Here is a 115,343-nt window from a genome sequence, read left to right as displayed (position 1 = left end):
AACGCCTGCGTACCGGCACCGTGCTGACCTACGATGACCGTAACTGGGAATTGCGTTGGGCTCAGGAACGTCCGTTGATCAACCTGTCGCGGGCGGTTGCCGTCGACATGGAAAGTGGCACCATCGCCGCGCAAGGCTATCGTCTGCGCGTGCCGTACGGCACCTTGCTGTGTGTGTCGGACAAGCCGCTGCACAGCGAAATCAAGCTGCCGGGTTCGGCCAACGCCTTCTATGAACGCGCCGTCAGCCAGCACTTGAAGATTGGTATCGCGGCGGTGGATCTGTTGCGCACCGAGCTCAACTCGTTGCACTCGCGCAAACTGCGCAGCTTCGACGAACCGCCGTTCCGCTGATTGGATGGTGGTTATTTAACGGTCAGGCCACTAGCATGGTGAGCCCTGACCGTTAGATGTTGTTTTTGCCATGCCGCGTCCTCCTCGTCCCGTTTCCCGCCGCCCAGGCGTTGCGCCAGCGCAATCCTCCTCAGCCCCGCGACGTGTTGCCAAAGCGCCGCCGGCCGAGCCGAAACTGATTCTGTTCAACAAACCCTTCGATGTGCTGACGCAGTTCAGCGACGGTGAAGGGCGGGCAACGCTCAAGGACTTTATCGAGATTCCCGGGATCTACCCGGCAGGACGGCTGGACCGTGACAGCGAAGGCTTGCTGTTGTTGACCAACGATGGCCAGCTTCAGGCGCGCATCGCTGACCCGAAACACAAGTTGGCCAAGACGTATTGGGTGCAAGTGGAGGGCGAGCCGAGCGCCGAGCAATTGCAGCGCTTGCGCGAGGGCGTCGAGTTGAATGACGGCATGACCTTGCCGGCGCAGGCGAGGCAACTGGAAGAACCTGAGTTATGGCCGCGTAACCCTCCTGTGCGCTTTCGCAAAAGCGTGCCGACCAGTTGGCTGGAATTGGTAATTCGTGAAGGGCGCAACCGTCAGGTACGGCGCATGACCGCTGCGGTTGGCTTGCCGACCCTGCGTCTGGTGCGGGTGCGAATCGGCGACTGGACAATCGAAGGCCTCGATCAGGGCCAGTGGAAAGAAGTGCCGGCGCGCTTATAGAGTGCCGGATTCGATCAGGCCGATCACCACGCTTTTGATGACGAACGCGGCCACGCCCAAGCCCAGCACAAAGAACAGGATGAACGAGCCGAAGCGTCCGGCCTTGGATTTTTTCGCCAGATCCCAGACGATGAAACCCATGAAAATGATCAGGATGCTCACCAGACCGGTCATCATCCACTCTTCAAATACTGCAGGATCCATCGACTATCTCCAGCGCGGGTGGGGCAAAAAGGCTGGGGGAGTATACGCCAATGGATATTGGTGGCGCATTGACGTGGATGCGCCACACGGTCACAGGTGCGAGATCACCACATTCCCGTGTAGGAGTTGCCGCAGGCTGCGATCTTTTGATCTGCATTCTGGTTGCCGCTGAAAAGATCGCAGCCTTCGGCAGCTCCTACGGGATCGGGTTAACCGCGGCGCGCGTGGTAAAGGCTCACATGCCGAAACTCTTCCGGCTCTGCCAGATCCGGCAATGTCATTGCCTCAAGCATCTCCAGCCGCTGATACAACGGATGACGGAAATCCCGAACCCGCGAATCCGCCACCAACGCCTCGCGGCCACGACTGAGAAATTCATCGAGTAACGGCAGGTTGGCCCGGTCGTACAACACGTCGGCCACCAGAACCAGATCAAAGCGATCGGCCTCGGCAAAAAAGTCTGTCGAGTAGTTGAGCGTGACGTCATTGAGTTCGGCATTTGCCTGGCAGGCTGCAATCGCCAGTGGATCAAGGTCGCACGCCACCACTTCCAGCGCCCCGGCCTTGACTGCCGCGATCCCCGCGACACCGGAGCCGGCGCCGAAATCCAGCACTCGCTTGCCGGCAACCCACTGCGGATGCTCCGCCAGATAGCGGGCCATCGCCAGGCCGCTGGCCCAGCAAAAGCTCCAGTACGGCGGCTCGTGCAGAATGCGCCGGGTTTCTTCCGGGCTGAACGCTCGGTCCATGTTGTCGCCGTCGATCAGCCAGAGTTTCAGCGCGGTCTCAGGCAGCGGACACGGGACAAGCCGTGCATCGCCGAGCAGTTCACTTAACGCCTGTTGCAGGTCGAGCGGTGCATTCATGGCGCTTTGAGGAACTGCAACTGGCCCAGGACCTGGGTGGTCGGCTCAAAGATACGTTGCGCCGGTAGGTGCAGGATCAACTGCCCGGACTGGCTGGCGCGACCCCGCAGTTCGACGCGTGCGCCGACCGGGAAGGAGTCCGGGTTGAACCGCAGATGGAACGGCAGAACCTTGTTGTTGCCGATCAGGTTGGCGCTGGCGAGCAATTGCTGCGGCCGGGAGCGTTCGTCGATCACGATCAGCGCCAGTTCAACCTCAGCACCGGCCGGCACGCCCTGCAAGGTGCCGCTCAATTCCCGTTGATACGCGGGCAGCGGTCCAAGGTCGGCCGAGGCCTGGGCTTTCTTCTGGGCCATCTGTGGCGCAGGGCCTGGGGTCGGTGCCGCCGTTTTGGGTGCGCTACTGCTACACGCGACCAACAGGCCGACGAGACTGAGTAAAACAAGCGGTCGTAGCGGCATTTGCGGCTCCAGCAAAGTGAAATCCATGGATCAGGCAATATATCCCGTCTGTATACCGTAAACCCTATGGCTTGTCTTGCCAGTGGGATGCGCTACCATGGCCCTCCCTTTTTTTGTTGCCAGCCACCATGCACTGTCCCTTCTGCGGTGCCAACGACACCAAGGTCATCGACTCGCGTCTGGTCGCCGAGGGCGAACAGGTGCGCCGCCGGCGCGAATGCCTGGCCTGCGGCGAACGTTTCACCACGTTCGAAACCGCCGAACTGGTGTTGCCGCGCCTGATCAAAACCGACGGCAGCCGTCAGCCGTTCGACGAAGAAAAACTTCGCGCAGGCATGCAGCGCGCCCTGGAAAAGCGCCCGGTGAGCGTCGAGCGCCTGGAAGCGGCTCTGGCGCACATCAAACACAAGCTACGGGCGACCGGTGAGCGCGAGGTCAAATCGCTGGTCGTCGGTGAATTGGTGATGGCCGAGCTGCAAAAGCTCGATGAAGTCGCCTACATTCGTTTCGCTTCGGTGTATCGCCGCTTCCAGGACCTCAACGAGTTCCGCGAAGAGATCGATCGCCTGGCCCGTGAGCCGGTCAAACCATGACGATTTCTTCAGAACAAGCGATTCTCGACGCCCATTACATGGCGCGCGCGCTGGAACTGGCACGCAAAGGTCACTACACCACCCATCCCAACCCTCGGGTGGGCTGCGTGATCGTGCGGGACGGGCAGATTGTCGGCGAAGGCTGGCATGTACGCACCGGCGAACCGCATGCCGAAGTCCACGCCCTGCGCGCTGCCGGAGAAAACGCCCGGGGTGCCACCGCCTACGTGACTCTGGAGCCGTGCAGCCATCACGGTCGCACGCCGCCCTGCGCCGATGCACTGGTGAATGCCGGCCTGGCGCGAGTCGTTGCGGCAATGCAGGACCCGAACCCGGAAGTCGCGGGCCGCGGTCTGCAGCGTCTGGAGCAGGCGGGTATCGAGACCCACAGCGGCGTGCTCGAAGGTGAAGCCCGCAAGCTCAATGAAGGTTTTCTCAAGCGCATGGAACACGGCTTGCCGTTCGTGCGGGTCAAGTTGGCGATGAGCCTCGACGGTCGTACCGCCATGGCCAGCGGCGAAAGCCAATGGATCACCGGTCCCGCCGCCCGCTCCGCCGTACAGCGTCTGCGGGCCCAGGCCAGCGTCGTGTTGACCGGTGCCGACACGGTGCTGGCCGATGACGCGCGCTTGACCGTGCGTGCCGATGAGTTGGGTCTGGATGCCGAGCAAACCGTGCAGGTGTTGAGCCGTCCGCCGCTTCGCGTGCTGATCGATGGCCGCCTGCGCGTGCCGCTCGACGCGCCGTTCTTCAAGGCTGGCCCGGCGCTGGTCGCGACGTGTGTCGCGGTGGAAGAGCAATACGCCAACGGCCCTGAATGCCTGATCGTGCCCGGCGACGATGGCCAGGTCGACCTGCACAAGTTGCTGCTCGAACTCGCTGCCCGTGGCGTCAACGAAGTGCTGGTGGAAGCCGGCCCGCGTCTGGCTGGAGCGTTTGCTCAGCAAGGGTTGGTGGACGAGTTCCAGATCTTCATCGCGGGCAAGTTCCTCGGCTCCACGGCGCGACCGTTGCTCGACTGGCCACTCGCGCAAATGAAGGATGCGCCGGAGCTCAAAATCACAGAAATTCGCGCGGTGGGTGATGACTGGCGAGTCACCGCCATTCCTATGCCATCAGCGAGCGTATAATTCTCGGCCATCGCTACAGCGCTGGCCCTGTTCTCGAGGAGGACTCCATGTTTACCGGCATCATCGAATCCATCGGCAGCATCCGTGCATTGACCCCCAAGGGTGGTGATGTGCGGGTTCACGTAGAAACCGGCAAGCTCGACCTGAGCGATGTCAAACTCGGCGACAGCATCGCGGTCAACGGCGTCTGCCTGACGGCGGTGGAACTGCCGGGTAATGGCTTTGCGGCGGACGTCAGTCGTGAAACCCTCGACTGCACTGCCATGAATGACCTGAAAAGCGGCAGCCCGGTCAACCTGGAAAAAGCCCTGACCCCGACCACCCGTCTTGGCGGACATCTGGTCAGCGGTCACGTCGACGGTGTCGGCGAAGTGGTTGCCCGTACCGAGAATGCCCGCGCGGTGGAATTTCGCATCCGCGCGCCGAAAGACCTGGCCAAGTACATCGCCCATAAAGGCTCGATCACTGTTGATGGCACCAGCCTGACGGTGAATGCGGTCGATGGCGCCGAGTTCTTGCTGACGATCATTCCTCACACCCTGAGCGAAACCATCATGGCCTCTTACCAGCCAGGTCGCCGGGTCAACCTTGAGGTCGATCTGCTGGCCCGTTACCTGGAGCGTCTGTTGCTGGGTGATAAGGCTGCAGAATCCTCGAAGGGCAACATTACCGAAAGCTTTCTGGCCGCCAATGGCTACCTCAAATCCTGACTCAAGGGGGTGCCGCGTGGCGCTCAATAGCATCGAAGAACTGGTTGAAGACATCCGCCAAGGCAAGATGGTCATCCTCATGGATGACGAAGACCGCGAGAACGAAGGCGACCTGATCATGGCCGCCGAGTGCTGCCAGCCGGAACATATCAATTTCATGGCCAAGCACGCCCGTGGCCTGATCTGCATGCCGATGAGCCGCGAGCGCTGCGAACTGCTCAAGCTGCCCTTGATGGCGCCGCGTAACGGTTCCGGTTTTGGCACCAAGTTCACCGTGTCCATCGAAGCCGCTGTTGGCGTCACCACCGGTATCTCCGCGGCTGACCGTGCGCGCACTGTGCAAGCCGCCGCCGCCAAGGACGCCAAGGCCGAAGACATCGTCAGCCCCGGCCACATCTTTCCGCTGATGGCCCAGGCGGGCGGTACCCTGGCCCGTGCAGGTCACACCGAAGCCGCTTGCGACCTGGCGCGCATGGCCGGTTTCGAGCCGAGCGGGGTGATCTGCGAAGTGATGAACGACGACGGCACCATGTCCCGTCGCGCCGAACTGGAAACCTTCGCCGCCGAACACAACATCAAGATCGGCACCATCGCCGACCTTATTCACTACCGGATGATCCACGAACGTACCGTTCAGCGGATTGCCGAGCAGCCGCTGGACAGCGAACTGGGCCAGTTCAATCTGGTGACCTATCGTGATTCAGTGGAAGGCGACGTGCACATGGCACTGACCCTGGGCCCCATTTGCGCCGAAGAACCGACCCTGGTTCGCGTGCACAACATGGACCCGCTGCGCGACCTGTTGATGGTCAAGCAGCCAGGCCGCTGGAGCCTGCGCGCCGCCATGGCCGCGGTTGCCGAGGCTGGCAGTGGGGTGGTGCTGTTGCTCGGTCACCCGCTCGATGGCGACGTGTTACTGGCGCATATCCGCGAAACGGCCGACCACGCGCCGGCGAAAAAACCGACCACCTACAGCATTGTCGGTGCCGGTTCGCAGATCCTGCGTGACCTCGGCGTACGCAAAATGCGCCTGATGAGTGCGCCAATGAAATTTAATGCGATATCCGGTTTCGATCTGGAAGTTGTAGAATACGTGCCCTCCGAATAAAGACCGGCTGTTTTTGTCTTGAATTCGCGGTTCAAATATCACTGAGGGACGCGTACTGAACGCGTCCCGGCTCTTTAAGAGATTTGTCGAATGACCCTGAAGACCATCGAAGGTACCTTCATCGCCCCCAAAGGCCGCTACGCTTTGGTTGTTGGCCGCTTCAACAGCTTCGTCGTTGAAAGCCTGGTAAGCGGTGCTGTTGATGCCCTGGTTCGCCATGGCGTGAGCGAAAGCGACATCACCATTATCCGTGCCCCTGGCGCCTTCGAAATCCCGCTGGTTGCGCAGAAAGTCGCTCAGAAGGGCGAGTTCGCGGCAATCATTGCACTGGGCGCGGTCATTCGTGGCGGTACTCCGCACTTCGAATACGTGGCTGGCGAGTGCACCAAGGGCCTGGCCCAGGTGTCCATGGAGTTTGGCGTTCCGGTCGCTTTCGGCGTACTGACCGTCGACTCGATCGAGCAGGCCATCGAACGTTCCGGCACCAAGGCCGGCAACAAAGGTGCTGAAGCTGCCTTGTCCGCTCTGGAAATGGTCAGCCTGCTGGCGCAGTTGGAGGCCAAGTGATTAGCGACGAAAGCGATCGTTTCAACCCGCGCGATCCAAAGCCTGCGGATGCTGGTAAACCATCGAAAAGCGTCAAGCGTCGCGAAGCCCGTCAGCTTGCGACTCAGGCGCTGTATCAATGGCACATGGCCAAGCAATCGCTGAACGAGATCGAAGCGCAATTCCGGGTCGATAACGATTTCAGCGATGTCGATGCCGCGTACTTCCACGACATCCTCCACGGGGTTCCGGCGCACCGCACCGAAATCGACACCGCGCTCAAGCCATGCCTGGACATCGAAATCGAAGAGCTGGACCCGGTTGAACTGGCGGTTCTGCGCCTGTCCACCTGGGAACTGCTCAAGCGTGTCGACGTGCCTTACCGCGTGGTGATCAACGAAGGCATCGAGCTGGCTAAAGTCTTCGGTTCCACCGATGGCCACAAGTTCGTCAACGGTGTACTCGACAAGCTGGCCCCGCGCCTGCGTGAAGCTGAAGTGAAGGCGTTCAAGCGCTGAATTGCGCTTGAACAGCTGCCAATGGGCGAGTTTGAGCTGATCCGCAATTACTTTGCCGCCGCGCCTTGTGCGCAGGGCGGCGAAGGCGTTGCCCTGGGGATCGGCGACGACTGCGCCTTGCTCGCTGTTCCCGCAGGGGAGCAGCTGGCAATTTCCACCGACACGCTCGTGGCCGGTGTGCATTTCGCAGACCCTTGCGACCCGTTTTTGCTCGGTCAGCGTTCGCTGGCTGTAGCGGTTAGCGATCTGGCTGCCATGGGCGCCACCCCCATTGCCTTTACCCTTGCCCTGACCTTGCCGACGGTAACCGCCGATTGGCTGGACGCCTTCGCCCGTGGTTTGAACGCCATGGCGCAAAACTGCGGTGTACGGCTGGTGGGTGGCGACACCACGCGCGGTCCGTTGAGCCTGACCATGACCGTGTTGGGTCGTGTCCCGGCAGGCAAGGCGCTGACCCGCAGCGGGGCGCAACCCGGTGACCTGGTGTGCGTGGGCGGGGAGTTGGGCAACGCGGCCGGGGCGCTGTCGCTGGTGCTCGGTGAGCGAGTCGCGGCAGCCGATGTTGCCGGGCCGTTGTTGGCGCATTACTGGTCACCACAGCCGCAGCTTGAATTGGGCATGGCTTTGCGCGGCAAGGCCACTTCGGCACTGGATATCTCCGACGGTTTGCTCGCCGATTGCGGGCATATCGCCAAGGCCTCAGCTGTCGGTTTGCTGATCGAAAGCGAAAAGCTGCCGCTGTCCGCGGCACTGGTGAGCTTTCTCGGTGAGAATGCCGCTCGCGTGGCGGCCTTGAATGGCGGTGATGACTACGTGCTGGCCTTCACCTTGCCGCCCGCGCAATTACCGGCATTGCTCGCCGATGGTTGGCCGATCCACGTTATCGGCCAGGTCGTGGCTGGGCAGGGCGTGACGCTGCTGGACGCGAACGGGCAGGACATCACCCCGCAAACCCGGGGTTATCAACATTTTCGGGAGACACCGTGACAGATCATCCCAAGCAGGGCCCGGCAGAACACGTGCCGCCATCGGTCTGGCGTAATCCCTGGCATTTCCTGGCTTTCGGCTTCGGCTCGGGCACCTTGCCCAAGGCGCCGGGCACCTGGGGCTCGCTGGTTGCGCTACCCTTTATCCCGTTATGGCAGATGCTGCCCGACTGGGGTTACTGGCTGATGCTCGGCATCACCACGTTGTTCGGCTTCTGGCTGTGCGGCAAGGTTGCCGACGATTTGCGGGTGCACGACCACGAAGGCATCGTCTGGGACGAAATGGTCGGGATGTGGATCACCCTGTGGCTGGTGCCCGCAGGCTGGTACTGGCTATTGGCGGGGTTCCTGCTGTTCCGCTTCTTCGATATTCTCAAGCCATGGCCGATTCGTTGGATCGACCGGCATGTGCAGGGTGGCGTCGGGATCATGCTCGACGACGTGTTGGCAGGGGTGTTTGCCTGGTTGGCGCTGCAGGGACTGGTCCGGTATTTCGCCTGATGGGCTGATTGAGGGACGAATAGATTGAGGGGCTGAGGGATGGTCGGGCGCTGGCTGTGGGTTCTGGTTTTTGCGGTGTTCTGTTCGGTCGCCCGTGCGGCGGATGTGCCGACGATACCGGCCGTGATTCATCTGGCCAGCGAGGACTGGGATGACTACACCGCCGCCGATGGTCATGGCTTGGCCTGGGACATTTTGCGCGCTGTGTTCGAGCCGGCCGGAGTGAAACTGGATATTCGCACCGTGCCTTACACCCGTTCGGTGGGGCTGGTGCAGCGGCGTGAGGTGGATGCGCTGGTTGGCGCCTATCGCGATGAGGCCGATCAGGTGTTGTACCCTCGCTGGAATTTCGATATTGATCATATCTATGCCTTGGGCCTTGCGAGCAACCCGGAACCGACGCTCGCGACCCTCGGCAAGTACCGACTGGTCTGGGTCCGTGGCTACCGCTACGAGAGTTACCTGCCGAACATCCACCGCTATAACCAGATCGAGCGCCGTACCGGGATCCTACCGATGCTCAAGCAAGCCCGGGCCGACTTCTACATCGACGCCCTGGCGGAAATCGATTCGGTGCTCGCCGACTCTGAGGATCCGTCGCGGTACCGGCGAACTCATTTGATCGAACTGCCACTGTTTCTGGGCTTCGCCGATACACCAAAGGCCCGTGCCCTGATGGTGTTGTATGATCGGCGCATGGAATTGCTGGTGAAAAGTGGCCAGTTGAAAGCGATTTTCGAGCACTGGAAACAACCTTATCCCTTTGATGAAAACACCAGGCTGACAGGGCAGTGATCAAACTTTTTGATCGTTATGGCCGATAATTCAGCCTAAGCGTCTGTCGGAACCTGCTGTTACAATGCCGCCTCTGCGAATCTCCAGTACCTACAGATCAGGAGCACACCGGTGCCTGTCGTTTTTGTCGCCGCTTCCAAGCTGCCCACGCCTTTTGCGCAATTCACCATGCATGGCTTTCTCGATGAGGCCACTGGTCGCGAGCACGTCGTACTGAGTCTGGGTGATGTCGCCGACGGTGCTCCGGTACTCGGCCGGCTGCACTCCGAATGCCTGACCGGCGATGCCTTGTTCAGCCAGCGATGCGACTGCGGTTCGCAACTCGAGGCGGCGTTGCAGGCGATCGCCCGCGAAGGTCGTGGCGTGTTGCTTTACCTGCGTCAGGAAGGCCGTGGCATCGGTCTGCTGAACAAGATCCGCGCGTATGAACTGCAAGATGGCGGCGCCGATACCGTTGAAGCCAACGAGCGTCTGGGCTTTGCCGCTGACCAGCGCGACTACGCCATGTGCCTGCCAATGCTTGAGCACCTGGGCGTGAAATCCCTGCGTCTGATGACCAACAACCCACGTAAGGTGAAAGCGTTGACCGATATGGGCATCGTGGTTGCCGAGCGCGTGCCGCTGCACACCGGTCACAATCCGCACAACAAACTCTACTTGGCGACCAAGGCCAGCAAGCTCGACCACATGATGGGCAACGAGCATCAGGGCGAGGCAGATCGGGCGTGACTCGCGGTCAGGTCCGGCGGCGACTGTCCGTCAACTGGTGGCAATACCTGGCGCTGGCCTTGCTGCCGCTGCTCGTGATCAACGGCGTGTTCGGCCAGAGCGAGGCGTTTTTACCCGTGCTGGCGATGCCGTTTTTCATTGCCGGGGTGGCCTCGATGTTTGTCAGCCTGCGGTTTTTCGGCGGCTACAAACACGCCTTGATCGCTACCCAGAAAGCCCTCGATACCCCGGAAGAACCCGCTGCCTGGGCTGCCCTGGCGGCTAAACGCCGTCTGGCATTCCTCGTCGCTGCCTTGCCGGCCTGGATCGGTGCACTGGCGGTGTTTGTCGGCCTCGAAGCGGTGCCTTTGGTCCTGCTGGCGCTGTCGACCACGGTGCTGTTCTACCTTTACCGTATTCCGCGTCAACTCGGCTGATGCGCCGCTGGCTGGCGGTTCTGCTGCTGGCCATCAATGGTTCGGCAGTCGCGGTAGAGCGGGTGGTCAGTCTCGCGCCGTCACTCTCGGAAATCGTCGTTGAGCTGGGCTCGGCCGACCTGCTGGTGGGCGTGCTCGATGCTGGCGAGCGTCCTGCAGAACTCAAATCCATCCCTTCCGTTGGCCGTTACGGTCAGTTGGACATGGAGCGCCTGCTCAGTCTCAAACCGGATCTGTTGTTGCTCTGGCCCGGCAGTGTCGGTCCGGCGCAGCGTGAGCAACTGAGTCGACTGGGCATTCCGACCTTTATCGCCGAACCGCATAACCTCAAGCAACTGACCCGCCAAATTGAAACGATAGCCAGGCAGCTCGGCCGACCCGAGCGTGGGCGCACGCTTGCGGTTGATTTGCGCAGGCAGCTCGACGATTTACGCCAGCGCTATCAACGCAAAGATCCGCTTCGGGTGTTTTATCAGGTCTGGGATCAGCCGCTCTACACCGTGGGCGGCGGGCAGATCATCAGCGATGCGCTTGAGGTGTGCGGAGCGCACAACGTGTTTGCCGACATGACCTTGCCGGCGCCGCAGGTCAGTGTGGAGTCGGTGCTTTCGCGTAATCCCCAGGTGATCCTCGCCGGCAGCCAGGCGCAGCTCGACGCCTGGAAAGCCTGGCCACAGATGACGGCGGTGGCTCAGAAGCAGTTGTTGCTGGTGACGGATAAAGGCCTGGAGCGGCCGAGCGGGCAGATGATCGCGGCGACCGCCAAGCTTTGCCAGTTGATCGCCCCGCAGCGCTAACGATCGTTCCCGCGCAGAGCGTGGAACGAGAGGTCAGAGCTGCGGCATCCAGGTCACCCCAAACATCAACGCCCGACCTTCTTCGCGATACCTGTACTGGCTACCGTCATGCTCGTAGAGCGCGCGGCTGTAATCCTTGTTCAGCAGGTTATCGACTTTCATCTCCAGCGTGATCTGGTGATTCAACGCCCAACTGCTGCGTAATCCTAGCAGGGCGTAACCGCCCAGCGGCTGACGGTTGTCCTTGTCGTCATAACTGCTGCTCACTGCTTGCCAGGTGGCGCCGAGGCCAAGTCGATCAAACTGACGGTCCAGATCCAGGCTCAAGGTCCGTCGTGCACGACGAGCCAGCGTGTGGCCGCTGTCGCGATCCCGTGGGTCGATGATCGAAACGCCGAGGTTGCTCTGCCAGCCGAACGCCTCCTGCTTGAGGGCAGCTTCGAAACCATTGATCCGTGCCGACGCGATGTTTTCCGGGCGTGAATGGCTGCCGAAGATGATCGCGTCTTCAAGGTCGGTGCGGTACAGCGAGGCTTCCAGCCGACTGGTTTCGCTCAGTTGACTGCGCCACTGCACCTCGTAGCTTTTCGAGGTTTCGGGTTTCAGGTTCGGGTTGCTGAAGTCCGGGTAGTAGAGGTCGTTGAAGGTCGGCGCGCGGAAGCCTTCGCTGTAGCTCAGCAACACGTCGTTGTCCGGGTTCAGCGGCAGGGTGAAGGTGCCGCTCCAACTGTTCTGGCCACCAAACTGCTGATTCTGATCGCGCCGCAGACCCAGTTCGGTGGAGAAGTTTTGCGCCTGGAAGCGATGCTGGATAAACACCGCGCGGTTCCAGCGGCTGTCTTCGTCGAACGGTGTGCTGCTATTGACCCGGTCTTCGTACCAATCGCCGCCAAGAATCAGGCTGTTCTGCCGGTTCAGTGTCAGGTCGTTCTGCCAGTTCAGCGAATTGCGATAGGTGTTGAACACGCTGTGATCGTCGCTGAGCGTGTCGAAGGTTTCTTCGCGGTTTTCGCTGTGGCCCAGTTCCACGCGGGACTTCCACGCATCGTTGATGCGTGCGTCGACATAACTGCTGAAACTGCTCACGGTGAAATCGTTGTAGGGCTTTTGCTGGACGCTGTTACCGGTGCTCATGTCGTAGCGACCGAACGGGTTGTCAAACTCGCTCTTGCCACGGTTATCGAGGATGTTCAGGCCGGCCTCGATATCGTCATTGAAGGCATGACTCAGGCTTAGGCTCAGGGACTTGTTGCGATAGGCATCGTGGTCGTCATCGCTGGGATAGGATTCGTGAGTGCGATTGATCCCGGCGGTGTCATCGAGGCTGGCGCCGAGGTTGAAGCGGGTTTGCGCGTCACCCCCGGACAAGCCCAGGCTGCGCTCCCAGGTCTGGTTGCTGCCAAAGCCCATGTGCACGCGCGGTTGCAACCCCGATTCGGTGCTGCGACGGGTAAAGATCTGAATCACCCCGCCAATCGCGTCGCTGCCGTAGATCACCGAGCGTGAACCGCGCAGCACTTCCACACGCTCGATCTGCTGGATGTTCAGGTGCTGCAGATTACTGTCGCCGGACGTCGAGTTGCCGATGCGTTGGCCGTCCACCAGTACCAGGCTTTGTGCCGAGCCGGTACCACGAATGTAAATCCCCGGCAGGCTGCCGCGTCCGCCGCTTTGCGAGACCTGTACGCCGGGCACCCGGCTCAGCAGGTCCGTCACACTGCTCGGTTGCAGGCGGTCGATGTCTTCACGGGTAAACACGGTGTTGGCGGCGCTGCTGTCGTTGCGCGCTTCGACCTGACGGTTGGCGCTGATCAGTACGTCGGGCAGTTTCAGGGCTTGCTCGCGCTCGAAGGTGTCAGCCAAAAGCTGACCGGCAGGCAAAAGGCTCAACGTCAGCGCGAGGCGGGGGAGTTTCATGGGCAGTCCGTGGCAGTTACCAATGCGCGTAGGAGCCGCCGAAGGCTGCGATCTTTATGGGACATCAAAAGATCGCAGCCTGCGGTAGCTCCTACGGGGGAGTGCGTTACTGGTTGAGCAGTTGCAGGCGCTCGCGAATGGACGCTTCGATGCCCGCTTCGTCCAGACCGCATTCGGCGAGCATTTGCGCCGGTTTGGCGTGCTCGACGTAGACGTCCGGCAAGCCCAGGTGCAGTACGGGCTTGAGCAGGTTTTCGCGGGCGAGGAACTCGCTGACCGCGCTACCGGCACCGCCCATGATGGCGTTTTCTTCAATGGTCACCAGCAGCGCGTGGTTGCCAGCGACCTCGCGTACCAACGCTTCATCGAGCGGTTTGACGAAGCGCATGTCGACCACGGTCGCATCGAGTTTTTCAGCGACTTTCAGTGCTTCGGTCAGTTGCACGCCGAACACCAGCAGGGCGACAGTGTTGCCCTGACGACGAATCACGCCTTTGCCGATTTCAATCGGATCGAGGTTCTTCTCGATAGTTGCGTTCGGCCCCGTGCCGCGTGGGTAACGCACTGCCGCCGGGCCATTGTACAGATGGCCGGTGCTGAGCATTTTGCGCAGCTCGTTTTCGTCGCTCGGGGTCATCACCACCATGCCGGGGATGCACCGCAGGAACGACAGGTCGAAACTGCCGGCGTGAGTCGGGCCGTCTTCGCCCACCAGACCGGCACGGTCGATGGCGAACAGCACGTCGAGGTTTTGCACCGCCACGTCGTGAACCAGCTGGTCGTAGGCACGTTGCAGGAACGTCGAGTAGATCGCCACCACCGGTTTGGCGCCTTCGCAAGCCATGCCGGCGGCGAGAGTGACCGCGTGTTGCTCGGCAATCGCCACGTCGAAATAGCGCAGCGGGAAGCGTTCGCTGAAGGCCACCAGGTCGGAGCCTTCTTTCATCGCCGGCGTGATACCGACCAGGCGCGGGTCAGCAGCGGCCATGTCGCACAGCCACTCGCCAAACACACCGGAGTACTTCGGCCCACCGGCTTTTTTCGGCGCGGCGGCTGGAGCGTCCAGCGGTTCGAGCTTGGTGATCGCGTGGTAACCGATCGGGTCGACTTCCGCCGGGGCGAAGCCTTTGCCTTTTTTGGTGACGACGTGCAGGAACTGCGGGCCCTTGAGGTCGCGCATGTTGCGCAGGGTGGCGATCAGGGTGGGCAGATCATGGCCGTCGATCGGGCCGATGTAGTTCCAGCCCAGTTCTTCGAACAGGGTGCCGGGAACCAGCATGCCTTTTGCGTATTCTTCGGTACGACGGGCGATTTCCCAGGCGCCGGGCAGGCGCGACAGGACCTTTTTGCTGCCTTCACGCATGCTCGCGTAAGTGCGGCTGGAGAGGATTTTCGCCAGATAATTCGACAGCCCGCCCACATTGCGCGAGATCGACATATCGTTGTCGTTGAGGATCACCAGCATGTTGGCGTTGACTTCCGGCGCATGATTCAGCGCTTCGAACGCCATGCCCGCGGTCAGTGCGCCGTCGCCGATCACGGCGATCGCCTTGCGATCGCTGTTTTGCAGGCGGGCGGCAATCGCCATGCCCAGCGCTGCGCTGATCGAGGTGCTGGAGTGGCCGACGCCAAAGGTGTCGTACTCGCTCTCGGAACGACGCGGGAAGGCCGCAAGGCCGTCCTTCTGGCGCAGGGTACCCATGCGCTCGCGGCGACCGGTGAGGATCTTGTGTGGATAAGCCTGATGGCCGACGTCCCACACCAACCGGTCGTCCGGGGTGTCGAAAACGTAATGCAACGCGATAGTCAGCTCGATAACACCCAGGCCGGCACCGAAATGCCCGCCGGTCTGACCGACCGTATAGAGCAATTCCAGGCGCAACTCATTCGCCAGGGTTTCCAGCTCGGCTTCGCCTAACCGGCGCAAGCCGTCCGGCGTGTTGGCACGGTCGAGCAGGGGCGTGGTCGGGCGCTTGCGGGGAATCTCATGAAACGTCGTGGGCATCAGGCGAATCGTTATAGGTATAAAAGATGCGGCAGTTTACCTGATGCATCGCACGCTGCCCACGCAGAGCTCGGAACTTGGCCGATATGCAGTTGAGCCGCGTGCGACTGATCAGCTGCGGCGTTCAACGATATAGCGCGCCAGATCACGCAGCGGTTCGGCCGCCGCGTCAAACGGTCGCAGTGCGTGCAGGGCCTGATCGCGCAGTTCCAGGGCATAGGCCTTGGCCGCATCGAGGCCGAGCAGCGCCGGGTAAGTCGGTTTGTCCCGGGCAATATCTGCGCCCTGGCGCTTGCCGAGGGTTTCGGTATCGCTTTCGACGTCGAGAATGTCGTCCTGCACCTGAAACGCCAGGCCGATGGCCTGCGCATAAGTCTGCAAGGATTTGAGTTCGTCTTTCTCGGCGCGGCCACTGGCCAGGGCGCCAAGCTTGACGCTGGCTTCGATCAGCGCGCCGGTCTTGTGCCGGTGCATGTATTCGAGGGCTTTCTGATCAAGCTTCAAACCGACCGAGCCCAGGTCGATGGCCTGACCGCCAACCATCCCGGCCGGGCCCGCCGCCAACGCCAGGGCGCTGACCATTTGCAGGCGAGTCTCGGCGTCCGCCGAATTCAGGCGGGGGTCGAGCAGGGCGCTGAAAGCCAGGCTTTGCAGGCCGTCACCGGCGAGAATCGCGCAGGCTTCGTCGAATTTTTTATGAGTGGTCGGTTGACCGCGACGCAGATCGTCGTCGTCCATCGCCGGCAAATCGTCGTGCACCAGCGAGTACGCGTGGATCAACTCCACCGCACAGGCCGCACCGTTGGCGTGCTCCGCATCACCGCCCAGCGCCTCGCAGGCCGCATAGGCCAGCAACGGGCGCACGCGTTTGCCGCCATTCATCACGCTGTAGCGCATCGCTTCATATAAGCGTGCGAGTTCAGGACTCGGGGCGTTGAACAGGGTTTCGAGTGCCGCGTTGACCCGGGCCTGACTGCTGGCCGAATACGCCGCGATCATTCTGGCTGTTCCGCGTCAAAGGGAGCCTCGGTCAGCTCGCCATCGCGCTCAAGCAGCACCTGAACCTTCTGCTCGGCCTGCGCCAGCGCAGCCTGGCAATCACGGGTCAGACCGATGCCTTGCTCGAAAGCCGTCAACGAGTCTTCCAGCGACAGCTCGCCGTTCTCCAGGCGTTCAACCAGCGTTTGCAGGTCAGCGAGGGATTGTTCGAAATCCAGTGCAGCTTTTTTGCGGGCCATGGCGGCAATTTCCGGTAGACGTTTAACCGGCGCGACACTAGCAGACATGGGGGGTTGGGGCAAATGCAGGGGGACTATGGAGCAATGAACCCGGGGCGTTGGCCGTCGTTGATCGCAACGGTCAAAACACGCCGGATAATTCCTGGCTGACGCTGAACCTTTAAACATCGCCACCTGCGCTTACGAAACCACTCGCGACACCCTCGGCAACACCACGCTGAACGTCGTGCCCTCGGCCTCACTGGAGCTGACCTCGATAGTGCCCTGATGGGCGTCCACCACTTGTTTGACGATGAACAGGCCGAGCCCGAGGCTGGTGGAAGGGCCGGCGAGCTCTTCGCTGGCGCTGCGTACCAGTGGGTCGAAAATCGTCGGCAGTGCGTCGGCAGGAATGGGTGCTCCGTGGTTGTGCATGGTCAGCGTCACCTGATCTTTTTCTCCCAGGATGCTCAGTGTCACGGGGTGTCGATTGGCACCGTGCTGCAAGGCATTACCGACAAGGTTTTGCAGCAGTTGGCCGAGGCGCGTGCGGTCCCAGATGCCATGGGTGTCGCCTTCGACTATCAGGTGTGAGTGGCAGTCCGGTTGCCCGGCGCCGGCTTCGTCCAGCGCAGCTTTTGCGGCAGCGGCCAGGTCCATCGGTGCCGGTTCGATCGGCAGGCTGCTGCCCAAGCGGCTGCGCACCAGTTCCAGCAAATCACTGACCATCGCCGCCATGTGCCGGGTGCTGGTCTTGATGTTTGCCACATAGGTCTGGGCGTCGGCGTCCAGTTTGGCCTTGCGTTGCAGCATCTCGGTGGACATGTTCACTGCCTGCAAGGGCGCGCGCAGGTCATGACCCAGAATGGCCAGGAAGATGTCCCGTGAACGATTGACCTGCTCAGCGTAGGCCGCAGTGGATTCGGCCAGGGCTTCGTCGATGGCTTCGTTGAAACGGATCATGTCCTCCAGGTACGCCACGTCCGGCGACTCCAGGCTGTTGACCCACAGGCGAATCACACTGGCCCGCAAATGCCGGAACTCAGCGGTCATCTGCACCAGATCAAACCCCACGTTATGCCGAAGCTCGCCATGACTGGCTGCGGCCTTGTCCAGGCTGGGCGTTTTCTCCGGGCCTTCGCCTCTGGCCTTGGCCGCTTGTTCGCGGTCGGTCTGGGTGGTGGTCATGTCACGGGAAGCGGCCAGCAGGATTGACTTGGCGTGGTCGCGCAGGGTTGCCCGGTCCATGGAATCAGGGTCAGGGGCAATGGATTGGGCGAATTGTTCCCATTCGTCGACGATGCAATCCACGTGTTGCCTGATGAAGTCGGGTAATCGCATGGGCAGGTTCCTGGGACGAGGTGTATCGAAATAGTAGCCCCTTTGGGTCGGGAGTAAACCTCCCGCTGGGCGGCCGCACAATGAGCCGCTTCAGGGGTGGTATAGATCTATATCTATGCGTTTGTTTTTCGAACGATGAGTATATTTCGCTCTCTTTAATCAACAGTTATTCAGGCTTTTGTTTTACTGACGTATGAATAGTCTATTGGCTTCACTATTCATTTTGAGATTTGAACCATGTCTGACTTGCAAGGAAGCAATTCGACGAGCACGCACTCTGCCATCAGGGTTAACGAGAGTGTTCACACGCAACGAATGACTGAGGTCATTCCCGCTGCAATAAAAAAGGCATCACCGTCCCTGCTGGAATCCATGTTGCCGCTGAAGGCAACGATGCCGGACTGGTACGTGAACACGCGGGAAATCGATCGGCGGTATCTGAAAGATCTGATCAACGAACGCTGGCGCCTGCAAGGCGAGCTGGATGAACTTCTGGAGGATCTTCAAAGCGATATCGATGCCTTTGGCAAACGCTTGCTCACTACCCTGTTGCAATCGAATTTCAATGCTGACGAAGATCCCGAGGCACTGTCGCTGCATCTGTATGTTCCGGACAGTATTTTAGGCATCGATAATGGGGCCACCCGTATACGGCGTAGTTCATTACTCGCCGCGGCGCTGCACAATTTTGAAGAAGCGGAAACTCAAGAGGGTGCATTCCGCAGTGAGTCGGGCGTATTTCGCAACGATTCCCGGGGGCAACCACGACACATCAAGATCATCACGCCGGCAAGATTCGCCAGCCTGTGCCGCAGGCTGGACATCGGTGGGCAATATCAAACCCATATCAAAGCCAAGCTTTTGCCAACGGACCCCGATGCGAAACTCAGGCTACAGAAGAGCTCGGTTGCCAGTGAAAAAGCAGCCTTCAGGTCTTCGGCCTTTATCGCCCGTCTGAAGGGTGACGTCAGTGCTTATGCCTACGATCGGTTGCGGGAAGTGATCGAAGAAAAACAGGAGATCAGCTTCCATGGCTTGCCTCTGCGCAGCCATCGGTTGTCGCTGATGGGCTTCCGTCTGACGTCGGTCGTGCTGTTCAGCGCCGTGGGCGAGGCGTCGGCGTTGAAGAAAGCCGTCGATGCCCTGACCCCCGATAGCGTGAAATTCTGGCTGGACTGGTCTCGGCGTATTCCGTTTTTATCCGGCAACGAATATGAGAAATTCAAACTGATCGAGGCTTTTTTCGCCAATGGCCCTACCGGTGTCGGCGACGAAATGCTGCGCAACGAAGACATTTATCAACAGAGCCGGCTCACCGGCCCTTTGATCGCCTATGTTCCGGATGACCCTGACCATCCGCTGAAAGAATATGCCTCACTGGCCGAGTTCATGAAGGCATTGATCAGCCAACTGCGTGATCCGGATTACCAGGCATTTTTCAGCCGGTTCGTGGCGCAGAAGGACAAGGGGCATTTTTTCGCCCGGGTCAACGAACGTCTCAAAACCATGACCTGGCACCAGCGAGAGCCCCTCGACATGGGCCCCTGGTGGCGCGAAACCGCGGTCGAAAATCCCGACGCAGAACCCATCACCCATCTGATCGCCAATAACGTGTGGATCGCGCTGTTTCAGGAACGGCGGGACAAGGTCATTGGCGATGCGCGCTTCATTGCCGTACCCACCGGTGATGAAGATGCAACCAGTCGCTGGAAGCGCTTGACCAGCTATCTGGACATCGGCTGGAACGTGTTCAGCTTCGGCGCGATGCTGGTGCCCGGATTGAACGAGGCTGTACTGGGCATCATGGTTGCGCAGATGCTGGCGGAGGTGGCGGAAGGCGTCGAGGACTGGAGCAAAGGGGATAAAGAGCAAGCCTCGGCTTGTATCAACGGCGTATTGATCAACTTTGCGCAATTGGCGCTGATGGGCGCGGCGCATGTGATACCGAAAACGCCGGTGGCACCCGTCGCGATTTCACCCTTCGTCGAGAACCTCAAGGTCGTGCAGGTCAATGGCAAGGAGCGCCTGTGGAACCCTGACCTGTCGCCTTACGAGCACCCGGTGACCTTGCCGCCAGCCTCGGCACCCAACGAGCTGGGTCTTTACCCGCATGAGGGCAAGGAGGTGCTGCGACTCGATGACAAGCATTACGTGGTGGCGCAGGATCCAGAGACCGGACTGCATCGCCTCAAGCACCCTGACCGTCCAGGCGCGTATCAGCCCTTGCTGGAGCATAACGGCGCAGGGAGCTGGAAGACTGAACTCGATCGTCCTCTGGAGTGGGACAAAAACCGCTTGTTAAGGCGAGCGGGCGGTGTAACGGATGCAATGTCCGATGAATCCCTCAAGCAGGTACTGACCGTCAGTGGCGTCAAGGAAGACGCGTTGCGCAGGATGCATGTCGAGCACGAAGCACCGCCGGCGATGCTGGTCGATTCCCTTGAACGCTTCAAGGTTTACGCCGACGCCGGTGAGCTAGGAAAGCAAATACTGGCTGGGCGGATTCCCGCAGCGCTGGAAAATTCGATACCCGCCTTCATGATCGAGCTACCGCGCTGGCCTGAATCTCGAGCAATCACGCTGTTCGACGGACCAGGGCTGGAAGGCACTTCCTACGATTTCGGTAACGTCATGGTAAAGCCTGAACGGCAGATCAAACTGACGCGCGCGGAGCTGCGGGCCGGCCAGTTGCCGCAACGGGTGATCGAAAATTTCAGCGAACCGGAAGTCCATGAATTGCTGGGCCAGAGCATTTCGAGCGACAGGCAAGTACGCATAGACGAATTGCGAAAACGCTTGGCCGGACAGGCCGAACAGAATCGCCAGCGCACATTCGAAACGCTCTACAAACAACAGGATGTGAGCGACGATTTCCGGGTGCGGTTACTGCGCAACGCCTATCCACAATTGCCTGTGGTGGTCGCCGAGGAGTTATTGCGCGATGCCAGTCCCGAGGCGCTGCGACATCTAACGGAAAAACGCCGGGTTCCCCTGAGCCTGCGCGAACGGGCGCGAACAGCACAGGCTCGAGTGCGATCGAGCCGCGCCTACGAAGGGCTCTATCTGGAGTCGCTGGAAGGCAGTGATACGCGCCGGTTGGAGCTGGCGTCGCTGGCCGCTATGCCCGGTTGGTCGGCCGAGGTGCGCATCGAGATTCGTGCCTGGTCATTTACCGGTGAATTGCAGGCCAGCGTCGGTCCCGAAGCGGCGCCGATACGCAAAGTCCTGTTTTTCGATGAAAAAGGTCTTTATCACGCGCGGGACGAGCATGCGTTGCACCTGCACAATGGCGACAATTTCTACGCGTCCGTTTTACATGCGTTGCCGGACAGTGAGCGCAAAGCCCTCGGGTTCGAGATTCATGAGGGCGACAAGCTCAAGCAGGCACTTCAGCGCTCGCCACTGAGCCATGAGCGTTTCGACTCGGTTCTGGAACAGCATCCGGTTCGAAAACCGGCCTACGATCCGAAGGTCATGCGCCTTCGTGGCGGCATGCCTGGGTATGCGCGGCAAATGAGCGTTGGCACGATTCGCCAGCGCCTGGGTTGGTTGTATCCGGGCTTCTCCGAAGCGGAAGTGGGGGAACTGATGAGTGGTTTCGGGGCCGCAGCACCTGAACGGCTCAAGGCCCTGGAGGATGAGTTCGACCAATTGGCACTGTCGCTCAATCGCTGGGTGAACGCACCGGCGACCCTGCCGAGCACCGGTGTGGTGGCTGCGCTGGAAACCCGATCCAGGCAACAACTCAGTGCGACCCTCAAGCAGTGCTGGCAACGGACCGGCCCGGCGGGCATCGAAGTCCCCGGCATTGTCCGTCCGCAGGCGCTCATTCTGGATGGGCAATCCATGAACCGGCACATCGCAAGCATGCCGAAGCTGACGGCCAATTTCGACCACGTCACCCGCCTGAGCATCCGCCAGGCTGACATGCTTGCGAGCCAGGCGCACTTTCTTGAACCCTTCCGTCAACTGCGTTCTCTTGACGTCACCGGCAACCTGCTGAACCGCTTGCCACCCGCCATTGGCGAAATGCATTACTTCGAGGACCTGGGTTTAAGCGACAACCGGATCGAGCTGACCCACCAGGCTGTGGCTCGTCTGAAAGGCATGATCCGTCTACAGGTCCTCGGGTTCAGGGGAAATCCGTTGAGGCTGGTGCCCGACATCAGCCGGATGCCGGACCTGCATATGCTGAACCTTGAAAACACAGGCATCGATAGCTGGCCAACAGGACTGTTTGCCCAGGCTCGTCCGCGCAATATCTATCTGGATCTTCGCAACAACCACATCAGCCGGATACCCAATGTCGCCCCGGGTTCGTTTCGTGCCGAGTTGCTGGCTCGCACCTTGTTGAGTCGCGGGCCCGAATGGATATCTCCGGAGACTCTGGACACGCTCAGGCTGTATACCGAATCGGTCGGCCTGGATCCCGAGCGGCCCTATCCGCCCAGAGGAACCCTGGACAGCACCCAATGGGCAGAGGGCATGACCGATCACTGGCAGGCCAGGCAAGCCATCTGGGATGCGGTCGAGGATGAGTACAACTCCGAGTATTTCTTCAACGAGCTCCGGCGCCTGACTCGATCAGCCGATTTCATGGCCGGTGGCCTGTATCGGCAAGAGCTGACGGTCAAGGTCTGGCGCATGTTGGAGGCCATGGAAGAGAACAGTGAATTGCGCACGACCATTTTCGCCGAGGCCGTGGCGCGAACGCAGTGTGTGGATGGCGCGACGCAGCTGTTCAATGTCCTGGGTATGAAAGTGCTCGTCCACGAAATATATGGCCTGGGAAATTCGGCGTTGATCGAAGCGGAGTTGCTTGAGCTGGCCAAAGGCAAATCGCGCCTGGACGAGATCGAGAGGATTGCCGAGCACCATATCGCCGAGCGCATCAGGCAAGGTGAGCAGATTCAACGGGTGGATGCCGACGGTAACGTGAGAGGGACCATTGATGTCGTCGAGGTTCATCTGGCGTTTACAACCGAGCTGGCAAAGCCGGACTCGCTGAATGGGCTCGACTTGCCCTGGCAGTCCCGCTCGATGCAGTTTCGCAACATTGCGGGGGTTAGCGCTCAGGAGATTGAAAGTGCCCGGCTCAGGGTTCTGGACCTGGAACAAGGGGATCTGCTGCGTGATTCGATCGCCGATCAGCCCTTCTGGAAATCCTACGTTGAAGGCGCTAACCGGGCGCGAATCAGGCCGCTTGATCGGAAAATGAATGCGCTGTACGAGTTCAGGGTGGCGCTGGATGAAAGGGCAGAAGGCGCGGCCCTGCCGCCCGAGGAAAAAGACCGGCTGAAAACACAAATCAGAACACTGGCCTTCGAACTGGGAAAACCGGAGAGCGATTTTGCTCCGGGCAAGGTCATGACCGATGACGAATTTTCGGAGCAATACAACGTGCTTAGAGTCGAGAAGGAAAACCTGCTGAAGGTGCTGACGCAACAAGCCATGGATCGGGCGAAGATGCAAAGGGTCGAAATCCCTTTTACCGTTGAATCGAACGGTTGACCGGAATGTAGACGCAGAGGCGATGGCTTCAGGGCCATCGCTCTCCGTGCGATAACTATGTACCGCAGATGACACCACTGGACATGGTGTGCTGGCACTCCATTTCATAGGAGAGTCACTATGTTCGACACACAAACATCGGGTCACGAAAGGTCCCGGCGCGCATTCAGGCCAGTGAGCAAACCGGCCACCGACCCAAAACCCTCAACCACGCGAAGCCTTCACGGCGAGCTGCTTGAACACGCGATTCCCGGCTGGCTGACTGACGCCACACCTCAGCGCCGCAAAGCGTTGAAGGAAGCCAATGCGAAGTTGCCTGACTGGTACCGGCAAGCCTCGGCGCCGCAACGCAAGGCCTTGAACGAGAGCGTCACTGCGAGCTTCAGTGCCCAGACCCGGCTCGACAAGATCATGTCCGGACTCCAGGACATCGACACCTTCGCCGCGCCGTTGCTGATCAAGGCGTTGAAGGATCAGTTCAACGTCGAGCTGGATATCAACAAGACCTTCGTGCAGCTCAACAAGCCGCTGGAAATCGGGATACTCGGCATCGATGTCAGCAGCTTCGAGGTCCTGAAACTTCCATTGCTGCAGGCTGCACTGCATAACTTCGAGGCGGCGGAATGTGAAGCCGGAGCTTTCCTTGCGTCTTCAGGTTTTCAGATCGCAAGCTCGACGCCCGGTACGCTGGAATCGGTCACTACTCGGTTGACCGTCGAGCAGTTCACCGGCCTGTGCCGAACGCTGGACATCGGCACCCAGTATCAGCAATACCTCAAGGATTACCTGCATCCCAAGGACGCAGTGGCGGATCATGTGTTTCGTGAGAAGTTCTGTACGGTGCAGAAAACCGCCTTGCGAGCGGCGGCCGAACGGGCGTTGCTGCAAAAGGATATCGAGCCTCGGGACTACACCTCGATCCTGTCGATCATCGACGGAGACCTTGAACCTCGTCAGGGCAATAAACAGATCTGGTTCGGCGATATGAGCCTGATGAAACGCCGCATGAACGGCTGCGTGTGGTTCGATATCTGCGAGAAGTACCGCTATTCGGACGAATTGATCCTCTATATTCCCAACGATCCGCATCATCCGTTGAAGCGCTATACCGGCGCGCAAATGAAGGCGATGTTCAAACAGCGTTTCACCGCGCGGGACGGCGCGCCGGTCGGTGACAGCCGCCCGACGGCTTACCAGCGCTTTTTCAGTCAGTTCGTCGCCTATGCCGACCTCCCGCATTACTTCAGTCAGTTCACCCTCGACGCGCCGAACAAGACGTTCAGTCAAGCACTCGCCCCTTATGGCTCTTTGCTCAATGAGCTGATCAAGGGAGGCAGTCCGTTCAACCTTTTTTACATCAAGGAGTTACCTCCCGTCTCCTCTGTGTCGCAGGTGCCCAACGATGATCCTTATCTCGCCCCGAACGGTATTACCAGCAAGGGTCATGGCCTTTGGGCCGATAACATCGACCTGTGGGATTACCTGTTCGAGCAGCACCGCGACAGGCTGATGGCCGATGCTCTAAGCCACGCAGTGCCTACGGCGGATGTTGACGCCAGGGTACGCTCGGAAAAAATGGCTGCGTTGCTGAACATCGGCATGCTCGCATTGACCACTGTCTCGATGTTCGTGCCCGTGATGGGCGAGGTGATGATGGCGGTCATGGCCGTACAGATCGGGGAAGAAGCTTTCGAAGGAGCGATCGAGTGGAGTGAGGGCGACCGCAAGGCAGCCAAAGAGCACCTGGTGGATGTCGCGGAGAATCTGGCCTTGCTCGCCGTGACGGCCGGTGTTGGCAAGGGTGTGGCCAAACTGGCAGCGGTGAAGGCCACCCCTGTGATCGAAAACCTGCATTCGGTCACGCTGCCCAATGGCAAAACCCGGTTGTGGAAAGCACAGCTGAGTGGCTATGAGAGCCCGGTTACTCTGGATCGCAGCCTTGTCCCTAATGCCCAGGGCCAATACGCGGCGGACGGTAAGACGTATATCCCGATGGAGGGCAAGACCTACGAACAAACGTACGATCAGTCGTCCGAACGGTGGCGCATCAAGCACCCGAGCGACGCGCAGACCTATCAGCCGCTTCTGACCCACAACGGCGCCGGAGCCTGGCGCCATACCCTGGAGCGTCCGCTGGCATGGAACCGCCTGACGCTGCTGCGACGCATGGGCTATGTGACTGAAGCGTACACCGACGAACAATTGCTGAAGATCGCCGATGTCAGTGGTGTCAGCGACAACGCCTTGCGCAAGATGCACATGGACAACGCCCTGCCGCCTCCCGAGTTGACGGACGCCATGCGCCTGTTCGACGCCGACCTTGGGGTTGCTCAGGTCATCGAACAAGTGGCAACCGGGCAATCCATCAATGGCCGCTATCTGCAGATCCTGCCCCTGGTGACCGAAATGCCGCGCTGGCCGACGGGCCGGGTGCTGAAAGTCTTCGATGGCCCCGAGCTGTTCGGGCCTTCGGTCAAATATGGCGCCGAGCGCCTGTTTCCAGGTGTCGGGGCCAAGGCACCCATCCGGATAAGTCGGGCCACAGTGCTGAGCGGCGAATTACCCGCGCGTATTCTGGCGGCCCTCGATGAATCAGAGATCACCCGCCTGCTGGGCGCAGAATCGGCCCGCGTTAGGGAATCAAGACCTCAGGAACTCCGACAGCAGATTGCCGATTTCATCGGAACCCGCCAACCGGCCCTGTTCGAAAGCCTCTATAAAGGCACGGATCCGGTAGACCCCAGGGTCACGAAGCTGCAACGCCTTTGCCCGGGGCTCAGCGAGCCCGCCGCACACACCGTTCTGAATCAGGCAACGCCCGAGGAATTGGAGCGCCTGACGAGTACCGGACGCATGCCGCTGGGCTTGCTGGAGCAAGCCCGTTGGTATGCGCAGCAAGGACGCTTGAGCCAGGCCTATTCCGGTTTGCGCATGGAGAACATGGCCTCGGCGGACAGCAAGCGCCTGGCGCTGCATACCCTGGAGCGATTGCCAGGCTGGTCGCAGAAGGTGCGTCTGGAAATTCGCGAGGGCAGCCTCGAGGGTTCGCTGATCGATGGCATTGGCAGCGAGACGGCCGGGGTGCGTAAATACCTGGTCAAGAAAGGGCCTTATTACCAGGCATTCAATGACCGGGGGAGGCGCTTAATAGCGTGGTTGGGCAGGGTGATAATTTTTACTCGTCAATCATGCACGCCTTGCCCGACGAATCGCGCCAGTCATTGGGACTGCCTGGCGTGGGCCAAAGTGCGGACCTGCAGCGTGCGATTTTCGACTACGCCGTCAACCATTCCGCCGAATCGGCGCAAATCCTCCGCGAGCAATCCCCAAGCAAACCGTGGTTCAAGCCCCCGCAGCGCATTGGCGAGAATCTGCGGGGCTATCCGGCCAGCGGTCATCCAAGGACGAATCCTGCGCTGATCAGTCGAGTACAGGAGGTTTATCCGGACTTGACCGACGAGCAGGCCCTCAAGTTTCTCCTCGAACAGGGGGGGCTCGGCAAAACCGATCAGCAGATCTTTACCCTGCTCGGAAACCGTACGCGTGAATGGCAGGAACTTGAGTCGACACTCGATCAGTGGGCAGCGTCCGAGGGCGTGACGCTACGCTCGATGCTGGATGGCAAACGCGCGGTGGCGCAAGCCATCAAAGCGGCCTGGCGCAATTCGCCCAGGGCCACGGAGAACCCGAATTTCGCCAGGCTCGATCTGTTCTGTAGTGATCCGTTGCCGTCGCTGCAGGCCGACTTTTCACATGTCCGTGAGCTGACTGTGGGCGGCGCGAGTTTCACTGACGCCACCAGTGACGGGGTTCTGGGACATTTTCCGCGTTTGCAAAAACTGTCTATCAACGTAACCAACTCACGGTTGCGTACTATTCCCGAGGCGTTGAGCGGGATGACGGAACTCATCGATCTACGGATCACCTCGAACGACCGCTTGGCCACGCAGGAAATCGCCAGGCTTGGGCATCTGACGAACCTGGAAAACCTGGAACTCAGCAGAGTATTGGAGTCTGCCGGCGCATTGGATGTGAGCCGTTTGAGCAAGCTACGCAGCTTGACGATCTCCGGTGCTTACCAGGGCAATACATTGCCCATCGGTGTGCTAGAGCTTCCTCGTCTTGAACGCCTGAATTTGCGCGCAACCTCTGTCAATAGCTTACCGGCCAGTCTGTTCGACGGAGCGCATGACGGGCTATTGTCCGGCCTCTCTTTGAACTGGTCCTGGTTCCCGGTCGAAACCTTCAAACCCCTGTTTGAGTATGTAAAAAATCACCCCATGCACCTCATCGACCGGGAAGAAATGGTCATGGGCTATTGCAAGGGTCAGCTTCGACGGTGGGGGGGAGGGTTTGGCGGCTCATTTGGGCTTCTGGACGGGTTCGGGCAACCGGATGCTTTACTCAGTGCTTTTCTCCAGCAATGGACGGGGGCTGAGGCCAGGTTCAACGCGATTGAGGCGCTGGGCAACGAGTACGGTGATCTCAGCCGCCAGCTCGATGCGTGGACGAAACACTATCTGCCGGAGCACAACTTCGCGGGTTTTTCGACGACCGAGACCCTGAAGAACTGTTGGTACAACGGGCTCCTGAAGCGATATGGCGTATCGAGCTATTCGACGACGCTTGACTTGCCCTTGATGGCGTTTGCCCAGCTTCCGGATCTTCCCGTCCAGGGCTTCTCCCATGTGACGACCTTGAAACTGACTGGCTTGAGTTCACCCCTCGAACAGGTTCGCCGTTTTATCGGCCAATTCAGCCAGGTGCAGACCCTTGACCTGAGTGGCAGCCAATTGACCGAGATGCCGATCACCCCGGGTGATTTGCCGGCCCTGCAACACCTGGATTTACGCCATACCCCGCTGGCGCACATGGATGTCAGCGCAATGAGTCAGCTCCAGACGCTGGACTTGACTGGGGCCCATCTGCAGACGTGGCCAACGGGTGCAGAAAACCTGCCGGGACTGACCTCGCTGGACTTGCGCTTCACGCAGATCACCACGTTGCCGGAAACAGCCCTGGCCCGGGACGAGGCAGTGATCGCCACGAACCTGACCGGCACACCGTTGACCCCAGCAGCGCAAGCGGCCCTGACCGCCGCGCAGGCGCGGGTTGAGAACGCCAGAGGATTGTCCTCCGGCACCCTTGCGCGGTTCACCCTGGAGGAAGTGCCCCAGGCGTTTCCGCCGACGGAGACCGCAACGCTGATTGCCCAACGCCTGTTGCCATTGCCGGGAGAGGTCCCGGCGGGCGAGGGGAATGCCTGGCTCGCTGAGTGTTTACAACGGGTGAACGGGTTTTCCGACGAAGAAGCCTCGCGCGCCATCGAGCAACTGCGCGAGGATGGCGCGAGCGATACGCAGATCAGTGAACGCATTGGCGGATGGCACCAGACCCTGGAAGCCCTGACGCGTGAGTTGAATGGTTGGCTGTTTATCCGCGAGTCGCGAGGACGTGACTGGGTCGTGTCGTCCCACACCCGCCGATTGGCGGCGTTGCGCATCCTCGACTGTTGGCGAGAAGGGCTGACGGCAAGGGCGAGCATGGCTTACAGCGCCCTGAATCTTGATGGCCTGCAGCTGGGCGACCTGCCCGCGCTGCCCACTGCATTGCCCCATGTGTGGGATCTGAACCTCACGGGTATAAGACTGACCGAACAGGGTTCCAATGGATTCCTCGGGGCCTTTACCAACCTGCGCAGCCTGGTGCTCAGCGGCCAGTCCTTGCAGACACTGCCGCAGGCGCTCAACGCCATGAATTTGCTGGAGCGGGTGGAGTTGTCCGCCAATGGCATCACTGACCCCGAAAGCGTGTATTCCACATTGGGTGGCCACCAACGCTTGCAACGGCTGGACCTGAGCCACAATAACCTGCAAACGTTCAGCGTGGCGTCCTGGAGCAACCTGGAGTGGCTGGACTTGCGCAATAACCGACTGACAGGCTGGCCTGAAGGGGTGCTGGAGGCCCGTCATCTCAGAACGTTGAATCTCAGTGCCAACGGCATTACATCGATTCCTTCAGAAGCCTTTAGCGTTCGCCACAATGCACTGATGTCGGGCACGGACCTTTCCGACAACAGCCTGTCGCGCGACGATCTGGAACACATCAGGGATTACGCGCAAAGCGCGCACCCGAGCGCATGGTTGGGATACTCCGCCCGTCACATTGATGAATTGATCGACGACCTGGCCAGCAACACTGAAAGCGAAAGTGATAGCGAAGTCGAACCTGCCCCGATCGTGCCTGACGAGGTTATTGACGCGGTGGAATCCGGAACTGAGCGACTCGATCCATGGCTGGAAATGCTTGAGCCGCAAGCATTGGTCACCCACCGCGCGCTATGGAACCAACTGGCAGCCGAGCCGGATAACGAAGCATTTTTTCATCTGCTGGCACAGCTACGAAACACCCAGGAGTTCACGTTGGCCCGCGCCGATCTGACGCGACGGGTTTGGGACGTGTTGCGCGCGACAGCCAGTGATGGCGAACTCCGGCAAACGCTGTTCGGCATGTCCAACACCCATGGGACCTGTGTCGACGGGCGGATCCTTACCTTCAGTAATCTTGAGGTCAAGGTCTTCGAGCACAATGCCCTGCAGGGCATTGGTCCCGGTCGGCTGGATCAGAAAGGCGCTGCCTTGTTGCGGCTTTCCCGGCAGCTGTTTCGGCTGGCGAAAGTCGAAGAGCTGGCGAATGAAAAAGCCAGGGGCCGGCACGCCGACCCGGCGGAAGTGCGCCTGGAGTATCGGATTGGCCTGACCAGCGGCTGGGACGACGGCCTGGAGTTGCCTGGACAACCGAGGAACATGCTTTATGGCCGCCCCATCAGTGGGGAGACATTGAACAGAGCGCGCGCAGCAGTCCTGGAGCGGGAAAATAAACCCGGGGCGTTCTATGAAGACCTGATCAACCGTGACTATTGGGTGCAATACCTCAAGGAAAAATACCCTGAAGCGTTCAGCGCCCTTGAGCGCAGCGCTGAGGAAAAACAAGGCCAGCTTGAGGATGCGCATGAAGGCGCCTGGGGGGCCGACTACACACAAGCCCTGGAGAGCCTGGGCATCGAACTCGCCATTGAACGCAGTGAGAAACTGATTGAGCTGTCGCGAAAAGAGACCGGGGAAATAGAACCCTCCGTTCTCACGGAGCCGCAGCCCGGCACCTCGAAGGATCTGTTCAAGCAGCCTACCCGCTAATCCGCCGGCCCGGCGTCGTTCTGCACGGCGCCGGGTTTTAAAGCACGTGCTGCCCGTTCCAGCCTCATGTGCGAGTGCGGTACATAGTTAAGCTTTTTTCTCGCTGTCGTTCATTAGGCTGATGACTTTCAATCAGTCATGGATGATCAGCTATGAGCGAATCACAAACACCCCCTTCCACTTCCCCCGGCACGTTCAACAGCGACCTTCGGGGCGTTCATTACGACTTCTTGAAAGACCGCCTGCCTGCCTGGTTCACCCAGGCCGATCCGCAGCGACAGAAGGAACTCGGTGAGCACCCACTGCACATTACGGCCTGGTACCGCAACGCCACGTCTGAACAAAAAAAAGCGCTGGCGGATACCCACACTCGCTATCGCGAGACCTTGAATCAGATCGACGCCAAGCTCGGAACCATCAAGGATGTGCTTGAGTTCGCCGAGCAACCGCTCAAGGACGCGATCAAGGCGAAATTCAACTTGGAGCTGGATGTCAAAAACGTTTATTTCGCCCGTAAATATGCTCTCAAAGGCCGTGATGACCTGTTCGGTGTCTTTGTTTTCGATCAGCAAAAAGACCCACGCTTGACCTACGAGTATCGAGGCATCTCGCTGCTTGAGGCTGCCCTGGCCAACTTCGAGCCCGACGAAGAAAAGCCTCTTGCCTGCAACGATTGCCAAATCATTACCGGCTGGAGCAGCTATGACGGCGAAATACTGCCGACGTTCGAAGCGGTCAATTCCCAGGTCAAGCCCATCGCTGCCCATGAGTTTGCCAAGCTTTGTCGCACCCTGGATTTGGGAGCGCTTTATCAGAAGCACATCAAGGACATCGTGCAGCCAGAAGACTCCCGCGAGCGCGAGGCGCTGGAAAAGCAACTGGAAGAGCACCAGCGGCAAAAGCTCGCGGTGTGTATCGAAGTCGCCAGGCACCCATTTGCATTGAAACCGGGCGGCAGCCAGATCACATCGGGTATCAGTGCCGACGTCTACCAGATGCTCAAGCACACGCTTGTCGGCGAGAACGCCGCAAAACTGGACGGCAGGCCAGTGACGTTCGCGGCATTGAAGGTGTTCGGCATCGAGCTGACGGGACCCTTGCTGATCGGGCCGGACCGCAAGAACGCCGATCGGCTCGAGCGTCTGGTGGTCTATTTGCCCGATGACCCGGAGCAACCGCTGAAGGAGTATGCCTCCGGCGCCGAGTTCATGGTGGAGTTGAGAGCCCGCTTGCACAAAAGCGACTACCGGCGTTTTTTCAGCCAGTTTGTACCCGTGCGGCAACAAGGCATCTTTTTCGCGAAACTCAATCAGGCCTACAAGCCTTCCGATGTCGGGCCTCAGGCGGACTATCCGCTGAAGTCCATGCCTGCGAAGCTGGCGCTGGATGAAACCTCGATCACGGGCAATCTGTGGCAGCAACTGCGCTTGAGGACGATCAACAAGCTTTACACCGACGCGCGGGCGGTCGCCGTGCCCACCGGCGATGAGGACCGCGTGGCGCGGGTGGCCAGGCTGGAAAGCTATCTGGATGCCATGGTCAGCGTGTTCAACCTGGCCGCCTTTGTCGTACCGGGGCTGGGATGGGTCATGTTGGCGGTGGGGGCTACGCAAATGTTCGATGAGGCGTTCGAGGGCATCGAAGCGGCAGAAGAGGGTGAGACGAAGGAGATGTGGGCACATTTTTCCAGTGTTGCGTTGAACGTGGCGTTCCTGGCCACCGGGGCGATGGTGCTGCCCCAGATTCACGCGTCGAAGAGGGTCGACAATCTCAAGCCTGTGACCCTGCCCAACGGCAAGCAAAAGCTCTGGAAGCCGGATCTTGCGCCGTACAAGGCCTCCATCACATTACCGCCCGAGGCCGCCCCCGATGAGCTGGGCCTGTATGCGCACAATGGGCAGACGATCCTGCCCCTTGAAGGTGAGTACTATGTAGTCGAGCAGGACGCGGCCGGCGAGCAGTACCGTATCCAGCACCCGACACGCCCCGAGGCCTATGCGCCTGAACTGGTGCATAACGGCGAAGGGGCCTGGCACCATGAACTGGAGCGCCCGCTCAGCTGGAAAGGCGCGACGCTGATGCGCCGGCTCGGGGGACTGGTCGATGGCTTCAGCGATGCCGAGCTGGAGCAAGTCCGGCAGGTCAGTGGCGTTGACGACGATGTCCTGCGTCGGTTGCATGTCGAGGGCGAAACGGTCCCTGCGATTCTGCTCGATACCCTCAAAAAATTCAGGGCCTATGGCGATGCGGGGTTAGTTGCCCGTGGCATTCGTGCAGGCGCGCTCTCCAGCAGGTTGTGCAGCTACGCTGCTTCCCTGGCGGTTGAGTTGCCGGGGTGGCCGGCAAGCAAGGCGATAGAGGCATTTTTTGGTGATGGCTTGAGCGGGCCTTCGGTCAAATACGGCAGCCCAGATGCTCTGCCGCAAAATATCATCAAGGTCACCCGTTCGGATCTGATAAACGGGCGCTTACCTGAACGCATTATCGCGTCATCGAGCGACGCAGAGGTCAAGAAGCTTCTGCCCCATTACACACCCAGGACCCCGCAAGAGCGCGTTACCGCTTTGCAGAAAACGCTGGAAGAGCAGGCGGTCACTGCCAGGGCGCGATTGACGCGCAGCCTCTATGCCGAACAACAGCCGTCGGCCAACGCGGCGGTCGCTGTCGTGCAGCGGAACTTCACGGGCTTGTCCACGTCGATGATCCTGGAACTGCTGGCCGACGCCACGCCCGTCGAACTCGAAACCCTGACCACGGCCAAACGCGTTCCATTGCGCCTGGCCGAGGGCGCACGGCGGTTACAGCAACAGATGCGTCTGACCCACGCCTATGAGGGGTTGTACCTCGAGGCGCTGGTCGACAGGGACAGCGAAACCCTGGCGCTTAATACACTGAAAGCCTTGCCGGGCTGGGTGGACGACCTGCGTCTGGAAGTGCGCGTGGGTGATATTGACGGTGAACTGCGCGCCAGTGTGGGGCCCGAGGATGCCACGGAACGCAAGGTGCTGTTGTGGCAGAACGACGGGCGATACGAAACGCGAAATGACCGCAATGAGCACTTGCACGGTGCCGATGACCTCTATTCCTCGATCCAGCACGCACTGCCCGACCGACAGCGCAAGGCCATCGGACTGCCCCATGTCACGCAGGGCGAACAGTTGAGGGCGAAGATCATCGAGCATCAGCTGTCCCGCGATCAGCTTCGTTCATTGCTGAAAATGCGACCGCGCCAGCAACCGTTCTTCAAGCCGCCGGTGCGCCTGCCCGGTGATCGCATCGGTTACCCCTTGAGCGACCATCCCGACCTCGGTCAGTGGGAGCGAACTATCGAGGAGCGGACTCGAGAGCTGTATCCCTCGATAACTTCAGAAGAACTCAATTCGGTTATCGAGAATTGGGACGAGAGGCACGAAGCACTCTTGAGGCGTCGCGAACTCGAATGGGCACAACTGGATAACACTTTGCAAAACTGGCAACGGGCGCAGGTGGAGGGCGTGTCGGACCAGGAACGTTTGACCGCTGCTTTTCGCCAGCGGCGGGGCGCACGTCTGGCGATCATCCGAGCCCTCACACAGGCCTGGCGGCGCACGGGAGAGGTGGATCTGGACAATATTGGCGACCCTCAGGGCCAGCGAATTGATTTGTCTGACATGGACCTTCAGAGCCAACTCGATGAGCTGCCACCGCTGACAGCGAACTTCGACCACGTCACTTACCTGGATTTATCGAGTACCGGCATTGAAGATAACGCGAACGGATTTCTGCGTCATTTCAGGCGATTGCGTACGTTGATCCTGGGCGATAACGATCTGGTTGAACTGCCTGAGAACCTGGGGCGTATGGTTAACCTGACCGTGCTGGATCTGTCCGACAACCTGATTGCGCTCGATCCTCCCGCCGTCTCCCAACTGAGCCGACTGACGCGCCTTCAATCCCTGGGGCTTGAGGGCAATCCGTTGGGGTTGCCGCCGGACATCGGACAGATGCCGGATTTGCAGGCGCTGTTGCTGGCCCAGACCGAGATCAATACCTGGCCCGTGGGTATCTTCGATCAGGTACGGCTGCGCACGTTCTTGCTGGATATGAGGGCCAATGTGCTGGAAATCATTCCAGAGGCAGAGCCAGGGTCGGCGCAGGCGGAGATCATTGCGCGCACGCTCATCAGTCGCGAACCCGCGAATATTTCCGCGCAGAATCTGCAAAGGGTCAGGGACTATGGCCAGTCGGTGGGGTTTGAGCCGAATCGACCGCAATCACCCCGAGGCGTCATGGACAGTAGACACTGGGCAGATGGGCTTTCTGAGGAGCAATGGAAGGGTAAGCAGGACCTATGGGCTGACCTCGAAGGCGAACCTGGATCGGAGCCGTTTTTCAATGAATTAAGAAAGCTGGCGCAGTCGGCGGATGCGGTGGCCACAGACAAAGCGGCAAAGGTTGAGTTGTGCCGTAAGGTCTGGTCAATGATTGAGGCAACCGCCGGCAACACTGCACTGCGGGAAAAGCTGTTTCGCATGGCCGCGGCCCCCACGACGTGTGTGGATGCCGGCGCGCAATTGTTCAATGCCATGGGCCTGGAGGTCCTGATTGTTCAGGCGTATGAACTGGGCGCACAAGACCTGATCGAGACGGAGTTGCTGGAGCTGGCGCGAGGCAAGTCGCGTCTGGACGAGTTGGGCCGGATCGCTCGAGAGCGGATCGGCGAGCTGCTGGAGGAGGGGCATCAGTTTCCCGAATACGATGAGGAAGGGCTTGCGATTACTCATTTTGATGCGCAGGGGCATGCGGTCACGGATATCGATGAGGTAGAAATCCATATGATCTACCCCACCCTGTTGGCAACGCGACTGGAGTTGCCGTGGCAATCCCGGGAGATGGCGTTTCGGGTGCCCGATGTGTCGGCCGAAATGATTACTGACGCTTATCTTCGGGTGCTGGAAAAGGAGCAGGGTCCGCTGTTGCAGCAAAGGCTGGTCGAGCAGCCGTTCTGGGTTGATTATCTCAAGCGAAACTATCCGGAGCCGTTCAAGGCCTTGCACGCCAAGGGCGAACCTCTTCTGGATTTGCAGGAAGCGCAACAAGCCTGGCTAGACGGCCATACACCTGAGCAAAAAAGTCATTGGCGCTCGGAAATTCTCCGATTGGCGAAACGGCTGGGCAAGCCGGAAAGCGAGGTGAAACTCGGTACGGTAATGAGCGATGCGCAGTATTACGCCGAGATGGAAGCTATCGCGACGCAAGAAAAGGCGCTGATCGGCAAACTGACCGGCGAAGCCATGCAGCGCTCCAGGCTGCAGCGTGAGGAAACGCCGTTCCGGGCTGAGGGAAATGCAGCCCCTCGATGATCGATATTCCAGCCTCACCGCTGCGCGTTGGCTGCGATGCGATGGGGCTGGGTCTGTCCTTTAGAAGAGAAAGTAACGCTGCGCCATCGGCAAGATGTCCGCCGGCTCGCACCACAGCAACACCCCATCCGCCTTGACCTGATAGGTCTGCGGGTCAACATCGATATTCGGCAGGTAATCGTTGTGGATCAAGTCGGTTTTCTGCACCTTGCGACAGCCTTTGACCACCGCGATTTTCTTCTTCAAACCCAAGGTTTCCGGCACGCCTGCGGCCTGCGCCGCCTGGCTGATAAAGGTCAGGCTGGTGGCATGCAGCGAGCCACCGTAACTGGCGAACATCGGGCGGTAGTGCACCGGTTGCGGCGTCGGGATCGAGGCGTTGGCGTCGCCCATCAGGCTGGCCGCGATGGCACCGCCCTTGAGGATCAGCGTCGGCTTGACCCCGAAAAAGGCCGGGCGCCAGAGCACCAGGTCGGCCCATTTACCCACTTCGACCGAACCGACTTCGTGGCTGATGCCATGGGTGATCGCCGGGTTGATGGTGTACTTGGCGATGTAGCGTTTGACGCGGAAGTTGTCGTTGCCTGCGCCGTCACCGGGTAGCGGGCCGCGCTGCTTTTTCATCTTGTCGGCGGTCTGCCACGTACGGATGATGACTTCGCCCACGCGGCCCATGGCCTGACTGTCGGAGCTGATCATCGAGAACGCGCCGAGGTCGTGGAGGATGTCTTCGGCGGCAATCGTCTCGCGGCGGATGCGGCTTTCGGCGAAAGCCACGTCTTCGGCAATGCTCGGGTCCAGGTGGTGGCAAACCATCAGCATGTCGAGGTGTTCGTCGATGGTGTTGCGGGTGAACGGCCGGGTCGGGTTGGTCGAACTCGGCAGCACGTTGGCAAAACCGCAGGCCTTGATGATGTCCGGGGCATGACCGCCGCCCGCGCCTTCGGTGTGGTAAGTGTGGATGGTCCGGCCCTTGAACGCGGCGAGGGTGGTTTCGACAAAACCGGACTCGTTGAGGGTGTCGGTGTGGATCGCCACCTGCACGTCGTACTGATCGGCCACGCTCAGGCAGTTGTCGATGCTCGCCGGGGTGGTGCCCCAGTCTTCGTGGAGCTTGAGGCCGATGGCGCCGGCCTTGACCTGCTCGATCAACGGTTCCGGCAGGCTGGCATTGCCTTTGCCGGTGAGGCCGATGTTCATCGGGAAGGCGTCGGCGGCTTGAAGCATCCGCGCCAGGTGCCACGGTCCCGAGGTGCAGGTGGTGGCGTTGGTCCCGGTGGCCGGGCCGGTGCCGCCGCCGATCATGGTGGTGACGCCGCTCATCAATGCTTCTTCGATCTGCTGCGGGCAGATGAAGTGGATGTGCGTGTCGATGCCGCCAGCGGTGAGGATCATGCCTTCGCCAGCGATCACTTCGGTGCTGGCACCGACCGCGATGGTCACGTTCGGCTGGATGTCCGGGTTGCCGGCCTTGCCGATGGCCGCAATGCGCCCATCCTTGAGGCCGACGTCGGCTTTGACGATGCCCCAATGGTCGATGATCAGTGCGTTGGTGATCAGCGTGTCGACAACTTCGGCGGCGAGTAACTGGCTCTGACCCTGACCATCGCGGATCACTTTGCCACCGCCGAATTTCACTTCTTCGCCGTAGGTGGTGAAGTCTTTTTCAACCTCGATCCACAGCTCGGTGTCGGCAAGACGGACCTTGTCACCGACCGTGGGGCCGAACATGTCGGCGTAGGCTTGTCTTGAGATTTTCATGTACTTGCCTTGGGATTCAATTGGGTTTGAGACCGCTCGCGTAGCTCGCTATCGCCGCCTTCGGCAGCTCCTACGGTTCGTGTTCACACGTGATCGCGTTGAATGCGGCCCGTAGGAGCTGCCGCAGGCGGCGATCCTTTGGGGGCGCTTCAGTCGAGGTCGCCCATGATCCTGCCGGCAAACCCGAACACCCGGCGATGCCCGGCCAGGTCCACCAGCTCGACCTCGCGGCGCTGCCCCGGTTCGAAGCGCACGGCGGTGCCGGCCGGGATATTCAGACGCATGCCACGGCTGGCGGCACGGTCGAACGTGAGGGCGTCGTTGGTTTCGAAAAAGTGGTAGTGCGAGCCCACCTGGATCGGCCGGTCGCCGCTGTTGGCCACGGTCAGGCTCAGGGTGCGACGGCCGGCGTTGAGCTCGATGTCGCCTTGCTTGATCTGATATTCGCCAGGAATCATTCAGGTTGTCCCAGAGTCTTGAAGTAGATGGCGGTCGGGCTGTAGCGACCGTCCGGGCTTTGGCAATAGTTCGGCAGTTCACCGACACGGGTGTAGCCAAGGGATTGATAGAATGCTTCGGCCGGCGAGCCGGCTTCGGTGTCGAGGTACAACAGGCCCCGTTTGTGCTGGCGTGCAGCGAGCTCCACAGCATTCATCAGTTGTTGCGCAAGGCCGCGTCGACGCGTGTCATGACGTACCTGGAGTTTTTGCACTTCGGCGCGATTGCGACCGTTGGCTTTCTGGCACAGGCCCAGTTGTACGCTGGCCAGGACCTTTTCATCGTGAACCACTACCCACAGCAACAGATTGCCGTCCTCAAGCCCGGCCTGGACACTGTTGATGTAGGCGCGGGCCTGCGCGTCATCAAGGTCGGCCATGAAGCCGATCGAGGCGCCGTGCTGCACGGCGTCAAACAGCAAATCAATCAAGCCCTGACGGTAGTGCGCGAAGCTTTCGGTGGTCACACGTCGCAGTTGGGCAGTGTTCATGGTGTATCACTCCTTGTTGGCGACAGGCGGCTCCGCACCCGGATTGAGGATCAGCTGCATGAAGGTCAGGTCGAGCCAGCGGCCGAACTTGGTACCCACTTGCGGCATGCGCCCGGTGGTGATGAAGCCGGCCCGTTCGTGCAGGCGAATCGAGGCGGCGTTAGCGCTTTCGATGGCGGCGACCATCACGTGTTTATTGCAGCCCCTGGCGCGCTCGATCAGCGTGTCCATCAGCTGTGGGCCGAGGCCATTGCCGCGCTGATCGCTGCGCACGTACACCGAATGTTCGACGGTGTGGCGGAAACCGTCGAACGGCCGCCAGTCGCCGAACGAGGCGTAGCCGAGCACGCTGTTGTCGGTGTCGACAATCACCAGAACAGGATAGCCCTGAGATTGCCGGGTGCTGAACCAGGCCTGGCGGTTAGCGAGGTCCACGGCGTGTTCGTTCCAGATCGCCGTCGTGTTGAGGACCGCGTCGTTGTAGATGTCGCGGATCGCCGGCAGGTCGGCGTGCAGCGCATCACGGATGTGATAGGTCATGGTGCAGCCTCAGACGATGGGTTGGTGGACGGTGACCAGTTTGGTGCCATCGGGAAAGGTCGCCTCGACCTGGATCTCCGGGATCATTTCCGGGATGCCTTCCATCACCTGTTCGCGGCTCAGCAGGGTGGTGCCGTAGTGCATCAGTTCGGCGACCGTCTGGCCGTCACGTGCGCCTTCGAGCAGCGCCGCGGAAATGTAGGCCATCGCTTCCGGGTAATTGAGTTTCACGCCGCGCGCCAAACGCCGCTCGGCGACCAGTCCGGCGGTGAAGATCAGCAGCTTGTCTTTTTCGCGTGGGGTCAGGTCCATGTGGGGTCCAATCAAATTGTGTTGTAAACGCTATCCGTAGGAGCTGCCGCGGGCTGCGATCTTTTGATCTTCTTGAGGCGCGACAGACAAAGGTCAAAAGATCGCAGCCTGCGGCAGCTCCTACAGGTATGTGTGTTCAGGTGCTCCATATTCTGGGTGGGACTGCTTCGCGGCCGAGCAAGGCCGGTCTGAGCAACTTCCACAAATCAATCAGCCACCCTCGGGCCAACAGGGCTTCACTGGCCAGGCAACGAGCGACGAGCAACCCCGGCAACTGGCTCAGATCACCCCGTACGTCATTGGGTAAAGAGCGGCAGGCCTCCAGCAATTCGCTGTCGATTTCACCCGTTACCAGCAACGTCGCAAACACCGGCTGGCCATCCAGCCCGATCGGCGAATCAAGCAAACCGTCATCCCCGACAATGCGCTGGCGTTCGTGCCAGAGCAACTGGCCGTCGCGGCGGATTTCCAGCGTTGATTGAAAATGCCCGCGCTCGAAGCGTTCGCCGCTGGCCGGACGACCCAGCGCCACGACGTCCCAATAGAACAGTCGAGCATCGCCTTCAAGGTCGATAAAGGTCCGGAGTTCGGCCTGGGCGGCGCTGAAAATGATGGTTTCCTGCGGCAGCCACTCCAGCGTGGCGCCGGCCGCGACGTTCAAAACGAGCTGCTGGCAGGCCGGCCCGGCGGCGCGATACCACTTGGCAGCGCCAGGGCTGGTCAGCTGCGCCCAGGCGTCGGCACCGACACGGGCGCTGATGTCCAGCCGATCACCGCCGGCAATCCCGCCCGGCGGGTGGACGATGATGTGCTGGCACACCTCGGGGCCTTCGGCGTACAGGTGCTTTTGTACCCGCAGCGGGCCCTTGTGGCGGCGCAGGATCGGGCGCGTGCTGTCGCCGAATCGGGCGTAGCCGAGTTCCAGCTCGGCGTGCCAGCAGGGGGTGAACAGTGCTGCTGTGATTGAAATGGGAGCAAGAACGGTCATATTTTCTAATTATCGTCAGGACACTACAGACTAGATCGTAACCAGCCCGCGCACACCTTCGGCTTCCATATTTTCACCCCGTCCTTGCTGGACGATCTCGCCCCGGGACATCACCAGGTACTGATCGGCCAGCTCGGCGGCGAAATCGTAGAACTGTTCGACCAGCAGGATCGCCATGTCGCCCCGGGCTGCGAGTTTTTTGATCACAGCGCCAATTTCCTTGATCACCGACGGCTGAATGCCTTCGGTGGGCTCGTCGAGAATCAGCAAACGTGGCCGACTGGCCAGTGCGCGGCCGATGGCCAACTGTTGTTGCTGGCCGCCCGACAGGTCGCCACCGCGACGTTGTTTCATTTGCAGTAACACCGGGAACAGCTCGTAGATGAACGCCGGGACCTCCCTGGCTTCCGGGCCGGGGAAGCGTGACAGGCCCATCAGCAGATTTTCCTCCACTGTCAGCCGCCCGAAAATCTCCCGACCTTGTGGCACGTAAGCGATCCCGGCGTGTACCCGTTGGTGCGGCTTGAACGAGGTGACGTCCTTGCCTTCCCAGTTCACCGATCCTTCCTTGGACGGCAACAGACCCATCAGGCACTTGAGCAGGGTGCTCTTGCCGACACCGTTGCGCCCGAGCAGGCAGGTAACTTCACCCACCTTAACCTCAAAGCTCAGGCCCCGCAGAATGTGGCTACCGCCGTAGTACTGGTGCAGCTTGTCGACTTGCAGCATGTTCAAATTCCTTGTGTTCAACACGGTCCCGCTGTCGTAGGCGCTGCCGCAGGCTGCGATCTTTTGATCTTGTTTTTGCTCTGCGGCGCCAGGAGGAAAAGATCGCAGCCTCGCTCCGCTCGACAGCTCCTACAGGGGAAGTTTCAGCGGCCGAGATACACCTCGATAACCCGCTCGTTGTCCTGCACCTGTGCAAGTGATCCTTCGGCCAGCACGCTGCCCTGGTGCAGCACCGTGACGTGGTCGGCAATCGAGCCGACGAAGCCCATGTCGTGCTCCACCACCATCAGCGAATGCTTGCCGGCCAGGCTTTTGAACAGCTCGGCGGTGAATTCGGTTTCGGCGTCGGTCATGCCCGCCACCGGTTCATCGAGCAGCAGCAGTTGCGGGTCTTGCATCAGCAACATGCCGATTTCCAGAAACTGCTTCTGCCCGTGCGACAGCAGGCCTGCCGGGCGATTGACCGAAGTGGTCAGGCGAATGGTTTCGAGTACCTCGCAGATGCGGTCTCGTTGTTCGCCATTGAGTTTCGCTCGCAGGCTGGCCCATACCGACTTGTCGGTTTTCTGCGCCAGTTCGAGGTTTTCAAACACGCTCAAGGCTTCGAACACGGTTGGCTTCTGAAACTTGCGACCAATCCCGGCCTGGGCTATCTGCACTTCGCTCATTTGCGTCAGGTCCAGGGTTTCACCAAACCAGGCGTTGCCATGACTGGGCCGGGTCTTTCCGGTAATCACGTCCATCAGCGTGGTTTTGCCCGCGCCGTTGGGGCCGATGATGCAGCGCAGTTCGCCGACACCGATGTACAGATTCAGCGCGTTGAGCGCCTTGAAACCATCGAAGCTGACGCTGATGTCTTCAAGCGTGAGGATCGTGCCGTGGCGGGTGTTCAGGCCTGGGCCGACGCGTTGACCGAGGCCGATGGCGTCGCGGCTGCTGCCGGCGTCTTTATTGGGGTCCGGTGGAAAAAAGACCGGTTCGAGCATGAATTCGGCCGTCGCAGTGGTTCTCATTTTACAAGCCTCATTGTTCGCCCTTTTTCTTCAGCAGACCAATCACGCCTTTGGGCAGGTACAGGGTCACGACGATGAACAGCGCGCCGAGGAGGAACAGCCAGTATTCGGGAAAGGCCACGGTGAACCAGCTCTTCATGCCATTGACCACACCCGCGCCGAGCAGCGGTCCGATCAACGTGCCGCGTCCGCCGAGCGCGACCCACACGGCGGCTTCGATGGAGTTGGTCGGCGACATTTCGCCGGGGTTGATGATCCCCACTTGCGGCACGTAAAGGGCCCCGGCGAGGCCGCACAACACGGCGCTCAAGACCCAGACAAACAGCTTGAAGCCGCGTGGGTCGTAGCCGCAGAACATCAGCCGGTTTTCCGCGTCACGCAGGGCCGTCAGGACCCGGCCGAACTTGCTTTGCGCCAGGCGCCAGCCGATGAACAGGCTGGCCACCAGCAACAGCACGGTGGCGACGAACAGCACTGCGCGAGTGCCCGGCTCAGTGATACCAAACCCCAGAATCGTGCGGAAATTGGTGAAGCCGTTGTTGCCGCCAAATCCGGTCTCGTTGCGGAAAAACAGCAGCATCCCGGCGAACGTCAGGGCCTGGGTCATGATCGAGAAGTACACGCCCTTGATCCGCGAGCGGAAGGCAAAGAAGCCGAACACCAGTGCCAGCAAACCCGGCGCCAGCACCACCAGGCACATCGCCCAGATAAAGCTGCTGGTGCCGGTCCAGTACCACGGCAGCTCGGTCCACGAGAGGAAGGTCATGAACGCCGGCAAGCCATCGCCCGAAGCCTGGCGCATCAGGTACATGCCCATGGCGTAACCACCGAGGGCGAAGAACAGGCCATGGCCCAGGGACAACAACCCGGCGTAACCCCAGACCAGGTCCAGCGCCAGGGCAACGATGGCGTAGCAGAGAATTTTGCCGACCAGCGTCAGCGTATAGGCGGAAACGTGTAGCGCATTGTCCGGTGATAACAGCGAGAGCAACGGCAAGGCCAATAGCAGAGTGAGAATCATCGCGCCAACGGCAATCGTGACCTTGGGGCCAGCCTTTTGTGTGGCGGTGAGCATCAGGGGCTGGTTCATCAGTCGATCACCCGTCCTTTGAGTGCGAAGAGTCCTTGCGGGCGTTTCTGAATGAACAGAATGATCAGCGCGAGGATCAGGATCTTGCCGAGTACGGCGCCGATTTGTGGTTCAAGAATCTTGTTGGCAATCCCCAGGCCGAAGGCGGCGAGCACGCTGCCGGCCAGTTGGCCAACGCCGCCGAGTACCACCACCAGGAACGAGTCGATGATGTAGCTCTGGCCGAGGTCCGGGCCGACGTTGCCGACCTGACTCAGGGCCACGCCGCCAAGCCCGGCGATACCCGAGCCGAGGCCGAAGGCGAGCATGTCGACGCGCCCGGTAGGCACGCCACAGCAGGCGGCCATGTTGCGGTTCTGGGTGACCGCGCGCACGTTCAAACCGAGGCGGGTCTTGTTCAGCAGCAGCCAGGTCAGCACCACCACACACAGCGCGAACGCGATGATCACGATGCGGTTGTACGGCAGCACCAGATTGGGCAGTACTTGAATCCCGCCCGAGAGCCAGGCCGGGTTCGCCACTTCGACGTTCTGCGCGCCGAACAGCAATCGGACCAGCTGAATCAGCATCAGGCTGATGCCCCAAGTGCCGAGCAGGGTTTCCAGCGGTCGGCCATAGAGGTGGCGAATCACCGTGCGCTCCAGCGCCATGCCGATGCCGGCAGTAACAAAAAACGCTACCGGCAACGCCACCAATGGATAGAACTCGATCGCTTGCGGGGCGAAGCGCTGAAACAGCAACTGCACCACGTAAGTGGAGTAGGCGCCGAGCATCAGCATCTCGCCGTGGGCCATGTTGATCACCCCGAGCAGGCCGAAGGTGATCGCCAAACCGAGGGCCGCCAACAGCAGGATCGAACCCAGGGACATACCGCTGAAGGCCTGACCGAGCAATTCGCCGACCAGCAGTTTGCGTTTGACTTGCGCCAAGCTGGTTTCGGCAGCCGTGTGCACCGTGGCGTCAGCTTCGACGCCGGGTTCGAGCAACCCTTCAAGGCGGGTGCGGGCCAGTGGGTCACCGGTTTCACCGAGCAAGCGCACGGCCGCCAGGCGCACGGTCGGGTCACTGTCGGCCAGTTGCAGATTGGCCAGCGCCAAGCTCAGGGCGGCGTGAACGCTTGGGTCTTTTTCGCCCGCCAGTTGCTGGTCGAGGAATGCAAGCTGCGCAGGTTTTGCGCTTTTTTGCAGTTGCTGCGCGGCACTCAAACGCACGTTGGCGTCAGTGGCGAGCAGTTGATGACTGGCCTGTACGGTGTCGATCAGACCCCGCAGGCGGTTGTTCAGACGCAGGGTTTTGGCTTCACCGTCGACGGTCAACTGGCCTTGTTGCAGCGCATTGATCAGTTCGATGCGGGCCGGTTCGGGCTGCGCGGCCCAGGTTTCCAGAAGCTTGGCTTGCTGCACGGGATTGGCCGCGACGAAGTCTTCGGCGTCCCCGGCATGGGTGGCCATGGGGAACCAAAGAGTGAGGACCAGAAGCAGACGATAAAGGGGCATGGCTACGTCCTTGACGGCGATGAAAGCCCCTGTATGAGCTGCCGCAGGCTGCGATCTTTGGGCGTCCTTGCAGACGCCAAAGATCAAAAGATCGCAGGCTGCGCCAGCTCCTACGGGGATGATGAGCGGCAGATCAGTTGCTCTTCACCGCATACTCCGGTTTCTTGTCGTTACCCGGTATGAACGGGCTCCACGGCTGGGCGCGGATCGGGCCTTCGGTCTGCCATACCACGTTGAACTGCCCATCGGCCTGGATCTCGCCGATCATCACCGGCTTGTGCAGGTGGTGGTTGGTCTTGTCCATGGTCAAGGTGTAGCCGGACGGTGCGGCGAAGGTCTGGCCGGCCAGGGCTTCGCGGACCTTGTCGACATCGGTGGACTTGGCTTTTTCCGCGGCTTGCGCCCACATATGAATGCCGACGTAGGTGGCTTCCATCGGGTCGTTGGTCACCGCTTTGTCCGCGCCCGGCAGGTTGTGTTTTTTGGCGTAGGCTCTCCAGTCGGCGACGAACTTCTGGTTCACTGGGTTATCCACCGATTCGAAGTAGTTCCACGCGGCGAGGTTGCCCACCAGCGGTTTGGTGTCGATGCCACGCAGTTCTTCTTCGCCTACCGAGAAGGCCACGACCGGAACGTCGATGGCTTTCAGGCCCTGGTTGGCCAGTTCTTTATAGAACGGTACGTTGGAGTCGCCGTTGACCGTGGAAATGACCGCCGTCTTGCCGCCCGCCGAGAATTTTTTGATGTTGGCGACGATGGTTTGATAGTCGCTGTGACCGAACGGCGTGTAGACCTCCTCGATGTCCTTGTCAGCCACGCCTTTGGCGTGCAGGAACGAACGCAGGATCTTGTTGGTGGTCCGCGGGTAGACGTAGTCGGTGCCGAGCAGGAAGTAGCGCTTGGCGCTGCCGCCTTCTTCGCTCATCAGGTATTCCACCGCCGGGATCGCCTGTTGGTTCGGTGCGGCGCCGGTATAGAAGACGTTCGGCGACATCTCTTCACCTTCGTATTGCACCGGGTAGAACAGCAGGCCGTTGAGTTCTTCGAACACCGGCAAAACCGATTTACGCGACACCGAAGTCCAGCAGCCAAACACCACCGCGACCTTGTCCTGGGTCAGCAACTGCCGGCCCTTTTCCGCAAACAGCGGCCAGTTCGACGCCGGGTCGACCACCACAGGTTCGAGCATCTTGCCGTTGACTCCTCCCTTGGCGTTGATCTCGTCGATGGTCATCAGCGCCATGTCTTTAAGCGAGGTTTCAGAGATCGCCATGGTCCCGGACAACGAATGCAGAATCCCGACCTTGATGGTTTCGGCGGCCTGGACAGTCCAGGTCATGCCCATCGCGGCAATGCTTGCCGATAGTGTGAAAGCCTTTATCAAGCTGCGACGCTTCATTGTGCGATCTCCATGAACGTTTAATTTCTGGTTGGCAGATGCGAACGACTGAAGGGGCTTTAGCAAGGGCTGTGCCCGGTCGGAGAAAGGCACGGAAATGTCGTGTTAGAGCGGTTGCGCCGTTTGGCGGCGCACTATGAAGGAACGGTCTCGATGTGCTGGTGCGTGCGGACGCGCCAGATTGGTGCCTTGGTGTTCAACCAAAGATCGCAGCCTGCGGCAGCTCCTACGGAGGAATTCGATTGCGGTAGGAGCTGCCGCAGGCTGCGATCTTTTTTTAGCGGCGGCGCATCAGGCCGATGAAGAACAGGCCACCGATGGCTGCGGTGGCCACACCGATCGGCAAGTCCTCAGGGGCGATCAGGGTTCGCGCCGCGACGTCGACCCACACCAGAAACACACTCCCCAGCAGCACGCACACCGGCAGCAAGCGCCGGTGTTCGGCACCGACCAGGCGCCGGGCAATGTGCGGCACCATCAGCCCGACAAAACCGATCGAACCGCTGATCGACACCAGCACCCCGGTCATCAGCGAGGCAATCACAAACACCCGCAGCCGCACCGTTCGGGCGTTCAGTCCCAGCGTCACAGCCGTCTGCTCGCCCGTCATCAACGCATTCAACGGTCGGGCCATGCCCAGCAACAGCACCCACCCGAGCAACACGCTGGCGGCGGGCACTGCCAGCAACTCCCAGCGCGCCAGCCCGAGGCCGCCGAGCATCCAGAACATCACCGCGGAACTGGCACGGTGATCGCCGAGAAACAGCAGCAGGTTGGCGATCGCCATCATCACGAAGGACACCGCCACGCCGCACAGCAGCAGGCGATCACTGTCCAGCCGACCGTTGCGGTTGGCGATCATCAGCACGATCAGCATGCTCAGCAATGCGCCGATGAATGCAGCGATTGGCAGCGTCAGCAGGCCGACGATCTCGCCCACATGCAGCACCACGATCACCGCGCCAAGGGTCGCGCCGGAAGTCACGCCCAGTAGATGCGGGTCGGCCAACGGGTTGCGCGTGACCGCTTGCAGCACCGCGCCGATCAGCGCCAGCCCGGCGCCCACCAACGCGCCGAGCAGCATGCGCGGTACGCGAATCAGCCAGACGATATGTTCCTGTCCGGCGCTCCAGTTCACCTCGCCAATCCCGAATGCCTGATGCAGCAGAATCCGCCAGACCACGTCCACCGGCACCCTGGCTGCGCCAAAGCCCAACGACACCACGCAGGACACCAGCAACAGCGCGCCGAGGGCAATCAGCAACATGGCATAGCGACGATTGATCATTCGCCGTGGAAACCCTTGGCCAGGGTTTCCACCGCCAGCACATTGTCGATCCCCGGTGTGGCTTGCACATAAGGGATGACGATGAAGCGTTGGTTCTTGATCGCATCCACCGATTGCAGAGCCTTGTTGTTCAACAGGAATTGCTCCTTTTGCTCGGCGCTGACTTCGCCGTAATCGACGATCACGATCACCTGAGGATTACGCTCGACAACGTTTTCCCAGTTGACCCGGGTCCAGCTCGCGTCGACGTCATCGAGAATATTGCGCCCGCCCGCAGCGTCGATCAGCGCTTGCGGCATGCCCAGACGGCCCGAGGTCATGGCCCGGTCTTCACCGCTGTCGTAGAGAAACACACGCGGCTTTTCACTTGGCAGGTCTTTGCGAACCTCGGCCACTTGCGCCTGCATGTCGCTGATCAACCGGTCGGCGCGATCCTGTACGTCGAAGATCTTGCCGAGGTTGCGCAGGTCGTTGTAGGTGTCATCAAGGCTGGCGGCTGGACGCTTCATCACAAAGGCGCAGGATTCGCTCAGTTCATAGACGTTGATCCCCAGCGGCCCGAGGGTTTGCGGAGTCAGATCACCGCCAATGCGCATGCCGTAATCCCAGCCGGCGAAGAAGAAATCGACGTTGGCGTTGAGCAGGGTTTCTACCGACGGGTACTTGGCGGCGAGTTCCGGCAGGCCGTCGAGAATGCTCTGCATATCGGGCGTCACGGCTTTCCAGCCACTGATGCCGCTGTAGCCGACCATCCGTGGTTTGAGGCCGAGGGCGAGCATCATCTGGGTCATGTTGATGTCGTGACTGAGGGCGTGTTTCGGTGCCTCTTTGAAGGTCACTTCACGGTTGCAGCTCTGTATCGTCAACGGGTAATGGGTCGCTTCGGCGAACGCCTGGGCGCTGCCCAGCAGCAGGGTGATGGACAGGCTGGAGCGGAGCAGGGTGCGCAAGGTCATGTTGGGTTATCCAGGTAATTCGGGGGTAGCCGGACAGCGGGTGTTCATCGATCAGCGCTTCGACGCCGAACACCTCACGCAGTAGCGTGGTGGTCAGCACATTTTTTGGCGTGCCGCTGGCGACGATGCGTCCGTGGTTGATCACGTACAGCCGATCGCAGAACGCAGCGGCCAGGTTGAGGTCGTGGATGCTCGCCAGGGTGCCGATCTGCAAGCGCTTGACCAGTTGCAGCAGTTCGAGCTGATAGCGTGGATCGAGGTGGTTGGTCGGTTCATCGAGGATCAGCAATTGCGGTTGCTGAGTCAGGGCGCGGGCGAGAATGACGCGTTGTTTTTCGCCGCCCGACAGGGTGGCAAAGGCGTGATCTTCGAAGCCTTTGAGGCCCACTGATTCCAGAGCCTGCCCGGCGATCCGACGGTCTTCCAGGGTATCGCCATCGAACAGGCCTTTGTGCGGTGTGCGGCCCATGGCGACCACTTCGTCGACGGTCAGGCCAAAGGCATCGGGGAACTCCTGCAACACCACGGCGATGCGTTGCGCGCACCAGCGCGACGACTGCTTCCAGACGTTGTGATGGGCAAGATGCACCTCGCCGGATTTCGGTTTGCTGAACCGGTAGGCGCAGCGCAGCAGGCTGGTCTTGCCGCTGCCGTTGGGCCCGATCAAACCGACGAACTCGCCGGCCGCCACGTGCAGGCTGGCCTCACGTAGCTGGAACTGGTGATGACAGTGGCCATGGCCCAGCGGTGTCCAGGCGAGATGGGTGAGGTTCAGCGAGGTCATTGCGTGCTCGTTCGGCGGGTGTTTGCAGCGGGCCGACATTGTAAGGTCAACCGCGCTGCTGTAGGCATCTCGCTGTATTCAGGATGAAGATGAGGCCGATTCAGGCTGGCGGTTGAAGCGCGACAGCAGCACTCGGTCGAGCAGCCATACCACGATCAGCGAAGCGCCCACCAACGGGAATACCACCGCCAATGCGAGGATGATGAACGCCCCGGTTTTCCAGGTCGGCAGGTCATGGCGCAACGGCGGAACACCGAGCTTGCCCTGTGGGCGGCGCTTCCACCAGATCACTACACCGCTGACGGCGCTGAGCAGGATCATCAGGCAGATCAGCAACACGACGATCTGGTTGAACGGCCCGAACAGCTTGCCTTCGTGCAGCATCACGCCCATTTCCGTGGCGCGGGCGACATTGCCGTAATGCTGCCAACGCACATCGGCGAGGACTTCGCCGCTGTACTGGTCGACGTGCAAGGTGGCGTCGTTACGCGGGTCGTCAGCGAACACAGCGATGGTGAACACGCCGCTGGCGGTGCTCGGGAAGGTGATGCTGTAACCGGGCTCGATCTGGCGTTGAACGGCAATGTCCTGCAGGTCTTGCAGGCTGATGGTCGGCGCCGCCGGGGCGCTGCTGCCGCCGTTGTGGGCCATGTGTTCGGCGTGGTCGCCGGACATTGGCATCGGCGTGTTTTCCATGGCCCAGGGCACGGTCTGACGGGTCGCGGTGTTGAGGCTGCGGGCTTCTTGGTCGGACTTGGGCACGTTGTTCCACATGGCCGCCGGGAAGCGGTTCCAGACCTCGGCGTATTGCTTGCCCCAGAAACCGGTCCAGGTCATGCCGCTGAGCAGCATCACCAGCAGAAACGCCGCGCCCCAGAACCCGGTCACGGCGTGCAGATCACGCCAGAGCACACGTCCGCGACTGTTGAATCGTGGCCACACGATCCCCGCGCCGGTTTTACCGCGTGGCCACCACAGGAATACCCCGGAAACCACCAGTACAACGCCCCAGCCAGCAGCGAGTTCGACCAGCCGATCACCGACGGTGCCGATCATCAACTCGCCGTGAATCGCCCGGGCGATTGCCTGCAGGTTTTTCTTCGCGTCCTGCTCGCCAAGGACGTCGGCGTGATACGGGTCGATGAAGACGTTGAGCTCGTTGCCAGCGTTTTTAACGACAAACTGTGCGCTGCGCTCGGCGTTGACCGGTGGCAGGTACTGCTTGATCTGGCCTTGTGGATAAGCCTCTTGGACACGGCGCAGCAACTCGTCGGCACTGACGGGGTGATGGCCGGCCGGCACATTGAGCAGGCTGCCATACATCAGTGGATCGAGTTGCGGTTTGAACAGGTAAACGATGCCGGTCAAGGCCAGCATCACCATGAACGGCGCAACGAACAGCCCGGCATAAAAATGCCAGCGCCAGGCCAGGTTGTAGAAATTCGGTTTGGGTTGGCTCATTGGGAGCGCTCCGCTTGGCGATGAATCTGTAGTTGTTCGAGTGATGCCTCGGTCCCGTAGCAGCTGGCGCAGCCTGCGTTCGGCTGCGAAGCAGCCGTAAAACCTCAGAACGCGGTTATCCAGATGGATCGCATCGTGTGGATTACGACCGCTACGCGGCCGAACGCAGGCTTCGCCAGCTGCTACGGGTATGGCGTCCTTGCCAGGTGTTTTAGAAGCTCATGTCGACCTTGGTCCAGAACGTGCGCCCTGGTTCGTTGATCGCTTGCGGGTTATTGGCCGGGTAGCCGAACCCGGCGTTGCCGGCCAGGTTCAAGTGCTCGGCGTAAGCCTTGCCAAACAGGTTGTCGACGCCGGTACTGACCCTCCAGTGCTTGTCGATCCGGTAAGCGCCGTTGAGCGAGAACACACCGAAACCCGGGCTCTTGTCGTAGTCCTTGCCGACCACGTTGCCCTTGTTCTGCTCGATCCGGTTCTGCGCCGCGACCACTCGCCACAAGGCGCCGGCGCTCCAGTTGTCTTCGCTGTAGGTCAGGCCGAAACGTGCATCCAGCGGCGGCATTTGTGGCAACGCAGTGCCGTTGCTGGTGTCTTTACCCCAGGCGTAGGCCAGGGTCGCGTCGGCTTTCCAGTGGGAGGTGAGGTTGTAGGCCGCGCCGAGTTCGCCGCCCATGATTCGCGCATCGATGTTTTCGGCTTTCGAGGTCATGCCCATCATGCCGGGGGTGTAATCGAACAGAATGTAGTCGTGCACTTCGCCGACATATCCCGAGACCCAGGCTTCGAGGTTCTGGGTTTTGTATTGCAGGCCGACATCGAGCTGGGTGGTTTTCTCAGGCTTGATCGAATCGAAGGCATTGAGCGAACCGGCAGGCCCGGACTTGGGCGAAAACAGCTCCCAGTAATCCGGGAAGCGTTCAGCGTGGCCGAGGCCTGCGTAGAGCGTGGTCGGACTGTCCGCCAGATCATGCTCATAGCGCACGAAGCCGCTCGGCAGGGTATCGGCGCGGGTCTCGTCGGCGGTCGGGTTTGCTCGGTTCATCATCCCGGAGCCGATGGTCTGGCGAAAATCCTTGGCCGAGGCACGGTCCAGTCGCGCACCGCTGATCAGGCGATCACGGTCGGCGGCGTACCAGGTCAGCTCGCCGAAGACGCCGTAGTTATGGAAGTCCGCATCCTTATTGCGTGGTACGTCCTTGTAGGTGTCGATGCCCATGGCAGCGCGCTGACGGTGTTCGTTGGTTTGCGCATCGATGCCGCTGATCAACTGCACATCGGCCCAGCGCCAGGTGGCCTTGACCCGCGCGCCGAGGGTTCGGCGGTCGACGTTGGAGGCCATGGGACCGGCCATCATCCCGGTGCCAGATGGCGTGCGCAGGGTGTAGTTGTCCATCACGTGGTCGGCGTAGTTGTAGTAGACCTGCGCTTCGAGCTTATCCAGCACCTCGCCAAGGTTCGACTTCTCGAAACGCAGGCCCAGGCTTTCGCGCTTGAACTGCGAACCGTCCATGCCGCGCCCGGCAGAACGTGCCTCGCCGTCGCCCTTGCCGGCGGTCAATTCCAGCAGCGTGTCGGCATCCGGCGTCCAGCCCAGGGCGACATCGCCGTTCCACTTGTCGTAGCGCGACGGCACGGTGTCGTTGTTGCCGTCGCGGTAGTCGTCGGAGTGAGCGGTGTTGCCGATCACCCGTATGTAGCCCAATGGGCCACCGGCCGCAGCGTCGACGAGCTTGTCGAAACGCCCGTTGGAGCCGGCCAGCAGGCTGGCGTTCACCCGGGTACCCAGCTCGCCGAAGCTTTCCGGTTCGCGGTCAAACAGGATGGTGCCCGCAGAGGCACCGGGTCCCCAGAGCACGGTTTGCGGGCCTTTGATCACGGTCAGCTTGTCGTAGGTTTCCGGCGAAATGTAGGAAGTTGGGGCGTCCATCCGGCCAGGGCAGGCACCTAGCACCATGCCGCCGTTGGTGAGAATGTTCAGCCTTGAGCCGAACATGCCGCGTAGCACCGGATCGCCGTTGGTGCCGCCATTGCGAACCAGCGCGAACCCCGGAATGGTCTTCAGGTAGTCGCCACCGTCGCTGGCCGGCACCGGTTGGCGCGGGTCTTTGGGGTTGGTGACGATGGTCAGCGGTGAACTTGGGGCGATAGCGGTGATCACCGTCGGGCTCAACTCTTCGGTGTGCTGGCTATGATCAACCGGTTGCTCGGCGGCGATGGCCAGTGGGGTGAGCAGGGCGCCGCACAGAATGGCGGTGGCCTGTGTGAAACGTGCGCGTGGCGCATTCAGGGCGAAAGATACCTGAGCAGCGCTCAAGCGTGTGTCAGCAGAAAACCTGGACATAAAGGTTCCATCAATCAGTCGTCAACAACACGGCCGGCAGCCTGCGGCTGTCGTTCTCTACAGTCGGCCGTATGAGTAGGGGGGTGTTTACGCGACGATGGGCGGGGCGCGGGTGCGGGCACCGGGGAAGACGGTTTGCCGGGCATGGCCCAGGCGAGGGGAGGGGCTGATGAAGCGGTGGGCGGGCGGGGTGTCGAAGGCGGTGAACGACAGGCCGCCGGGTAGCGCGGGGCAGTTGAAGAGCAGGCTGCAGTAACCGCATCTTTCCCAGAGCGCATGGTGATCGGGTTTTGGTGTGCAGTGTTCGGCAGCCGCTTGCTCGGCATGGGCGTCCGCCGACATGTCCATGCTCATGCTCATGTCCATCGACATGTTCATGTTCACAGGCATCGGCATGCGTTGATCCATCGGCATCGACTGAGAAATCAGTGGGCCGATAAAGATCATCAACATGGCGAACAGGCTGATCCAGCTACCGCGCGCGACCTTTAACGAGGTCTTGCGTGGCACTGGTCGCCTGACGCTGAGCGAGCGCCGTGCGTTCACAGGGGGTTCAGACTGTGATTACTGGGCGTGCTTGTGCTCTTCGGTGCCGGCGGGCGGTTGTTTCTGTACCGCGACTTCGACGGTCACATCGCCGGATTTTTCGAAATGCAGGGTCAGCGGGAAGCGCTTGCCGTCGTTCAGCAGGCTGCGGTCTTTGAGCTCCAGCAGCATCACGTGCCAAGCCATCGGCGCAAACGTGATGTCGCCGCCCGCCGGAATCTCGACGCTCGGCACTTGCTGCATTTTCATCAAATCACCTTGCATCACATGCTCGTGCAACTCGGCAATGCCTGCGATCGGCGAAGCAACGCTGAGCAGGCGGTCGGCGGTTTTACCGTTGTTGTGGATCACGAAATAGGCCGCCACCGTTGGCGCATTCGGCGGCAGTTCCTGCGACCACGGATGGGCGATGTGAATCTCGCCAGCGCTGTATTCGTGAGCATTGGCAAAGCACACAGGCAGCAACAAGGCGGCCAGAACGATGAGTTTCTTCAACATGGCAGTTCTCCAGAACGATTAAACACGCAGATCAATTGCGACGGTAATCAGACCAGAGGAGAAGCGCGGGGATTGAGGCTCGGCCATTGCTGGCGCGGTGTGGGGATATCGAGGGTCGGCGCAGGTCGGCTTCGATTGGCCTCGAAACGCGCGAAATACAGCTGTGGAACATGGCCCGGCAACGCCACAAAAGGTGCCGAGCCTGAGCAGCACCAGCAATGCTGCATGTTCGAGTGATCGTCGTTTTGCGGGGCCTTTTGCTCAAGCTTGCCGAGAGAAATCGCCACCAGCTTCGTCCCGCTGGACGAGCAGAAACTGCCCCACAACAACTGCTCGGCCGGCGACTGACTGGCGCCTTGCGCCATCGCGCCGGAGATCGGCATGGCGAGCATATTGAACAGCACTGCGAAGCAGGCGATCCAGGCAAATGCTAGCCGTTGTCGGGACATGGGGCATATCCGGTTGAGTGGGTGATCAGCCGGGTATTTAGCCTGATCGGGAGCGATAAGTAAAAAACCGCCGTGCGGTATGGTGTCGCAGCGAACTTAGGCGGCTGTTGCGTGGAGCTTAAGCCCCAAGGCCTTCATCACCTTCATGATAGTCGTGAATTCTGGATTACCCGTGCTGCCCAGTGCCTTGTACAAACTTTCACGACCTAAACCTGCATCACGGGCAACCTGCGTCATGCCTTGTGCCCGAGCGATGTCGTTGAGCGCGGCACGTATCAAAGCGCCGTCACCTGCATCTTCTTCAAAGCAGGCATCCAGGTAAGCCGCCATTTCCTCAGGGGTTTTGAGAAATTCGGCGGCGTCGAAACGGGTGAATTGTTCGGCCATGATTTACTCCTCATTACCGATGTTTTGCGCCATCTGTTGAGCGCGTTTGATGTCTCGTTTTTGAGTCGACTTGTCGCCTCCTGCCAACAGCAGATAAACCACTTCACCTTTACGAGTGAAGTACATCCTGTAGCCGGGACCGTAATGCACACGCATTTCATAAACAGCCTCACCGACTGCTTCACAATCACCGAAGTTTCCATGCTCGGCAGCTCGAAGCCTGGCGACAATACGAGCCTTGCCGATGGTGTCCTTGAGTGAGTGAAGCCAATCGGCAAATGGTCGAGACTGTTCGAAGTCGATCATGCCGGATCGTATTCCTTGGGATACAAGTTGGCAAGCAGCACTTTCCTGGGGCGACCGTTGTCAGCCTGTGGGGGCAGGTTCGTGCTTTTCGGGGAAGTGAGGAGTCTGAGAGCGCTCAGGAAATGTAGAGCAGAGCCGTTGAGTCTGGCCAGACGGCTGTTTCGGAGAATATTGCCTGTCGATTCGCTCTTATGGGGAAGTGTCAGGAACGGTCTGACGCTGACAGGGCCTCCAACACCTCAGCCACACTCCCAAACTCCCGCTCCACCCCCGGCAGCACCGGCCGTTTGAGGATCAACACCGGCACGCCGCGTTCGCGGGCCACTTCCAGTTTGGGTTCGGTGGCGCTGCTGCCGCTGTTTTTGCTGATCAGCACATCGATCTGCCGGCGTTCGAACAGTGCGCGTTCGTCTTCGATGAAAAACGGGCCGCGTGCACCGATCACTTCGCAGCGCTCGTTGCCGGGATAAACCTCCAGCGCGCGTAAGGTCCAGAACTGTTCTGGCGGTATTTCATCCAGGTGCTGCAACGGCTCGCGGCCCAGGGTGAACAGTGGACGCCTGAACGGTTTCAGCGCTTCGATCAGCTCGGCCCAGTCGCTGACCTCGCGCCAGTCATCCCCCGCCTGCGCTTGCCACGCCGGGCGTCGCAGCGCCCAGCACGGGATGGCGCTTTGTTGCGCGGCGGTGGCGGCGTTCTGGCTGATTTGCGCGGCGTAGGGGTGGGTGGCGTCGAGCAACAGCTCAATGCCTTGATCCTTGATGAACTGTGTCAGGCCTTCAGCACCGCCATAGCCACCGACGCGCACCTGGCAGTTCAGGTCGGTCGGCACGCGACCCACGCCCGCCAGGCTGTAGATATGTTGTGGGCCGAGAGTACGGGCAATCGCCAGGGCTTCCGTGACGCCGCCGAGCAGCAACAGACGTTTCATTGAAAAACTCCGGCATGGCCGACGATGCCACCTTGGCGATCAATGGCAAACACCTCGACCTGAACCTGTTTGGGCACCACGCTGCGGGCGAAATCCAGCGCGTGCCGGCACACCGCATCACCGAGGGCGATACCGGCGGCGCTGGCCATCGCCAGGGCTTGCTGGCTGGTATTGGCCTCACGAATGCCTTGCTGCAATGCAGCGTCAGCGCCAATGGCCGCCGCCCATTCGGCCAGTTGCGGCAGGTCGATGCTGGAGTGGCGACTGTGCAAATCCATGTGTCCGGCGGCGAGTTTGCTGATCTTGCCGAAGCCGCCGCAAATGCTCAGTTTATCCACAGGCACTTTGCGCAAGTGTTTGAGCACCGCACCGACGAAGTCACCCATTTCGATCAGGGCGATTTCCGGCAGGTCGTAAACCCGGCGCATGGTGTCTTCGCTGGCGTTGCCGGTGCAGGCGGCGATGTGCAGGTAACCGTTGGTTTTGGCGACGTCGATGCCCTGGTGGATCGAGGCGATATACGCCGCGCAGGAAAACGGTCGAACGATGCCGCTGGTGCCCAGGATCGACAGCCCGCCAAGAATGCCCAATCGCGGGTTCATGGTTTTCAGCGCCAGAGCCTCGCCGTCCTCGACGTTGATCGTCACCTCAAAACCGCCGCTGTAGCTGAGCTCCTGCGCCAGCAGTAGCAAGTGGTCGGTGATCATCTTGCGCGGCACCGGGTTGATCGCCGGTTCGCCGACGCTCAGTACCAACCCCGGGCGCGTGACGGTGCCGACGCCTTTGCCGGCGCTGAAACGAACCCCAGGTTCGCTGATCAAGCGCACCTGACTGTAGAGCAATGCACCGTGGGTCACGTCCGGGTCGTCGCCGGCATCTTTGATCGTGCCGGCTTCGGCGCCGTTGGCCGTGAGGCGACAAAACTCCAGGCGCATCTGCACCTGTTTGCCTTTGGGCAGCACGATCTCCACCGCGTCGCTGCTCACCGCGCCAAGCAGCAGGCGCGCGGCGGCGAGGCTGGTCGCGGTGGCGCAGCTGCCAGTGGTCAGGCCACTGCGCAGGGGGGCAGGTTGTTCGGCGGTTTCGTCACGCATCGAAGGGTTTAACCACGTCCAGCAAGGTAATCGGCAATGCCTGGCGCCAAGTGTCGAACTCTCCCAGCGGCTGCGCCTGAGCGATATGAATCCGCGTCAGTTCGCCACCGTGTTGTTCGCGCCAGGCCATCAAGGTCATTTCGCTTTGCAGGGTGACCGCGTTGGCGATCAGCCGGCCACCGGGTTTGAGCTGCGCCCAGCACGTGTCGAGCACGCCGTCACGGGTCACTCCGCCGCCGATGAAGATCGCGTCGGGCCGCTCAAGGCCGGCCAACGCCTGCGGCGCACTGCCACGAATCAATTGCAGTCCGGGCACGCCGAGGGCGTCGCGGTTGTGTTCGATCAGTTGCTGACGGCCAGCATCGGCTTCAATGGCCAGCGTGCGGCAACTCGGGTGCGCACGCATCCACTCGATGCCGATCGAGCCGCTGCCAGCGCCGACGTCCCACAACAGTTCACCGGGCACCGGCGCCAGACGGGCGAGGGTTATGGCGCGCACGTCGCGTTTGGTCAGTTGGCCGTCGTGCTTGAAGGCTGCGTCTGGCAAGCCAGCCAAGCGTGACAGACGCTGCGCAGTGGGTTCGGCGAGACATTCGATGGCGAGCAGATTGAGGTCGGCGGCGGGTGGATAAGTCCAGTCGTTGGCGGTGCCGTCGATACGTCGTTCGGCCTCGCCGCCCAGATGTTCCAGCACGGTCATCCGGCTCGGCCCGAAACCGCGTTCACGCAGCAGCGCTGCAATCGCGGCGGGGCTGTGTCCATCGTTGCTCAAGACCAGCAAGCGAACGCCGCTGAACCATTGAGCGTTTAGCGCTGCAATCGGCCGGGCAACCACCGACAGCGTGATGACTTCTTGCAACGGCCAGCCCATCCGGGCCGCAGCGAGAGAGCAGGAGGATGGCGCGGGCAGGATCAGCATCTCATCGTTCGGTACTTGCCGTGCCAGGCTGGCGCCCGCGCCGAACAGCATCGGATCGCCGCTGGCCAGCACACAGACCGGCTCACCGCGTTGTGCCAGTACCGGCTCAAGGGAAAACGGGCTCGGCCAAAGCAGGCGTTCACCACGGATGCACGCCGGCAGCAGATCCAGTTGCCGCTGGCCACCGAAAATTCGCGAGGCACCCAGCAGCGCGCGTCGAGCATTCTTGCCCAGCCCCTTGAATCCGTCTTCACCGATGCCTACTACTGTCAGCCAGGGCGCCATCTATATTCCTCAAACTTTAGTGTTCCGACGAGCAGGCAGCGTGAAAACTGCTGCGCTCGGCAATACTGCGTTAAAAACAGGCTCGGAATGCTCATTTACAACCCGTAAACTCCGCTTCCTCGCCTGTTTTTGCCTTGCCTTGCCTTCGCTCGCGACGTTTTCACACCGCCTGCCGGCAGGCTTTTCATGCCATCAGACAAAGCAGGCATAATACCGCGCCTTCGCCCGCGAAGTGCTTCTACCTCTTAGCCGGTCGCCCCCTTGAACGAACGTCAGATGCACACCGCCATACGCCCCTCGGCCTGTCCGGGGTTGCTGCGTATCGTCCAGGCATCGGACGGCGGCATCTGTCGAATCAAGTTGAACGGTGGCTCGATCAGCGCTGCCCAAGCGATGGTCGTGGCCGAGGCCGCCGAGCGTTATGCCGGTGGAGTGATCGAAGCGACCAACCGCGCCAACCTGCAGATTCGCGGGATCGGCAGCGAGCACCGGCCATTGATCGACAGCCTGCTGGCAGTCGGGTTGGGCCCAAAGACTGCGGCCGGCGACGATGTGCGCAACCTGATGCTCAGCCCGGGCGCCGGGATCGATCGACACATGCTGTTCGATACTCGCCCGCTGGCCGAGCAGATCCTCACCACCCTCCAAAACCACGACCGTTTCCACCAGCTGTCGGCCAAGTTTGCCGTGCAACTGGATGGCGGCGAGGCGCTGGCGATGCTCGAACATCCCCACGACCTCTGGTTGAGCGCCGTAGAACGTAACGGCGAGCAATGGCTGGCGTTCGGTCTGGCGGGTTGCCCCACGGGTACACCGGCAGGGGCGGTGTTGCTCAACGACGGCCACGCTTTGGTGGTCGCGGTGCTGGAGCTGTTTCTCGACCTTGCACGGCCGGATCAGACCCGCATGCGGCATGTGCTGGCCGAGTGTTCGCTGGAATCGGTATTGCAGGCCTTGGCCGAGCGTGTGCCATTGACCCCGATCAGTCATTGGCAGCGTCCCGAGTCGCTTCCAGGGTTGCACATCGGTACTTATCCACAGCGCCAGGAAGACCTGGTCTATGTCGGCGCTGTCCCACCTCTGGGACGGCTGGATTCTTCGATGCTCAAAGGCGCGGCGCGTCTGGCCGAGGCGTTCGGTGACGGCAGCCTGCGTTTCACCCCTTGGCAAAGCCTGCTGCTGCCTAACATTCGCGTTCAAGATGCCCCCGTTCTCAGCGAACGATTGCAGGCCCTGGGGTTTCTGCTTTACGCCGATCAAGCCTTGACCCATTTGGTGGCTTGCACCGGTTCCGCCGGGTGCGCAAAAGGTTTGGCGGATACAAAGGCCGACGCCTTGCAACTGGCCACATTGTTGCCAGGCCACGCTGACCGACCGCAGGTTCACCTGTCCGCTTGCTCGCGTTCGTGCGCCGCCGCGCACATCGCGCCGGTCACCTTGCTGGCGGTCAGCCCCGGTCATTACGACCTCTATTTTCGCGATGCAGAGCAGCCGGGTTTCGGCACCCTGCAAGCACGCAACCTCACTATTGAAGCGGCCGGCGCATTGCTTGATGCCCGCCCACGGAGCCCCCTTGATGCTTGATTACATCCGCGACGGTCAGGAGATCTATCGCAACTCCTTCGCGATCATTCGCGCCGAGGCCAAACTCGACCGGATCCCGGCCGATCTGGAAAAACTCGCGGTGCGGGTGATCCACGCCTGCGGCATGGTCGATGCGATTGATGGTCTGCAATTCTCCGAAGGCGCGGGCAAGGCCGGACGCGATGCGCTGGCTGCCGGTGCGCCGATTCTGTGTGATGCGCGGATGGTCTCCGAAGGCGTGACCCGCGCGCGCTTGCCGGCGAACAATCCGGTGATCTGCACCTTGCGTGACGAGAGCGTTCCGGACTTGGCTCGTGAGCTGGGCAATACCCGTTCGGCGGCGGCGCTGGAGCTTTGGCGTCCGCACCTGGAAGGCAGCGTGGTGGTGATCGGTAATGCCCCGACCGCGTTGTTCTACTTGCTGGAAATGCTCGATGCCGGCGCGCCAAAACCGGCGCTGATTCTTGGCTTCCCGGTGGGCTTCGTCGGGGCCGCCGAGTCCAAGGCAATGCTTGCGGCTGACAGCCGTGGCGTTCCGTTTGTGATCATGCAGGGGCGGTTGGGCGGTAGCGCCATGGCCGCCGCAGCGGTCAATGCCCTCGCCACGGAGATTGAATGATGCAGCAACCTGGACGTTTGATCGGCCTTGGTGTGGGTCCTGGTGATCCGGAACTGATCACTGTCAAAGCCTTGCGCCTGTTGCGCGAGTCGCCGGTGGTGGCGTACTTCGTCGCCAAGGGTAAAAAAGGCAATGCGTTCGGTATCATTGAAGCGCATTTACAGGACGCGCAGACGCTGTTGCCGCTGGTCTACCCGGTGACCACCGAGGCCTTGGCGCCGCCGCTGTCCTACGAGCAAGTGATCAGCGACTTCTATGACGCTGCCAGCGAACAACTCGCTGCACATCTGGATGCCGGACGTGACGTGGCGGTGATCTGCGAAGGCGACCCGTTCTTCTACGGCTCCTATATGTACCTGCATGATCGCCTCGCCGAGCGTTACGAGGCCGAAGTCGTGCCAGGCGTATGCTCGATGCTCGGCGGCGCCTCGGTGCTCGGTGCGCCGCTGGTGTATCGCAATCAGAGCCTGTCGGTGTTGTCCGGGGTGCTACCGCACGAAGAACTCAAGCGTCGTTTGGCGGATGCCGACGCGGCGGTGGTGATGAAGCTGGGGCGTAACTTTCCCAAGGTTCGTCAGGTGCTGGAAGAACTCGGCCTGGCAGAGCGTGCGCTGTACGTTGAGCGCGCCACCATGGCCAATCAGAAGATCGTGCCGCTGGATCAGGTTGAGCCGATGTCCTCGCCGTATTTTTCGTTGATCATCGTTCCCGGCGAAAGGTGGCAAGGCTGATGACTCGTCCAGTTCCGGCGATTGTCATTCTGGGTAATGGCAGCCTCGCGACCGCACGCAAGATCCAGCAGATGTACCCAGGCGCCCTGATCCACGGTCTGGCCGAACGGGTCGACGGCGCGGACCGCGTTTACCGCGAGTTTGGCGCGACCCTGCGTCAGCTCTACCAACATGACACGCCGATCATCGCGCTGTGTGCAGCCGGCATCGTCATTCGCACGCTGGCGCCATTGTTGTTGGAAAAAGGTGCTGAGCCGCCGGTGCTGGCCGTCGCCGAGGATGGCAGCGCGGTGGTGCCGTTGTTGGGCGGTCTGGGTGGGGTGAACGTGCTGGCCCGCGAGATTGCGGACGGTTTGGGCGTGGCTGCGGCCATCACCACCAGTGGTGAATTGCGCTTTGGCACGTGCTTGCTCAATCCGCCGAGTGGTTATGCATTGGGCGATCTGGAACTGGGCAAGCGCTTTGTTTCGGATTTGCTGGCCGGTGAGAGCGTGCGTATCGAAGGCGCTGCTCCGTGGCTGGCTCAGGCGCAGCTACCGCAGGATCCGCAGGCGCATCTGACCATTCATGTCGGCAGTGCCGAACGCGAGCCTGCGGTCAATGAATTGCTGATCTACCCGCAAAATGTTCTGGTCGCGGTGAGCGCCGATGTTGCAGATCTGCCGAACGCCATACGCGATGTCTTGCACCAAGCGAAAATCGCCGTGCAATCGGTGGCGTGTCTGTTGGCCAGTGATCAGCAGATGGCCAGCCCGGCGTTGCGTGAAGCGGCGCTGGAACTGGGTGTGCCGCTGCGTTTTGCGACGGCTGGCTCTGTGGCTGAACTGGCAGAAAACGCTGCCGGACAATCCGTGTCTATCCACGCAAACAACGGGATTGCCCTCGCGGTCGCCGACCGGCCGTTGGACCCGTTACTGATCGGTCGTCCACGCGGGCGCTTGGCCGTGATCGGTCTGGGCCCTGGCGCTGCGGAACTGATGGTGCCGGCGGTCAAGGCGGAACTGGCTCGTGCCAACGACGTGCTTGGCTACGAAACCTATGTGCGCATGGCCGGGCCGTTCCGCGCCGATCAAGTGTTGCACTGCACCGATAATCGCGAGGAAATGCAGCGCGCGCGTCACGCTTTCGAACTGGCCGCCCAAGGGCGTTCGGTGGTGGTGGTTTCGTCCGGTGATCCGGGGGTGTTCGCCATGGCGGCGGCGGTGCTCGAAGCGTTGCATGAATCCAGCGATTCGAGCTGGCACAGCGTCGATCTGGAAATTCTGCCGGGTGTCTCTGCATCGCTGGCGACCGCCGCACAAGCGGGCGCACCGTTGGGGCATGACTTCTGCGTGATGTCACTGTCGGACAACCTGAAACCCTGGACGATCATCGAGAAGCGTTTGGACCTCGCGGCAGAGGCTGACCTGGCCTTGGCCTTCTACAACCCGATCTCGCGTTCGCGGCCGTGGCAATTGGGCCGTGCGCTGGAAATCGTCGCCCAGCATCGCACGCCCGAAACGCCGGTGGTGCTGGGGCGGGATATCGGTCGTCCGGGCCAGACGCTGCGGGTCACCACGCTTGGGCAACTGACACCCGAACAGGTTGATATGCGCACCATGGTGCTGATTGGCTCATCCACCACCTGCGTGTTCCCGCGTGCCGAGGGTGGTGAGTGGGTTTATACGCCGCGCTGGTATCCAGCCAAGCCAGTCTCCTGAATAACGGCGACCTCACGCCGAGGTCGCTTGCGTTTTAACTAGGGTTGTTGAAACTAACGTCACCAATAAGTAGCGCGCTTTTGTGTGCGCTGGTTATGGCTTGTTATCGAAGTTGTTTGGGGTTTGTAATTATTGGCATAAGTTATTTGTGTGAATGGGTTTGACGGTTTAAGTTGGGTGCCTTAGTTTGGTTTTTACCGCATGGAGCGGTGATTATTTACTAAGGAAATTTACATGAGTAACGAAATAATTAATATCATTGCAGATCGCCCTTTCAATGAGGCTGTGCAGGATAAGTACTTTGAGCGAGTCGAGGCTCAGTTAACTGAGGTCTTCGCGCGTCCCCGACTCAGGTCATTTGCCAAGAGCGGCGGTGTTTTGGCTGGTCGTGCTGCGGAGACAATTGACGCGTCGGTCGTCGGTCCGTCCCTTGTGGTATTTGAGGAGCGGCTAAGCGAAGATGATAAACAGGATGCACTGGATAGCCAGGCTTTTGCCGAAGCTGTTGTCAATAAATTGCCTGCCGAAACCTCGCAAGAACAGCGGTACATGGCCTATAACGAAGCCTTGTCGGCGATTGGCTGGGTCACAGAAAGCTACACGTATAAGAAGTATGACTCCAAAAAGCTGACGCTGACGATGAACGATGCATTGTTACAAGTGCTTGAGACTGTCATCAGCGCGGGCTCTGGCAATGTGTTGAGTCTTGTCGCGGCGGGCTTTGACAAGCTCAAGGGCGACAAAGAAGCGCTGAAGATCGTGGACGCCGGAAGCAAGGAAAGTTCGGTTGTCAGCTTCAAGGCAGTTCCTTGTATCGTTGCTCCTGGTGGTGGCATGGCAATGGTCATGGGCGGGCTGGATGTGTTCAGCAAGGACTACGATGGCGACTTTCTGTTTTTTACTTTCAAGACGGAGGGGGTTCATCTTTTTCAGGCGGCAGGCATTCGAAAGTTTAATAAGCGCGCGTTTGATCGAAAGCGCCAGCAGGTTTATAACTACATTGACCAGTTTGGCGATGGTCTGTTTAAAAAGATTGCAGGCTAATGAGGCCGTAGGTCCCCTCAATAGAGTGTTGGTTTTTGGTGTGGATGAACAAGGTGTTCAATATGACAGTGCTTGCTGATGCGGTAGTAGTGGGTGGCTGCTTATTGTCCTTTGCGTCCGAGGTTTGCCCGCAGGATAAGCAGGATGTACAGGGCTGTTTGTTGTATGCGGAGCTGGCGGCGAATGATAAGTACCCCGGGCAGGTATCAAAAAAAGCCTGGTTTGATTATTACCAAGGCCGGTTGTTAAAGGCAGGTTTTATACTGAAGGCTATCGTCCCCTCTGACAAGTTTAGGGTGTCGAATGTCAATCAGCTGCTAAGTATCAGTCATACGATTATTGGGCGTTTGGGGGTGGAACGTTTAGCTCAGCTGATCGAGGAAACCTACAGGGTGTTGAAGCTGGACGAGTTTGCCTGGAACTTCTTTCGCGACAATGTCGCGAACGGTGGTTCGGGTATTCTCAAATGTGCGCCTTGCGAACGCCTTGACTCCGGCGACGTCGTCGTCTGCTTGTACGGTTTGCGCTATAGCACCGCAGTGATTGAGGATGACTTCTTCTTCTGGAGTGAAATCGACAAAGAGGTGGTTATCACCCCGGATGGCGGCGTTTTTGCTTTCAATCGGGAGGTGTTTGAAAACTACCGAGAGCGGGTCCACGAAAAAATTGATGCTTACTCAGATAAGGTCCTCGTGCAAAAGCTGAAACTCTGAGTGATTGGATCTGATCAAAAATGACAAGGCCTTGTGTTTTTTAGCACAAGGCCTTTTTTTGTTGCGGCAACTTCGCAGCGCACTAAGGCACCAAATACCCTTTGACCCCGGTAAAGATAATCTGCGCCGCCAACGCACACACAAACAACCCCATCAACCGGCTGACAATCTGCAAACCCTGGTCGCCGAGAATTCGCTCAATGCGGTTGGACAGGTAAAGCACCACGCCGACGGTCAGGCTGGCCATGGCTATGCTGAGGATGGCGGTGAGTTTGTCGTCCCAGTGCGGCTGGCTGACGCCCATGACCAGCAGGGCCCCGATGGTGCCGGGGCCGACGGTAAGCGGAATGGTCAGCGGGACGATGGTCACGTCCTGCTGCACGTTATCGGTCTGGACCGCTGACTTGCCCTGAGCCATGCCCAATGCCGAGATGAACAGCACGCTGCCGGCGCCAATGCGGAAGGCGTCTACGGTGATGCCGAATACACTGAAAATCATTCGCCCGAACAAATACAGCAGGACGCTGGAGACCAGGGTCGCGAGGGCGACATTCCAGGCCAGGCGCCGTCGTTCCTTGTTGGAATAACCTCGGGTCAGGCTGATGAAACAGGACAAGACGAAGAATGGGCTATAGAGCACCAGCATCTTCAGGTAAACGCTGAACAACACGTGGAGCATGGTGCAAGCTCACTGGCGAGGGAAGTCGGGAAGGATTCTATCAGGCGCTGCGGGGTCTGTCGGCTCAGGACGTCTGAGCCGTTGCCTGATTCTGCTGATCGCGCTGTGCGACCCAGTGCTCGATCAGTTCACGCAGTTGTGAAAGCTCGACGGGCTTGGCCATGTGCCCATCCATGCCGGCCTGGCGCGCGCGTTCTTTGTGTTCGGCCAGGATGTGTGCGGTAAGCGCCACTACCGGTGTGCGAGTTCGCTGGTTGCCCACCTCCCAGGCACGCAATTGCTGGGTGGCGGAGAACCCATCGAGGATTGGCATCTCGCAATCCATCAACACCAGGTCGTAGCGCTGGGCCTTCATTGCTTTCAAGGCTTCTTCACCGTTGCTGGCGGTGTCCGGCTGAAGGTTGAGCTTGCCGAGCATGCCGCGAATCACTTTGGTCGAAATGCTGTTGTCTTCGGCCACCAGGATGCGGAAATCGCTCGGGACCTTGACCACCGCAGGTGCGCCGGTTGGCAGTTGCTGCGAGATGGCCAGGCCTTTGCTGCGTTGGCTTAGCTCGTCCGCCAGCGTGGTCTTGAGGGTGTAGCCGGCCACGGGTTTGGCAAGGATGCGTTTGATCCCGGCATTGCGCGCGATGACCTTGCTCGGCGCGTTGCTGATGCCCGTGAGCATGATCAGCAGAATGTCGTGATTCAGGCTCGGGTCTTCCTTGATCTTTGCCGCCAGTTGCATGCCGGTCATGCCGGGCATGTTCTGGTCGAGCAGGACCACGTCGAAGTAGTCACGCAGGTGCGCCTTGGTGCGCAGCAGGGCGAGGGCTTCCTTGCCGGAAGGTACGGCGCTGACGTTCAGCCCCCAGGCGCTGCATTGCTGCACCAGGACTTTGCGGCAGGTGTCATTGTCGTCCACCACCAGCACTCGGGCGCCTTGCAGCGGGCCGTCGAGATCGGAGGTCGGGTGTTCGAGGCGCTCGGGGTCCAGCGGCAAGGTCAGCCACAGTGTGCTGCCCTGATTGCTGCCGCTCTTGATGCCAAACTCGCCGTGCATCAGCAGAATCAATTGGCGGGCGATCACCAGCCCCAGGTTACCGCCCAGCCGTGTGGCGGAAAGGAAGTTCTTGCTGTGCAGTTCGGCATGCAGCAGGGCTTCTCGCTCTTCGGCATCCATGGGTTGCCCGCTGTCTTGCACGGCAATACGCAGGCGCGGTTTGTGGCTGCGTTCGTCGAGGGCAACGACGATAAGGATTTCGCCTTCGTCGGTTTTCTTCAGGGCATTTTCCAGCAGGCTCAGCAGCGTCTGGCGCAGACGTGTCGGGTCGCCGCTGATCACGCGAGGGACCTGTGGCTGGATGAAGCTGATCAGCTCGACGTTCTGTTGTTCGGCCTTGGCGCGGAAGATGCTCAGGCAGTCTTCGATCAGTGCGTTGAGGTCGAACTGCACATCGTCGAGTTCGATTTGCCCGGATTCAAGCTTGGAGATGTCGAGGATTTCATTGATCAACGTCAGCAGTTCATTGCCGGCGCTGTGGATGGTTTGCACGTAGTCGCGCTGTTTGACCGACAGCGGGGTGCCCAACAGTAGCTCGGTCATGCCCAGCACGCCATTCATCGGGGTGCGGATTTCGTGGCTGATTTTTGCCAGGAATTCGGCTTTGGCATTGATCTCGGCATTACTCGCTGCCAGGTCGCGGCTGACGCTGAAGCGGTCCTCGGTGATGCTGCGTTGGCGCTCGCTCAGGGCGATGCTCATCAGCACGCCGCTGATGCAGATGAAGGCCATCAAGGTCATGATCAGACCTTGCGGCGCAACCAGGGTCAGCCCCAGCAGCGCCGGCAGGATAATCAGCGTGCCGACGTTGAACACCACCATTGCTGCCACGAACAGGCGTGCTGGTCGGTAACCCTTTTGCCAGTGATAGGCGCTGACAAAGAGCATGCTCAGGCCCGCGAGGGCCACCAGCGCATAGGTGATGATGTTCAGCGGCAGGGTGTCGACGAACAGCAACAGCAGGCTGCACAGGACAATGAACAGGATGTCCCCCAGCAGCAATCTGTTCAGTGGATGCGGGCCCAGCGGGGCAAAGAAGCGGTAGGCGAACATCAGGCCGCAGGGGGCCGTCAGCAGCAGCGACAGATAGGCGCCGGGTGTTTGCACGGCATGCCAGTCGGGTAGCCATGGGCCTGCCAGGTTCAGCAACAGTACCAGACTGAGCAACAACAACCCCTCGCATGCCGCCAGCCAGGCGCTGCTGCGCGAGCGGCTATAGGCATAGCGCGTGAGGTTATACAGGATCAGCATCGCGATGCAGCCAAAAAACAGGCCGTAGATCAGCGTCTGGTTCTGGTGGGCTGCCGTCATCACCGCCGATTGCAGGGTGATATAAGGCCGCAACTCGTGTTCGGAAACCAGTCGCAGATAGACGTCGAGGGGCTTGTCGCTTTGAGGCAGCGGCAGCATGAAGTCGCTGCTGGGGAGCGGTCGATCGCTCTGCGGTTGCTCGTTGCCACTGGTCAATTGCTCGATCAGCGTGTCGCCATCCAGAACGTAGAGGTTCAGGTGCAACAAATCGGGGGCGAAGATGCGCAGCAGTTGTTCGTGTTTGCCGGGATTGAGTTTGAAACGCAGCCACAACGCGCCACTGGGTTCGGCGGCGGTGATCTGGTCGAGCTCAATCGGGCTGAATTGGTTGGTGTAGCGAGTCGAGCGGATGTCGCTCAGTTGCAGGTCTGCCTGTTCGTCGAGCAATACCGCCCAGCCACTGCCTTGCGCGGCTTGGGCCGGGAGCATGCAGAGCAGGGTCAGCAGAGTGACGGTGAAGCCTATGGCAATCCTGAGCCAGCGCACGGCGAAATCCCTTCGTAGGTTGATGCCAGATTATAACTATGCGCGGCGCCGGAATAGTACGGCAAGGGCCACAGGCCCTTGCCTAGCCGAATGGATAGCTTATTCCTGATTTTCGCCACGCTCGCGGGCAATGGCGCGGTAGCCAATGTCCTTGCGGTAGAAACAGCCTTCCCAGTTGATTTTTGCGGCCAGTGTGTAAGCCTGCTGCTGGGCGGCATCGACGCTTGCGCCCATGGCGGTGGCGCAAAGCACCCGACCACCGGCCGTCACAACCTTGCCGTCCTTGAGTGCGGTACCGGCGTGGAAGACTTTGCCTTCAAGCTGAGCTGCGGCATCCAGACCTTCGATGGCCGCGCCCTTGGCGTAATCACCCGGGTAGCCGCCAGCCGCCAGTACAATGCCGACGCTTGGACGCGGATCCCATTGTGCTTCGACCTTGTCCAGCGCCTGTGCCAGCGCCGCTTCGACCAGCAATACCAGGCTCGACTGCAGGCGCAGCATCACCGGTTGGGTCTCAGGGTCGCCGAAACGGCAGTTGAACTCGATGACTTTCGGGTTGCCGGCTTTGTCGATCATCAGGCCCGCGTAGAGGAAACCGGTGTAAACGTTACCTTCTGCGGCCATGCCGCGCACGGTTGGCCAGATCACCAGATCCATGACGCGCTGGTGAACTTCGCTGGTGACCACCGGGGCAGGGGAGTAGGCACCCATGCCGCCCGTGTTCGGGCCGGTGTCGGCATCGCCAACACGTTTGTGGTCCTGACTGGTGGCCATCGGCAGAACGTTCTTGCCGTCGACCATGACAATGAAGCTGGCTTCTTCGCCATCGAGGAACTCTTCGATGACCACGCGCGAACCGGCGTCGCCGAATGCGTTGCCGGCGAGCATGTCGCGTACGGCGTCTTCGGCTTCGGTCAGGGTCATGGCGACGATCACGCCTTTACCGGCGGCCAGGCCATCGGCCTTGATCACGATCGGCGCACCTTTTTCACGCAGATAAGCCAGGGCTGGCTCGATCTCGGTGAAGTTCTGGTAATCGGCCGTCGGGATCTTGTGGCGAGCCAGGAAGTCCTTGGTGAATGCCTTGGAGCCTTCCAGCTGAGCGGCGCCAGCGGTTGGGCCGAAGCAGTCCAGGCCACGTTTGCGGAACAGGTCGACCACGCCCGCGACCAGCGGAACTTCCGGACCGACGATGGTCAGGGAGACGTTTTTCTCGGCAAAATCGGCCAGTTGCTCAAGGGCCAGCACGTCGATAGCGACGTTTTCGCACTTGGCTTCAATGGCCGTACCGGCGTTGCCCGGGGCAACGAAGACTTTCTGTACGCGCGGATCCTGAGCGACTTTCCAGGCCAGGGCGTGTTCACGGCCACCGCTGCCAATGATCAAAACATTCATTTCAAAAACCTCGGATGACGCTAATTCTGTGGGAAGCGCTGCAAACCTCCGTAGGAGCTGCCGCAGGCTGCGATCTTTTGATCTTGATTCTGAAAAGAAAAGTCAAAAGATCGCAGCCTGCGGCAGCTCCTACGGGGGGAGCGGTGTATTAGTGACGGAAGTGGCGCATGCCGGTGAAGACCATCGCGATGCCAGCCTCGTCTGCAGCAGCAATCACTTCGTTGTCACGCATCGAGCCGCCTGGTTGAATCACGGCGGTGATGCCGACCTTGGCTGCGTTGTCGATGCCGTCGCGGAACGGGAAGAACGCGTCCGAGGCCATGACCGCGCCCTGCACTTGCAGGCCAGCGTGTTCAGCTTTGATGGCGGCGATGCGCGCAGAGTTCACGCGGCTCATCTGGCCAGCGCCGACACCGATGGTCTGACGGTTCTTGGCGTAGACGATGGCGTTGGATTTGACGTACTTGGCGACTTTCCAGGCAAAGATCAGGTCGTTGATCTCTTGCTCGGTCGGTGCGCGCTGGGTCACAACCTTCAGGTCTTCGCTGCCGATCATGCCGATGTCGCGGCTCTGTACCAGCAAGCCGCCATTGACGCGCTTGTAGTCCCAGGCAGCGGCACGATCCGCCGACCATTGGCCGCAGGCCAGCAGGCGAACGTTGGCCTTGGCGGCGACGATGGCACGAGCTTCTTCGCTGACCGATGGGGCAATGATCACTTCGACGAACTGACGCTCGACGATGGCTTTGGCGGTTTCAGCGTCCAGTTCGCGGTTGAACGCGATGATGCCGCCGAAGGCCGATTCGGTGTCGGTGGCGTATGCCAGTTCGTACGCCTGGCGGATACCGCCTTCGGCGTCCGGGCTCACGGCAACGCCGCACGGGTTGGCGTGCTTGACGATGACGCAGGCCGGTTTGACGAAGCTCTTCACGCATTCCAGCGCGGCGTCGGTGTCGGCCACGTTGTTGTACGACAGCTCTTTGCCTTGCAGTTGGGTCGCGGAGGCGATGCCGACTTCGGCAGGCTTGGCTTCAACGTAGAACGCCGCGCTCTGGTGCGGGTTCTCGCCGTAGCGCATTTCCTGGGCCTTGACGAACTGGCTGTTGAAGGTGCGCGGAAACTCGCTGCGACCTTCGGTGGTGAGGGTTTCAGCGGCCTGGTTCACGGTGCCCATGTAGTTGGCGATCATGCCGTCGTAGGCGGCGGTGTGTTCAAAGGCCTTGAGCATCAGGTCGAAACGCTGAGCGTAGGTCAGGCCACCGGCCTTGAGACTTTCCAGCACGTTGGCGTAATCGCTGGCATTGACCACGATGGCCACGTCTTTGTGGTTCTTGGCGGCCGAGCGCACCATGGTCGGGCCACCGATATCGATGTTCTCGATGGCGGTCGGCAGGTCGCAGCCTGGCTTGTTGATGGTGGCTTCGAACGGGTAGAGGTTAACGGCGACCAGATCGATCGGCTTGATGCCGTGCTCGTTCATGATTGCGTCGTCGATACCGCGACGGCCGAGGATCCCGCCGTGGATTTTCGGGTGCAGGGTTTTCACCCGACCGTCCATCATTTCTGCGAAACCGGTGTAATCCGCGACTTCCACAGCGGCTACGCCATTGTCCTGCAACAGCTTGAACGTCCCGCCGGTGGAGAGGATCTCGACGCCGAGAGCTTCGAGCTCCTTGGCGAATTCAAGGATCCCGGTCTTGTCGGAAACGCTGATCAAGGCGCGGCGGATCGGCAGGCGGGTAGTCTGGTCGGTCATCTCAATGTCCATCAAAAGCAAAGGAAGTCAGCAAAAAAGGCGACCGGTTTTAAGCGGGCGCCTTTCTGGTTTGATTGAATGCTTACAACAAATCGTACTGCTTGAGTTTCTTGCGCAAGGTGCCGCGGTTCAGTCCCAGCAGCTCACTGGCCTTGGTTTGATTGCCCTTGACGTAGTTCATCACGCTTTCGAGCAGGGGAGCCTCGACTTCGGAGAGCACCAGGTTGTACACATCCGTGACGGCAGCGCCTTCAAGGTGGGCGAAATAATTGTGCAGCGCCTTCTCGACACTCCCGCGAAGGGTCTGGCCTTCTTCGCTCGGTGTATTGAGGTGCTGTTTCAAATTTACATTGTCGCTCACGGGTGCTGTTCCACTCACTAAAGTCTCGGTCATCATCGTCATGCGGCCACCCCTTCTCCGTCCCCTGTCAGGCTCTTGTAGCGCTCGGCGAAGAACTCCCGAACGTTGGCGCATTGTGTTTCCGTACCATCCAAACGATTGAAGTGGGCGCGAAACTCCCTGGCGCCCGGCAGGGTTGCGAGATACCAGCCGACATGCTTGCGAGCGATGCGTACGCCCATGACATCTCCATAGAAAGCATGGAGCGCGGCCAGATGCTCAAGCAGAATACGTTCCACCTCGATCAACTCTGGTGCCGGGAGTTTTTCGCCGGTACGCAGAAAATGCTCGATCTCACGAAAAATCCATGGCCGCCCCTGGGCAGCCCGGCCTATCAGCAGGCCATCGGCACCGGTCGCGTCGAGCACGTGCCGGGCCTTCTCGGGCGAGTCAATATCGCCATTGGCGAAGACCGGAATCGACACTGCCTGCTTGATCGCGGCAATGGTGTCGTACTCGGCAACGCCTGTGTACAGATCGGCACGGGTCCGGCCATGCACCGCCAGCGCCGTAATGCCTGCCTGTTCGGCGATTTTCGCCACTGTCAGGCCGTTCTTGTTTGCGCGGTCCCAGCCCGTGCGGATCTTCAGGGTGACCGGCACATCAACCGCCGCCACGACGGCGTGCAGGATCTCGGCCACCAGGTCTTCATCTTTCAGTAACGCGGAGCCGGCGGCCTTGTTGCAGACCTTCTTTGCCGGACAACCCATGTTGATATCAATAATCTGAGCGCCCAGCTCGACGTTGGCGCGTGCTGCCTCCGCCAGCATCTGTGCATCGCCACCGGCGATCTGCACCGAGCGCGGCTCGGGATCACCTTCGTGGACCATGCGCAGACGCGATTTGCGGGTGTTCCACAAACTCATGTCGCTGGTGACCATTTCCGAGACTACAAGCCCTGCGCCCAGTCGTTTGCACAGCTGACGAAAGGGTTGGTCAGTGACCCCCGCCATCGGGGCGAGAATCAAGCCGTTGTGCAATGTATATGGGCCGATGCGTACCGCCGACATAGGACTTCCCTGTTGTGGGGTCGGATCATGAGAGTTCGAAAAAGGGTTGGCATGATACCCGCTCTCGATGACTGGATAAAGGCTGAATTGGATAAAATCTGAACAGTTATTCGGTTATTGCCAGCCGTTTGGTTCGAGGCGCCGGAAGTCAGAAAATGGCTGTCAGTTGCGCGAGACCCGGCGTCGAGTGAAGCGATTCACTCGGGCGAGTGGAAGCTCAGGCTGTAGTTCACGGCTTTGGGGCCGGGATCGAGGATGTCCAGGGCAATATGGATCGGTGTTTGCGGCGGCATTTCCGCGAGGTCCGCGAGGTCGCCATTGAGGTACTCGCCCGGTTTGAATCGGCGGCTGGCGATCAGATGGCCATTGAGGTCGGCAAAGCGCAGTTCCAGCAATGGGAACGGCTGTGAGAACGATGCGCGGTTGTAGATGATTGCGTCGACCACCAGTGCGCCGTTGAAGTCCGGGTGACTACGCACCACCAGATTGCTGCTTTTGATTTTCGCGATGTCGACCTTGGATGGCACATTGCAATTAATGTGCGGGCACAATTGCTGGAACCAGGGGCGGTATTGGTCCTGACGGGCCAGTTCGTCGAAGTGGTAGGCAATGTACTGGCCGGCAAGGGTCGCGGCGCCCAGCAGGACCATCAGGCCCCAAAAGAACCGGCGACCCCAGGGTGAGCGGCGTTTTTGCCAGTCGAGTTGCAGTGGGTCGTCGACCAGGTCCTGCAGCACCTCGTCATGCATGGCCGATTCGTTGCGTGTGCGCTTCTTGCGTACGGGCTCGACCTCATGAGCTTCGTCGTCGATGTCGTCATCGGTCGCGGACAGGCGTTCATGTTTCGCTGGAGGCTCCGGCGTTTCGAATGGCTGGTCCAGGCGCAGTTGCGGTGCCTGCGGCTCATCGTCCAGTTCGACCAGTTCGACCAGTTCGAGCGACAGCGAGGGTTCAGTGCGCGAGGGTTTTTCCGGTTCGTCGGAGATGTCTGCCGATCGATGGCTCCCGGTCGGGGTGTGCGCGTTTTCGCTGGCCAGTGCGCGTTCGGCGGCTGAATCGCTGAACAGGCTGTCGGACCACGGCTCTTCGCCTTCGGTCGTATCCCGGCGGGCACTCAGTGAGTCTTCCTTGTGCTTGCGCTCATGGCCGAACTCTTTGGTGGGCTGGATTTCCCGTTGTTCGAGCTTGGCGAGTTCTTCGTCGAGGTCGAGGCTGTCCAGGTCCAGTTCGGCGGCTGTCCACTGCTTCTGGCTGATGGCCCGTTGCGTGGGAGGCTCAACCGGAGGTGGTGTCGTGAGAGCAACCGCTTCCTTGCCCATGCGTTGCTCGAGCAACTGCCGTGCAGCATTGAACACTTGCAGGCAAGAGCCGCAGCGAACCACCCCGCGGGCCACGTTCAATTGGGCGTGGCTGACGCGGAAACTGGTCTGGCAATGCGGGCACTGGGTGACGAAGCTGTCGGTCATGCGGCCATCCGGAGTATGCAGGCGCTCATTTTAGCGCCGACGGCCGGTAATGCGCACCCAGCCATCGCGATTGGCAATCGGGTCCAGATCAAAGTCCTTGGCATAAGCTGCAGCGACTTCTTCGCCTTGCTCGGCGAGGATGCCCGACAGAGCCAGGCGACCGCCGGTCTTGACCAGGCTGGACAGTTGCGGGGCCAGGGAAACCAGGGGGCCGGCGAGGATGTTGGCCACCAGCACGTCAGCCTGCACCTGTGGCAGATCCTGGGGCAGGTACAGCGGGAACAGCGCTTCGGCGATGTGGTTGCGCCCGGCATTGTCGCGGGAGGCTTCCAGCGCCTGCACGTCGATGTCGGTACCGACCGCTTCCTTGGCGCCCAGCAGCAGGGCGGCAATGGCGAGGATCCCCGAACCACAGCCGAAGTCCAGTACGTCGCAGTCTTTCAGATCCTGACCGTCAAGCCATTCCAGGCACAGCGCGGTGGTCGGGTGGGTGCCGGTGCCGAACGCCAGGCCCGGATCGAGCAGCAGGTTGACCGCGTCAGGCTCGGGCGCGGCGTGCCAGCTCGGGACGATCCACAGGCGCTGACCGAAGCGCATTGGCTGGAAGTTATCCATCCAGCTGCGCTCCCAGTCCTGGTCTTCGATGACTTCGCTGTGATGCTCGGGCAATGGGCTGCCGGTCAGCAACTCAAGGTGAGCCAGTACGCTGGCGGCTTCGGTGCCATCTTCGAACAGGGCCAGCAGGTGAGTGTGCGACCACAGCGGGGTGGTGTTCAGTTCCGGCTCGAAGATCGGCTGATCTTCGGCGTCCATGAAGGTTACCGACACGGCGCCCACTTCAAGGAAGGCGTCTTCGTAGGTTTCGGCTTGTTCTGGGCTGATGGCGAGACGGACTTGCAGCCAAGGCATGGCGGGCACCTTTGAAAAATGTAATGTGCAGCCTGGCGGGCTGCTAGAAGCGCGCAAGTTTACGCGAGAGCAGAGCGTTTGTGGGGGCGGCGGTGTGACGATTCGACTTGTTTGCCCGCACAGCGTGATTGACTACCTCAGGTGCAAAGCACCGGCGAAAGTTGCCGTGCAAAACGGTCACGCGGGTTTTGCGTTATGGGTTTGCAGCCATTGCTGGCCTTTGGAGGTCAGGCGGTAGCGTTGCAGTCGGCTATTGGGCTGGTCAGGCAATGTCCTTTCCAGGCAACCGCTGGCGATGGCAGGTAGTACGTAGGTCCGACGAAAGTGTTCGACGTTCTTCAAGCCCATGGCTGCCTGAAGCTCTTGCCGGCGCATTTCGCCATCCACGACCCTGAGCAGGGCCGCGACTTCCATGGTGACTTCCATGGTGACTTCCATGGTGACTTCCCTGTTCGTGGTGTCCGCCCCTTGTGTCTGAGGGTGCGCTGGCAGACGTACGACATAGGAAATCCGATCATCATCGGTTTCAAACAACGGCGCTGGGGAGCCGTTGGCCGCCATGACCTTGAGAATTTTGGGGATGCCGGTCGAACGGCCCTCGGTCAGGTCCAGCTCTTTGAGGAACTCGCCAATGCGCCGGTTACGGTAGCGACGGCTCACCGCGCGGCCTGCTCGCAGGTCCTCCATTCGGATCGAGCGGTCTGGCCCTGGAAAGCTCAAAATCACCAGTTCTTCGCGGCTGATGCGGACTTCAATCGGTTCACGTTCTTCATAGGAGCGGTGATAGACGGCGTTGACCAGCGCTTCTTCTACCGCCGCAAAAGGGAAGTTCCAGACACGTGTGGCTTCGGCCTGATCAGGATGCTTGATGACCGTTTCGTGTAAAAAATTGCGCTGGATGTAGCCCAGGGTCTCGCGGGTCATGGTGGCCAGAGGACCCTTGAAGATCTTTTCGTCAAAAACGTCGCCGCCGGCGCCATCGGGGAACCACAGCAGGTCAATTTGCATATAGGGGAAAAACTGCTCGGGCGCGTCGTTGAAAAACATCAGCCCCACATTCTTCGGCCAGGGTGATTCGACCGGGCCGCCCACTACATTCATCTGTCGACCCAATGCTTCAACAGATAACGCCTCAGCATCTTCGGCCAGTGCGCTGCCTACTTCCTGAAGGAAACGCAGCATCAGCGGTTTTGACAGGTCACTGACACGGGCGCCCAGATGAAAGCGGTCATCGAACGGCACTTTGGCGGCAAGGCTCAAGAGTTCCTGCTCGGTTTCGCCCTTGGCTTCCACTGTGCTGCTGTAGCGGCGGATGTAGTAGTGCAAGCTTCTATGTTTGGCTGTCACCGCCGCCGGCGCTTTGTAGGGGCGATTTTGCCCACCTGGTGCCCACAGAATGACCAGCTTGCGGCCTTCGATCTCTTCGATGCTCAGCACCGGAAAGTAGGCGGGTTGAATCAACTGGCAAGCTGCCAATAGTTCGAGCTGGATCTTGTCGAGCGCGTGGTCAGAAAGTCCCAATGGAGGGAATATTGGCTGGCCGTTGGCATCGCAATCCTGCCCTATCACCACATAACCACCGCCCAGGTTTTCAAAGTCGTTGGCAAAAGCGCAGAGCGTGCGAATGATCGGGTCAGGATTCCAACCCGTTTTGTATTCGATTCGCTCGCCCTCGACTGTCCGCTGACGCAGGAGGTCGTTGAGGTTGATGGGCAGTCTTTCAGGCATGGTGGGCTCTGGTTCGTCGGCGTTGCGCTGATTAGAGGGCGATTATAGCCAGCCCGGACAGGCCAGTGCCTGTCAGTTAAGCCTCGCAGGGAGTGGATGAAACCTTCAGAAACAACAAAGCCGCTCGAAAGCGGCTTTGTTGGTCTGGATCACATCTTAATGCTGGCCAGCCAGCTTGTGTTCCAGGTAGTGGATGTTGACTCCACCTTTGCAGAAGCCTTCATCGCGGGTCAGATCGCGGTGCAGCGGGATGTTGGTCTTGATCCCGTCGACCACGATTTCGTCCAGCGCATTGCGCATGCGCGCCATGGCTTCTTCACGAGTTGCCCCGTAAGTGATCAGTTTGCCGATCAGCGAATCGTAGTTCGGCGGAACTGCATAGCCGCTGTACAGGTGCGAATCAACCCGCACACCGTTGCCACCCGGCGCATGGAAATGCTTGACCGTGCCTGGGCTTGGCATGAAGGTTTTTGGGTCTTCGGCGTTGATCCGGCATTCCAGTGCGTGACCGCGGATGACCACGTCATCCTGGGTGAACGACAGCGGGTTGCCGGCGGCGATGCTGAGCATCTCCTTGACGATGTCGATACCGGTGACCATTTCCGAAACCGGGTGCTCTACCTGGACACGAGTGTTCATCTCGATGAAGTAGAAGCTGCCGTTTTCGTACAGGAACTCGAAAGTGCCTGCGCCACGGTAACCGATGTCGATGCACGCCTTGACGCAGCGAGCGAAAACTTCCTGGCGAGCCTTCTCGTCGATGCCCGGTGCCGGCGCTTCTTCAAGAACCTTCTGGTGGCGACGTTGCAGCGAGCAATCGCGGTCACCCAGATGGATGGCATGGCCCTGGCCATCGGAAAGTACCTGAACTTCCACGTGACGTGGGTTGGTCAGGAATTTTTCCAGATAGACCATCGGGTTGCCGAACGCCGCGCCTGCTTCGGAGCGGGTCAGTTTTGCCGAGGAGATCAGGTCTTCTTCTTTGTGCACAACGCGCATGCCACGACCACCACCGCCGCCAGCGGCTTTGATGATCACCGGGTAGCCAACTTCGCGACCAATGCGCAGAGCGGTTTCTTCGTCTTCCGGCAGCGGGCCGTCGGAACCCGGAACGGTTGGTACGCCGGCAGCGATCATGGCGTGCTTGGCCGAAACCTTGTCGCCCATCAGGCGGATGGTTTCAGCTTTCGGGCCGATGAAGGCGAAGCCGGAGTTTTCTACCTGTTCGGCAAAGTCGGCGTTTTCCGCGAGGAAACCGTAGCCTGGGTGAATGGCGGTGGCGCCGGTCACTTCGGCAGCGGCGATGATCGCCGGGATGTGCAGGTAAGACTTTGCAGCCGATGCCGGACCGATGCAGACGGATTCGTCCGCCAGGCCGAGGTGCATCAGCTCTTTGTCAGCCGTGGAATAAACGGCGACGGTCTTGATGCCCATCTCTTTGCAGGCACGCAGGATCCGCAGGGCGATTTCACCGCGGTTGGCGATCAGAACTTTTTCCAACTTCGCAGGTTTCAACATCGTTGGCTCTCCGCGGTTCAAACGATGGTGAACAGCGGTTGGTCGTACTCAACCGGCTGGCCGTCTTCGACGAGGATGGATTCGATCACACCGCTGGTTTCAGCTTCGATGTGGTTCATCATCTTCATGGCTTCAACGATGCACAGGGTGTCGCCTTTCTTCACGCTCTGGCCAACTTCAACGAAGGACGGCGAGGACGGCGAAGATTTGCGATAGAAGGTGCCAACCATCGGCGAACGGGCAACGTTGCCGTTCAGCACTGGCGCGGCAGGAGCGGCAGGTGCAGCGGCGGCAGCAGGCGCGGCAGCAGCGACAGGTGCCGGAGCGTGCATTGGCGCAGGAGCGTAGTACTGCTGAGCCGGGGTTTTGCTGTGGCGGCTGATACGTACGGACTCTTCGCCTTCCTTGATCTCGAGCTCGTCGATGCCGGACTCTTCCAGCAGTTCGATCAGTTTCTTAACTTTACGGATATCCATGAATCATCAACTCCCAAGGGTCGGTCAGGGGCGTTCAACGCTTGTTGTTCAAGCCGTTGCCTGTCTTTCAAGCTGCTCTAGTGCGGCCTCCAGGGCCAGTCGATAACCGCTGGCGCCAAGGCCGCAGATCACTCCCACCGCAACGTCGGAGAAGTAAGAGTGATGGCGGAAAGGTTCGCGTTTGTGCACGTTAGACAAATGCACTTCGATGAATGGGATGCTCACCGCCAGCAGCGCGTCACGTAATGCGACACTTGTATGCGTAAAAGCTGCTGGGTTGATCAAAATGAAGTCCACACCCTCGCCGCGAGCGGCGTGAATGCGGTCGATCAATTCATACTCGGCGTTGCTTTGCAGGTAGAGCAGATGGTGGCCAGCATTGCGCGCGCGCTGTTCCAGATCCTGATTGATCTCGGCCAGGGTCACAGCCCCGTAGACGCCCGGTTCGCGGGTGCCGAGCAGGTTCAGGTTGGGTCCGTGCAGTACCAGTAGGGTCGCCATCGGCTGTTCCTTGTTATCTGTGTGCAGTTATCAGAACCCGGCGACTATGCCGCAAAGCCTTTGTGACTGTCCAGTTCTCTGCAATAGCCAGCACAATGACCGATGATTGCGCGAAATATATGACCGACTGATTAAATCTGGTCATTCGCTTTGGCGACACGTTCGGCGAAGTCCTTTGCATTGATCTCGCCAATCACCCGTATATCGCCGCGTTCATTGCCGTCCTTGCCGAAAAACATCAGTGCCGGTGGCCCAAACAACTTGTAACGGTCGAGCAGGGCGCGTTGTTCGGCGTTGCTGGCGGTGATGTCGAAGCGAATCAATCGATAGCCTTTAAGACGTTCGACGACGTTGCTCTCGTTAAGCACTTCGTGCTCGATGACTTTGCAACTGATGCACCAGTCGGCGTACCAGTCGAGCAGCAGCGGGGTGTTGGCAGATTTTGCTTCGGCGAGCACGCGATTGAGTTCCGCCGGGGTGCTGATGGTCTGCCATTCACTCGGGTTTTTCGCTTGAGAGCTGCCAGGAGCGTTGATGACCTTTGGCTGGCTTATCGGACTGAACGGATCGGCCTGGCCGCTGAAGGCGCCGTACCAGCAAGCCAACCCGTAAAACACCAGGAGCATCCCGAGCAGTTGGCCCAGGCGTTTTCGCGGCGGTTTATAGACAAACTCCAGCGCCCCGAGGAACAGTCCGACCCCGGCCGCCAGCAAACCGATCAGCAGCAAGGTGACTTGTCCCGGCAATACCCGGCTGAGCAAGCCGACAGCCAACCCCAGCAACAACACGCCAATCGCGTTTTTCACGTAGATCAGCCACGGGCCGCTTTTCGGCAGCCAGGCCGCGCCGCCGGTGGCGACCAGCAACAATGGCGCGCCCATCCCCAGGCCCAGAACGAACAGCTTCAGTGCGCCACCCAACGCATCGCCGCTGGCGCTTATATACAGCAGTGCACCGGCCAAAGGCGCGGACACGCACGGCGAAACCAGCAGGCTCGACACCACCCCAAGCACGGCTGCGCCCCACAGTGAGCCCCCTTCGGTGCGCCCCGCGATTCGATCCAGACGGCTGCTGATGGCATGGGGCAACCTCAGTTCGAAAACCCCGAACATCGCTAAGGCAAACACCGCGAAGAACAACGCAAACGGCACCAGTACCCACGCTGATTGCAGGCGTGCCTGAAGGTTCAGCTGGGCGCCGAACATTCCCATCAACGCCCCGAGCACGGCGAAACAGGCGGCCATCGGCAAGACGTAGGCCAGCGACAGATTAAAGCCACGCAGCCCGCCGACCTGGCCGCGCAACACCACGCCGGAGAGGATCGGCAGCATCGGCAGCACGCAAGGGGTAAAGGTCAGGCCTACGCCTGCGAGGAAGAACAGCGCCAGTTCGCGCCAGCTCCAGCCCGCGACACTGGTGTGGGAGGTAATGGCTGCACCGTCGATCGTCAGGCGTTCGGTTTCCGGGGGATAACACAGGCCTTTATCGGCGCAGCCCTGGTAGGTGACGGCCAGCGTGAAACCCCGCTGATCGGCGCTGTTGCGTGGCAGGTCTACGTCGAGAATGCCGTGGTAGACCTCGACATCGCCGAAGTACTCATCGTGCTTTTTTTCGCCTGAGGGCAGTTGCGCGGTGCCCAGGCCAATGTCGGCGGGCTCGCTGCGAAACTGGAAGCGATGCCGGTAGAGGTAGTAACCCTCGGTGGCGACGAAACGCAGTTTGATCGATTGTGGCGTGCTCTCTACCAGACTCAGTTGAAAGGCTTCGCGCACGGGCAGGAAGTCGGCGCTGTTATTGATCGAGCCCAGGGTCGAACTGGGACGACTGTCCAGCAGGCCAGCGGCATTCACCGGCAGAACCAGCACTAACAGCATCAGGCAAAGCAGACGGCGCATGACAATCTCGCGTATCGGAAGTGAGCGCATGATAGCGGACACTAGGTTGTCAGGCCCATCGCCAAGATCGCAGCCTTCGGCAACGCCTACGCCGAACCCTGTAGGAGCTGCCGCAGGCTGCGATCTTTTGATCTTGATTCTCGGCGACCTGATATCCGCCACAGTCAATAGCAAACTCAAAAGATCGCAGCCTGCGGCAGCTCCTACAAGAACGCTTGTGTCAGACGCGGAAGGCTTGAACGGCGGTATGCAACTGGCCGCCCAACACCAGCAGGTTCTCGCCCTGGCTACGACCTTCGCCAATACGTACCAGGTTATCCCCGCCCAGCTGGTGAATCCGCTCACTGTGATCACGGATCTCACTGACAGCGCCGCTTTGCTGCGCCGTCACATCGGCGATGCGCACGGCGGTGTCGGCAATGGTCTGGATTGCCCCGACGATTTTATCCAGTGCGCCGTCAGCCGCTTGTGCCTGGTTGGCGGTGGCTTCGGCGTGTTCGACCTGAGCGCGCATGCCTTCCACCGAGTGTCGGGCGGCCAGTTGCAGGCCGGCAATCAAGGTCTGGATTTCGGCAGTAGCACCGGCGGTGCGTTGCGCCAGCGAACGAACCTCCTCGGCGACCACCGCAAAACCGCGGCCCATTTCCCCGGCGCGGGCGGCTTCGATCGCGGCGTTCAGGGCGAGGAGGTTGGTCTGATCGGCAATCGATCGAATCACCGTCAGTACGCCGCCGATGGTGGCCGACTCCTCGGCCAGATGCTCGATCATTTGTGCGTTGCCCTGGACTTCGCCGACCAGCGCGTGCAGCCCGGTCAGGCTCAAGCCAATGACCTTTTGCCCGTGCTCGACCGCAAGTCCGGCGTGACGGCTGGCATCGGCGGCCTGACTGGCATCGTCGGCGACTTGCTGAATGGTCGCTTCCAGCTCGCCAAGGGAATCGCGGATCAGCGCGGTGTCACCGGCCTGGTGTTCGGCGCCGCTGTGCAGGTCGTTGCTCAGTTCGGCCAACACACGGCTGCTGCCAGCCACCTGTTCGGCGTTCAGACGGATCGCCCCGACCAGATCCACCAGATAAGCGCGCAGGCGATTCAGCGACTCTTGAATGTCGTGCAGCTCACGGTTGGTCGCGCCGATCTGGATGTCCCGGCTGAAGTCGCCTTCCGCCCAGGTCGACAGCGCTGGCGCGAGGTTGGTCAGCACCCGGGCGAGACGTCGTTGCAAGGTGTCGATGAGCACCGCGATCAGCAGGATCAAACCGATCATTACGCCCTGCATGAGCCGCACTTCACCCTGGATTTGCCCATGTTGGGCACGAACGGCCGGTTCCAGCCCGGCGATGGCCTGCTGCACGGCGGCAATTTTCAGGTGGGTGGCGGCGCTGAGGTCGGCGCGTTTCTGAATCTGTTCGCGGGTCCGGCCGAGTTCGGCAGGGTAGCGGGTGAGCAGGCTGGCGAGTTCGCGTTTGAAGCCGGTGCCGGCATCTTCGGCGACGGTTTTTTCAGTGTTTTCCAGGCCCATCATCGCCGAGAAATCATCGCTGTTCGATTCTTTGCTGGCGGTAACGCCGAGCAGTGGCAGCGCTTCGATCAGCTCGGCCTGAGTGCGGATGCTGTTGACCTCGCGCTCGACATCGGCCGCCAGTTCGCTACGGCCACTGCTGACCAGTTTGTCCCGTGCCAGCGAGAGTTTACCCACGTGCTGCGAGGCTATGAGCAGGGGTGGAAGATAGGCGGCAGCGGCAGGCGTATTGGCGCGGGTGGCGTATTGGCCAAGTTGCTCCAGGCTGGCGCCCAGTTCGCGCTCGGCCTGGAGCAGCAAGGCTTGCGGATCACCGGCCAGTTTGCCGGCGGCCAACAGGTCGGTCTTGCTGAAGTCATCGAGGCTGGCAAGGCTCGGACGCACGCTGTCAGCCAGGCCGGCCGGCAGCTCGTCGAGTTCTTTTTGCAGGGTCTCGATGGCCTGGCTGGCGCTGCTCAGGCGCAGGGCATCGCCGCTGGCCAGGTAATCTTCGACGTTACGCGCGACTTGATTTTGAAATTGCTGCGACAGGCCCAGGTAGCGTTCCATCAACAGATAAGGACGCTCCAGAGCTTTTTGCGACCACCAGAGGGTGGCGCCGAGTGCGAGGCACACCGCGACTAAAAGCAGGGTGTTGAGATTGGTCAGCAACTTCAGGCGCATCGCGGTTCTACCAATGACAGAATGGTAAGTGCCTGAAGTTATTGCGTTTGTATTACAGGGTTATGACCGAATCGGTGGATTCAGGTGAAAAAGTGGCACTTTGACTTGACGGTCGCGCCGCTTGAACGCGATTGCGTCCGGCGTCCTTGGCGCGGTACAGCGCCTCGTCCGCCTGGCTGGCCATCATCAGGCTGTCGGAATCTTCGTGCAGGTCTACCACGCCGGCACTGAAGGTGCACCAGAGGTCTTGCGGCTGGGCCGGATAGTGGATCTCGGCAAAGCGCTGGCGGATTTCATCGAGCACTTTACAGGCCGATTCGAGATCGGTGTCCGGCATCACGATGGCGAACTCTTCGCCGCCATAACGGCCAATGAAGTCGGTCTTGCGCAGGCGTTGCTTGAGAAACAGTGCCAGGCTCTTGATGACCCGGTCGCCCATGGGGTGGCCGTGGCTGTCGTTGACCCGCTTGAAATGATCAATATCGAGCATCGCAAAGCTCAATGGCTTGTTCTCGCGGCGGGCGCGGAAGCTGCAGTCTTCGAGCAATTGCAGAATATGGGTGTGGTTATAGAGACCGGTCAGGCTGTCACGAACCATTCGCGCCTTGAGGTTGCGCGCCCGGGCTGCACGGTTGCGCACGGTGGTGATCAGGTGTCGTGGCTTGATCGGCTTGGTCAGGAAGTCGTCGCCACCTTCGCTCATGGCGTCGAGCTGCTTGTCCAGGTCGTCTTCGGCCGATAAGTAGATGATTGGCACGCTGACGTAACGGTCATTGTGACGGATCACTTTGGCCAGTTCGGTGCCGGTGCAGGCCGGCATGTACATGTCGAGGATGATCAGGTCCGGCTGGAAATCCGCCAGCTCGGCCATTGCCTGAATCGGCTCGATCAAGGTACGGGTGACGATCCCGGCGCTGTTGAGCAGGCGCTCGGTGTGCAGGGCCTGGGCACGGGAGTCGTCGATGATCAGCACTTTATAAGGTTCGTACTGGGCAACGCAGGTCAGCACTTCGATCTTTTCCAGCAGGCTCGACGCTTCGAGGGTGCCGGTCAGAAACTCCTGACCGCCAGCGCGTACGGCCGCGAGACGGGTCGGTGTGTCGGTTTCCAGCAGGCTGAAAAAAAGCAGCGGCAGTTTGTGCTCCAGACCTTCTTGAGCTTCGGCTGCCAATTGCAGGCCCATGCCGGGGCCGCTGAAGTCGACATCCATGACAATCGCTGCCGGCAGCCGCTCGACCATCGAGGCGCGAAACGCCGCCACGCTGTCCAGCGACTGCGCGCTGAGACCGAAAAAATCGAGTTGTTTGGCCAGTCGCTCGGCGCGGTCGTGATCTTGCAGCATCACGTAGATTGGCTTGCGCAGTGGCGGTAGTAAGGTTTGTTCGAGCTGATCGCCATGCCGCAGGCCGGTGCGCGACAGGCGCTGCATCAGGCGATTGAGATCGGTGATCAGCCCGCTGCTCAGGCGTCCGCGATTGGCATCGACGGCCGCCAGCGAACAACTGATGCTGTGCGCCAGATGGGTGTGTTCGGGCTGTTCGAAGCGCTCGGCGAAACGCAGCAGGCGCAGGTTCGCTTCACTCAGCTCTGCCAGGTCGGCGCCAGACCATTCACAGCGTTGCAGGCGCTGCCATATCTCAAGAATCTGACGTGCTTGATGAATTACCCGCTGGGCAAAGTGGTGCTTGAGGCGCTCACGGCTGGGGTCTTCTGGCTCGGTCATATCCTGACTACTAGTAAGGGTTCATGCTGAGATCGACTGGTGGCTCTATGCTAGCATCTCTTTCCAATGGCATGAGTGTCCTACGTCAATAAACTGCAAAGCGACGTTATTCAGTTCTCGACCGACTGGTCTGAGTTGCGTCGTCATTGCACAGAAAAGGCCCGGTCGGCAGGTATTTCAGGCGCTTTCTGCGTAATTTTAAGGAAACTGCTGATTGAGTTGCGGACCTCATCTGTCAGGGTTTTCTGATTTTTCGTCGGCGTGACCCGGACGGGTTTTTCGGCTGTTAGGGTTCAGGGATTCCCCTATAAGCCGTCCGCAAATCATGACCCTGTGTTTCGAAGAACACCGTAGCGATGATCAGCGCCTGAACCACAACAGCGCGCCCGTTACTGACTGTGAATGTAAAGAGGTGCGGCTTTACGGCAGCAAGACTTCGGTCACTGACGTACCGATCCTCACGTGCTCATGCCTCTGGCGTACCTACCAGCGCGAAGCAGAAAAATCGTTGCACCGGAGGGTGTCTTGATTGCCGACCCGGTAGAGCGCAACCGCGCGATCAACGCCGCCTACGCCCGATTGTGGCTACACGATCCGCGTTTCCAGTGGGCCGGGCTGGCGGCGTTCGCCTCCAAGCAGGTCGGCTGCGGATTGCTCCATGCGGCGGACAGTGTTGAACGCATCAATGATGAGCGTGAGACCAGGCAGGTTTTGCGAGACAGTCGCCGCGAGTTCGGATTGTTGACGCCGGGCAGGATGGCCGAACAGGCAGGCGCGTTGCGTGACTATAAAGAAGCCGATGCGCGCAATCCTGTTCCCTCCGTGGATTTGCGCTCACAAGGAGAGGATCTGTCGCTGGTGCAGCAGCAATTCCAGCATGTGCACGACATGATGGCGTTGGGCAATACCACGCTGTTTCTGGATGTTTATCCGTTGCATGAGTTTTATGCGAAACGTGGGTTAGGGGAGTTGAAGAAGTGTTTGAAAGCGCGTGAAGCAATTTATGGACATCCAAGGTTTCCGGTGCTTTGGCCGGTGGGGCAGAAAAAGCTCCAGTTCGGCCTGATATACCCCGAAGTTTTGCCGGCCTTTGAGGCAATAGAGGCAGGGGACATTGCCAAGAGCGTGGAGTATTTGGCGTCGCATGAGCAGAAAAACATTCTCCAGCCGACAATTTACCTGGACCGCCAATTAGTGGCTTTGCTGCGTGGCAACCACGCTTCCTACGTCACAGGGTTTCCTTCAGGCGTTGCCCAGGCTATCGAGTTGACCCTAACCAGCCAATGCCAGCGCGTCGAGGACGGGCGGACCATCGGTTTTGGCAACAACCCGTTGGCGGACTTGTCGGACATCGAGCAACGAATGTCATTCGTGCTCCAAGCGGCGGCACGCTTTGATCAGATGCTCAGCGATCACAACCGTAGCGCATTAGAGCAATCGATCAACGAGATCGCATCGGGCGGCAGCGCGCTATGAATCTGCGCCGACGGTTATTGGGCTGGCGCTGCGGCGCCGGCCTTCTGCTTCTGGCTGTTGTAGCTTGGGCCGCGATACATCAGCTAACGCAACCTCTCTGGGATGAGCCGGAAATCGTCCTGAAAATGGGTGGAACATATGACGATTTGCGCAGGAGCTCTTCAGCCCCGTTTAGTCCGGAGATACGGGGGCACGTCTGGTTCGGCATTCCCAAGGTCGATGCAAAATTGCGATTCGTCGACCCGCAGTTCGGGTTTACCACGCCTGCGGCACGCTTTTTCACTGTCGACTTTGACGACAATGTCATTTTCGGCATTCGCATGTCTCCACAGATCGAGCCGCTCCTGATTGATGACGCGCTTAAAGTCGTTCTCGACCTGCAAGACCAATGGCGCGAAAAAGGTTGGGTGGCGAAGGGGCTGCAAAACAATCCCACGATCGTCGATACACCTGAATGGCGGGCCTACCTGAGGAAAGGAATTCTCGCAGGGATAACTTATTGGCAAGCCGACGAAAAGTATCAGGTCATGCTGGTAGTGGGTCGCTTCGAGGATTACCGAAACCCGACCGAAGAGCGCTACCTCATCACCCTCGCACTTGCCAAACCCTGGACGCCCTTCGACGAAGTCGAAGACATGTACGACGAACCCCGTCACTTTCCTGCCCCTCAACCCAAATAAAAGGAGCCCCACCATGCCAACCCCAGCCTTCATGACCCTCCACGGCGAACGACAAGTCGTCGCCGCTGATCAATATCGCCTTGTGTTCCGGGGAGTTGCTCAGCAAGTGCCGCGTCGAGTGGTATCGCACCTCGGCTCACGGAGCGCAGGAGCACTTCTACACGATGGAGCTGGAAGACGCGGTGATTATCGGCGCTGAAGTGCTTATGCCCCATTGCCAGGACCCCGGTAGTGCGCACCTTACCCAGTTGGAGAAGGTTCACTTCAGCTACCGGCGCATCTACTGGAGACATGAAATCAGCCGGACCATGGGCTCCGACGAGTGGAGTGGGGAGCCGCAGGCATGAAACTGGTCAGCGAACTTTATCTGTCCGAGTGGGAACGCCAACATGCTTATTCCAGCGAGCAAGCGCTGGATCACGTCCGCCAGGCATTGCTCGATCGGCAACCTGTCGAGGGTCTGGACGAGTTGCGTGCCAGCCTGCTGATTGATATCGACAGCGAGGTGCTGGAGCAGCTCGAGCGTGGCGAGTGGTGGTTAATCAGAGCTGAAGCCGACTACGGTGACTGGGTGATGCCGGTGCGCACTTTCGATCAGACGATCATCGAGTTGATGAAAAATCCGCCTGTCCAGGCCTCACGATCGCCAAAAATTTTCCGCCTCGTTGCCAGCGTAACGGCCGAGCCACTGGCGCAGCAGCGTTATATCGCGACCGTGGACGGGCAGGCTGCCCAGAGACGAACCGACGGCGAAGGCATCGCCCATCTCTTTGCACCGGCCGAGGTGTGACAGATTTCAATGGAGGTCATCGGCGTTTAGCGCAAGCATGGATACCTGAGTTCATCGGCAATGGTTGCCGCCGGTTCGGTTGTATTTTTTCGGGATTACCCCAACGGCAGATGCCGGTCAAAGGCACATTGTTGTATGGTTGTGGTCGAATCGACGAACTCAAGTGATTGAAAGGATATCGCCATGCTGGACTGGAAGAACCGCACAGGCAGCGCGCCTGAACGTGCTGCCGAACCCAAGTCGGCAACCCGCAGTTATTTAGGTGGCCTGCTGTTCAGCCGAGCGCTGGCCACACTGCTCGGTCTGTACTTGCTGGTGACTATCGCGCTGGGTATCTACTGGAGCCAAGAGCCGGCCCTGTTCCCGGTTCAGCAGAACGCACAAATGGCCGCCGAGAAGGAAGGCAAACAGATGGTCGTCGGGTACGCCACGGTGGAAACCCTCAAGACCGTCGCCGGAACCTTGCTGCACAAGCCGGGTGGCTATATTTCCAACGACCGTTTCCCGCCGGGCCTGTGGCTGGACAACATGCCGCACTGGGAATATGGCGTGCTGGTACAGGTTCGTGACCTGACCCGCGCCATGCGTAAAGACTTCGCCCGTTCGCAATCGCAATCCGCTGAAGACGCCGATCTGGCCAAGGCCGAGCCGCGCTTCAACTTCGACAACAAGAGCTGGATGCTGCCGTCCAGCGAGTCGGAATACCAGGAAGGTATCAATTCCCTGAGCCGCTACCAGGCTCGCCTGTCGGATCCCTCGCAAAAGAATGCGCAGTTCTACGCGCGTGCCGACAACCTGAACAACTGGCTGGGTGATGTCGCAACCCGTCTGGGCTCGCTGTCGCAACGTCTGTCGGCCAGCGTCGGTCGGGTCAAGCTCAACACCGCACTGAAAACCGAAACCCTGGCGCCAGGTCAGGTGCCGGTGGTTGAGGAAGAGCTGGTACAAACCCCTCGGCTGCAGATCGCCGACGTGTTCTACGAAGCGCGGGGCCAGGCTTGGGCACTGTCGCACTTGCTGCGTGCCATAGAAGTCGATTTCGCCGACGTGCTGGCGAAGAAAAACGCCACCGTGAGCGTGCGTCAGATCATTCGTGAGCTGGAAGCGTCTCAGGCAACCGTCTGGAGCCCGATCATTCTCAACGGCAGCGGTTTCGGGCTTTTGGCCAACCACTCGTTGGTCATGGCCAACTACATCTCGCGGGCCAACGCGGCGGTTATCGACTTGCGTCAATTGCTCAATCAGGGCTAAGTCATGGTCGATACCTTCAATGAGGCTGCGCACCGCGCAGCCTCAGACGCCGAACACATCGCCTGGGTCGACGAGCAGGACAACCTGCTCGGTTCGCTGGTGCGCTCGGACTTGCGCGAGCGCGGGCTGATCGGACGCGGCACGTACATCATGCTGTTCAACTCGGCCGGTGAACTGTGCGTGCATCAGCGTACGTTCAGCAAAGCCATTTATCCGGGGTTCTGGGATGTGGCGGCGGGCGGCATGGTATTGGCGACCGAAACCTACGCCGAATCGGCAGCCCGTGAACTGGAAGAAGAATTGGGCGTCAGTGGGGTCGAACTGACCGCCCATGATCATTTTTTCTTTGAAGACACCGGTAACCGCCTGTGGTGTTCGGCGTTTTCGGCGGTCTGGGACGGACCGTTGATTCTGCAGCCGGAGGAAGTGCTTCAGGCCCGCTTTATTCCCATCGAACAGGTGATGCAGGAAATCGAGCAAAAGCCTTATTGCCCGGACTCTCTGGCGGCGTTGAAGCGCTATCTGAGCGCGCGGGGGGGCGACGTCGCAAAAGATCTATAAAATGGCGCCGATTGGCTCTTAGCAAGTGCGCTTTTTGCCGTTACACTGCGCGACCTTTTCAAGCTGAACCGCTGATGCTTGTTGTAGGAGCTGCCGCAGGCTGCGATCTTTTGACTTTGCTTTTTAGTCAACATCAAAAGATCGCAGCCTCGTTACACTCGTCAGCTCCTACACAGGGTTTTCCGGTCCAGTAGCGCTGCCCCTGCCTGAGTGGGGCTTCGCGGTCGATAGCACTTGCCAAAGTTGCTGCGACCAGTCTTTGTCCTCCCAAGAGGATTGCCGGTGGCCAAAAAAGCCGCATCCTTCGCCGCCCTTGGTGGCCTGGTATTTTCCACCGACGCAGGTCGACATTGCCCGGACTGTAGCCAGCCGGTGGCAGCCTGCATCTGCAAACAAACCGTTATCCCGGCCGGCGACGGAATCGCGCGCGTGCGCCGTGAAAGCAAGGGCCGGGGCGGCAAGACGGTGACCACCATCAGCGGCGTACCGCTGGCCATCGATGCGCTCCAGGATCTCGCCACGACGTTGAAGAAACGTTGCGGCACAGGTGGCGCGTTGAAGGACGGGATCATCGAAATCCAGGGCGATCATGTCGAGCTACTCTTGGCAGAGCTGATCAAACACGGTTTCAAAGCGAAGAAATCTGGCGGCTAGCAGCCTCTGTGAAAACCACCCCGACTTGATGCAGTCCTGATCCGATTCAGGTTTAACGTCGTCTCCATGGTTTTCACAGAGCCTGTTCTGACCGGTTTCTAAACTCAGCGCTGCAAGTGTGGTCTATCTCGCTTGCAGGCTAATCGTCATTTTTTCACTTTAGACTGCGCCAGCCCTCAACCCGGGTGGCGCTCTTTGACTTCTTTAATAGGGGACTTCGATGTCCGTACGACGCACACGCAAAGACGATGGCAGCCAATGGACAGTTGCGGACAGCCGCAGTGTTTACGGGATTCGCCATTGGGGGGCCGGGTATTTCGCGATCAGTGACGCCGGTCGCGTAGAAGTTCGTCCGAACGGTCCGAGCAGCTCGCCTATCGATCTGTTCGAGCAAGTCGCACAGCTGCGCAAAAGCGGCCTGTCCCTGCCTCTGTTGGTGCGCTTCCCGGACATCCTGCAAGACCGCGTCCGTCAGCTGACCGGCGCCTTTGATGCGAACATCGAGCGTTTGGAATACCAGAGCAAGTACACCGCGCTGTACCCGATCAAGGTTAACCAGCAGGAAGCGGTGATCGAGAACATCATCGCCACCCAGAACGTGTCCATCGGTCTGGAAGCCGGTTCCAAGCCGGAACTGCTGGCCGTGCTGGCCCTGGCGCCGAAGGGCGGCACCATCGTCTGCAACGGTTACAAGGACCGTGAGTTCATTCGTCTGGCACTGATGGGCCAGAAGTTGGGCCACAACGTGTTCATCGTGATCGAGAAAGAATCCGAAGTCGGCCTGGTGATCGAAGAGGCTGCCTCGCTGAAGGTCAAGCCTCAAGTCGGCCTGCGGGTTCGCCTGTCGTCCCTGGCCTCGAGCAAATGGGCTGACACGGGCGGCGAAAAATCCAAGTTCGGGCTGTCTGCTGCCCAGTTGCTGTCGGTGGTCGAACGTTTCCGTGCGGCGGGTCTGGATCAGGGCATTCGTTTGCTGCACTTCCACATGGGCTCGCAGATCGCCAACCTGGCGGACTACCAGCACGGCTTCAAGGAAGCGATCCGTTACTACGGCGAACTGCGCAACCTTGGCCTGCCAGTGGATCACATCGACGTTGGCGGTGGCCTGGGTGTCGACTACGACGGTACCCACTCGCGTAACGCCAGCTCGATCAACTACGACATGGACGATTACGCCGGTGTTGTGGTCGGCATGCTCAAGGAATTCTGCGACGCGCAGAACCTGCCGCATCCGAACATCTTCTCCGAGAGTGGTCGTTCACTGACTGCTCACCACGCCATACTGGTGGTACAGGTCACCGACGTCGAGAAACACAACGACGACGTACCGATGATCGAGAACAAGGAAGAGCTGCCGGAAACCGTGCAATGGCTGGTAGACCTGCTCGGCCCGACCGACATCGAGATGGTCACCGAAACCTACTGGCGCGCCACTCACTACATGAGCGACATCGCTTCTCAGTACGCCGATGGCAAGCTGACCCTGGCCGAGAAAGCCCTGGCCGAGCAATGCTACTTCGCCGTCTGCCGTCGCCTGCACAACTCGTTGAAAGCTCGTCAGCGCTCGCACCGTCAGGTGCTCGACGAACTCAACGACAAGCTGGCCGACAAATACATCTGCAATTTCTCGGTCTTCCAGAGCCTGCCGGACACCTGGGCCATCGGCCAGGTCCTGCCGATTCTGCCGCTGCACCGTCTTGATGAAGAGCCGATGCGCCGTGCTGTGCTGCAAGACCTGACCTGCGATTCCGACGGCAAGATCAAGCAGTACGTCGACGAGCAAAGCATCGAAACCAGCCTGCCGGTACACGGGCTGAACGATGGCGAAGACTACCTGTTGGGGATCTTCCTGGTGGGGGCTTACCAGGAAATTCTTGGCGACATGCATAACCTGTTCGGTGACACCGACTCGGTGAACATCTACCAGAATGCCGATGGCAGCGTTTACCACGCTGGTATCGAAACCCACGACACCATTGAAGACATGCTGCGTTACGTGCACTTGTCGCCGGAAGAGCTGATGACGCACTACCGCGACAAGGTGGCCAGCGCCCGGATCAGCGCCACTGAGCGTACCCAGTACCTCGATGCCTTGCGCCTGGGTCTGACTCGCTCGTCTTACCTGTCTTCTTGAGGTAGCGAACCGCTGTGACCAGGTTGTCTGAAAATACTCCGTGTAGTGCGGAATTTTCGGAGGACCTGGTACGGCATTTCTTTATTTTTGTAGCGATTTGCCGCGCCCGTGCACTATCAACGATGCGCGGTCTTCATTTCACGTAGGTCATTTCCTAAGTTGTACTTCGGCACTCTACTCGACCATGTCTCTCAGCGAGAATCCCCGGTCGCCCCTCCTGTAGAGAAACGCCGATGTTCGATTCCGCCAACGAGCCGTCATTTCGTCTGGAGATAGCGGGTCAGCCCCAACCCTTTGCCGTTGTAGCCTTTACCGGCAGCGAGTCCATCAGCCAGCCCTTTGCTTTTCAGCTGGATCTGCAGCTTGATGAACGGCGGCTGGACATCGCCAGCCTGATGTACCGTTCGGCGTATCTGGGCTTCGGGGTCGCGGGTGCCGGTATCCATGGGCAGATTCATGACCTCGTTCAGCTTCACGACCGCACGCTGCCGGCGCTCTGGCGTCTGTGCCTTGGGCCGAAGCTGGCCTGCCTGGCGCAACGCTGCAACCAGCGGATCTTTACCGGGTTGTCAGTCCCGCAGGTTCTCGTTCGGGTACTGAAGGAGCACGGCATCGACGAAAGAAACTGTCGATTTGAGCTCAGGAGCGACTACCCCGTGCGGGATTTTTGCACCCAGTACCGTGAGTCGGATTTGGCATTTCTTCAGCGCCTGTGCGAGCAAGAACGGATTCATTACCACTTTCAGCACCACAGACGTGGGCATTACCTGATCTTTGCCGACTCCCAACGAAGCTTGCGTCCAGGTGACAGCGCAACCTTTGATGCGCTGGGCACTGCACCCGCGGTCAGGCGTTTCAAGGTTCATGCTCACGCTGATGTGGCCGCTCGGGATGGGGCGCTGAAACCCGTCGCAGAAGGCGAAACGGACCTGCCAAACGTACACAGCGGCATGCTGATGCCGTTGTCGGGCCATCCGTGTGCTGACTGGAATCACCTGTGGTTGCTGACCCGGGTCGAGCATTCGGGCAGCCAGGCGCAGGTGCCGTGCTATCACAACCGCATTTATGCGACCCCCTGGGAAGCGCCGGTCGTACCGTTTTGTCCACGCGCGAAGCCACGGATGAACAACGTGCAACGTGGCTGGGTGGTCAAGGTGGACGAAGTCCGCAGCGACTCGGCGCGACGTATCGCCGTGCAGTTCGACTGGCTTTATCAGGGCGAGGGTGCACGGCCTAGCCATTGCTGGCTGCCAGTCTCGCCCCAACTGTCTGCAGAGTCGGTTGCCGGTTTAACGGCGGGGGTTGAGGTCTGCGTCAGTTTTATCGAGGGCGATCCGGACCAGCCATTGATCACCGGCCTGTTTCGGAGGACGACGTTGAACATCGACAGCGTGTTGCTGCCCGAAACCTCCCCGCCCTCAGCGGTCGGGGAGGCGCTCCCGGCACTGGAAGATTTGCCGCCCCAGGGTCGCCATGACTTGTTGGCATTGGTTCAGAGCAGTCAGCCCTTGGTGTTGCTGTGTTTGATACCAGGCGGGGGGAGCTTCATGCATTGCCGGCAAGCGATCTGCGTCTGCCGCACAGTGGCAGGGCTTGGCCAAAGTGGTGCGGCATGATTGCTGCCCAGTCGGCTCAATGGCTTTTGCTGGATGTACCGGGTTCGCCGGAGGCAGGGTGGAACCTGCAGCAGCGGTTTGCCGACATACCGTGTTACGCGTTGTTCGAGAACACCGATCTCCATGTGTTGCGTGACCAGGGACCGCAACTGATCGAGCTGTCGACGCAATCGTCGCTGATGCAATGTTGCCACGACGAGCCAGCGGACTGGCCGGGGTTGCTGCTGGTCAGTTGTGCACCCTCCGAGCAATTGCTCGGGCACCTTCGACGTATGCTCACGGTCACGTTCGGGCTTCATTACAAAGGCCTGCTCAGCTACTACAACCCCTTTATCGCCAGTTACTTTTTTGACGCCTGTGATGCCCGCGAGTTGAGCCGCTGGCTGGGGCCGATCGATAAGCTTTACTGGCACGGCGGGACCTGGGCGGACCGGGCGATCGGCAGTCTGGGTTGGTTGCATTTGGTCAATCCGAGATTAGCCGTGAGTGAACTGGCCATCGACGACAACCTCAGTCTTCGCCAGCAGAGCACGTTGCAGGCGTGCCTGCTGGAGCGCCATGCGTGGCACTGGAGTCGTTCGACGGGTCACGACTTTGGCGCGATCTGGTCTTTTGTGCAGGAAGGACTCGAACAGGGTTTCAGCGAACGCACGGTGCTCGATGGCTGGTTGCGATTACGTTTGCAATACCCGTCAGCGACACCCGAAGAACACCTCCCGGGGCGCACTCAGCAAGAGCGTCTCGACAGCTTGCGCAACCGCTGGCAGAGCGATCGCTCCTGACGTCACCGCGCTTATCCGGGCCCCGTCGGTTCAGTGCGCTAAACCTGTGAACCAGCCATCGTTCTTGCGCAGGCTCCAGGCGAATGCGCCAAGCGTCAGGCTACGCAGCATCATGAACAGCAGAAAGGTCAGCCACAGCCCGTGGTTGCCGAACCCTTGCAGTGCCCAAGCAAATGGCAGCAATACCAGCACCGTCAGCAGCATGCCGTTGCGCATTTCCCGGGCCCGGGTGGCGCCGATGAACAGGCCGTCGAGCAAGTAGCTCCAGACGGCGATCAGTGGCAGTGCGGCGAGGTACGGCAAATAGATGAACGCAGTGTCGCGCACGCTCTGGATGTTGGTCTGCATCTCGATGAACAGGTGCCCGGTGCAGAGGAATAGCAGCGCAAAACCCAGGCTGGCAATCAATGACCAGCCGCAGGCGACCACCAAGGACCGCCGCAAGGCCTGACGGTCATGGGCGCCGATGGCATGGCCGCACAGGGCCTCCACCGCATGGGCCAGGCCATCCAGAGCATGGGCCGTCAACAGCAAACCATTGAGTAGCAGCGCATTGGCCGCTACGGTCGCATCGCCGAGCCGTGCGCCTTGCACGGTGACCATGAAAAATACCGATTGCAACGCCAGGCTGCGAATGAAGATGTCGCGGTTGACCGCCAGCAGCGGCCGCCAACTCTGCCACAGCGCCAGTGCCGCCCAGGCGATATGCCCGGGGTAGGCGCGCAGGGCGTTACGGGTCATGGCCAGACCGAGCAGAGCGCCGGTCCATTCGGCGATTACTGAAGCGCGAGCCGCCCCGACAACGCCCCATTGCAGGCCAATGACGAACCACAGGTTAAGGGCGATATTCACCAGGTTGGTGGTCAGCAGAATCGCCAGCGGTGCGCGGGCGTTCTGGGTGCCGAGGAACCAGCCGACCAGCGCATAACTGGCCAGCGCCGCCGGTAAGCCAAACAACCGGGTGTGGAAAAACTCGCGGGTCAGTTGATCGAGCTCGGCCGATGGCTGCATGAAGTGCAACGCCACGCCACTGAGCGGTACGCCCAGCATCCCGAGCAGCAGCGCCAGCCCCATCGCCAATAGCAAGCCTTGCAGCAGGATCTGCCGCAGCGCCGCGCCGTCACCGCGCCCGGCCGCCTGCGCCGCAAACCCGGTGGAGCCCATGCGCAGGAAACCCATGGCCCAGGCCAGAAAGGTGTACAGGCTGGCGCCCACCGCGACAGCGCCGAGCTGATGCGCGTGAGGCAGATGGCCGACCACCGTGCTGTCGACCAGCGCCACCAGCGGGACAGAAATGTTCGAAAGAATCATCGGCGCGGCAAGCGCCCAGACGCGGCGATGGGTCGGACGATCGCGCCAGTCGGTAATCAGCGTAGACATTCGGGCTCCTTGCGAGAGCTGGCATTGTAGCGGCAGATCCAGCGCTCGGCGCTCTTGTGGCAAGCAGGCTTTTGTGGCGAGGGAGCTTGCTCCGGCTGTTGTTTAAGACATTCCTACAAGAAGTTCTCGCAAGTTCTGTCAGAAATATCTTTTTACTCCAGCGATAATTCTGTCTTTATTTTTGTGTTCTCGAAACTTCACTCAATATTGCGTGTAACGACTCACGCACCTCTCAGACCCATAACCTCTATTTTTGATGTAGCTTTAAAGCACACAAAGCAACATTCCCGCATGCAAGTAATTATCGAAATAAAACTATTTTTTTAAAACATTGTGCACATTCAAAAGGATATGAATATGCAAAAACCTCCCTTGGTACTTCCAACACTCTACATTGGTGCTCAGCCAATACCCGATGATATAGATCTCATAGGTATAGGTGGAGGTTTCAGCAACGGCCCTGCAATCATTCTTTACAGCGATTACTACGGCGTCCATTCGATAGTCGATACAACTTATACCACCTTGCGGGCCACCATCCAGGCTTCGGAGCAGGAGTATGCAGTCCGAACAAGTCAACTACCGCAGACCATTGAGCATGAACTGGCCGCAACAAGACTGGAAGGTTCAACTGCCCCGCTTCCCCCCGCCGACGCGATCATTCGCGAGTTGGGCGTGCGTCATACGCTGTTGCTTCGAAAGACCGCCGAGTTTCATAGCAAAACGGCAATCGCCAATAGTTTTTATGGAGTCGACCCCATTGGCAGGTCTGTGCATGAGTTCCATCCAAGAGCCTCGACCATGGGAAAGTCGGTCGATATTGCGATGCAGGCCTGGATCGCGTCGTACAGGGCGGCCTACGACGCACGCCTGTTGTCCCAAACCATCCAGCTGCTCAACCAGCAATCCGTCAATGTGCAGAACTTTCTCCTCGCTGTGCAGGCAAATGATCAGGCCCGAATGGCGGCGGAACAGCAAGCCCAGAGGGTCGCAGCTGAATTGGCACGCATCAACGCACAAGCGGAGGCCCAGGCTCGAGAGCAGGCGCGGCTTGCAGCATTGGCACAAGCGCAACGATTGGCCAACCAGCAGGCTCAGGTTGCAGCAGAAGCAGCCGCACGGCACGTCGCTGCCGAACAGGCTCGTCTTGAGGCTCTGGCTGAAGTTCAACGACAAGCTGAGTTACTGCACCTTGAAAGGCTGCAAGCGCAGAAACAAGCGCAAGAACATGCCCGTCAGCAGCCCCCTACTTTCGCCAACAGCGGGTCAATGGCGGCCATCGGTCCGGTTTTTGCTGGAGCGACCGGGAGCATCATTACTAATCCCGCCACATCATTAGCGCTCAGGAACGTGCTGCGCGCGGCAGTATCCGCCGCATTCGGAGCACTCGTCACCGCGGCAACGCCAATCATCGTGGGGTTCGCCGCCCTGCTGGTGCCATCAAGGCTGGGTAACGGCGACCTCTATTCTGTGAGTGTTCTGCTGTCGGAACTCGCACCTGACCTGAGCGAAGACCTGTACGGACTCGCAGCCGTTCAGGGAGAGGTCAACCTGAGGGTGACCTTGGGTTCACGGACGATTGGTAACCAGACGCAGATCGTAGTCGCCACCACAGACGGCGTATCGGTACCTTCCACCGTACCTGTCCGACTCGCACAGTTTGACCCACAAAAGAAAGTCTACGTTTCCACCAGCACAGGCCCCCAACCCGTCACCACGACCTGGACGCCGGTGGTGGAGTCGCCTCCACAATCGACCGAATTTCCGGCGGTTGAAGTCGATCTGCCGGTTTATGAAGGCGCGACTGTCACCCCTGACGAAGGACGAATTGATGCATTCCCACAGCTGGACCAGTACGACTTTGGTGGTTTCATCACTGTATTTCCGGCTGATTCGGGCATTCCGCCACTCTATGTTGTGTTTAACAGTCCGTACGATGGCGCCACTGTCACAGGAGAGCACAGTGGACGCAACTTCAATCCGGAGCAGGCAGGTGGACCGATAGTTGAGCTGGACTGGCGTATAGCAGTGATCACCCAAGAAGGGGTTAATGCGGTCATGTTGCATATCGCTCGACTCGATCAATCTGACGCGAACGACATCATGATTCAGCGTCTTGAAAAAATCCTGAAGGGCGTTTTGGATATAAGTGATACGGATCGACGCTATTACACTCATAAAATAAGGGAGCTTGAAAGGTTTCGGGCAATGGGCCTCAGCGATGATTTCAAACCCGAAAATGGCTCCCCTGCCTGGAACAACGCTCATACGGCCACGCTGGAAGACTACAAACTCAGCGGCGACGAGACACTGCTGTACTCCAACGAAGCAATACAAGCAGGCGACAAGCAGATAAACCGCATATATGAACAGCTGCTAAAAGGAGTATTTGAATGAACACTATCGAGAAAATTGTAAGAAACGAGCCAATTGCAGATGTCGTTTCAGCTTTTGGAGTTGGGCTCGCCTACCCATCGCTCGATAGAATGTTTGGTAAGTATCGGTTTGAAGTCATTGCAAATGGTGAACTGCTGAGAACCTACGCAAGGCTTTTTGAAGAGGGCGTGCTGGCTAACGGCGACGGCCCGGTAGCCATCAAAGGCCCCAACTGGAAAGCACCGCAATTTGTAATAGAAAAAAAATACGGCTAGCTAAACGAGTTGGAGAAGCCACCAAGTCGCATCTGTGCGGCTTGGTGGCCCAGATTTCTTAAAGCAGAATACTTCTGCAGATTCGCTATCACTTTCTTCAACGCTTCAATGTTGTCCTTGAGATGCGCGCCCCTTCAAAGATCGCAAATCCGCTCCCAGTGAGCAGCAACATTTCCGGAGAGAACCCGACCCGAGGATCAAACCCAGCACCGAGCGTCCATTTTGTGGAAGATCTTGTCCCGCAGGATGCCAGTGTTGTTAGCCACGACATCGACACAACCAAAGACGTCGAGGGCGTGTTGCATGGTGAAGATTTTCAGCTCATTCCCCCTGCAAACCAACCCTCCACCGTTGGTCAATCCGACCAGCCCGGCGAGCGCTTGGGCTATAGTTCACCCCTTCGAGACTCTTGCCGACGAGTGCCCCATGCTTAACAAAGGATTGTTTCTGGCCTGTGCGCTGATGCTGCTCAGCGCCTGCGATTCATCGACATCGACCAAAGCGCCGGCCAGCCCGGCGCCGGCAGCGCCGGTCACAGCGCCAAAGGCCAAGGCCGTGCAGGATATCGCTGTGCTGAAGCAGCGTTACGCCGGTCGCGAATTGAGCGTGGTGGATGTCTCGGAAATCCAGCTCGACGGCGCGAGCACGCTGTCGGTGAGTGTCTCGGTGCCGCTGGACCCGCAGCAGAAATTCGCCGACAAACTGCACCTGGTGGACAGCAAGACCGGCAAGGTCGATGGCGCCTGGGAGCTTTCGGACAACCTGATGGAACTGCGCCTGCGTCACCTTGAGCCGCAGCGCAAACTGGTGCTGACGGTCGACGCCGGGCTGCTGGGGGTCAACGACGCCAAACTGGCTGCCGACTACGTCAGCCGCCTGGAAACCCGTGACCTGCAACCGACCGTGGGTTTCGCCAGCCGTGGCACCTTGCTGCCGACTCGTCTGGCGGAAGGCTTGCCGGTGATCGCGCTCAACGTCGACAAGATCAATGTCGAATTTTTCCGGATCAAGCCCGAATCGCTGCCGGCGTTCCTCACCCGCTGGGGCCGCAACAGCAGCCTGCAAAGCTATGAAGCCCGTGAACTGCTGCCAATGGCCGATCTGGTCTACGGTGGCCGTTTCGATCTGAACCCGGCGCGCAACACTCGCGAAACCCTGTTGCTGCCAATCGCAGGCCTCAAGCCACTGCAGCAGCCGGGCGTTTATCTGGCGGTGATGCGTGCCGCTGGCACTTACAGTTACTCGCAACCGGCAACCTTGTTCACCCTGAGTGACATTGGCCTGTCGGTCCACCGTTACCAGAACCGTCTGGATGTGTTCACCCAGGCACTGGAAGGTGGCAAAGCGCTGGACGACGTCAGCCTCGAACTGCTCGATGCCAATGGCCGAGTGGTCGGTCAGGGCAAAACCGAGAAGGGCGGCCACGCCGAGTTGCCGCTGCCGAAAAAGGCCGAAGTGTTGCTGGCCCATCAGGGCGAACAGACCAGCATGCTGCGCCTCAATAGCGCGGCACTGGACCTGGCCGAGTTCAAGATCGGCGGGCCGCAAGCCCATCCATTGCAATTCTTCGTCTTCGGACCGCGTGATCTTTACCGGCCTGGCGAAACCGTGCTGCTCAATGCCTTGCTGCGGGACAAGGACGGTAACGCGGTCAAACCGCAGCCGGTCAGCGTCGAAGTGCGTCGGCCGGATGCGCAGGTCAGCCGCAAGTTCGTCTGGGACGCCGATGCTTCGGGGCTCTATCAATATCAACTGCAACTGGCTGGCGAAGCGCCGACCGGGCGCTGGCAACTGGTGTTTGACCTGGGTGACGGCAAGCCGCAACTCTATGAGTTTCTGGTCGAAGACTTCCTGCCTGAGCGTCTGGCCCTTGAACTCAAGGGCAGCGATACGCCGATCAAACCGGCTGATACCGCTGAAATCAGTGTCAACGGTCGTTACCTCTACGGCGCGCCGGCGTCGGGCAATCGCTTGAGTGGCCAGGTTTACGTGCGGCCCCTGCGCGAGGCGGTCAAAGGCTTGCCGGGTTATCAATTCGGTTCGGTCACTGAAGAAGAACTGAGCCAGGATCTGGAACTGGATGAGTCAGTGTTGGACGCCGACGGCAAGGCGGTGATTTCGCTTGAAAGCAAATGGGCGGCAGCCAAGTCGCCGCTGCAACTGATCGTCCAGGCCAGCCTGCACGAGTCTGGTGGCCGGCCGATTACCCGACGTGTGGTGCAACCGGTGTGGCCAGCGGATCGCTTGCCGGGCCTGCGTGCGTTGTTCAAAGGTGAAGAAACCAACGGCGACGGCCCGGTCGAATTCGAACTGTTGATGGCCAACAATGAAGGTCAGAAACTGGCGGCCGACAACCTCAAGGTACGGCTGATCCGTGAGCGCCGCGATTACTACTGGAACTACTCGGAGAGTGATGGCTGGAGCTATCACTTCAACGAAAAATTCCTCAACCTCGACGAAGAAACCGTCAGCATCAAGGCCGGCGATACGGCAAAAATCAGCTTCCCGGTGGAGTGGGGCCCGTATCGCGTCGAAGTTGAAGACCCGCAAACTGGCATCGTCAGCAGCGTGCGCTTCTGGGCCGGTTACCGTGCTCAGGACAACGCTGAAGGCGGTGCGGTGCGTCCGGACCAGGTCAAACTGGCGCTGGATAAGCCTGCCTTTGGCGATGACGATAGCGCCAACGTCACCGTAACCCCTCCGGCTGCGGGCAAGGGCTATTTGCTGGTGGAATCGGCCGACGGGCCGTTGTGGTGGCAGGAAATCGACGTGCCGGCCGAAGGTAAAAGCTTCGCGGTGAAGCTTGATCCGAAGTGGGCGCGCCACGATCTGTACATCAGTGCGCTGGTGATTCGTCCCGGCGAGCGCAAAGCCAACGTCACCCCGAAACGTGCCGTCGGCGTGCTGCACCTGCCGTTGGACCGGACTCAACGCAAACTCGGCTTGAGCCTGACGGCGCCGGAAAAAATGCGCCCGAAACAACCGCTGACGGTGAAGATTCAAGCAAAAAACGCCGATGGCAGCGTACCGAAACAGGTGCATGTGCTGCTGGCGGCGGTGGACGTCGGCATCCTCAACATCACCGAGTACCCGACGCCGGATCCGTACGCCAACCTGTTTGGCCGCAAGGCCTATAGCGCCGACCAACTCGATGTTTACGGGCAACTGATCGAAGCCGGCCAGGGGCGTTTGGCCAGTCTGGCCTTCGGTGGTGACGCGGCGCTGGCCAAGGGCGGCAAGCGCCCGGACACCAGCGTGACCATCGTCGCCCTGCAGAGCGCACCGGTGACCCTGAACGAGCAGGGTGAAGGCGAAGTCAGCGTCAACATCCCGGACTTCAACGGCGAACTGCGCTTGATGGCCCAGGCCTGGACCGATGATCGCTACGGCATGGCCGAAGGCAAAACGGTCATCGCCGCGCCGCTGATTGCCGAACTGTCGGCACCGCGCTTCCTTGCCGGTGGCGACCAGACGACGTTGGCGCTGGACCTCTCGAACCTGTCGGGCAAGGCGCAGAAACTTGATGTGCAACTGAGCGCCGAGGGCCAATTGGCGCTGGTCGACGAGTCGACACAAAGCGTGCAACTGAGCCAGGGCCAGCGCACCACGTTGCGGATTCCGGTGCGCGCACTGGGCGGTTTTGGCCAGGGCAAGGTCAAGGTGCTGGTCAATGGTCTCGATCTGCCGGGCGAGAGTCTGCCGCCGTTTACCCGCGAGTGGACCTTGGGCGTGCGTCCGGCGTATCCGGCGCTGCTCAAACACTATCGCACGGTGCTCAAGGATCAGCCGTGGAGCCTGCCGGAAGGTGAGTTGTCGCTGTTCGAACCGGCCGGGCGTGAGGCCTTGCTCAGTCTGTCGAGCCGACCACCGCTGAACCTTGGCGAGCAGATTCGCGCACTCAAGGCTTATCCTTACGGCTGCCTGGAACAGACCACCAGCGGTCTGTATCCGTCGCTCTATGCCGATGCGGCGAGCCTGAAACGGCTGGGTCTGGAAGGTGAGCCGGACGCCGACCGCAAACGCAAGATCGAACTCGGCATCGAGCGTTTGCTGGGCATGCAGCGCTACAACGGCAGCTTCGGCCTATGGGGGGCCGATGGCGAAGAAGAATACTGGCTGACCGCCTATGTCACTGATTTCCTGCTGCGTGCTCGCGACCAGGGTTTTGGTGTGCCGCCCGAGGCGCTGAAAAAGGCCAGCGAGCGACTGCTGCGCTACCTGCAAGAGCGCAACCTGATCGAAGTGAACTACAGCGAAAACGCCGAGCACACGCGTTTTGCGGTGCAGGCCTACGCCGGTCTGGTGTTGGCCCGTAGCCAACAGGCACCGTTGGGAGCGCTGCGCAGCCTGTTCGAACGTCGCACCGATGCCCGCTCCGGTTTGCCGCTGGTGCAGCTGTCGATAGCGTTGCAGAAAATGGGCGATCAGCCGCGTGCCGATCAGGCCTTGCTGGCCGGGCTTGCGGCCTCTCGCAAACCGAATGACTGGCTGGCCGATTACGGCAGTCCATTGCGCGATCAGGCACTGATTCTGGCACTGCTGGAAGAGAACAATCTGGACAAGGGCAAGCTCGAAGAGCGGCTGTTCGAACTGTCCGATCAACTGGCCGCCAGTCGATACTTGTCGACTCAGGAGCGCAACTCGCTGTTCCTCGCAGGCCGAGGCCTGTTGGGTAAACCCGAAGCCAACTGGGCGGTGCAACTGAGCGTTGGCAATGAAACCCGTGAACTGAGCAATAACCAGCCGGGGCTCAAGCTGCAAGGGCCATTGCTGGCCTCGCCACTCTCGCTGCGCAACGAAGGCAGTGAACCGGTTTATCAACAACTGACCCTTTCCGGTTATCCACAGCAGGCGCCGGTTCCCGGTGGCGAGAACCTGAGCATTCGTCGTGAGTACCTGGGCATGAACGGCCAGCCGTTGAACCTCAAGGCTCTGGCCAGTGGCGATCTGGTGCTGGTGCACATTGCGGTCGCCGCCAAGCAGCGGGTACCGGATGCGTTAGTCGTGGACTTGCTGCCGGCAGGTCTTGAGCTGGAAAACCAGAACCTGGCACAAAGCGCCGCGAGCCTGGAAAACGCCAGCAGCAAGGTCAAGGAGTGGCGCGATTCGATGCAGAACGCCAGCCTCAAGCATCAGGAGTTTCGCGATGACCGTTACGTTGCGGCGCTGAACCTGGACGGCTACGGCACCACGCACTTGCTGTACCTGGCGCGGGCAGTGACCCCCGGCACCTACCGCGTACCGCCACCGCAAGTGGAGTCGATGTACCGGCCGAACTGGCAAGCCGTGGGCGAAACTGTGCCGGAGATGGTGATTCAGGGGCGGTGAGAGTAACGATCTGTGGTGTCTCCCCGTAGGAGCTGCCGAAGGCTGCGATCTTTTGATCTTCGCCCTCGCGCAGCCCCCAAAAGATCGCAGCCTTCGGCAGCTCCTACGGGGGAGGGTATTGGCCACATGGGTCGTTAGTGAACCACCCAGCTCAACACCCACAACCCCAGCAGCAGCCAGATAATCCCGGCGATGATCGATGCTCGCATGAAGGCACGGACCGCCGAGTACAGCAGCATCAAGCCGATGATCAGCACGAGAATGCTGATGATCGAGGGCTCCATGCCCAGCGCTCGCGACAGCCCGTCGACAAAGTTGCCGCTGGCGTGAGTCAAGGCATTGAACAACCCACTGAGCGTATCGACGATGAACCGGATGACCGAACCTAGCGCTTGGCCGAGCCCTTCGAAAAAGCTATCTACCTGCATGTGTACGTCCTGATGAAAGAGTGGGTGCCAGAGCTGAGCTCTTGGGCCATTGTCAGTGCTGGCGAGCACCCTTGAAGCATAGAGGTTGGGTGGTTTGAATTTGCGAATAGTAACTGAACGTCTGCGCCCACGGAGCAGGCTTGTGTGTTGGGCGTTGGGTAGCTTGCTGCTTCTGGTTGCGCTGTTGTGGCTGGCTGACCGGATTTGGCCGTTGCCCTTGCCCAAGGACGACCTGGCGCGGGTAGTGCTGGCCGAAGACGGTACGCCATTGTGGCGATTCGCCGATGCCAACGGCGTGTGGCGCTATCCGGTGGAAACATCGCAGGTTTCGCCTTATTACCTCGATGCGCTGCTGACCTACGAAGACCGCTGGTTCTATCAGCATCCCGGCGTTAACCCCTTGGCGCTGGGTCGGGCGACGTGGCAAAACCTCACCGGTGGACGAGTATTGTCCGGCGGCAGCACGTTGTCGATGCAGGTCGCGCGGCTGCTCGATCCACACTCGCGAACGCTGTTCGGCAAACTGCGCCAGCTGTGGCGCACCGCGCAGCTGGAATGGCACCTGTCCAAGGATCAGATTCTCAACCTTTATCTCAACCGCGCACCGTTCGGCGGCACGCTGCAAGGCGTGGCAGCCGCGAGTTGGGCGTATCTGGGCAAGTCGCCGCAACACCTGACCCACGCCGAAGCCGCGCTGCTGGCAGTATTGCCGCAAGCCCCCAGTCGCTTGCGCCCGGATCGACACGCGGCGCGCGCGCAAGTGGCGCGAGACAAAGTGCTGCGCAGGCTGGCGGAATTCAAGGTGTGGCCGCAGTCGGCCGTTGACGAAGCACTGGAAGAACCCTTGCTGCTGGCGCCCCGCCTGGAGCCAAGCCTCGCACCGTTATTGGCGCGGCGCTTGAACCGTCCGGACAGCCCGCCACTGATTCGCACCACCCTCGACGCCAACCTGCAACGCCGTCTTGAAGACTTGCTGCTGGGTTGGCGCGCACGCCTGCCGGAGTACACCTCGGCGGCGATTCTGGTGGTCGAGGAAGAAAGCATGGCGGTGCGCGCCTATCTCGGCTCGGTGGATATCAATGACGACCGGCGATTCGGCCATGTTGACATGATCAGTGCGATGCGTTCGCCCGGTTCCACCCTTAAACCCTTTCTTTACGGCATAGCCATGGACGCGGGGCTGATTCATTCCGAATCGCTGCTGCAGGACGTGCCTCGGCGTTACGGCGATTATCGGCCGGGCAATTTTTCGATGGGTTTCAGCGGCCCGGTGCCGGCCAGCAGTGCACTCTCGACCTCATTGAATCTGCCAGCGGTGCAGTTGCTGGAAGCTTACGGGCCGAAACGCTTTGCCGCCGAAATGCGCATCGGTGGCATGCCGCTGACGTTACCGCCGCTGGCCGAGCCGAACCTCGCGTTGATCCTCGGCGGTGCCGGCAGTCGGCTGGAGGATCTGGTCAGCGGCTACAGCGCGTTCGCCCGTGGCGGCAAGAGCGCCAACATCCGTTTGCAACCTGACGATGAGCTGCGTGAGCGGCCGCTGTTGTCGCCGGGTTCGGCGTGGATCGTGCGGCGGATTCTCAGCGGTCAGGCGCGTCCCGATCGCGACCCGCGCGCCGAACTGGTGCAGCGTCCGGTGCTGGCCTGGAAAACCGGCACCAGCTATGGCTTCCGCGATGCCTGGGCAATTGGCGTTGGGCCGCGTTACCTGATCGGCATCTGGATCGGCCGCCCGGACGGCACGCCGGTGCCGGGGCAATTCGGCCTGGCCTCGGCGGCACCGTTGATGCTGCAAGTCCACGACGTGCTGATCAATCGCGACAGCCAGCGTGGCATCAGCGCGCCGGTCCAACCGGTGCCGTCGAACGTCGGGGTGGCGGCGATCTGTTGGCCACTGGGTCAACCGATGAGCCGCAATGATTCGAATTGCCGTCGCCAGCGCTTCGCCTGGACGTTGGACGGCACTACGCCGCCGACCTTGCAGGCCTTGGACCAACCGCTGAGTGTGGGGCTGGTGGAGAAAGTCTGGGTCAACGCCAAAGGTCTGCGGGTCGACGCCAAATGCCCGGGCGCCGTGGCCCGGGATATCGCGTTGTGGCCAGCGCCGCTGGAGCCTTGGCTGCCTCGCGTCGAGCGCCGTGAAGCGCGCTTGCCGGCCAATGACCCGGATTGCCCGGGGCCGGTGCTGGCGGCATCTTCGCCGCTGTCGATTGTCGGCGTACGGGATGGTGATCAACTGCGTCGGCCGGCGGCGAGTCAGGAACTGCTGCGGCTGAAGCTCTCGGCACTCGGCGGCAGCGGTCGGCGCTGGTGGTTCGTCAACGGCACGCCGCTGGGCGACAGCGCCAACCAGGAGAGCATTAACGCCACCTTTGAGCAGCTTGGGCGCGTTGAGTTGAGCGTGCTCGATGAGGGCGGACAGACCGCACGGGTCGAGTTCAACGTCGTCGATTGAATTGCCGAAAAGATCGCAGCCTTCGGCAGCTCCTACGGGTGTACGCGCGTTTGTAGGAGCTGCCGAAGGCTGCGATCTTTTCATTGCTTCCTGAGAAAAACCGCCCGAAGCTATACGCCTTCAGGAGAGCCCGATGAACCTTGTTGAACTGACTGAACGCCTACACTGCATCCGTGACCGCAACGACTGGCGGCCATTTCACAGCCCGAAGAACCTGGCCATGGCCGCCAGCGTCGAAATGGCCGAGCTGGTGGAGATTTTCCAATGGTTGAGCGAAGACCAGTCGCGCCAGTTGCCGGCGGACAAACTCGCGCATGCCGGTCAGGAAGTCGGCGATATCGTGCTCTATCTACTGCTGTTGTGCAGCGAGCTGGGGTTGGACATGGAACAGGCAGTACGCAGCAAGCTGGCTGACAGCGAACGGCGGTTCAGCTGATGAGCGACCGTCATTTCGATCAGTTGGCGACCCGTTTCGCCGAAAAAATCTACGGCGGTGCCAAAGGCGCAATCCGTCTGGCGGTGCTTCAGGCCGACCTGGCCGAAACCCTGCCGGATCGACCGTTGCGGGTGCTGGATATCGGCGCCGGTTTGGGGCACATGTCGTTATGGCTGGCCCAGCGCGGCCATCAGGTGACCTTGGCCGAACCTGCCGCGCCGATGCTTGAAGGCGCTCGCCAGCGCTTCGCCGATGCCGGGCAAACGGCGACGTTTATCCAGGCGCCGTGGCAAGAGCTGCTCGGTCAACTCACCGAACCTTACGACCTGGTGCTGTGCCACGCAGTGCTGGAGTGGTTGGCCGAACCTCACGCGATTCTGCCGGTGTTGCATCAACTGACGACTAAAGACGGTTGGCTGTCGCTGGCGTTTTATAACCGTGATGCGCTGATTTATCGCAATTTGCTCAAGGGTCATTTCCGCAAGATGCGCAAGAATGACATGGCCGGTGAAAAGCAGAGCCTGACCCCGCAGATGCCTCTGGATCCGCGAGAACTGGCGACGCAACTGGAAGGCTTGTGGCAGGTTGAAACCCAGAGCGGCGTGCGGGTTTTTCATGACTACATGCCGGTGGAGTTTCAGGCCCGTGCCGAACTGATCGACTTGCTGGAAATGGAGCTGGCCCACCGTCGTCACCCGAGTTTTGCGGGGCTGGGGCGTTACCTGCACTGGATCTGCCGCCCGGTCTGAACCGTGGTTTCTGTGGAGAACATCATGAAACGCCGTTTGGGATTGATCATGCTGTGTCTGGGGCTGGGCGCCTGTCAGGGCAGTAATCCGTATGTCGCCAGTTCCAACCCGTTGCCGCCGGCCCCGGCGCAAGCCGCCAACACCTTTGACCGCAGCGCCTACCCGGCGGCGCCGCGTGATTACGCGCGCTACCACAGTTGGGCCTGGCTCAACGGCCGGTTGCCGAACGGCTCGGCCTGGGCCGACTCGGCGCAGATCGCTGAAGCAGTCAGCAATGCGCTGGATCAACGGGGTTTGCGTCCGCTGCACGACAATCGTCCGGCGGACTTGTGGGTCAGCGCCGACCTGCATCAGGAAACCCGCCTGAAACAGGTCCAGGACGATAACGGCTATGGCGGCTACGGTGGTTATAACCGTTATGGCAATGGTTACGGCATGTACAACACGGTGCCGATCGTTCGCACTTATCAGGTGCAAGTGCTGGTGATTCGGGTGGACTTGTTCGACGCCGGCACCGGGCAACCGGTGTGGAGCGCCAGTGCCGAAACCGGCCTTCAGGGGAACGAAATCGAGCGTGGTGATGCGTTACGAACAGCTGTAGAAAAGGCGGTAGCGGCGTATCCTCCTAGTTAGGTTCCCTGTCTGGACCCGGAGGAAAATCATGATCCACCGTCTCTCATTGCTGGCGTGTGCCGTGCTGCTCAGCGCCTGCCAAACGACCCAGGTCAATCACGATTTTGACGCCAGTCGCGACTTCGCGGCCTACCGCAGCTGGGCCTGGAATGAGCCTGCCTTGCAATACCGTCCCGACGATCCCCGGATCAAGAGCGACCTCACCGAACAACGCATTCGCCAGGCGGTTGCCGATCAACTCGACCAGCGTGGTCTGCGCCCGGCAGCTACCGGTGCCAAGGCTGACGTCAATGTACGGACCTACCTGATCGTCGAGGATCGCCAGCAACAAATCACCACCAACTACGGTGGTGGCTGGGGTGGCCCCTGGAATGGCTACTGGGGCGCCCCGATGTACAACGAAACCCGCAATGTCACCTTTAAGGTCTCCACTATTCAGATCGACCTGCTCGACGGCAAGGATGGCAAACTGGTCTGGCGGGGCAGCGACGAGCAACTGCTTAGCAACTCGGTGAACCCGTTGGATCGCAACGCCGAGGTTCACGCGACAGTCAGCCGGATATTGAGCAACTACCCACCGAAATAAAGCGAAAGTTCGTCCGAACGCGGCCCTGCCGGGCAACATGGCGCCGGGGCGGCCGGTCTACGTATACTGCGCGGCTCATTCACTCATTGGAGAACAGCATGCCGGCCCCCGTCTGGTGGTTGCTTTGCCTGCCTTTTGTCGCGGGTGCGTTTTTGCCGCTGCAAGCCGGTATCAATGGCCAACTGGCCAAACAGGTGTCGAGCGTACTGGCCGCCGCGCTGATTTCGTTTTTTGTCGGGACCATGGCGTTGTTGCTGCTGGTCCTGATCCAGCGCGAAACCCCGGCAGTGGAGACACTCAAAAGCTTGACCTGGTGGCACTGGTCCGGTGGTCTGCTCGGCGCATTTTTCATTACCACGGCAGCTTTCGCGGGGCCGCGCATCGGCGCCATGTTGTTCATGGCGCTGGTGCTGGCCGGGCAACTGGGGATGGCGATGACCCTGGATCATTTCGGCTGGGCCGGGTTTCGCGAAGCGCCCGTCAGCGCTGGCAAAATTGCCGGGCTGGTGTTGATTATGGCAGGTGTGTTTTTTATCAGGCGCGGCTGATTCGCCTCAGACGAGCGGTCGCCAGGTGCCGAGCATGTGTTCCAGATCCCCGGCGCCGACCAGTTTCAAATCGCCACTTGAGCCGGCAGCGCTGGCCAGTAAAACCACTTCGCTGGGCAAGCGCACCGGCCTCTTGAACTGCACGGCAATCTCGATATTCGACGTCGGCAGATGCCCGCTCAGTGCCGCGAGGGTGCGCGCCTTGATCCACAGTCCGTGGGCGATGGCCCGGGGAAAACCGAACAGTCTGGCGCTGACAGCGCTCAGGTGAATCGGGTTGTAGTCACCGGAAACCCTGGCGTAGCGCCGGCCAATCTCACTGGGCGCCCACCAGCGGGTGACCTCGTTCATGGCCAGCACCGAATCCTGCGACGGCTCAATCGCTTCGCCGACAAGCTTCACGCCTTTGCAGAGCATCTGGCTTTCGGCTTCCCAGAGCGGACCGAGAGCGTCGTCAATTGTGGTGACTAACTCAAACACTGCGCCCTTGGCGTGAGGTTGCAGGTTATGCACCCGCACGTTCACCTGCACCCGAGCGACTGCGCCCAAGGGCCGCAGAATGCGGATGCGATTGGCCAGGTGAACCAGCCCCAACAGCGGAAACGGAAACGCTTTGGCGGTGAGCAATTGCATCTGCAAGGCGAACGCCAACACATGGGGATAGGTCGGTGGCAGCAACCCGTCTTCGGTGAATCCGCAGACCTTGCGATAGGCCGCCAAGTGCTTGGGGTCAACGTTGACCCAGCAACGAAAACCATCCTCAGGCAAGGTGATACCGGTGATCTTGCGCCGCGTCGCCGCCCGCCAATACAACTCGGACAAGTACGGTGTACGGCTCTGTGAATGCCAATCCGTTGCCATGTTCAGGCTCCCAATACGCTTTGCCCACACACTCGCAGCGCTTGCCCGCTGACCGCGCCGCTGCCGGGTTGGGCAAGCCAGGCCACGGCTTCGGCGACGTCTTGCGGCAACCCGCCTTGCCCCAGTGAACTCATGCGGCGCCCGGCCTCACGCAAGGCAAACGGAATACGCGCGGTCATCTGGGTTTCGATAAAACCTGGCGCCACGGCGTTGATGCTGATTCCGCGCGCGCCCAACAGTGGCGCCCAGGCTTGCGCCAGGCCAATCAATCCGGCCTTGCTCGCGGCGTAATTGGTTTGCCCGCGATTGCCGGCGATGCCGCTGATCGACGCCAGCAGAATCACCCGACCGTTATCGTGCAGGGTGCCGCTGTCGAGCAGTGCTTTGGTCAGCACTTGCGGTGCATTCAGGTTCACCGCGAGCACCGCATCCCAGAATTCCGGCGTCATATTGGCCAGGGTTTTGTCGCGGGTGATGCCAGCGTTATGGACCACAATGTCGATGCCATTCGGTAATTGCTCGATCAATTGCGCGGCGGCGTCTTCGGCGCAGATATCGAGGGTGATGCTGTGGCCACCGAGGCGGGCGGCGAGGGCATCGAGATCGGTCTTGGCCGGTGGTACATCGAGCAGCACCACCTGCGCACCATCGCGGGCCAGGGTTTCGGCGATCGACGCGCCGATACCGCGAGCCGCGCCTGTGACCAGCGCCGTGCGTCCGGCCAGCGGGCGAGTCCAGTCCTGGACTTGAGTGTCGCAGGTGTTTAGCCGCACAACCTGTCCCGAGACGTAAGCACTTTTTGGCGAGAGGAAAAACCGCAGCGCACCTTCGAGTTGTCCTTCAGCCCCGGCCCCGACATACAGCAACTGCAAGGTGCCGCCGCTGCGCAGTTCCTTGGCCAGCGAGCGACTGAAGCCTTCGAGTGCACGTTGGGCACTGGCGGCGAACGGGTCGCTCAAGGTCTCCGGTGCGCGCCCGAAAATCACCAGGTGGGCACTGTGGTCAAGATTTTTCATCAGTGGCTGAAAAAACTCACGCAGTTGCTTGAGCTGATCGGTCTGCACCAGATCGCTGGCATCGAACACCACGGCTTTGAGCTTGGGACCGTGGCCGGGAATCCACGCCTGGGCCACCAACGGTTCGGGCCCGTAGCTGTAAATCTGTTCGGTGAGTTTGTTGGCGAACGCGCTGACGTTCTGTGACAACGGGCCGCCACCGATCAGCAGAGCACCCTCGACAGGCCGCAGGCGACCTGCCTCCCAGCGCTCCAGACGAACCGGCGACGGCAGGCCAAGGGCCCCGACCAGGCGATGGCCGAGGGCCGAATTGGCGAAGTCGATATAGCGGTCAGACATGAAAGGTTCTCCGGCAGCTGAGGTTCACAGTGTGGACCACGAATCGCGATCAGTCGTTCGACCCACGAGATAAGGCCTACGCTTGTGGGTTACGCCCTTCACAGAATAGGAGTTTTTCATGACTCAGCTGCGCCGCGTCGCGATCATTGGCGGTAATCGCATTCCTTTTGCTCGTTCCAACGGGCCGTATGCCACCGCCAGCAACCAGTCAATGCTGACGGCGGCGCTCGAAGGCTTGATCGAACGCTATAACCTGCATGGCTTGCGCATGGGGGAAGTGGTCGCGGGGGCAGTGCTCAAGCTTTCCCGGGACCTCAATCTGACCCGTGAGTGTGTTCTCGGCTCCAGGCTGTCGCCGAGCACGCCTGCTTACGACATTCAGCAGGCCTGCGGCACCGGTCTGGAAGCGGCATTGTTGGTGGCGAACAAGATTGCCCTGGGGCAGATCGACTGCGGCATTGCCGGGGGTGTCGACACCACCTCGGATGCGCCGATCAGTGTCAGCGAAGGCTTGCGCAAGATTTTGCTGCAAGCCAACCGCGCCAAGAGCCTGGGCGACAAGTTGAAAACCTTTCTGCAAGTGCGTCCTCGGCATTTGATCCCCGAACTGCCGCGTAATGGCGAGCCGCGCACCGGGCTATCCATGGGGCAGCATTGCGAGTTGATGGCGCAGACCTGGAGCATTCCCCGTGCCGAGCAGGATCAGCTGGCGCTGGAAAGCCATCAGAATATGGCCACGGCTTACGCCGAAGGCTGGCAGAACGATCTGATGACACCGTTCCTGGGCCTGACCCGTGACAACAACCTGCGCCCGGACCTGACACTGGAAAAACTCGCGTCGTTGAAACCGGTATTTGAAAAGAGCGGCAAAGGCACGCTCACCGCCGGTAACTCGACACCGCTGACCGATGGTGCGGCGCTGGTGCTGTTGGGGAGTGAGGCGTGGGCGAAAGAGCGCGGTCTGCCAATTCTCGCTTACTGGCGCGACGGCGAAGCGGCGGCGGTAGATTTCGTCAACGGTGCCGAAGGGCTGCTGATGGCGCCGGTTTACGCGGTGCCGCGTTTGCTGGCGCGCAACGGCCTGACCTTGCAGGACTTCGATTACTACGAAATCCACGAAGCCTTCGCCGCGCAAGTGCTCTGCACCTTGAAGGCCTGGGAAGATGCGGACTACTGCAAAACCCGGCTCGGCCTCGACGCGCCGCTGGGCTCGATCGACCGCAGTCGGCTCAACGTCAAAGGCAGTTCACTGGCGGCCGGGCATCCGTTTGCCGCGACCGGTGGGCGAGTCGTCGCCAACCTCGCCAAGCTGCTGGACGCCACCGGGAAGGGGCGCGGGTTGATCTCGATCTGCGCCGCCGGCGGTCAAGGGGTGACGGCGATTATTGAGCGCTGAGGGCAGCGCCGCGTTGCTGTTCGGCGAGTACCCGATTGCGGTTGGCGTAACTCTCCGCCAGTACCGAGCAGACGATCAGTTGCAACGGGTGATAGATCATGATCGGCAACAGGATCAGCCCCAGGCCCGGGTTGGCACCGAAGATCAGCGCCGCCATCGGCGCACCGGCCGCCAGGGACTTCTTGCTGGCGCAGAACACCGCGGCGATCTCATCGGCCGGGCTGAACTTCAGGGCACGGGCGGTTCGGGTGGTCATCCACAGAATGATCGCCAGCAGCACGGCACTGCCGACCAGTGCGCTGAGAATGACTGTATTGCCCTGTTGCTGCCACATCCCGGAAACCATCGAGTTGCAGAACGCGGCGTAGACCAGCAGCAGGATCACCAGTTTGTCGACGATGTTGGTGTAGCGCTTGTGGCGACTGAAAAACTTGCCGAACAGCGGGCGCAGTAACTGACCCAGCACCAGCGGCAGCAACAACATGGCGCAGAGATCGAGCAAGGTCGAGCCCAGGTCGATGCCGCCAGCACCGCTGCCCACCACGAAGCTCACCAGTAACGGCGTGAGGAAAATCCCCAGCACGCTGGACAGACTGGCATTAAGAATCGCCGCCGGTACGTTGCCACCCGCGCTGCCGGTCAAGGCCACGGAAGAGGAAATAGTCGAGGGCAGGGCGCACAGATAGAAGAACCCGAGCATCAACAGCGACGGAATGTGTGAGCCCAGCAGCGTGTCGCTCACCAGCCAGATCAGCGGGAACACCAGGAAGGTGAAAGTCTGGACCATAAAGTGCAGGCGCCAGTTTTTCAAACCGTGGCGGATCTGCTCGCTCGACAGGTTGACCCCGTGCAGGAAGAACACCAGGAACACGCCGATGTTGATCACCCACTCGGCGTGCATCGTGCCGCCCGTGGCGCCGAAGGTTGGGAAGACGTAGGACAGCAGCGTGGCGATCAGCATCCCGCACAGGAACCAGTCGGTGACGACGCGTTTGAGGTGTTTGAAGGCATGCATGGGCGGCACCGAATAGAATGGTAAGAATTGATGACCTAGCCTAAGGTCAAGATTTTCGCCCGTCTTGCGACATAAGGCCAATCAATGCCGGCTAACGGACAAGTTTCCCTAGAACGGACCCTCCCGACCCTGACGGTTTTGCCGCGCCCGCTGTATGCCCGTGCGGAAAGCCTCAGCGCCGGTTCGTGGACA

Annotated in this window: 94 protein-coding genes and 4 pseudogenes (2 of these 98 only partly in view); 45 read left to right on the top strand and 53 right to left on the bottom strand. The window is 60.3% G+C overall.

All coding sequences use genetic code 11. The annotated features are described in order from the left end of the window. Together amn and BLL42_RS10735 are read left to right on the top strand one after the other, a co-directional pair. Positions 1–353 carry the 3' end of an AMP nucleosidase gene (gene amn / locus BLL42_RS10740; protein ID WP_167368537.1) on the top strand. Its footprint begins 1,147 nt before the window's first position, so 353 of the gene's 1,500 nt are visible here — the last part of the coding sequence; its start codon lies off the left edge, out of view; the stop codon is at positions 351–353. A 70-nt stretch (positions 354–423) separates the two neighbouring features. Continuing rightward, positions 424–1,065, top strand: coding sequence for a pseudouridine synthase (locus BLL42_RS10735; protein WP_071552036.1), 642 nt, complete (start codon positions 424–426; stop codon positions 1,063–1,065). Here BLL42_RS10735 and BLL42_RS10730 read toward each other — a convergent pair. The 3 genes from BLL42_RS10730 to BLL42_RS10720 all read right to left on the bottom strand — a co-directional run bounded on the left by BLL42_RS10730 (position 1,060) and on the right by BLL42_RS10720 (position 2,596). Further along, a complete protein-coding gene (locus tag BLL42_RS10730) occupies positions 1,060–1,269 on the bottom strand; it encodes a DUF2788 domain-containing protein (protein ID WP_007937369.1) in 210 nt (69 codons plus the stop codon). The two genes, BLL42_RS10735 and BLL42_RS10730, sit on opposite strands and share 6 nt — an antisense overlap. Positions 1,270–1,478: 209 nt before the next feature. Beyond that, positions 1,479–2,135 (bottom strand): class I SAM-dependent methyltransferase, encoded by a 657-nt coding sequence (locus BLL42_RS10725; RefSeq protein WP_071552035.1) that lies wholly within the window; start codon positions 2,133–2,135, stop codon positions 1,479–1,481. Next, positions 2,132–2,596, bottom strand: a complete 465-nt coding sequence (locus tag BLL42_RS10720) for a hypothetical protein (RefSeq protein ID WP_071552034.1) — start codon at positions 2,594–2,596, stop codon at positions 2,132–2,134. Before BLL42_RS10720 ends, BLL42_RS10725 begins: the two co-directional genes overlap by 4 nt. 128 nt (positions 2,597–2,724) lie before the next feature. On the opposite strand from BLL42_RS10720, the gene nrdR reads away from it, so the two are divergent. From nrdR to BLL42_RS10660, 12 genes are all read left to right on the top strand, one after another. Continuing rightward, entirely contained in the window at positions 2,725–3,189 is a 465-nt protein-coding gene (gene nrdR / locus BLL42_RS10715) for a transcriptional regulator NrdR (RefSeq protein WP_019693850.1), read from the top strand. Then, positions 3,186–4,319, top strand: a complete 1,134-nt coding sequence (ribD, locus tag BLL42_RS10710) for a bifunctional diaminohydroxyphosphoribosylaminopyrimidine deaminase/5-amino-6-(5-phosphoribosylamino)uracil reductase RibD (RefSeq protein WP_071552032.1) — start codon at positions 3,186–3,188, stop codon at positions 4,317–4,319. Before nrdR ends, ribD begins: the two co-directional genes overlap by 4 nt. A gap of 47 nt (positions 4,320–4,366) precedes the next feature. Continuing rightward, positions 4,367–5,029, top strand: coding sequence for a riboflavin synthase (locus tag BLL42_RS10705; RefSeq protein ID WP_081427298.1), 663 nt, complete (start codon positions 4,367–4,369; stop codon positions 5,027–5,029). Between the two features lie 16 nt (positions 5,030–5,045). Further along, a complete protein-coding gene (ribBA, locus tag BLL42_RS10700; RefSeq protein ID WP_071552030.1) occupies positions 5,046–6,137 on the top strand; it encodes a bifunctional 3,4-dihydroxy-2-butanone-4-phosphate synthase/GTP cyclohydrolase II in 1,092 nt (363 codons plus the stop codon). Positions 6,138–6,227: 90 nt separating this feature from the next. Next, entirely contained in the window at positions 6,228–6,704 is a 477-nt protein-coding gene (gene ribH / locus BLL42_RS10695; RefSeq protein WP_003228649.1) for a 6,7-dimethyl-8-ribityllumazine synthase, read from the top strand. Continuing rightward, entirely contained in the window at positions 6,701–7,201 is a 501-nt protein-coding gene (gene nusB / locus BLL42_RS10690) for a transcription antitermination factor NusB (RefSeq protein ID WP_071552029.1), read from the top strand. The genes ribH and nusB overlap by 4 nt, the downstream gene beginning before the upstream one ends. Positions 7,202–7,222: 21 nt before the next feature. Then, a complete protein-coding gene (thiL, locus tag BLL42_RS10685) occupies positions 7,223–8,188 on the top strand; it encodes a thiamine-phosphate kinase (protein ID WP_071552028.1) in 966 nt (321 codons plus the stop codon). Continuing rightward, positions 8,185–8,688 (top strand): phosphatidylglycerophosphatase A family protein, encoded by a 504-nt coding sequence (locus BLL42_RS10680; protein ID WP_071552027.1) that lies wholly within the window; start codon positions 8,185–8,187, stop codon positions 8,686–8,688. Before thiL ends, BLL42_RS10680 begins: the two co-directional genes overlap by 4 nt. A gap of 39 nt (positions 8,689–8,727) precedes the next feature. Beyond that, positions 8,728–9,483: a substrate-binding periplasmic protein gene (locus BLL42_RS10675; RefSeq protein ID WP_071552026.1), complete on the top strand. Its 756-nt coding sequence runs from the start codon at positions 8,728–8,730 to the stop codon at positions 9,481–9,483. A 111-nt stretch (positions 9,484–9,594) separates the two neighbouring features. Next, the gene (gene ribA, locus BLL42_RS10670; protein WP_019693842.1) at positions 9,595–10,212 is read left to right on the top strand and encodes a GTP cyclohydrolase II; all 618 of its coding nucleotides are present in this window, start codon (positions 9,595–9,597) and stop codon (positions 10,210–10,212) included. Then, entirely contained in the window at positions 10,209–10,628 is a 420-nt protein-coding gene (locus tag BLL42_RS10665; protein WP_071552025.1) for an MFS transporter, read from the top strand. Before ribA ends, BLL42_RS10665 begins: the two co-directional genes overlap by 4 nt. Next, positions 10,628–11,425 (top strand): cobalamin-binding protein, encoded by a 798-nt coding sequence (locus BLL42_RS10660; protein WP_071552024.1) that lies wholly within the window; start codon positions 10,628–10,630, stop codon positions 11,423–11,425. Before BLL42_RS10665 ends, BLL42_RS10660 begins: the two co-directional genes overlap by 1 nt. 33 nt (positions 11,426–11,458) lie before the next feature. Here BLL42_RS10660 and BLL42_RS10655 read toward each other — a convergent pair whose 3' ends face one another. From BLL42_RS10655 to BLL42_RS10635, 5 genes are all read right to left on the bottom strand, one after another. After that, a complete protein-coding gene (locus BLL42_RS10655; RefSeq protein ID WP_071552023.1) occupies positions 11,459–13,342 on the bottom strand; it encodes a TonB-dependent receptor domain-containing protein in 1,884 nt (627 codons plus the stop codon). Between the two features lie 106 nt (positions 13,343–13,448). Next, entirely contained in the window at positions 13,449–15,347 is a 1,899-nt protein-coding gene (dxs, locus tag BLL42_RS10650) for a 1-deoxy-D-xylulose-5-phosphate synthase (protein WP_071552022.1), read from the bottom strand. Positions 15,348–15,458: 111 nt separating this feature from the next. Continuing rightward, entirely contained in the window at positions 15,459–16,346 is an 888-nt protein-coding gene (ispA, locus tag BLL42_RS10645; RefSeq protein ID WP_071552021.1) for a (2E,6E)-farnesyl diphosphate synthase, read from the bottom strand. Further along, positions 16,343–16,585 carry an exodeoxyribonuclease VII small subunit gene (locus tag BLL42_RS10640; protein ID WP_019693836.1) on the bottom strand — a complete coding sequence of 81 codons (243 nt, stop codon included), beginning with the start codon at positions 16,583–16,585 and terminating at the stop codon, positions 16,343–16,345. Before BLL42_RS10640 ends, ispA begins: the two co-directional genes overlap by 4 nt. Positions 16,586–16,765: 180 nt before the next feature. Then, positions 16,766–17,905 carry a sensor histidine kinase gene (locus BLL42_RS10635; RefSeq protein WP_071552020.1) on the bottom strand — a complete coding sequence of 380 codons (1,140 nt, stop codon included), beginning with the start codon at positions 17,903–17,905 and terminating at the stop codon, positions 16,766–16,768. Positions 17,906–18,277: 372 nt separating this feature from the next. Between BLL42_RS10635 and BLL42_RS10630 the strand changes: the two genes are divergently transcribed. From BLL42_RS10630 to BLL42_RS10615, 4 genes are all read left to right on the top strand, one after another. Next, positions 18,278–23,416: an NEL-type E3 ubiquitin ligase domain-containing protein gene (locus BLL42_RS10630; RefSeq protein ID WP_236721978.1), complete on the top strand. Its 5,139-nt coding sequence runs from the start codon at positions 18,278–18,280 to the stop codon at positions 23,414–23,416. 120 nt (positions 23,417–23,536) lie between these two features. Further along, complete coding sequence (locus tag BLL42_RS30465; protein WP_071552018.1) at positions 23,537–26,836, top strand: dermonecrotic toxin domain-containing protein; 3,300 nt, start codon at positions 23,537–23,539, stop codon at positions 26,834–26,836. Between the two features lie 191 nt (positions 26,837–27,027). After that, a complete protein-coding gene (locus BLL42_RS30860; protein ID WP_330220785.1) occupies positions 27,028–30,612 on the top strand; it encodes an NEL-type E3 ubiquitin ligase domain-containing protein in 3,585 nt (1,194 codons plus the stop codon). 152 nt (positions 30,613–30,764) lie between these two features. Next, positions 30,765–35,954, top strand: coding sequence for an NEL-type E3 ubiquitin ligase domain-containing protein (locus BLL42_RS10615; RefSeq protein WP_071552016.1), 5,190 nt, complete (start codon positions 30,765–30,767; stop codon positions 35,952–35,954). Between the two features lie 60 nt (positions 35,955–36,014). On the opposite strand, the gene ureC is transcribed toward BLL42_RS10615, so the two are convergent. From ureC to cbiE, 24 genes and pseudogenes are all read right to left on the bottom strand, one after another. Beyond that, complete coding sequence (ureC, locus tag BLL42_RS10610) at positions 36,015–37,715, bottom strand: urease subunit alpha (RefSeq protein WP_071552015.1); 1,701 nt, start codon at positions 37,713–37,715, stop codon at positions 36,015–36,017. A 149-nt stretch (positions 37,716–37,864) separates the two neighbouring features. Continuing rightward, a complete protein-coding gene (locus BLL42_RS10605; RefSeq protein ID WP_071552014.1) occupies positions 37,865–38,173 on the bottom strand; it encodes an urease subunit beta in 309 nt (102 codons plus the stop codon). Further along, the gene (locus BLL42_RS10600) at positions 38,170–38,703 is read right to left on the bottom strand and encodes a GNAT family N-acetyltransferase (RefSeq protein WP_071552013.1); all 534 of its coding nucleotides are present in this window, start codon (positions 38,701–38,703) and stop codon (positions 38,170–38,172) included. The genes BLL42_RS10605 and BLL42_RS10600 overlap by 4 nt, the downstream gene beginning before the upstream one ends. Positions 38,704–38,709: 6 nt before the next feature. After that, positions 38,710–39,243: a GNAT family N-acetyltransferase gene (locus tag BLL42_RS10595; protein ID WP_071552012.1), complete on the bottom strand. Its 534-nt coding sequence runs from the start codon at positions 39,241–39,243 to the stop codon at positions 38,710–38,712. 9 nt (positions 39,244–39,252) lie between these two features. Next, on the bottom strand, positions 39,253–39,555 hold the full coding sequence (ureA, locus tag BLL42_RS10590; RefSeq protein WP_003221215.1) for an urease subunit gamma: 303 nt from the start codon (positions 39,553–39,555) through the stop codon (positions 39,253–39,255). Positions 39,556–39,691: 136 nt separating this feature from the next. Then, positions 39,692–40,519: an urease accessory protein UreD gene (locus tag BLL42_RS10585; protein WP_408004024.1), complete on the bottom strand. Its 828-nt coding sequence runs from the start codon at positions 40,517–40,519 to the stop codon at positions 39,692–39,694. Positions 40,520–40,573: 54 nt separating this feature from the next. Further along, entirely contained in the window at positions 40,574–41,272 is a 699-nt protein-coding gene (gene urtE, locus BLL42_RS10580) for an urea ABC transporter ATP-binding subunit UrtE (protein WP_071552010.1), read from the bottom strand. A gap of 143 nt (positions 41,273–41,415) precedes the next feature. Then, positions 41,416–42,285 (bottom strand): urea ABC transporter ATP-binding protein UrtD, encoded by an 870-nt coding sequence (gene urtD, locus BLL42_RS10575; protein ID WP_071552009.1) that lies wholly within the window; start codon positions 42,283–42,285, stop codon positions 41,416–41,418. Between the two features lie 10 nt (positions 42,286–42,295). Continuing rightward, positions 42,296–43,375 carry an urea ABC transporter permease subunit UrtC gene (gene urtC, locus BLL42_RS10570; RefSeq protein WP_071552008.1) on the bottom strand — a complete coding sequence of 360 codons (1,080 nt, stop codon included), beginning with the start codon at positions 43,373–43,375 and terminating at the stop codon, positions 42,296–42,298. Continuing rightward, positions 43,375–44,871, bottom strand: a complete 1,497-nt coding sequence (gene urtB, locus BLL42_RS10565) for an urea ABC transporter permease subunit UrtB (protein WP_071552007.1) — start codon at positions 44,869–44,871, stop codon at positions 43,375–43,377. Before urtB ends, urtC begins: the two co-directional genes overlap by 1 nt. Positions 44,872–45,004: 133 nt before the next feature. Next, entirely contained in the window at positions 45,005–46,270 is a 1,266-nt protein-coding gene (gene urtA, locus BLL42_RS10560) for an urea ABC transporter substrate-binding protein (protein WP_071552006.1), read from the bottom strand. 277 nt (positions 46,271–46,547) lie between these two features. Continuing rightward, positions 46,548–47,558, bottom strand: a complete 1,011-nt coding sequence (locus BLL42_RS10555; RefSeq protein ID WP_071552005.1) for a FecCD family ABC transporter permease — start codon at positions 47,556–47,558, stop codon at positions 46,548–46,550. Beyond that, positions 47,555–48,514, bottom strand: coding sequence for an ABC transporter substrate-binding protein (locus tag BLL42_RS10550; RefSeq protein ID WP_071552004.1), 960 nt, complete (start codon positions 48,512–48,514; stop codon positions 47,555–47,557). Before BLL42_RS10550 ends, BLL42_RS10555 begins: the two co-directional genes overlap by 4 nt. Before the next feature lies 1 nt (position 48,515). Further along, a pseudogene (locus BLL42_RS10545) lies at positions 48,516–49,298 on the bottom strand (ABC transporter ATP-binding protein); the annotation flags it as partial. A gap of 78 nt (positions 49,299–49,376) precedes the next feature. After that, a complete protein-coding gene (locus BLL42_RS10540; RefSeq protein ID WP_071552003.1) occupies positions 49,377–50,759 on the bottom strand; it encodes a PepSY-associated TM helix domain-containing protein in 1,383 nt (460 codons plus the stop codon). 211 nt (positions 50,760–50,970) lie between these two features. Then, the gene (locus BLL42_RS10535) at positions 50,971–53,100 is read right to left on the bottom strand and encodes a TonB-dependent copper receptor (RefSeq protein ID WP_071552002.1); all 2,130 of its coding nucleotides are present in this window, start codon (positions 53,098–53,100) and stop codon (positions 50,971–50,973) included. Between the two features lie 87 nt (positions 53,101–53,187). Further along, entirely contained in the window at positions 53,188–53,610 is a 423-nt protein-coding gene (locus BLL42_RS10530) for a DUF2946 domain-containing protein (RefSeq protein WP_071552001.1), read from the bottom strand. A gap of 54 nt (positions 53,611–53,664) precedes the next feature. Next, positions 53,665–54,144 (bottom strand): copper chaperone PCu(A)C, encoded by a 480-nt coding sequence (locus BLL42_RS10525; RefSeq protein WP_071552000.1) that lies wholly within the window; start codon positions 54,142–54,144, stop codon positions 53,665–53,667. A 47-nt stretch (positions 54,145–54,191) separates the two neighbouring features. Beyond that, positions 54,192–54,593 carry a DUF2946 domain-containing protein gene (locus tag BLL42_RS10520; protein ID WP_071551999.1) on the bottom strand — a complete coding sequence of 134 codons (402 nt, stop codon included), beginning with the start codon at positions 54,591–54,593 and terminating at the stop codon, positions 54,192–54,194. 96 nt (positions 54,594–54,689) lie between these two features. Next, positions 54,690–54,980 (bottom strand): addiction module antidote protein, encoded by a 291-nt coding sequence (locus BLL42_RS10515; protein ID WP_071551998.1) that lies wholly within the window; start codon positions 54,978–54,980, stop codon positions 54,690–54,692. A gap of 3 nt (positions 54,981–54,983) precedes the next feature. Then, entirely contained in the window at positions 54,984–55,286 is a 303-nt protein-coding gene (locus BLL42_RS10510; RefSeq protein WP_071551997.1) for a type II toxin-antitoxin system RelE/ParE family toxin, read from the bottom strand. 202 nt (positions 55,287–55,488) lie between these two features. Then, positions 55,489–56,217: a cobalt-precorrin-6A reductase gene (locus BLL42_RS10505; protein WP_071551996.1), complete on the bottom strand. Its 729-nt coding sequence runs from the start codon at positions 56,215–56,217 to the stop codon at positions 55,489–55,491. Further along, positions 56,214–57,311, bottom strand: a complete 1,098-nt coding sequence (locus BLL42_RS10500; protein ID WP_071551995.1) for a cobalt-precorrin-5B (C(1))-methyltransferase — start codon at positions 57,309–57,311, stop codon at positions 56,214–56,216. Before BLL42_RS10500 ends, BLL42_RS10505 begins: the two co-directional genes overlap by 4 nt. Continuing rightward, on the bottom strand, positions 57,304–58,515 hold the full coding sequence (gene cbiE / locus BLL42_RS10495; protein ID WP_071551994.1) for a precorrin-6y C5,15-methyltransferase (decarboxylating) subunit CbiE: 1,212 nt from the start codon (positions 58,513–58,515) through the stop codon (positions 57,304–57,306). Before cbiE ends, BLL42_RS10500 begins: the two co-directional genes overlap by 8 nt. 276 nt (positions 58,516–58,791) lie before the next feature. Here cbiE and cobG point away from each other — a divergent pair, with 276 nt between their 5' ends. From cobG to BLL42_RS10465, 6 genes are all read left to right on the top strand, one after another. Further along, complete coding sequence (gene cobG / locus BLL42_RS10490; protein WP_071551993.1) at positions 58,792–60,099, top strand: precorrin-3B synthase; 1,308 nt, start codon at positions 58,792–58,794, stop codon at positions 60,097–60,099. Further along, entirely contained in the window at positions 60,092–60,718 is a 627-nt protein-coding gene (locus BLL42_RS10485; protein ID WP_071551992.1) for a precorrin-8X methylmutase, read from the top strand. The genes cobG and BLL42_RS10485 overlap by 8 nt, the downstream gene beginning before the upstream one ends. Beyond that, positions 60,718–61,449 carry a precorrin-2 C(20)-methyltransferase gene (locus BLL42_RS10480; RefSeq protein ID WP_071555733.1) on the top strand — a complete coding sequence of 244 codons (732 nt, stop codon included), beginning with the start codon at positions 60,718–60,720 and terminating at the stop codon, positions 61,447–61,449. The genes BLL42_RS10485 and BLL42_RS10480 overlap by 1 nt, the downstream gene beginning before the upstream one ends. Further along, positions 61,449–63,149 carry a precorrin-3B C(17)-methyltransferase gene (gene cobJ, locus BLL42_RS10475; RefSeq protein WP_071551991.1) on the top strand — a complete coding sequence of 567 codons (1,701 nt, stop codon included), beginning with the start codon at positions 61,449–61,451 and terminating at the stop codon, positions 63,147–63,149. Before BLL42_RS10480 ends, cobJ begins: the two co-directional genes overlap by 1 nt. 234 nt (positions 63,150–63,383) lie before the next feature. Next, positions 63,384–64,193 carry a hypothetical protein gene (locus BLL42_RS10470; protein WP_071551990.1) on the top strand — a complete coding sequence of 270 codons (810 nt, stop codon included), beginning with the start codon at positions 63,384–63,386 and terminating at the stop codon, positions 64,191–64,193. Positions 64,194–64,255: 62 nt separating this feature from the next. Continuing rightward, positions 64,256–64,906 carry a hypothetical protein gene (locus BLL42_RS10465; protein WP_071555732.1) on the top strand — a complete coding sequence of 217 codons (651 nt, stop codon included), beginning with the start codon at positions 64,256–64,258 and terminating at the stop codon, positions 64,904–64,906. Positions 64,907–64,988: 82 nt separating this feature from the next. On the opposite strand, the gene tspR is transcribed toward BLL42_RS10465, so the two are convergent. The 15 genes from tspR to BLL42_RS10390 form a co-directional block, all read right to left on the bottom strand. After that, positions 64,989–65,585, bottom strand: a complete 597-nt coding sequence (gene tspR / locus BLL42_RS10460; protein ID WP_071551989.1) for a type III secretion system genes modulator TspR — start codon at positions 65,583–65,585, stop codon at positions 64,989–64,991. 64 nt (positions 65,586–65,649) lie between these two features. After that, positions 65,650–68,427, bottom strand: a complete 2,778-nt coding sequence (locus tag BLL42_RS10455; RefSeq protein WP_071551988.1) for a hybrid sensor histidine kinase/response regulator — start codon at positions 68,425–68,427, stop codon at positions 65,650–65,652. Between the two features lie 99 nt (positions 68,428–68,526). Next, positions 68,527–69,822, bottom strand: a complete 1,296-nt coding sequence (gene purD, locus BLL42_RS10450) for a phosphoribosylamine--glycine ligase (protein WP_071551987.1) — start codon at positions 69,820–69,822, stop codon at positions 68,527–68,529. Positions 69,823–69,970: 148 nt separating this feature from the next. Continuing rightward, positions 69,971–71,578, bottom strand: coding sequence for a bifunctional phosphoribosylaminoimidazolecarboxamide formyltransferase/IMP cyclohydrolase (gene purH / locus BLL42_RS10445; protein WP_071551986.1), 1,608 nt, complete (start codon positions 71,576–71,578; stop codon positions 69,971–69,973). An 82-nt stretch (positions 71,579–71,660) separates the two neighbouring features. Beyond that, positions 71,661–71,981 (bottom strand): DNA-binding transcriptional regulator Fis, encoded by a 321-nt coding sequence (gene fis / locus BLL42_RS10440; protein WP_007921650.1) that lies wholly within the window; start codon positions 71,979–71,981, stop codon positions 71,661–71,663. Then, the gene (dusB, locus tag BLL42_RS10435; protein WP_071551985.1) at positions 71,978–72,988 is read right to left on the bottom strand and encodes a tRNA dihydrouridine synthase DusB; all 1,011 of its coding nucleotides are present in this window, start codon (positions 72,986–72,988) and stop codon (positions 71,978–71,980) included. The genes fis and dusB overlap by 4 nt, the downstream gene beginning before the upstream one ends. 197 nt (positions 72,989–73,185) lie before the next feature. Next, positions 73,186–74,454 carry a DUF3426 domain-containing protein gene (locus BLL42_RS10430; protein ID WP_071551984.1) on the bottom strand — a complete coding sequence of 423 codons (1,269 nt, stop codon included), beginning with the start codon at positions 74,452–74,454 and terminating at the stop codon, positions 73,186–73,188. A 30-nt stretch (positions 74,455–74,484) separates the two neighbouring features. Next, positions 74,485–75,363 (bottom strand): 50S ribosomal protein L11 methyltransferase, encoded by an 879-nt coding sequence (gene prmA / locus BLL42_RS10425; RefSeq protein WP_071551983.1) that lies wholly within the window; start codon positions 75,361–75,363, stop codon positions 74,485–74,487. Between the two features lie 177 nt (positions 75,364–75,540). After that, positions 75,541–77,091, bottom strand: coding sequence for an RNA/DNA-binding domain-containing protein (locus tag BLL42_RS10420; RefSeq protein ID WP_071551982.1), 1,551 nt, complete (start codon positions 77,089–77,091; stop codon positions 75,541–75,543). A 156-nt stretch (positions 77,092–77,247) separates the two neighbouring features. Beyond that, complete coding sequence (gene accC, locus BLL42_RS10415; protein WP_071551981.1) at positions 77,248–78,609, bottom strand: acetyl-CoA carboxylase biotin carboxylase subunit; 1,362 nt, start codon at positions 78,607–78,609, stop codon at positions 77,248–77,250. Between the two features lie 17 nt (positions 78,610–78,626). Continuing rightward, on the bottom strand, positions 78,627–79,085 hold the full coding sequence (gene accB, locus BLL42_RS10410; protein WP_071551980.1) for an acetyl-CoA carboxylase biotin carboxyl carrier protein: 459 nt from the start codon (positions 79,083–79,085) through the stop codon (positions 78,627–78,629). A 48-nt stretch (positions 79,086–79,133) separates the two neighbouring features. After that, positions 79,134–79,586: a type II 3-dehydroquinate dehydratase gene (gene aroQ / locus BLL42_RS10405; protein ID WP_019693755.1), complete on the bottom strand. Its 453-nt coding sequence runs from the start codon at positions 79,584–79,586 to the stop codon at positions 79,134–79,136. A 131-nt stretch (positions 79,587–79,717) separates the two neighbouring features. After that, entirely contained in the window at positions 79,718–81,481 is a 1,764-nt protein-coding gene (locus BLL42_RS10400; protein ID WP_071551979.1) for a protein-disulfide reductase DsbD, read from the bottom strand. 220 nt (positions 81,482–81,701) lie between these two features. Further along, positions 81,702–82,745, bottom strand: coding sequence for a methyl-accepting chemotaxis protein (locus tag BLL42_RS31010; protein ID WP_408004023.1), 1,044 nt, complete (start codon positions 82,743–82,745; stop codon positions 81,702–81,704). 970 nt (positions 82,746–83,715) lie between these two features. After that, a complete protein-coding gene (locus BLL42_RS10390) occupies positions 83,716–85,386 on the bottom strand; it encodes a response regulator (protein WP_071551977.1) in 1,671 nt (556 codons plus the stop codon). Between the two features lie 325 nt (positions 85,387–85,711). Between BLL42_RS10390 and BLL42_RS10385 the strand changes: the two are divergent. The 10 genes and pseudogenes from BLL42_RS10385 to BLL42_RS10340 all read left to right on the top strand — a co-directional run bounded on the left by BLL42_RS10385 (position 85,712) and on the right by BLL42_RS10340 (position 95,330). After that, positions 85,712–86,862: pseudogene (locus BLL42_RS10385) on the top strand (DUF2515 family protein). Further along, a complete protein-coding gene (locus BLL42_RS10380; RefSeq protein ID WP_071551976.1) occupies positions 86,859–87,542 on the top strand; it encodes a hypothetical protein in 684 nt (227 codons plus the stop codon). The pseudogene BLL42_RS10385 and the gene BLL42_RS10380 overlap by 4 nt, the downstream one beginning before the upstream one ends. Positions 87,543–87,592: 50 nt before the next feature. Beyond that, a pseudogene (tssD, locus tag BLL42_RS10375) lies at positions 87,593–87,889 on the top strand (type VI secretion system tube protein TssD); the annotation flags it as partial. Continuing rightward, on the top strand, positions 87,886–88,332 hold the full coding sequence (locus BLL42_RS10370; protein ID WP_071551975.1) for a hypothetical protein: 447 nt from the start codon (positions 87,886–87,888) through the stop codon (positions 88,330–88,332). The pseudogene tssD and the gene BLL42_RS10370, both read left to right, overlap by 4 nt. A gap of 183 nt (positions 88,333–88,515) precedes the next feature. Then, positions 88,516–89,583: a DUF2333 family protein gene (locus BLL42_RS10365; RefSeq protein WP_071551974.1), complete on the top strand. Its 1,068-nt coding sequence runs from the start codon at positions 88,516–88,518 to the stop codon at positions 89,581–89,583. Positions 89,584–89,586: 3 nt separating this feature from the next. Continuing rightward, positions 89,587–90,144, top strand: a complete 558-nt coding sequence (locus BLL42_RS10360) for an NUDIX hydrolase (RefSeq protein WP_071551973.1) — start codon at positions 89,587–89,589, stop codon at positions 90,142–90,144. Positions 90,145–90,426: 282 nt separating this feature from the next. Further along, positions 90,427–90,798, top strand: coding sequence for a translation initiation factor Sui1 (locus tag BLL42_RS10355; RefSeq protein ID WP_071551972.1), 372 nt, complete (start codon positions 90,427–90,429; stop codon positions 90,796–90,798). A 220-nt stretch (positions 90,799–91,018) separates the two neighbouring features. Then, the gene (gene speA / locus BLL42_RS10350; RefSeq protein ID WP_071551971.1) at positions 91,019–92,932 is read left to right on the top strand and encodes an arginine decarboxylase; all 1,914 of its coding nucleotides are present in this window, start codon (positions 91,019–91,021) and stop codon (positions 92,930–92,932) included. A 233-nt stretch (positions 92,933–93,165) separates the two neighbouring features. After that, positions 93,166–94,548 (top strand): contractile injection system protein, VgrG/Pvc8 family, encoded by a 1,383-nt coding sequence (locus BLL42_RS10345; RefSeq protein ID WP_071551970.1) that lies wholly within the window; start codon positions 93,166–93,168, stop codon positions 94,546–94,548. Then, positions 94,545–95,330: a DUF4123 domain-containing protein gene (locus tag BLL42_RS10340; RefSeq protein ID WP_071551969.1), complete on the top strand. Its 786-nt coding sequence runs from the start codon at positions 94,545–94,547 to the stop codon at positions 95,328–95,330. Before BLL42_RS10345 ends, BLL42_RS10340 begins: the two co-directional genes overlap by 4 nt. 30 nt (positions 95,331–95,360) lie before the next feature. On the opposite strand, the gene BLL42_RS10335 is transcribed toward BLL42_RS10340, so the two are convergent. Continuing rightward, positions 95,361–96,710 (bottom strand): MATE family efflux transporter, encoded by a 1,350-nt coding sequence (locus BLL42_RS10335; RefSeq protein WP_071551968.1) that lies wholly within the window; start codon positions 96,708–96,710, stop codon positions 95,361–95,363. Positions 96,711–97,067: 357 nt separating this feature from the next. Between BLL42_RS10335 and BLL42_RS10330 the strand changes: the two genes are divergently transcribed. Together BLL42_RS10330 and BLL42_RS10325 are read left to right on the top strand one after the other, a co-directional pair. After that, positions 97,068–99,107, top strand: a complete 2,040-nt coding sequence (locus BLL42_RS10330; RefSeq protein WP_071551967.1) for an S-type pyocin domain-containing protein — start codon at positions 97,068–97,070, stop codon at positions 99,105–99,107. Continuing rightward, positions 99,104–99,361: an immunity protein gene (locus BLL42_RS10325; RefSeq protein WP_071551966.1), complete on the top strand. Its 258-nt coding sequence runs from the start codon at positions 99,104–99,106 to the stop codon at positions 99,359–99,361. Before BLL42_RS10330 ends, BLL42_RS10325 begins: the two co-directional genes overlap by 4 nt. Positions 99,362–99,426: 65 nt before the next feature. Here the strand turns inward: BLL42_RS10325 and BLL42_RS30455 are convergent. Beyond that, positions 99,427–99,578: pseudogene (locus BLL42_RS30455) on the bottom strand (serine/threonine protein kinase); the annotation flags it as partial. A gap of 209 nt (positions 99,579–99,787) precedes the next feature. Here BLL42_RS30455 and BLL42_RS10320 point away from each other — a divergent pair. Further along, complete coding sequence (locus BLL42_RS10320; RefSeq protein ID WP_071555731.1) at positions 99,788–104,689, top strand: alpha-2-macroglobulin family protein; 4,902 nt, start codon at positions 99,788–99,790, stop codon at positions 104,687–104,689. Between the two features lie 134 nt (positions 104,690–104,823). Here the strand turns inward: BLL42_RS10320 and BLL42_RS10315 are convergent, their stop codons facing one another. Continuing rightward, the gene (locus BLL42_RS10315) at positions 104,824–105,117 is read right to left on the bottom strand and encodes a hypothetical protein (RefSeq protein ID WP_071551965.1); all 294 of its coding nucleotides are present in this window, start codon (positions 105,115–105,117) and stop codon (positions 104,824–104,826) included. 121 nt (positions 105,118–105,238) lie between these two features. On the opposite strand from BLL42_RS10315, the gene pbpC reads away from it, so the two are divergent. The 6 genes from pbpC to BLL42_RS10285 all read left to right on the top strand — a co-directional run bounded on the left by pbpC (position 105,239) and on the right by BLL42_RS10285 (position 110,524). Next, a complete protein-coding gene (gene pbpC / locus BLL42_RS10310) occupies positions 105,239–107,572 on the top strand; it encodes a peptidoglycan glycosyltransferase PbpC (RefSeq protein WP_269086214.1) in 2,334 nt (777 codons plus the stop codon). A 133-nt stretch (positions 107,573–107,705) separates the two neighbouring features. Further along, entirely contained in the window at positions 107,706–108,008 is a 303-nt protein-coding gene (locus BLL42_RS10305) for a MazG-like family protein (protein WP_071551963.1), read from the top strand. Then, positions 108,008–108,757 carry a methyltransferase domain-containing protein gene (locus tag BLL42_RS10300; protein WP_071551962.1) on the top strand — a complete coding sequence of 250 codons (750 nt, stop codon included), beginning with the start codon at positions 108,008–108,010 and terminating at the stop codon, positions 108,755–108,757. Before BLL42_RS10305 ends, BLL42_RS10300 begins: the two co-directional genes overlap by 1 nt. A gap of 24 nt (positions 108,758–108,781) precedes the next feature. Then, entirely contained in the window at positions 108,782–109,390 is a 609-nt protein-coding gene (locus BLL42_RS10295) for a DUF4136 domain-containing protein (protein WP_071551961.1), read from the top strand. A 28-nt stretch (positions 109,391–109,418) separates the two neighbouring features. Beyond that, a complete protein-coding gene (locus BLL42_RS10290) occupies positions 109,419–109,976 on the top strand; it encodes a DUF4136 domain-containing protein (protein ID WP_071551960.1) in 558 nt (185 codons plus the stop codon). A 98-nt stretch (positions 109,977–110,074) separates the two neighbouring features. Then, complete coding sequence (locus tag BLL42_RS10285) at positions 110,075–110,524, top strand: DMT family transporter (protein WP_071551959.1); 450 nt, start codon at positions 110,075–110,077, stop codon at positions 110,522–110,524. A gap of 6 nt (positions 110,525–110,530) precedes the next feature. Here BLL42_RS10285 and BLL42_RS10280 read toward each other — a convergent pair whose 3' ends face one another. Further along, positions 110,531–111,385, bottom strand: coding sequence for a MaoC family dehydratase (locus tag BLL42_RS10280; protein ID WP_071551958.1), 855 nt, complete (start codon positions 111,383–111,385; stop codon positions 110,531–110,533). A 2-nt stretch (positions 111,386–111,387) separates the two neighbouring features. Then, on the bottom strand, positions 111,388–112,740 hold the full coding sequence (locus BLL42_RS10275) for a 3-oxoacyl-ACP reductase (protein WP_071551957.1): 1,353 nt from the start codon (positions 112,738–112,740) through the stop codon (positions 111,388–111,390). A 118-nt stretch (positions 112,741–112,858) separates the two neighbouring features. On the opposite strand from BLL42_RS10275, the gene BLL42_RS10270 reads away from it, so the two are divergent. Next, positions 112,859–114,136, top strand: a complete 1,278-nt coding sequence (locus BLL42_RS10270; RefSeq protein WP_071551956.1) for an acetyl-CoA C-acetyltransferase — start codon at positions 112,859–112,861, stop codon at positions 114,134–114,136. Here the strand turns inward: BLL42_RS10270 and BLL42_RS10265 are convergent. Beyond that, positions 114,123–115,151, bottom strand: a complete 1,029-nt coding sequence (locus BLL42_RS10265; protein WP_071551955.1) for a bile acid:sodium symporter family protein — start codon at positions 115,149–115,151, stop codon at positions 114,123–114,125. The two genes, BLL42_RS10270 and BLL42_RS10265, sit on opposite strands and share 14 nt — an antisense overlap. 84 nt (positions 115,152–115,235) lie before the next feature. Between BLL42_RS10265 and BLL42_RS10260 the strand changes: the two genes are divergently transcribed. Next, positions 115,236–115,343 carry the 5' end (the start) of an AraC family transcriptional regulator gene (locus BLL42_RS10260; RefSeq protein ID WP_071551954.1) on the top strand. 684 nt of this gene lie beyond the right edge of the window, so the window shows 108 of its 792 coding nt (coding positions 1–108); it begins with the start codon at positions 115,236–115,238; its stop codon lies beyond the right edge, outside the window.

Source organism: Pseudomonas frederiksbergensis, from assembly GCF_001874645.1.
Lineage (GTDB): Bacteria > Pseudomonadota > Gammaproteobacteria > Pseudomonadales > Pseudomonadaceae > Aquipseudomonas > Aquipseudomonas frederiksbergensis_B.
This window is presented reverse-complemented; position numbering and strand designations above follow the sequence as displayed.

Excerpts from the sequence above, each read along its gene's own strand:
- BLL42_RS10290 (WP_071551960.1), top strand. The coding sequence starts at position 109,419 with ATGATCCACCGTCTCTCATTGCTGGCGTGTGCCGTGCTGCTCAGCGCC.
- dxs (WP_071552022.1), bottom strand. The coding sequence starts at position 15,347 with ATGCCCACGACGTTTCATGAGATTCCCCGCAAGCGCCCGACCACGCCC.
- BLL42_RS10535 (WP_071552002.1), bottom strand. The coding sequence starts at position 53,100 with ATGTCCAGGTTTTCTGCTGACACACGCTTGAGCGCTGCTCAGGTATCT.
- BLL42_RS10500 (WP_071551995.1), bottom strand. The coding sequence starts at position 57,311 with ATGCGTGACGAAACCGCCGAACAACCTGCCCCCCTGCGCAGTGGCCTG.
- BLL42_RS10735 (WP_071552036.1), top strand. The coding sequence starts at position 424 with ATGCCGCGTCCTCCTCGTCCCGTTTCCCGCCGCCCAGGCGTTGCGCCA.
- BLL42_RS10400 (WP_071551979.1), bottom strand. The coding sequence starts at position 81,481 with ATGCGCCGTCTGCTTTGCCTGATGCTGTTAGTGCTGGTTCTGCCGGTG.
- BLL42_RS10285 (WP_071551959.1), top strand. The coding sequence starts at position 110,075 with ATGCCGGCCCCCGTCTGGTGGTTGCTTTGCCTGCCTTTTGTCGCGGGT.
- BLL42_RS10510 (WP_071551997.1), bottom strand. The coding sequence starts at position 55,286 with ATGATCGACTTCGAACAGTCTCGACCATTTGCCGATTGGCTTCACTCA.
- BLL42_RS10515 (WP_071551998.1), bottom strand. The coding sequence starts at position 54,980 with ATGGCCGAACAATTCACCCGTTTCGACGCCGCCGAATTTCTCAAAACC.
- BLL42_RS10540 (WP_071552003.1), bottom strand. The coding sequence starts at position 50,759 with ATGAGCCAACCCAAACCGAATTTCTACAACCTGGCCTGGCGCTGGCAT.
- BLL42_RS10655 (WP_071552023.1), bottom strand. The coding sequence starts at position 13,342 with ATGAAACTCCCCCGCCTCGCGCTGACGTTGAGCCTTTTGCCTGCCGGT.
- urtA (WP_071552006.1), bottom strand. The coding sequence starts at position 46,270 with ATGAAGCGTCGCAGCTTGATAAAGGCTTTCACACTATCGGCAAGCATT.
- BLL42_RS10345 (WP_071551970.1), top strand. The coding sequence starts at position 93,166 with ATGTTCGATTCCGCCAACGAGCCGTCATTTCGTCTGGAGATAGCGGGT.
- BLL42_RS10725 (WP_071552035.1), bottom strand. The coding sequence starts at position 2,135 with ATGAATGCACCGCTCGACCTGCAACAGGCGTTAAGTGAACTGCTCGGC.
- dusB (WP_071551985.1), bottom strand. The coding sequence starts at position 72,988 with ATGTCGGCGGTACGCATCGGCCCATATACATTGCACAACGGCTTGATT.
- BLL42_RS10380 (WP_071551976.1), top strand. The coding sequence starts at position 86,859 with ATGAATCTGCGCCGACGGTTATTGGGCTGGCGCTGCGGCGCCGGCCTT.
- purH (WP_071551986.1), bottom strand. The coding sequence starts at position 71,578 with ATGACCGACCAGACTACCCGCCTGCCGATCCGCCGCGCCTTGATCAGC.
- BLL42_RS10335 (WP_071551968.1), bottom strand. The coding sequence starts at position 96,710 with ATGTCTACGCTGATTACCGACTGGCGCGATCGTCCGACCCATCGCCGC.
- urtE (WP_071552010.1), bottom strand. The coding sequence starts at position 41,272 with ATGCTGCAAGTCGACAAGCTGCACCAGTACTACGGCGGTAGCCACATT.
- accC (WP_071551981.1), bottom strand. The coding sequence starts at position 78,609 with ATGTTGAAACCTGCGAAGTTGGAAAAAGTTCTGATCGCCAACCGCGGT.
- BLL42_RS30465 (WP_071552018.1), top strand. The coding sequence starts at position 23,537 with ATGTTCGACACACAAACATCGGGTCACGAAAGGTCCCGGCGCGCATTC.
- ureA (WP_003221215.1), bottom strand. The coding sequence starts at position 39,555 with ATGGACCTGACCCCACGCGAAAAAGACAAGCTGCTGATCTTCACCGCC.
- BLL42_RS10300 (WP_071551962.1), top strand. The coding sequence starts at position 108,008 with ATGAGCGACCGTCATTTCGATCAGTTGGCGACCCGTTTCGCCGAAAAA.
- BLL42_RS10275 (WP_071551957.1), bottom strand. The coding sequence starts at position 112,740 with ATGTCTGACCGCTATATCGACTTCGCCAATTCGGCCCTCGGCCATCGC.
- cobG (WP_071551993.1), top strand. The coding sequence starts at position 58,792 with ATGCACACCGCCATACGCCCCTCGGCCTGTCCGGGGTTGCTGCGTATC.
- BLL42_RS10325 (WP_071551966.1), top strand. The coding sequence starts at position 99,104 with ATGAACACTATCGAGAAAATTGTAAGAAACGAGCCAATTGCAGATGTC.
- BLL42_RS10605 (WP_071552014.1), bottom strand. The coding sequence starts at position 38,173 with ATGATTCCTGGCGAATATCAGATCAAGCAAGGCGACATCGAGCTCAAC.
- BLL42_RS10315 (WP_071551965.1), bottom strand. The coding sequence starts at position 105,117 with ATGCAGGTAGATAGCTTTTTCGAAGGGCTCGGCCAAGCGCTAGGTTCG.
- urtB (WP_071552007.1), bottom strand. The coding sequence starts at position 44,871 with ATGCCCCTTTATCGTCTGCTTCTGGTCCTCACTCTTTGGTTCCCCATG.
- speA (WP_071551971.1), top strand. The coding sequence starts at position 91,019 with ATGTCCGTACGACGCACACGCAAAGACGATGGCAGCCAATGGACAGTT.
- BLL42_RS10555 (WP_071552005.1), bottom strand. The coding sequence starts at position 47,558 with ATGATCAATCGTCGCTATGCCATGTTGCTGATTGCCCTCGGCGCGCTG.
- purD (WP_071551987.1), bottom strand. The coding sequence starts at position 69,822 with ATGAATGTTTTGATCATTGGCAGCGGTGGCCGTGAACACGCCCTGGCC.
- BLL42_RS10265 (WP_071551955.1), bottom strand. The coding sequence starts at position 115,151 with ATGCATGCCTTCAAACACCTCAAACGCGTCGTCACCGACTGGTTCCTG.
- BLL42_RS10640 (WP_019693836.1), bottom strand. The coding sequence starts at position 16,585 with ATGGCCCGCAAAAAAGCTGCACTGGATTTCGAACAATCCCTCGCTGAC.
- tspR (WP_071551989.1), bottom strand. The coding sequence starts at position 65,585 with ATGCTCCACGTGTTGTTCAGCGTTTACCTGAAGATGCTGGTGCTCTAT.
- BLL42_RS10295 (WP_071551961.1), top strand. The coding sequence starts at position 108,782 with ATGAAACGCCGTTTGGGATTGATCATGCTGTGTCTGGGGCTGGGCGCC.
- BLL42_RS10520 (WP_071551999.1), bottom strand. The coding sequence starts at position 54,593 with ATGTCCCGACAACGGCTAGCATTTGCCTGGATCGCCTGCTTCGCAGTG.
- BLL42_RS30860 (WP_330220785.1), top strand. The coding sequence starts at position 27,028 with ATGCTGGATGGCAAACGCGCGGTGGCGCAAGCCATCAAAGCGGCCTGG.
- urtC (WP_071552008.1), bottom strand. The coding sequence starts at position 43,375 with ATGAACCAGCCCCTGATGCTCACCGCCACACAAAAGGCTGGCCCCAAG.
- BLL42_RS10550 (WP_071552004.1), bottom strand. The coding sequence starts at position 48,514 with ATGACCTTGCGCACCCTGCTCCGCTCCAGCCTGTCCATCACCCTGCTG.
- BLL42_RS10730 (WP_007937369.1), bottom strand. The coding sequence starts at position 1,269 with ATGGATCCTGCAGTATTTGAAGAGTGGATGATGACCGGTCTGGTGAGC.
- BLL42_RS31010 (WP_408004023.1), bottom strand. The coding sequence starts at position 82,745 with ATGATCGGTTTGATCCTGCTGATCGCGGTGCTCATCGACACCTTGCAA.
- cbiE (WP_071551994.1), bottom strand. The coding sequence starts at position 58,515 with ATGGCGCCCTGGCTGACAGTAGTAGGCATCGGTGAAGACGGATTCAAG.
- BLL42_RS10370 (WP_071551975.1), top strand. The coding sequence starts at position 87,886 with ATGAAACTGGTCAGCGAACTTTATCTGTCCGAGTGGGAACGCCAACAT.
- BLL42_RS10390 (WP_071551977.1), bottom strand. The coding sequence starts at position 85,386 with ATGACCGAGCCAGAAGACCCCAGCCGTGAGCGCCTCAAGCACCACTTT.
- aroQ (WP_019693755.1), bottom strand. The coding sequence starts at position 79,586 with ATGGCGACCCTACTGGTACTGCACGGACCCAACCTGAACCTGCTCGGC.
- BLL42_RS10525 (WP_071552000.1), bottom strand. The coding sequence starts at position 54,144 with ATGTTGAAGAAACTCATCGTTCTGGCCGCCTTGTTGCTGCCTGTGTGC.
- fis (WP_007921650.1), bottom strand. The coding sequence starts at position 71,981 with ATGACGATGATGACCGAGACTTTAGTGAGTGGAACAGCACCCGTGAGC.
- BLL42_RS10660 (WP_071552024.1), top strand. The coding sequence starts at position 10,628 with ATGCGCCGCTGGCTGGCGGTTCTGCTGCTGGCCATCAATGGTTCGGCA.
- BLL42_RS10340 (WP_071551969.1), top strand. The coding sequence starts at position 94,545 with ATGATTGCTGCCCAGTCGGCTCAATGGCTTTTGCTGGATGTACCGGGT.
- BLL42_RS10705 (WP_081427298.1), top strand. The coding sequence starts at position 4,367 with ATGTTTACCGGCATCATCGAATCCATCGGCAGCATCCGTGCATTGACC.
- ribH (WP_003228649.1), top strand. The coding sequence starts at position 6,228 with ATGACCCTGAAGACCATCGAAGGTACCTTCATCGCCCCCAAAGGCCGC.
- urtD (WP_071552009.1), bottom strand. The coding sequence starts at position 42,285 with ATGAGAACCACTGCGACGGCCGAATTCATGCTCGAACCGGTCTTTTTT.
- BLL42_RS10615 (WP_071552016.1), top strand. The coding sequence starts at position 30,765 with ATGAGCGAATCACAAACACCCCCTTCCACTTCCCCCGGCACGTTCAAC.
- ispA (WP_071552021.1), bottom strand. The coding sequence starts at position 16,346 with ATGATCGCGGCGTATTCGGCCAGCAGTCAGGCCCGGGTCAACGCGGCA.
- BLL42_RS10430 (WP_071551984.1), bottom strand. The coding sequence starts at position 74,454 with ATGACCGACAGCTTCGTCACCCAGTGCCCGCATTGCCAGACCAGTTTC.
- thiL (WP_071552028.1), top strand. The coding sequence starts at position 7,223 with ATGGGCGAGTTTGAGCTGATCCGCAATTACTTTGCCGCCGCGCCTTGT.
- BLL42_RS10465 (WP_071555732.1), top strand. The coding sequence starts at position 64,256 with ATGACAGTGCTTGCTGATGCGGTAGTAGTGGGTGGCTGCTTATTGTCC.
- ribD (WP_071552032.1), top strand. The coding sequence starts at position 3,186 with ATGACGATTTCTTCAGAACAAGCGATTCTCGACGCCCATTACATGGCG.
- prmA (WP_071551983.1), bottom strand. The coding sequence starts at position 75,363 with ATGCCTTGGCTGCAAGTCCGTCTCGCCATCAGCCCAGAACAAGCCGAA.
- BLL42_RS10505 (WP_071551996.1), bottom strand. The coding sequence starts at position 56,217 with ATGAAACGTCTGTTGCTGCTCGGCGGCGTCACGGAAGCCCTGGCGATT.
- BLL42_RS10720 (WP_071552034.1), bottom strand. The coding sequence starts at position 2,596 with ATGCCGCTACGACCGCTTGTTTTACTCAGTCTCGTCGGCCTGTTGGTC.
- BLL42_RS10470 (WP_071551990.1), top strand. The coding sequence starts at position 63,384 with ATGAGTAACGAAATAATTAATATCATTGCAGATCGCCCTTTCAATGAG.
- BLL42_RS10420 (WP_071551982.1), bottom strand. The coding sequence starts at position 77,091 with ATGCCTGAAAGACTGCCCATCAACCTCAACGACCTCCTGCGTCAGCGG.
- BLL42_RS10480 (WP_071555733.1), top strand. The coding sequence starts at position 60,718 with ATGCAGCAACCTGGACGTTTGATCGGCCTTGGTGTGGGTCCTGGTGAT.
- BLL42_RS10365 (WP_071551974.1), top strand. The coding sequence starts at position 88,516 with ATGCTGGACTGGAAGAACCGCACAGGCAGCGCGCCTGAACGTGCTGCC.
- BLL42_RS10280 (WP_071551958.1), bottom strand. The coding sequence starts at position 111,385 with ATGGCAACGGATTGGCATTCACAGAGCCGTACACCGTACTTGTCCGAG.
- BLL42_RS10675 (WP_071552026.1), top strand. The coding sequence starts at position 8,728 with ATGGTCGGGCGCTGGCTGTGGGTTCTGGTTTTTGCGGTGTTCTGTTCG.
- BLL42_RS10270 (WP_071551956.1), top strand. The coding sequence starts at position 112,859 with ATGACTCAGCTGCGCCGCGTCGCGATCATTGGCGGTAATCGCATTCCT.
- accB (WP_071551980.1), bottom strand. The coding sequence starts at position 79,085 with ATGGATATCCGTAAAGTTAAGAAACTGATCGAACTGCTGGAAGAGTCC.
- BLL42_RS10320 (WP_071555731.1), top strand. The coding sequence starts at position 99,788 with ATGCTTAACAAAGGATTGTTTCTGGCCTGTGCGCTGATGCTGCTCAGC.
- ureC (WP_071552015.1), bottom strand. The coding sequence starts at position 37,715 with ATGAAAATCTCAAGACAAGCCTACGCCGACATGTTCGGCCCCACGGTC.
- nrdR (WP_019693850.1), top strand. The coding sequence starts at position 2,725 with ATGCACTGTCCCTTCTGCGGTGCCAACGACACCAAGGTCATCGACTCG.
- BLL42_RS10485 (WP_071551992.1), top strand. The coding sequence starts at position 60,092 with ATGCTTGATTACATCCGCGACGGTCAGGAGATCTATCGCAACTCCTTC.
- cobJ (WP_071551991.1), top strand. The coding sequence starts at position 61,449 with ATGACTCGTCCAGTTCCGGCGATTGTCATTCTGGGTAATGGCAGCCTC.
- BLL42_RS10330 (WP_071551967.1), top strand. The coding sequence starts at position 97,068 with ATGCAAAAACCTCCCTTGGTACTTCCAACACTCTACATTGGTGCTCAG.
- BLL42_RS10360 (WP_071551973.1), top strand. The coding sequence starts at position 89,587 with ATGGTCGATACCTTCAATGAGGCTGCGCACCGCGCAGCCTCAGACGCC.
- BLL42_RS10305 (WP_071551963.1), top strand. The coding sequence starts at position 107,706 with ATGAACCTTGTTGAACTGACTGAACGCCTACACTGCATCCGTGACCGC.
- BLL42_RS10630 (WP_236721978.1), top strand. The coding sequence starts at position 18,278 with ATGTTGCCGCTGAAGGCAACGATGCCGGACTGGTACGTGAACACGCGG.
- BLL42_RS10635 (WP_071552020.1), bottom strand. The coding sequence starts at position 17,905 with ATGCGATTACCCGACTTCATCAGGCAACACGTGGATTGCATCGTCGAC.
- BLL42_RS10600 (WP_071552013.1), bottom strand. The coding sequence starts at position 38,703 with ATGAACACTGCCCAACTGCGACGTGTGACCACCGAAAGCTTCGCGCAC.
- BLL42_RS10595 (WP_071552012.1), bottom strand. The coding sequence starts at position 39,243 with ATGACCTATCACATCCGTGATGCGCTGCACGCCGACCTGCCGGCGATC.